We start from the raw sequence: 111,817 nt of genomic DNA, 5'->3' as shown, positions 1-111,817 counted from the left end.
GGGGGTGCTTCACGCGGTTGCCAGATGGTGCTTCCAGCCCCCTGCGGGGAGCTGTCCCACTTCGAGGCCGCGCAGTTTGGCGAGCACGGCGGGGTCCTGGACGTCGAGCCAGTCGACGAACTGCCGGAAGGAGACGAGGCGTACGTCCTTCTTGCCCGCGATGTGCTTGAGGGCCGCTTCGACGGCGTCCATGTAGATGCCGCCGTTCCATTCCTCGAAGTGGTTGCCGATGAACAGGGGTGCGCGATTCGTCTCGTACGCCCGCCGGAATCCGGCGAGATAGGCCTCGGTCGCCTGGGCTCGCCAGCCGGGATAGTTGTGCGAGGGCGCCTTCGTGGAGTTCTTCGACTGGTTGGCGAGGATGTTGTAGTCCATCGAAAGGACCTCGAAGGAGCGCCCGGGGAACGGGATCTGCTGGAGCGGCAGATCCCACAGGCCGAGCCGTCTGCCGGGCCACCGCTGCAGTCCGCCGGGCGAGGACGCGTCGTACCGCCAGCCCAGGTCGCGCGCGGTGGGGAGCAGGTTGGTGCGGCCGAGGAGGCAGGGGGTGCGGCCGCCGACGAGTTCCTTGTCGTAGTCGAAGGGCAGCGGCGGCAGATCGCTCCAGCCGGTGTTGGTGCGCCATTCCTTGACGAAGGAGACGGCCTGGTCGATCTCGCTCTGCCACTGCGCGGACGTCCAGTTGGCCACCGAGCCGGTGCCGGCGCAGAAGTGCCCGTTGAAGTGCGTGCCGATCTCATGGCCCTCCAGCCAGGCCTGACGCACGTACTTGAGGGTCTCCTTGATGTGCCCGTCGGTCAGATAACCGATGTCCGAGGCACCCACGCCGTTGTTCGGCGGCCGGTACATCCGCTTCTTCGACTCGGGCAGCAGATAAAGCCCCGAGAGGAAGAACGTCATCCGCGCATCGTGCTCCTCGGCCAGTTTTAAGAAGCGGGGGAAGAGCCCGTTGCCGACCTCGCCGGCGCCGTCCCAGGAGAACACGACGAACTGCGGCGGCGTCTGCCCCGGCTCCAGCGGCACCGGCTTCGCGGGCTGACGGGGCTGCTGCCCGGTGTACGCCGTCGAACCGTCCCCGATCGGCCGCACCACCGGGCGCTTCGGCTGCGCCCCGTGCGGGGCGCTGCCCTCGCGGCCCGTGTCACGCCCGGCGCGCGACGGGGGAGGTGCCGCCCCGGATCCCGACTCCGTGGCGCCGCACCCCGCGAGCCCCGCTCCCGCCGCCACGGCGAGTCCCAGCCCCAGTGCGTGTCTTCGGCCGACCGCGCGCATACCTCGCTCCGTTCACTCGCCCCATCGGTCGCACTATCTGTAGACCGCACCAAAGCGAATGAATCAGAATGAACCAGCCTTTTGCCGGATTTGACCCGACAGAGTGACGGGTCGTCAACTCCTGCGCACCGGACCGCGTTCGATCTCTGCGATCAGCTTCCTGATCGTGGCCGCCCCGCGCGGACCGGCCACCGACGTGACACCGGCGAGGGCTTTGTGCGCCCGGCGCCAGGCACGGCTGCGGCGCCCGCGCAGATGCTCGACGAGGGCATGGGCGTACTGCGTCATGGAACGCGTCCACACGTCGTGCCGGAGCTGGGTGCCCGCCGAAGCGCGGCGGACGCTGCGCAACGCGTCGGCCGGGCGGACCCGTGCCTGGGCCACGGCCAGCTCGGCCCAGCTCACCGCCGCCGGCGGGCCGTGCGACGTATGGGCGGGGACGGTGAGCGCGGCCTCCCGCAGGTGCTCGATGGCCCGCTCGGTCTCGCCCTCGCGCAGCGCGAGCACCCCCTGGACATGGGCGACGCGACCGATCGTGGCGTCGTCCCCGGAGAGCACCGCCACGCGCCAGGCCTGGTTGAGGAGTTCCTCCGCCTCCGGGGCGTCGGTGCACGCCGCGAGCCAGCCGGCCAGCCACAGCGCCTGCCCGCAGACCATCGTGTCGGCGCGCCCGAGGGGGAGCAGCCGCCGCAGATGGTCCCGCCCCTCGACGGCGTGCCCGCACACCACCCACCAGAACCACAGGTCCACCGCCATGGCGAGGGCGACCGCGCACTGGTCGGCGCTGTGCGGACCCCGCGCCAGCGCGATCCGCAGATTCGGCTCCTCGTCCCGGATCAGCAGCGTCGCCTGTTCGTGCCGTCCGGTGCTCCACAGGTGGTGGGCGGTGGACGCGATGCTGCTGTACCAGGTCAGATGGCGGGTGCCCGCCGCCGCGGACTCGCCCACGGACTGGAGCCGTTCGGCGCCGAAACCGCGTGCCGCCGCCGGCAGCCGGTAGCGGGGCTGCAGCACGCCGCCGGGATCACGCACCGGTTCCAGGACGGACGCCAGGACCAGTCGGGCCAGACAGGACGCGACCCGCGCCGGGGGCAGACCGCCGCCCGAGCAGACGTAGACGGCGGCGTCCTCGTCGAACTCGCCCGCGAAGACACTGAGCCGTGCCCACACGGAACGCTCGGCCTGCCCGCACAGCGCGTAGCTGGCCCCCACGGCCGCCCGCAGCGACCGATGCCGCCGCAGGGGCGCCTCCGGCATCCCCAGCCAGCCCTGCGCGGGCCGCAGCATGCGGGCGAGCTGGGCGGGCGAGTGGTGCGCGGTCTGCGCGGCGGCCAGCTCGACGGCGAGGGGCACGCCTTCCAGCTGCGTACAGATGTCGTTCACGGCTTCGAGGTCGGTCTGCTCGGGCGGCGGTCCGGGCGGGCGCGGGTCGGTGAGCGCCGCCCGGCCGCCGACCGGAGCCCGCGGCGCCGTCCCCCGGACATCCCGGGCCCGCTGCATGAAGAGCCGCACCGCGGGCCCCGGTTCCCGCTCCGTGCCGGGCACCGTCACCGGGAGCGGGCCGAGACGCAGCACCAACTCCTGCCCCAGGCCCAGCGGCTGCCGCCCGGCGGCAAGGACCCGTACGCCCGGCGCACGCAGCATCAGCGACTGCACCAGACGTACGCACTCGTCGTGCACCGGATCGAAGTCGTCCAGGACGACGAGCACCCGGCGCGACCGCAGCCGGGCGATGAGCTCACACTCGCCGTCGTCACCCGGCCCGCCCTCGGCGCCCCCGCCGGGTCCGCCCGCCGAGCCCGCCTCGTCTGTCTCGCCCGCCTCGCCGTCCATCGCGTCGACCACCGCGCGCGCCACGCTCCGTCCCCGCGCCGCGGCCCCGTCCCACCACCGCACGACCACCACACCGTCCGTGAGCTGGCCGCCCATCGCCGCCGCGGCGTGCGCGGCGAGGCTGCTCTTGCCGACGCCGGGTCCGCCCACCACCGTCACCAGCCTGCTCTGGGCCAGCAGACGGCGCAGCCTCGCCAGCTCCTCCGTCCGGCCCACAAGACCGCCCCCGTGAAGACGCACGCGCCCTTTCCTCCTCGTCACGCCCGGGCCCTTCCGCACCGCGAGCCCTGTTGCCCGTCCCATGCCAGACTCGCCGTGCAGAATCGTCACTGCATCGTTTTCGACGGATCGTCTAACTCTGCGCCCCGATCTGAGTTACGGGCCTTCGACGCACCCCCGGTCAGGCACCCCACCCGTCTCCCGCGTCCTGCCTGACGTGACGAAGAACGAGCCTGACGTGACCAAGCGCGAGCCTGATGTGACCAAGCACGAGCCGGAGCAGCCGGCACCGGAGAGACTGTCCGCCGCCGAGACCTGGCGAGCCCTGTACGGCTACTTCCGCCCGCACCGCGGCGCCGTCGCCCTGGGCGCCCTGTGCACGCTGATCGGCGCGGCGACCGCCCTGGCCCAGCCGCTGGCCGCGAAGTCGCTCGTGGACCGGCTCGGCGGCGACGATTCGATCGCGGGGATCCTCGTGCTCCTCACGGCCCTCGTCGTCCTCGGCACGGCGATCGAGTCGTTCGGCGCGTACATCCTGGAGCGCACCGCCGAATCCGTGGTGCTCGCGGCCCGGCGCACCCTGATCGGGCGGCTGCTGCGGCTGCGCCTGCCCGAGGTGGAACGCACCCAGCCGGGCGACCTGATGTCCCGCATCACCTCGGACACGACGCTCCTGCGCGCGGTCACCACACAGTCCGTGGTGTCCGCGGTCGCGGGCGGCCTCAGCTTCATCGCGACGATCGTGATGATGGGCCTGATGGACGCCGTCCTGCTCGGCGTCACCCTCGGCGTGATCGTCCTGATCGGCGGCATGACGGCCCTGGTGATGCCCAAGATCTCCCGGTCGACGGAGCGCGCGCAGGAAGCGGTCGGCACGATCTCGACCGCGCTGGAGCGGGCGTTCGGCGCGTTCCGCACCCTCAAGGCGTCCGGTGCCGAACAGCGCGAGACCGAGCTGGTCCGGTCGGCCGCGCGGGAGGCCTGGCGGCACGGCGTGCGGTCGGCGAAGTGGCAGGCGGTGGCGTGGAGTTCGGTCGGCCTCGCGATACAGGTCTCGTTCCTGGCCGTGCTCGGCATCGGCGGCGCGCGGGTCGCGTCGGGAGCGATATCGATCTCGACCCTGGTGGCTTTCCTGCTGTTCCTCTTCTATCTGATCGACCCCGTCTCCCGCCTCGTCGAGGGAGCCACGCAGTACCAGGTCGGCTCGGCCGCCATCGCCCGCATCGTGCGCGCCGAGCGCCTGGAGACGGAGGACGTCACCGAGACCGGCGACGGGCACGGGCGCGAAGGCCCCGCCGCGGTCACCTTCGAGGACGTGACCTTCCGCTACCGGGAAGGTCTTCCGTACGTCCATCACGGCGTGAGCTTCGACGTTCCGGGCCCCGGCATGACTGCCTTCGTCGGCCCGTCGGGCGCGGGAAAGACCACCGTGTTCGGCCTGATCGAGCGCTTCTACGAGGCGACCGGCGGCCGGATCCTGGTCGACGGCCGCGACGTACGCGACTGGCCGCTCGCCGAACTGCGCGCCGCCATCGGGTACGTCGAGCAGGACGCGCCCGTCCTGGCGGGCACCCTGCGCGAGAACCTCGTCTTCGGCGCGCCCGACGCGACCGACGCCGAGATCCGGCACGCCCTCGTACGCGCCCGGCTCGACGCCCTCGTGGAGCGGCTGCCCGACGGCCTGGAATCGCTGGTCGGCCACCGCGGCTCCCAGCTGTCCGGTGGCGAACGCCAGCGGGTCGCCATCGCCCGCGCGATGCTGCGCAAGCCGCGCCTGCTGCTCCTGGACGAGGCGACGTCGCAGCTCGACGCCGTCAACGAACTGGCCCTGCGGGACGTGGTCGCCGAGATCGCCCGAGAGGTCACGGTCCTCGTGGTGGCCCACCGCCTCTCGACGGTGACGCTGGCCGACCGCATCGTGGTGATGGACGCGGGGAAGGTGCGCGCGTCCGGCACCCACGCCGAGCTGGTGGCATCCGATCCGCTGTACGGGGAGCTGGCGGCGACCCAGTTCCTGGCGTCGTCGGCGTGAACGGCCGCCGGACCGCACCGGGCGGCCCACCGACCGGGGATAGCATGCTGTGATGGATCATCAGGCTCTTGTGTACGAGCGCTGCTGCGCCGAAATCGTCACGCAGACGGCCCTGTTGACGGCCGCCGTCGCCGAAGCCGACCCGCTGGCCCCGGTGCCCGACTGCCCGGGCTGGACGCTCGGCCAGCTCCTGCGGCACGTGGGCGGCACCCACCGGTGGGCCGGGACCGTCGTCCGCACGCGGGCGACGGAGCCGGTGTCGGACGAGCAGGTCAACGACGTGCCGCCGCGCGCCGACGACGACCCCGCCGCGCTCGCGGCCTGGCTCACCGAGGGCGCCGCGAGCCTCGCAGGGGCGCTGCGCGCGGTGGGCCCGCGGGAGCGGATGTGGACGCCGCCCCCGCAGTGGAACGCGCTGTTCTGGGCCCGCCGGATGACGTTCGAGACGGTCGTCCACCGGTCGGACGCCTTCGGCGCGGTCGGCGTCCCGTACACGCTGGACGACGCGGTGGCCCGCGACGGCATCGACGAATGGCTGGGGTTCAGCACGCTGCCGCAGGCCTACGAGTCGCCCGCCTTGATGGGTGAACTCCTCGCGCCCGGCCGCTCCTTGAGCCTGCGCGCCGTACCGGAGGGAGCGGGGGAGTGGGTGATCGACCTCGGCGGAGACATCCCTGCCCTGGGAAGTACGGGCGAGGAGAAGCCCACCGCGACGGTGCAGGGCACGCCTGCGGACCTGCTGCTCCTGCTCTACCTGCGGCGCTCGGCGCGGAGCGAGGGCATCGAGGTCGACGGAGACGGCCGGCTGTTCGCCGACTGGGCGGAGCGCGCCGGCCACTGGCTGCGCAAGTGACGACGGGGACGGGAAGGCAGACATGACCCTCGCACGCAGAAGAGCGGAACTGTTCGTCGAGGAGGAGCGGGACGGGCGTCTGAACGCCCGGACCACCGGGGACGAGCGGTTGATGCTCGCCGATTTCCTGGCCGCGCAGCGCACGACGCTGGAGCTGAAGTGCGCGGGCCTGCGCACCGAACTGTCCCGCCGCTCGGTGGCGCCCTCCACCCTGTCGCTCCTCGGCCTCGTCCGGCATCTGGCGGAGGTCGAGCGGCGCTGGTTCCGGAGCGTCCTGGCGGGCGAGGACGCGCCGCCGCTCTTCGTCTCGGACACCCGCCCCGACCACGACTTCGAGGGCGCGGTACCCGACCCCTCCGTGATCGACGCCGCGTGGCGGGCCTGGCGCACCGAGGTCGCGTTCGCCGACCGTTTCGTCGCCGCCGCGCCCGACCTGGACGTCGAGGGCGAGGACGGCTGGCGCGGGAAGGTGTCGCTGCGCTGGGTGCTGATCCACATGGTGGAGGAGTACGCCCGGCACAACGGCCACGCCGACCTGCTGCGCGAGCGCATCGACGGGGCGATCGGCGTGTGAGTCCGGCCGGCTGCCGGAACCGTCAGTCCCGGCCCATGTCTAGTCCCGGCCCACGTCGAGCACCGCCTTGCCCGAGATCCGCCGGTCGAGCAGCGCCTGCGCGGCCTCCGTGACCCGCTCCCAGGGGCCGCGCCAGTCGACCTCGGGGGAGAGCCGGCCCGCCGCGGTGAAGGCGAGCAGGGTGGTGAGGTCGGGGCCGACCTCGTGGACGTCCCCGAAGGTGCTCATCGTCTTGGCCGGGCCGACGTGGAACAGCGAGTACGGGGCGAAGACGGCGGGTTCGTCGGAGGCCCAGCCGATGTTCTGCACACCGCCGCCGGGCGCGAGCAGGTCCCAGGCGGCCGCCAGCTGCGGGCCGCCCACGGTGTCGAGGACGAGGTCGACGGGTGCGTCGATGCCCGCCAGGCCGACCACCACCTCGTGGGCGCCGAGTTCAGCGAGCCCCTTGCCGCGGCCGGGCGAGCCTACGGAGGCGATGACGTGGGCGCCTCCCAGCGCCGCGAGCTGCACCGCGTAACGGCCCACCCCGCCGGCCGCCCCGGTGATCAGCACTCGGCGGCCCAGGATGTCGCGGGTGCGCAGGGTCCGCAGCGCGGTGATGCCCGCCATCGGCAGCCCGGCGGCGTCGGCGAGGCCGACCTCGGCGGGCACCTCGGCCACCGCGCTGGTGTCCACGGCCATGCGCTGCGCCCAGGCCCCGGCACCGAAGGCGGCGACACGGCTGCCGACGGCGGGCCCGCTGCCGTCGGCGGCCGCGCGCAGGACGACTCCGGAGGCGTCGTAGCCGTGCACGGTCCCGGCGGGCCGCCGCCGGGCGAAGGCGATCTCGCCGCGGTTGAGGGAGATGTGCCGTACGTCGAGCAGCAACTGGCCGGTGGCGGGCCGGGGTTCGGGGGCGTCGCCCAGGCGCAGTGCACCGGGGGCGGCGGGGTCGACGACGAGCGCGCGCATGTCCATGGAGTTCTCCTTGGGACGGGGGAACGGTTCAAGAGGGGCAGAGCAAGGCAGGGCGAGGCAGGACAAGGCACGGCGAGGCAGAGCAAGGCGGGGCAGGGCAGGGTGAAGTCGCCGCAGGACGGCATTCGCCCATACGGACTGACAGTCCGCTTGATTCGGAGGTAATCTATCCGGACCAACGGCCCGCTTTCAATGAGGAGTTGTCGCCATGGCTGACGGGCGCCGAACCGCCGACGCGGTACCCGCCGGGACCGAGCGCACCGGGCGCACCGAGCGGACGGAACGCACCGAGCGTGCCGACGCGGCCCGCAACCGGCACGCGGTGCTGCGCGCCACCGAACGCCTGCTGGCCGAGGGCGACGGCGCCCCCGTCTCGCTGGACCGGGTCGCGGCCCTGGCCGGCGTGGGCAAGGGCACGGTGTTCCGCCGCTTCGGCAGCCGCGCCGGACTGCTGCAGGCGCTCCTCGAGGAACGCTCGCGCGAACTGCGCCAGGCCGTCTCCGAAGGGCCGCCGCCGCTGGGCCCCGGCGCACCACCCGCACAGCGCCTGCACGCCTTCCTCGACGGCCTCGGTGCCATCGCCGAGAGCAACGCGGTCCTGCTCTGCGCCCATGAGCAGGCATGCGCCGAGGACAAGTACGGCGACCCCAGCTTCCGCTTCTGGCACCGCCACCTCGGCTCGCTGCTCGCCGCCGAACGCCCCGACGCCGACGCCGACTTCCTCGCCCACGGACTGCTCGCCCTCTTCGACGGCGCCCTGATCCGCCACGTGACCCCGCCCGGCGACCCGCGGTACTTCACCCGCTCCGTCCAGCGGATGGCGAAGGCGCTGCTCACCGGCACGGAAGGGACCGGCCGATGAGCCTTCGCCAGTTCGAGTACGCCCTGGCCGTCGCCGAGGAGGGCTCGGTGACCGCTGCGGCCGAGGTGCTGCACGTCGCCCAGCCGTCGGTGTCCCAGCAGATCCGCAGCCTGGAGCGGGAACTGGGCGTGGAACTCTTCGCCCGTACGCCGACCGGCCTCGTGCCCACCGTGGTCGGCCGTGCCTTCCTGCGGGAGGCGGAGGTCGCCGTGAGCGCGTCGAGGCGTGCGCGGGCGACGGCGCGGGCCGCCGGCGCCGACGAGCTGGTGGGCGAGCTGGTCGTCTCGGCGCAGATGGGCTTCGGCACGCGGCAGCTGCCCGGTGCGCTTGGCGAGCTGCGCCGCCGCTTCCCGCGCCTGGAGGTCACCGTCTTCGAGGAGCCGAGCTCCGCCGAGCTGGAGCGGCTGTGCCGCCGGGGCGTGCTGAACCTCGCCCTGATGGCGGCGTGTGAGCGGAGCCCCGCCGACGCCCACCGTCTCGGCGACGAGGAGTTCGTCGTGGTCCTCGCCGAAGGGCATCGGCTGCTCGCCGCGGACCGGGTCGAACTGCGCGACCTCGCGGGGGAGTCGTGGGTCAGGTTCGACCGTGACAGCGCGCTCGACGGCGTACTCCTGAACGTCCTGCGCGAGAACGACCTGCCGCCGACCACTGCCGCCCGCGTGTCCCAGACGGCGACGGCCGTGCGCTGGGCCGCGCACGGCCTCGGGGTCACGCTCGTCCCGGCCTCCGCGGTGCCGCTCGGCCACGAGCACCTCGTCCGCCCGGTGTTCCCGGCCGTGTCCCAGCCCGTCATCGCCGTGCTCCGCCAGGGTGTCGGCCCGGCGGAGACGGCGCTGCTCGAACTCCTCCACAAGGAATTCTGGTCGGATTCCGCTTCCTTCTCGCCGGTTTCCTGACCGCCGAGAAGGAAGCGGAATTCCCCTGCCGAGTCAGGCGTTTCGTTCTGGTATTCCTCTGCCCGGTCGGGCGTTCTGGAATTTCACCGCCATCAGCCCCTGGGGAATTCACCGCCGTCCACGACGAGACTGCTCCCGGTCAGCCAGCCCGCCCGGTCGGACACGAGGAACAGCACCGCGTGGGCGATGTCGTCCGGCTCTCCGTCCCGCCCCAGCGGGGTGCTGTCGTCGGCGTTGGTCTGCGCCGGTGCCGCGTTCAGCCGCGCCCACTCCTTCCGCGTCGTCTCACCGCCGGGTGTGGCGACCCGGCCGGGCGTCACGGTGTTCACCCGGATTCCGTCCGGGGCCAGTTCGAGGGCCAGCCCCCGGCTGTAGTTCTCCAGCGCGGCCTTCGCCGCCGTGTAGTGCAGGAACGGCCCGATCGCGGTGCGGACCGCGGCCGACGAGATGTGCACGATCCCTCCCGAGCGGCGTTCCCGCATCCCCGGCACCAGCAGGGAGTCCAGCCGCACCGACGCCAGGAAGTTCAGGTCCAGCGCGTCCTGCCACTCCTCGTCCGAAATGGCCGAGGCGCCCGCGTGCGGCCGTGCCCCACCCGCGTTGTGGACCAGGATGTCCACCCCGCCGAGCATCTCCTGCGCGGCCGCGGCGAGCGCCTGGGCGCCGGCCCGGCTCCGCACGTCCGCCGCCACGAACGCGGCACCCTCCGGCGCCGCGCTCGACGCCGACCTGGCGGTGGTGAGCACCTCGGCGCCCGCGTCCAGGAGCTGACGAACCACGGCCGCGCCGATTCCGCGCGTACCGCCCGTCACCAGGGCCCGCTTTCCCTTGAGTTCCCGCGTTCCCGATCCGTTCTCGAACGTGGTCATGAAATCGGCCCTTTCCGTCGCTCATCGGTGAGTTCACGGTAGATCCGGGAAAGAACGCGAGGCAAAGACGGAAAGTGAGCAGGGGATATAGGGACTCCCTATAGGGATGTCCTATAGGGAGTCCGTGGAGGGACTTCCTGGAGGGGGCTCCTGTGGCGCCCTCAAGTACCGTGCGGCCTCACAAGCCCGGACTCATAGGCGAGGACCACGAGTTGCGCGCGATCGCGGGCGCGCAGTTTCGCCATGGCCCGGTTGACATGGGTCTTCGCCGTCAGTGGGCTGATCACCATGGCGGCGGCGATCTCGTCGTTGGAAAGACCCCGCGCGACCAGCGCGACGGCCTCGCGCTCACGGTTGGTCAGGTCCTTCAACTCCCCGTGGATTCCGGGGTGCGGCGGCTGGGTGACGTAACGGTCGATGAGCTTGCGGGTGATCGACGGTGCGAGCAGCGCGTCACCGCGCGCCGCGACGCGCACGGAGTGGAGGAAGTCCTCCGGCCGGATGTCCTTGACGATGAACCCGGCGGCGCCCGCGCGCAGCGCGTTGAAGACATACTCGTCGAAGCAGTAGTTGGTGAGGATCACGACGTGCACCCCGGCAAGCGCCGGGTCCGACGCGATGCGCCGGGTCGCCTCGATGCCGTCCATCACCGGCATCTGCACGTCCACGAGCGCCACGTCGGGCAGCAACTCCGCGGCCAGGGCCAGGCACTCCGCGCCGTCCGAGGCCTCGCCCACCACCTCGATGTCCTCCTCGGCGCCCAGGAGCGCGCGGAATCCACTGCGCAGGAGCGGCTGGTCGTCCACCAGCAGGACACGGATCACGGCGTACGGTCCACGGAGAGCGCCGCACGGTCCACCGGGGCCGACGCACGCTCCACGGGATCCGCCCCGGTGTGCACAGGAATCTCCGCTTGTACGGAGAAGCCGCCCTGGCCGCGCGGTTGTGCGCGCAGGTGGCCGCCCAGTGCCGTGACCCGCTCACGCATGCCGAGCAGTCCGACGCCCGGAGCCGGGGGCGGGCCCGGCGTGGTGCTGCCGTCGTCGTCGACCTGTATGGCGAGGACGCCCCGGCCGTAGCCGATCCGGACCGACGCCGTCGCCGCCGAGGCGTGCCGGGCGACGTTGGTGAGGGACTCCTGGACGATCCGGTACGCGGTCCGGTCCACGGCGGCAGGAACGGCGTGCCGTCGGCCCTCGACCGTCAACGTCGCGTCCAGGCCCGTCGCGCGGGCCCGTTCGACCAGCGCCGGGACGTGGTCGAGGCCATGGGCCGGGGCCTTGCCGTCGTCACGCAACGCCTCCAGGGTCGCCCGCAGCTCCCGCGCGGCCTCGCCGCCGGCCTGCCGGATCGCCAGGAGCGACTCCGGTACGTCCTCGCCGCGCTTGCGGGCCAGGTGCACGGCGACCTCGGCCTGCACCTTGATCACCGAGATCTGATGGGTGAGCGAATCGTGCAACTCCCGTGCGATGTGCAGTCGTTCCTCGTCCGCGCGGTGCCGTGCGACCTCCTCCCGCGTGCGCTCGGCCTCGTCCGCCCGCCGCTCGGCCTGCCGCAGCGCTTCCCCCGCGGCGGCGGCCGCGACCAGCCAGGCCAGCTCAAGAGCGCCGCGCGCCCGGGCGAACGCCTCGCCCGTGTCGTGCAGGCCCGAGGCCAGCGCCGCGAGCGGGAGCGCCGCGAGCAGGGTCACGCTCGCGACCGCCGTGACGACGCGATGTCCCTCGCGCACGGCGGCGTAGACCGCGAACAGATAGGCGACGGCCGGCACGTCGAAACCGGTCGCCTGGTAGCCCACGGCGCACAGCCCGGTGCCGATCAGGACGGGGACCGGTGCGCGACGCCGCGCGGCCAACGCGAGGCCGCCGCCCGCCAGGAGCGCATACCCGAGCAGGTCGGGTGCCGCGTCGGATGGCTCCCCCGACAGCCCGGTGATCAGCAGCGTCGCGGCCGCACTGGCGGCGATCGCCCAGTCCTTGACGCCCGCCGGAACACGGGACAGCCGTGCGCTCATGCGCGCAGATTAGCCGGAAGCCCGCGGGGTGCGAGTCGTACGGGCGGACGAACAGCCCACTACCGCAACGGCGGTAGTCGCGCGGCTCCTGCGGCGTTCGCGGCAGCCGACTGCGGCGGGGGCGGCAGCGTGAAGTGTCCGCGTCTGCCGGACGCGCGGCGGCGGGTGCGGCGGACACCATCGGGGCGAGCACTCACAGCCGTACGCGAGATGCCCGTCGCACGCGCATCTCCCGTGCCCAGAGCGGCAGTCCGAGCAAGTCCCGTCTCAAGAGCAGGAGCACCTCATGTCCGTCCCAGTTGTGATCGCCGCCAGTGTCACCAGCATGAGCGCCGGGCGCGTCGGCGCGAGCGTGGCCGCGCTCGTCGCGCTGTTCGGCGTCGTCGTCGGCGGGCTGACCCTGGCCCGCGCCGCCGGCCGCATCGGCATCAGGTCCGATCGGAGCGGAGCCGTGCTGGCCCTCGCGGCGGGCCTGGCCGGGATGGCCGTCGGCGCAGTGGTCGCCGCCACGTCATCCGGAGGCATCGGCACCGGCAACGGACTCGGCGGTGCCGTCGTCGCGCTGGCGGTCGGCCTGATCGGCGCGGTCATGGGCGGGTACGCGCTGGCCCGCTCCCGGCACACGAGCTGACGGCGGCCGACTCTGCGAGGGCACGGACCGCCGGATGCCAGGGGCGGTCATCCGGCCCGGTCAGCACCAGGCGCCGCGAGACCTCGGGGCGGAGCGGCGCCAGGACGAGATCGGCGGGGATCAGCGAACGGGAGACCTCGGACAGCACGGTGACGCCGATGCCGGACTGCACCATGCCGATCAGCGTCGCCAGGTCGCGGACCCGGTGGGCGGGCGCGAAGTCCAGCCCCGCCAGCTCGTGGATCGTACGGATACGGGCCTCGCAGTTGTTCGGGGAGATCAGGAACGGGTCGTCCTCCAGGTCGCGGATGTCGACGGCCGGCTCGTCCGCCAGGGGATGGTCGCGCGGCAGCAGCGCGCGATAGGCGTCCGTGGCCAGCGGGATGCCGGCGCCGGACGGCGGGTCGATCAGGACGGCGGCGTCGGCCGCGCCGCTCGCCAGCCAGGCTGCCAACTCGCCGCTGTCCCCCTCGAAGGCCCGCACCGTGAGCCGCGGATGCTCCTCGCGCCAGTGCCGCAGCAGGCCGGGAACCAGCCCCTGACGGACGGTCGGTGTGGCGGCGAGGCGCACCGTGCCGGTCAGGGCCGCGGCGGACTCGGCCGCGATCCGCTCCACGGAACGTGCCGCCGACAGCGCGCCGCGCGCGTGCGGCAGGACCCGTTCGCCGAGCGCCGTCGTCCGTACCGGCGAGGCACGGACGAGCAGCGGGGCCGCCAACTCGCGTTCCAGGGAGGCGACGGCGTGCGAGACCGCGGACTGGCTCATGCCGAGGTCGTCGGCCGCCGCGCCGAAACCGCCCGCGTCGACGACGGCGGCGAAGGCCCTCAGCTGCGGGATGTTCACGGTCATGCGCGCGCCTCATGTGCCTATGAAACCGATGGGTTGGACCCATCGTGCCAGGTCGGCGAAGGCTTGCCCCGTGCCGTCGGCTCCGGCGGCGCACCGAGCGTCCACAGAGGAGAGCCATGCCGTACTTCCGCGTCACCGTCACCGGTCCCGAGCTCGCCGACGGCGTCCACAGCGCCCTCGCCGAAGGGCTGACCCGCCTCGCGGTGACGCTCCTCGGCAAGTCGGGCGCGCGCACGGTCGTCCACGTCGACCTGGTGCCGGGCGCCCGCTACTTCGTCGACGGCCGTCCGCTGACCGACGGCAGGGACGCGCGCGTCGAGGCCGACATCACCGCGGGCACCAACAGCGGTGCGGAGAAGGCCGCGTTCATCGCCGAAGCCGCCGCGCTCCTGACGGAGCTGCTCGGCCCGCTGCGCCGGGCCGGGGTCGCGCTGCACGAACTGGCCCCGGAGAGCTACGGATACGGCGGAGTGACCCAGTTCGACTTCTACCGCCGGGAGAAGGTCACAGCCGCCGCCTGAGGGGATTCACGCCGCCAGCCGCACCAGCGTCTCCTGGAAGGAGGCGGCCTGCTCGGGGGCCCGGTTGTGGGGGAGGCGGGCGAGTACGGCGGCCATGCCGCACGTATTCGTCACGCCGGAGAAGACGAGCCCCGCGCCGATGGCCCCCGACAGCCAGTGCGCGGGCGGCCAGGCCAGGCCCGCGAGGAAGCCGAGCAGCACCAGCGCCCCGGCGGCCAGCCGGACCTGCCGGTCCATCGGCCAGGCGGCACGTCCTCCGGCCGGCCGCTCCACGGGGTGGCCCTCCGCCGCCCAGGCCCCGGTCCCGCCGGCCAGCGTCGCCGCCTCGACACCCAGCGCGGCCAGCGCCGCGCACCCCTTGGCGGAGCGGGACCCGGAGGCACAGACGATGAGCAGGGGCGTACGCGAGGCCGCCGCTCTCAGGGCTTCGGCGGCCTCGGCCAGGCGGTCGAGCGGCACGTTGAGGGCGCCCGGCAGATGGCCGCCGGCGTACTCGCCGGGGGTGCGGACGTCGACCACGGTGAACTCGCCGAAGCGTGCCGTGGCCTGGCCCGGCGTCAAGGTGATGGGGGTGTGCACGGAACAATGCCTTTCGATGGTTGGTTCCCCCTCCAGGTAGAATACCCGTGGGGGTATGCGGAGGAGGACGTGTGGAACTCGACATGAGCGCCGACGAGCTGAAGTCGGCGCTGAACCGGCTGCGGCGGGCCCAGGGCCAGCTCGCGGGAGTGATCAAGATGATCGAGGACGGCCGGGACTGCGAGGAGGTCGTCACCCAGCTGGCTGCCGTGTCCCGGGCCCTCGACCGGGCAGGGTTCTCGATCATCGCCACGGGGCTGCAGCAGTGCATGACCAGCGAGGACCCCGAGGTGCGGGACTCCGCGCAGATGCGGGCCCGTCTGGAGAAGCTCTTCCTGTCGCTGGCCTGAGGCCCGCGCCGGCCTCGGGTCCGGCGTCACAGCAGGACTCCGGCGCCCATCGCCGCGGCCACGACGAGGAGCAGGGCGCCGAAGACGCGCTGCAGTGTGGCGGGGGAGACCTTCGCGCTGAGCCGCTTGCCGTCCCAGGCGCCCAGGACCGCCGTCGCGACGAACGGCATGATCAGGGCCCAGTCGAGGCTCACCGCCGTGGTCGCGCGGGCGGCGAGGGCGACGAGCGCGTTGGCGATGATCACCAGCAGGCTGGTGCCGACGGCCGCGCTCATCGGGACGGCGAGCGCGGCCACCAGGGCGGGCACGGCGAGGAACCCGCCGCCGACCCCCAGGAACCCGGTCACGGCACCGAGCCCCGCGCCCGCCCCCGCCGCACGGATCGCCGACACCGTCCCGCCCTCCGGCGGGGTTCGGCGCCGCAGCATGCGCAGTGCGGCGAGGACGGCCAGCACGGCGAAGGCCAAGGTCAGCGCTGTCGCGGGAATCCGCGCGGAGAGCAGTCCCGCCGCGGCGGCCGGCAGCAGCCCGGCCGCCGCGAACAGCGCACCGGACCGCCAGCGCACCGCTCCCGCGCGCGCGTGGGCGAGCAGCGCGGCCAGCGAGGTGACGATCACGATGACCAGGCTCGCGGTGGTGGCCTCGGCCGGGCTGAACCCCAGCAGATAGATCAGTGCGGGGACGGTCAGAATGCTGCCGCCCGCCCCGAGCGACCCCAGGGCAAGCCCGACCAGCGCTCCGGCGAGCAGGGCGAGGAGCGGGGTGGTCATATGCGAGCAGGGTCGACGAGCGTCAGACCCGCGTCCGTCGCGGCCGCGTACCCGTCGTCGACCGCCACCACGGCCCGGCCCGCCGCGTCCAGGACGGAGGCCGCGATCGCCGCGCGCATCCCGCCCGCGCAGTGCACCCACACCGGCCCCGCGGGCACTTCACCCAGGCGGTGGTGGATCTCGTGGACCGGGATGTGCACGCTGCCGTCGATCCAGCCGCCCGACCGCTCGCTCGCCCGGCGTACGTCGAGGACCACCGGCCGCTCGCCCCGGTCGCGAGCCGCGGCCAGATCGGCGAACGTCGCCCGCGGGAACGAGGCGAGCGGCGCCTGGCCGTCGACCCAGTCGGCCGGGGAGCCGACGGCGGCCGCGGCGGGGCGGTCGATGCCGACCCGCGCCAACTCCCGCTGCGCACGGGCGACGTCGTCGGCGCTCGCGCCCAGCAGCGTCACCGGCTTGCCCCACGGGATCATCCAGGCCAGATAGGTCGCGAGCTGCCCGTCGACCTCGAAGTTGTACGCCCCGGCCACATGCCCCTCGGCGAAGGCCGTCCGGCTGCGCAGATCCACCACCCACTCGCCCGCGGCGAGCCGCCGTGCGATCTCGGTGGCGTCGGCACGCCGGGGCGGGGTCAGGTCCAGGGGGGCGGGCCCCGCGGCATTGGCCGGACCCATGTGGGCGTAATAGGCGGGCACGTCGTCAAGGCCGGAGAGCAGCTCGGCCACGAACGTCTCCACGTCCTGCACCAACGCCGGATTGGACTTCCGCTCCGTACCGATCGTGCTGTCGCGGCTGTCCCCCTGCGCGGACGAACAGAAGCTGCCGAACCCGTGCGTGGGCAGCACCGCCACCTCGTCGGCCAGCTCGGCGGCGAGCCGGTGCGCGGAGGCGTGCTGCGCGCGGGCCAGTTCACCGGTCAGCCGCGGCTCCACCAGGTCCGGCCGCCCCACGCCGCCGATCAGCAGCGATCCACCGGTGAAGGCGGCCACGGGGCGCCCGCCCTCTTCGAGTACGTACGACATGTGGTGCGGGGTGTGCCCCGGCGTGGCCACCGCCCGCAGCGCCAGGCCCTCGTCGACCTCCTCGACGTCCCCGTCGGACACCGCCACCCTCGCGTACGACACCGAGGCGCCGGCCGGGACGAGATAGCGGGCGCCGGTCAGCCGGGCCAGCTCCAGGCCGCCCGTCACGTAGTCGTTGTGCACGTGCGTCTCGGCGACGGCGACGATCCGCACGTCGCGCCGCGCGGCGGCGGCGATCACCCGGTCGATGTCGCGCGGCGGGTCGATCACGACCACCGACAGGGCGCCGCCCGCCAGATAGCTGCGGTTGCCCAGACCCTTGGTCTCCAGGACATCGGCGAAGAACACGGCACGCTCCTTCTCACGTGTTTACCCCCCGGGGTATTTCCCCCTCACCGTAACAGAGATACCCAGGGGGGTATTTCCTGCCCGCTTCCCGCCCCTGATTTCACGCCACTGTCCTGACCGTCGAGAGGCCTCACGCGTGGACGGGGACCCCGCCCGCGAGGCCAAGATCATCGGGTGCAGAATGACCCTTATGCCGATAACGAACATGCCGAAAACGGCAGCGATCGACGATGCGCCCACCATCAGCAGCATCCTGGCCCGTGCCTTCGACGACGACCCGATGATGCGCTGGTTCTTCCCCGAGGGCGCGTCGCGCGACAGCGCGCTGGCCCGCTACTTCACCACGATCTTCACGCGGCAGTACGGCCGGCACGGCTTCTGTGAGCGCACGGAGTCCGCGGCCGCGTTCTGGGTGCCCCCGGAGGCGCAGGCCAAGGCCGTTCCCGACGCGGAGACGATCGAGGAACTGACCGCCATCCTCGGCGACCGCGCCGGACTCTTCCGGGAAGCCGTCGAATCGGCCGCCGAGCACGCGCCCCAGGAACCGCACTGGTACCTGGCCGTGATCGGCGCCGACCCGGCCTCGCAGGGGCAGGGCCAGGGCGCCGCCCTGCTGCGCTCGGGCCTCGCCAAGGCCGACGAGGCGGGGCTGCCGGTCTACCTGGAGTCCTCCAAGGAGTCCAACCTCCCCGTCTACGAGCACTTCGGCTTCACCGTGCTCGGGGAGGCGCAACTGCCGGGAGGCGGCCCGGTCCTGTGGGTGATGCGCCGCGAGCCGCGCCGCGCGGCCGATGCCTAGAGGTCAGGCGTCTTCCCGGCACGGCACCTGATGCCGCCGCCTTCTGCCGGGAGTTGACTGCCGCCCGTCCTGGGTGCGGGCCACCGCCCGCACCCTTCGTCGTCCCCTGGCGGAAGGGTCACCCGTGACACAGACCGATGACGTCGTACGCCTGCTGCGCGACACGCTCGGCGTGGACCTCGCCGGCGCCTATCTGTACGGTTCCGCCGTGCTCGGCGGGCTGCGGCCGTACAGCGACATCGACGTGTTCGCCGTCGTGGAGCGGCCGTTGACGCGGGGGCAGCGGCGGCGGCTCGTGGACGGACTCCTGGATCTGTCCGCCTGGCCGCCGCGCGGCACGACGGTGCGGCCCGTCGAGCTGACCGTCGTCGTGCGGGGCGCGATCAGCCCGTGGAGCTATCCGCCGGTCTGCGAGTTCCAGTACGGGGAGTGGCTGCGGGAGAGTTGCGAGCGCGGGGACGTGCCGTCGCCGGTGGCGAGCCCCGATCTGGCGCCGCTCGTCACGATGGTGCTGCTGGCGGGCAGGGCTCTGGCCGGGCCGCCGCCGGGCGAGCTGCTCGACGCGGTTCCGCGAGCGGATCTGTCGCGCGCGATGGTCGCGGGTGTCCCGGATCTCCTGGCCGAACTCGACTCGGACACCCGCAATGTGGTCCTGACCCTGGCCCGCATCTGGATGACGCTGGCCACCGGGGTCGTCACGTCCAAGGACGGCGCGGCGGACTGGGCGCTGACCCGACTCCCGGAGGAACACCGGGCCGTGCTCGCCCGTGCGCGGGCCGTCTACCTCACCGGTGAGGACGAACGCCGGGGCGGACTCCTGCCGCTGCCGGGTCCTTGGGCGGCGTACGTCACGAAGGCGATCGGGGAGCTGGCGGGGCCGCTGCCGGGAGAGCCCGGACGTCCGGGTGATCGATAATGGTTTGCCGCGTTGACCGGCGGTCGGAAGACTTCCGCCCATGCCTGCGACCGCACGTGACCTGACGCTTGAACACTTCCGGTGGATCGGCGGTCACGCGGATGTCTGGGCGGTCTTCCGGGACGCCAAGGCGCTGGCCGCGGTGGTCGCCGGCCTCGTCGAACCGTTCCGGGACGAGCGGATCACGGCGGTCTGCGGGATCGAGTCACGGGGCTTCCTCCTGGGCGGTGCCGCGGCCGTCGAGCTCGGCGTCGGCTTCGTACCCGTCCGCAAGGGCGAGGGCCTCTTGCCGGGCGACAAGGTCGCGCGGCAGTCGTCCCCCGACTACCGGCGCCTCCGTCACACGCTGCGACTCCAGCGATCCTCGCTCGGTCCGGGAGACCGTGTCCTGCTGGTCGACGACTGGATCGAGACCGGAAGCCAGGCTGCGGCGGTCAAGAGCATGGCCGAGGAGTGCGGGGCCACCTGGGTGGGGTGCGGCGTCATCGTCGATCAGCTCGGCGATGCGCCGGAGAATGCGTCGCTCGGCACCGTTCGAGGGGTCCTGGACGCGCAGGAACTGCCGCCGTCCGCGTAAGCCTGGGCAGGACCACAACACGTGCTGAATTCAAGGGCGGATGCCGCGATGCCTCCCAACTGCGCGTATCCATCGACCTCTTGACGTGAATACGTCACTCGGTATGGTCTAGGCCAACGGCGGGAGCGGTTCCGGTTGGCCGTTGCTCGCACACCCCCCACCACGCGGCGGTCAGCCGTGCCCCCGTGCATGCGCCCTGCCCGCTCAAGGAGTGATCGCCCATGCGTCCTCGTTCTCGTGTGCTCACCGCCCTGGCCGCGACGGCATCCGCCGCCGCGGTCGCCGTCATGACCCTCGCGCCCAACGCGTCCGCCGGGAAGGCGGACACGGGGGAGAAGTCGGCAGCCGCCGAATTCATCGTCAGCGAGGCCCAGTTCAACCAGATGTTCCCGAACCGGAACTCCTTCTACACCTACAGCGGTCTGACCGACGCGCTCAGCGCCTACCCCGAGTTCACCGGCACCGGCAGCGACACCGTGCGCAGGCAGGAGGCCGCCGCGTTCCTCGCGAACGTCAGCCATGAGACCGGCGGTCTGGTCCATGTCGTCGAGCAGAACACCGACAACTACCCGCACTACTGCGACAGTTCCCAGCCCTACGGCTGCCCGGCCGGCCACGACAAGTACTACGGCCGCGGGCCGATCCAGCTCAGCTGGAACTTCAACTACAAGGCCGCGGGCGACGCCCTGTCGATCGACCTCCTGAACAACCCCGACCTCGTCCAGAACGATCCCGCCGTCGCCTGGAAGACCGGCCTCTGGTACTGGAACACGCAGAACGGACCGGGCACCATGACGCCGCACAACGCCATGGTCAACGGCGCCGGATTCGGCGAGACCATCCGCAGCATCAACGGCAGCCTGGAATGCGACGGGCAGAACCCCGGGCAGGTGCAGAGCCGGGTCGACAACTACAAGCGGTTCACCGCGCTCCTGGGCGTCGAGCCGGGGGACAAGCTCACCTGCTGAGCCGCTCGCGGGGAGTCACCGCCGTACGCCTCGCCGCCCCCGCACCGGCGAGGCGTACGGCGATTTTCGGCCAAGGTTAGTGCAGTGCTCAACAGTCGACCTGGAGGGGCTGGTTGGGCCGACACGTGATCAATAGCCTGGTGGGCACCCCCGTCATCGACCAAGGAGCCACATGTCCACCGCGCAGCACGTCCCCGACATCCTCTCGCCGGAGTTCGCCGCGAACCCCTATCCGGCCTACGAGGTGATGCGGGAGAGCGCGCCGCTCTTCTGGCACGAGGCGACGCAGAGCTGGATCATCTCGCGGTACGCGGACGTCGAGCGCGTGTTCAAGGACAAGAGCTCGCAGTTCACCACCGACAACTACGACTGGCAGATCGAGCCCGTGCACGGCAAGACGATCCTCCAGCTCAGCGGCCGGGAGCACGCCGTGCGCCGGGCCCTGGTCGCACCGGCCTTCCGCGGCAGCGACCTCCAGGAGAAATTCCTCCCCGTCATCGAGCGCAACTCCCGTGAACTGATCGACGCCTTCCGGCACACCGGCACGGTGGACCTGGTCGCCGACTACGCCACCCGCTTCCCCGTCAACGTGATCGCCGACATGCTCGGCCTCGACAAGGCCGACCACGCGCGCTTCCACGGCTGGTACACCACCGTCATCGCCTTCCTCGGCAATCTGGCGGGCGACCCCGAGGTCGCGGCGGCCGGTGAGCGGACCCGCGTGGAGTTCGCCGAGTACATGTTCCCGATCATCCGCGAGCGCCGCGATCACCTCGGCGATGACCTGCTGTCCACGCTGTGTGCCGCCGAGGTCGACGGCGTACGCATGAGCGACGAGGACATCAAGGCGTTCTGCAGCCTGCTGCTCGCGGCGGGCGGCGAGACCACCGACAAGGCCATCGCCAGCATCTTCGCCAACCTCCTGACCCACCCGGAGCAGTTGGACGCCGTCCGCAAGGACCGCTCGCTGATCGCCCGCGCCTTCGCCGAGACGCTGCGCTGCACGCCGCCCGTCCACATGATCATGCGTCAGTCGGCGACCGACGTGGAGGTCAGCGGCGGCACGATCCCCGCCGGAGCGACGGTCACCTGCCTGATCGGCTCGGCCAACCGCGACGAGCAGCGCTACGCCGACCCGGACCGCTTCGACATCTTCCGCGACGACCTGACCACCACCACGGCGTTCTCCGCCGCCGCCGACCACCTCTCGTTCGCGCTCGGCCGGCACTTCTGCGTGGGCGCCCTGCTGGCCAAGGCCGAGGTGGAGACGGGCGTCGGTCAGCTCCTGGACGCGATGCCCGATGTGCGTCTCGCCGAGGGCTTCGACCCCGTGGAGCAGGGCGTGTTCACCCGCGGCCCGCAGTCGCTGCCGGTCCGCTTCACCCCCGTCACCGCCTGACCCCACCGGGGCGCCGCCCACGGGCAGCGCCCCGGCACCGTTCAGTGCGCCACGGGCGTGAACCGCACCGGCAGCGACGTCAGACCGCGCATCCAGATCGACGGACGCCACGTCAGCTCCCGCGGCTCCACCGCGAGCACCAGGTCGGGCAGCCGCTCCAGGAGCGTCTCGACCGCCGTACGGGCGATGACGTCGGCGAGGAGCGGCGCCGGATACGGGCAGCGGTGCTCGCCGTGGCTGAACGACAGGTGCGCGGAGTTCTCCGGGCCCACATGCGACTCCGGCCAGATCTGCGGGTCCGTGTTGGCCGCGGCGAGGCCGAGCACCAGACAGTCGCCCGCCCGGATCTGCCGGCCACCGAGCTGGGTGTCGCGCACCGCCCACCGGCCGATGAAGTTCTGCGTCGGGGTGTCCAGCCACAGCACCTCGTTGAGCGCCTCGCCCACGCTCAGCCTGCCGCCCGACACGTTTAGGGCGAACCGGTCGTCGGTCAGCATCAGCCGCAGCGTGTTGCAGATCCAGTTGGCCGTCGGTTGCTGGGCCGCGGCGATGATCGAGATCAGGTCCTGGATGATCTCCTCGTCGGTCAGGCCCGCCGGGTGCAGCAGCATCCGCGAGGTGACGTCCGCGCCGGGCCGCTCCCGCTTCTCCTTGACCAGCTGCTGGATCCGCTCCCCGACGCGCGTGTACGCCGCCACGGGGTCGTCGCCCTCCGCCGCGTCCAGCGAGATCCGCAGATCGTCCACGAGCTGCTGGGTGTCCGTGCCGGTATGCGGCATGCCGCACATCTGGACCGCCGCCCGCATGGGCAGCGCGTGGGCGTACGCGCTCATCAGCTCGGCCTGGCCGCTGCCCGCGAACTCGCCGATCAGCCGGTCGGCGATCCGCGCGCTGTCCCGCGCCAGCTCGAACTGGTCGACGCCCTCCAGCGCCTCCGTGATCACACCCGCGCGCCGCCGGTGCTCCTCGCCCTCGGTGAACAGGACCGACGGCTGATAGCCGACGAACGGCATCAGCGGCCAGTCGGCGGGAATGTGCTCCCACTGGTTCCAGCGCCGCGAGTCACGGGCGAACAGCTCGTCGTGGCCCGTCACATAGCTGACCTCGGAGTAGCCGAGCACCAGCCAGGCGGGCACGTCCCCGTCGAGCAGCACAGGGGCGACCGCGCCGTGCTCCCGGCGCAGGCTGCGGTAGAGCTGCGACGGTGTCTGCTGGTACTCCAGACCGCCCAGGCGCACCGCGCCCGCGTGGGCGGGGCAGCCGGGGGGCGGGCTCTGCCGGTCGTCGGGTCCGGTCGGCTCGGTCACGGTGTCATCTCCTGGGCCATGGCCAGTTCGTAGAGGTGGTCCACGAGGGTGATCAGGACGTCCTTGCCCGACGAGCGCACCCGTGCGTCGCAGTCGATCAGCGGCACATGGGCGGGCAGCGCGAGCGCCTGGCGGATCTCGTCGAGGGAATGCGCGGAGGTGTCGTCGTCGAACCGGTTGACCGCCACCACGAACGGCGTCCTGTGGTGCTCTAGCCGGTCGATCGCGTACCAGGACTCGTCCATCCGCCGCGTGTCGACCAGGACGACCGCGCCGAGCGTCCCCGAGAAGAGCCGGTCCCACAGGAACCAGAACCGCTCCTGCCCCGGCGCGCCGAACAGATAGAGCACCACACGCTCGTTGAGGCTGATCCGGCCGAAGTCGAACGCCACCGTCGTCGTGGTCTTCCCGGCGACGTCGGCCGTCGAGTCGACACCGACACCGGCCTGCGTCATCACCTCTTCGGTGTTCAGCGGACGGATCTCGCTGACCGACCGGACGAGGGTGGTCTTGCCGACGCCGAACCCGCCCACGACGACGATCTTCAGGCCGGTCTCGGCAGTGTCGGAAAGGGGCGTACGGGAGGACAGCTCAGATGTTGCGGAGCCCATGGAGCACCTCCTTGAGAAGGGCGGAATCGGGGATGGCGGCGACCGAGCCGGCCGCGCGGGGATGCCGGGCGGTGATCTTGCCCGTGGCGAGCAGATCACCCAGCAGAATCCGCACCACCGTGATCGGCAGCTTCAGCTCCGCGGCGATCTCCACCACGGCCGTCGGATGCCGGCACAGATCGAGGATGCGTACGTGCTCCGACTGCATGCCCGCGGCGGGCTCGCATTCGCTCACCACCAGAGTGACCAGGTCGAACGCGTCGTCGTCGGCGCGGCTGCGGCCACCGGTGACCGTGTAGAGGCGGTCCGGGTCACCGGTGTCCACGGGCTTGCGCGGCGTCACGAGGAGCCGCCGCCCTGGTCGTGCGCGCGCGGCTCGGCGCGCAGATGCTCCCCGATCTGCTCGACGAGCTCGGTCATCTGATGGCCCACCACACCGGGGTCGGCGTTCTCTTCGGCCAGGACCGCCAGGTGCGCTCCCTCGCCCGCCTCGACGATGAAGAGCAGCCCGCCGTGGAACTCGGTCATCGAGTGCCGGACACCGCCGGTCCCGTCGCCGAACTCCACGGAGGCGCCCTGTGCGAGGGCCTGGATGCCGGAGCAGATGGCGGCCAGCTGGTCGGCCTGATCGAGCGTCAGGTGCTCGCTCCAGCACAGCTTCAGTCCGTCCCGCGAGAGCACCAGGGCGTGCCGGGTGCCGGGCGTGCGCTTCAGCAGGTTCTGCAGGAGCCAGGTCAGGCTGTTGTCGGTGGTCTGCATGGTGGGTGGGGCGCGGTGCGCCGGGCATGCCCGGTCACCGGCCCGTACCTCCAATCACGATGTCGAGCGGGGAAGAGCGGGGAAGAGCAGGGGAGAGAGTGGGGCGCCGGAACCCGGGCGCCGTACGGGACTTCGCGCTACTCGGCGGGCGGCGGCCCGGACTCGGCGGTCGTACCGGACGCGTCGGTCGTACCGGACGTGTCGGTGCCTGCTCGCCGCGCTCGGTGGAAGGCGCCGAATCGGGCCCCGGCGTCACGCGGCCGCTCGGTGTCCTTGGCCGGCGCCTCCGCGTCGGACGCCGCCCTGCGCTGCTGTCGTTCCCGGTCGGCCTCGGCCATGGTGCGGCCGGGAGCGCGTACGGGCAGACCGTTCGCCGTGGCGACGGGGCGCGGACGCTCCTGCTGGGCCGGGATCTCGGGGCGGGACGCGGGGAACTCGGGTGTGTCCGGGGCTGCCGCGTGCCCCTCGACGGGCTGGGGCGCCGGGGCCGTGACGGGCGGGGGCGCCGGGGCCTCGACGGGCGACGGCTGCGGAGCCTGGGCGGCCGGGGTCTGCGGAGCCTGAACGGCCGGAGGCTCCGGAACCTCGACCGGCGGGGCAACCGCCGGCTCGGCGCTCCGCCGCACCGGTTGCTGCTGCGGCGCCGGATCGCGCTGCTGGGCCAGGAGCTGCGGGGGCAGCAGCACCACGACACCCGTGCCGCCGCGCGAGGACGGCCGGAAGTTGACGCTCATGCCGTACTTGCCGGCGAGCCGCCCGACCACGGCCAGGCCGAGCCGGGTGCCCTGCAGCGAGGCCAGGTCCGTCACCTGCCCGGAGACCGACTCCTCCGCCCGGCGCATCGCCGCGTCGGCCATCTTCAGGCCGCTGTCCTCGATCGTGACGACGATCCCGGCGCTGCGCTCCTCGACGTACACATGGACCTCGTCGATGGGCGGGGAGAAGTTCGCCGCGTTGTCCATGAGCTCGGCCAGGAGGTGCATGACGCCCTCGGCGGCGAATCCGGCGATGGCCACCGTCGTCGAGCAGTGCAGCCGCACCCGCTGGTACGCGGAGATCCGGCCGACGGCACCCCGCAGGATGCTCTCCATCACGATCGGCTTGTTCCAGGCGCGGCTGGAACGGCCGCCCATCAGCAGCGCCAACCGGTCGGTCAGCAGACCGAGCTGGGAGGTGCTGTGGTCGAGGCGGAGCAGATCGCCGAAGACCTCGGCGCTGTGCCGCTCCTGCATGTCCCGCAGATCGGCGAGCATGCTCACGGACTTCGCCTGCACCCGGCTGAGCGCCTTGGCGGAGGCGGCCTGCGCGGCGGCGGCCCGCCGCTCGCTGTGCGCGAGTTCGCGTACGAAGGAAGTGGCGGGGACGCTCAACAGGGGGTTCTGCGGCCAGGCGAGCCCGGCGAGGACGGTGTCGGCGGAGGCTCCCTCACGGAGCTGCGCGATCGCGTCCGGCAGCGTGGCCGTCGTCAGACGCTCGAACTCCTCGGCGGCCTGGGCGAGTTGCCCCTGCGCGTGGTCCCGCTCCGACTCGGCGGTCGCGGTCTGCCGCACCGACTCCTCCACCACGGAGGCGAAGACCTGGAGGGCCTGGCGCAGTTGGGGATCCGACGGCGGCGCCGCCTGGGCCAGCGTCTCATTCGCCCCGGCCCCGTCCCGCAGCCGCTTGACCACGCCCGGCAGCGTGACGTTCACCAGATGCGCGGACTCCGCGCCCTGCCGTGCCAACTGGGTCTTGAGGGACGCGGCTTCGGCGCCGTCCGCCGCCGCCGACCTGTGGACCCGACGCACGGCCAGCGAACTGGCCACGACGCCGACCGCCAGGCACAGCCAGGCGGCCAGGATCGTCGTGACCGTCCAGCCGCGGGCTTCGGCCGGCGCCGAGAGGCCCGCCGCGGCACCGGCCGCACCGGTCACCAGCAGCACGGCCAGGGGGACGACCGGCGCGGGGCGCCGCGGCGTGGCTATGCGGCGCGGTCGGGGAGGAGCAGGCACTGGCATTCAGCGGTCCCTCGGTCCTTGAGTGTGGGGAGACAACGGGCCGATGGGCATGCGTCGGCCGTGGGCCCGGAGCGACACGCCAAGGGGACGGCGATCTTCCGGACCATATGACGCGCCATGCTAGTCACCCCGCGGACCGCGAAGGACCGAAGGGTGGAACACTCCGCCCACGGGGAAAGTTCGTCCCGATCTGAACCATCGAACATGACGCCGTGATAGAGGAGTTCGATCGCGAGTTCGACCCTGAGCCCGGCCACCCGCGCCGCTCTCCGGCGGATGGGCGGTGAAATCCCCGTGGCCGTCAGCCCTCGGGCGCAGGTACTGTCCAGTTCGCGAAGTGCCCGGCCAGGGCAGTCGCCGCCCCACCTCACCCGCACTCCCCACCCCGTATCTCTTTACCCCTCAACCCGAGAGAGCGATCCCGATGACCGGCCGGCAAGCGACGACGACCCTCTGGCGCCCGACGGGCCCCAAGGAGCTGGACCTGGTCCGCGACCTGAACTGGCGGGCGTGGCCGCCCCGGTTGCCCGAGCAGCCGATCTTCTACCCCGTTCTCAACGAGGATTACGCGATCAGGATCGCCAGGGACTGGAACGTGAAGCACGACGGGGCGGGCTTCGTCACCCGCTTCGAGGTCGACACCGACTTCGTCCGCCGCTACCCCGTCCAGCAGGCCGGAGGCCGCTCGATCCTCGAACTGTGGGTGCCGGCCGAGGAGCTCGACGAGTTCAACGCCCATATCGTCGGCGAGATCGAGCTGATCCACGAGTTCCGCTGAACTGCGTGACCTGTGAACTGCCAAGACCTGTGAACTGACATGACCTTGATGGACGTACTCGTCGACTTCGCCCGCACCGGCCGCGTCGGGCCGTTGGCCTGCGGCATGTCCCTGGCCGACGCCGAGGAGCTGCTCGGTCCGGGACGTCCGCATCCGGTCCACCGGCTGAGGGGCCCGGACATCGACGGCTACCCGTACTCCTGGGGCGGTCTCGGTCTGACGACCACCGGGCGGGCGGTCAGCGGCATTTCAGTCTCCCTCTGGCCGGGCTCGACGGTAGGGCTGCCGCCGCTCGTCCTGCCGGACTCCGTTTCGTACGACGCCACGGTCCTCCGAGAGGACCTGGTCGCCGCCCTCGACGCGGCGGGCTGCCGGCATGAGGTCAACGGCCTTCTCACCTTCGGCGAGCAGTCGAGCATCGTCACCCGGCCCGCGAACGTCTGCGCGGTCTTCAGCCTGCCGGGCAGGGACAACGCCGTGCCGTACGCCGACCGGCACTACCTGGACGTGATCCACCGGCACGAGGCCTGACCCCCAGGAGTGACCCCGAGGCGTGATCGGGAGCCGGATCGACCTATGCGGAACGGAGGTGTACGGAGATGGGCGTGTCCATCGAAGTACTCATCGTCGACTGGCAGCGCGTCGAGGCCGCGCCGCCCGACCGGCGCGGCGAACTGCTGGACGAGGCCGCCTTCGGTGAGGCGTACGAGGCGTACGACGACGACCTGGACGCGGCGGGCTGGCTCCGGCCGGAGACGGCCGACGCCGACTGGCACCTCAAGTACGCCTTCGCCCGCACCCTCGACTCCTACAAGCCCCACTTCTGGGCGGGCGAACGGTGGGAGGCGGTCCGCCTCTTCGCCGACGCGGGGCTGCGCACCGCCCTGGACCGCTTCGTGTCCCCGCTGTTCTGGCACGGCCTGGAGGACGTCGCGGGCCCGGACCCCGAGTCCGTACCGGAGCGGGAGTGCCCGTGGGACGTGCCCCTGCTGCTGTGGTGCCCGCCCGAGGACGTGGCCGCGCTGCGGCGACACTGGCTCCGGGCCGAGGGCGGGCTCGACTCCCTGCGCGAGCCGTTCGCCGAGCACGCGGCCGTGCCCGGCGGCTGGATCCCCGACTTCGACTCGTTCGCCCGACTCGTCGGCGGCTGGGGCGAGGTCGTCACAGAGGCAGAGCGGCGGGGCTGGGGCGTCGTCGGACTCCGCTGCTGAGCGTGCGCTGGACCCGCCCGGCGGCGAAATTGACGCGCCGTCGAACGGCCCCCGCGTATACCTTCTGCCGCATGGTTGACGCGATTTTCGGCAATCCCCGGCTCGCCGCGCTGTACGACCCGCTCGATCCCGACCGCGGCGATCTCGACGCCTACCTGCGCATCGCGGAGGAGTTCGGGGCACGTCGGGTGCTGGACATCGGCTGCGGGACGGGGGTGCTCGCGCTGCTGCTGGCCGACCGGGGGATCGAGGTCGTCGGCGTCGATCCCGCGCGGGCGTCGGTCGACGTGGCGCGGGCCAAGCCGGGCGGCGAACGGGTGCGTTGGATCTGCGGCGACGCGACGGCGCTCCCGCCGTTGCGGGTTGACTTGGCGACCATGACCGGGAACGTCGCCCAGGCGATCCACGACCCGCAGGTGTGGCGGCAGACCCTGCGGGGCGCCTTCGACGCGCTGCGGCCGGGCGGTCGTCTCGTGTTCGAGACGAGGGACCCGGCCAAGCGGGCCTGGGAGGCCTGGAACCGGGAGGCCACGCACAGGGTCAGGGAGGTACCGGGTGCCGGCGCGATCGAGAGCTGGACTGAACTCGTCGACATGGACGGCCCGTTGGTGACCTTCAGGGGGACCTTTGTGTTCGCCGGTGACGGCGAGGTCATCACCTCGGACTCGACCCTGCGGTTCCGTGAACGCGAGGAGGTGGCGGCGGACCTGAGCGCGCAGGGGTTCGCCGTGGACGACGTACGGGACGCGCCCGATCGCCCCGGCAAGGAGTTCGTCTTCGTGGCGCGCCGCCCGGAGAACGACGGCGACGGCACAAGCACCTGACCACCACTACCGTGCAGTCGTGATCAGTTCCCCGCTGCCGCTCCTCTTCCTCGACGTCGACGGCCCGCTCATCCCCTTCGGGGCGACCAGCCGTGAACTTCCCGACGGATACCCGACGTACGAAGGCGAATCCGTCCCGGCGGGGGCCGTGGCGAATCCGCTGATCGGCAGGATTGACCCGGCCCACGGCCGCCGACTGCGGGCGCTGCCCTGCGCGTTGGTGTGGGCGACGACGTGGCTGTCCGACGCCAACGACTGCGTCGCACCCTGGCTCGGCCTGCCACAGCTCCCCGTGGTGCCCTGGCCGGACCCCTCCGACGAGGAGCCATTCGGCGGCGACGGCCCCCGTGGACTCCACTGGAAGACCCGCACGATCGTCGACTGGGCCGAGGGCCGCACGTTCGCCTGGGTCGACGACGAGATCACGGACACCGACCGGGTCTGGGTGGCGGCGCACCACCCGCACCCGGCCCTGCTCCATCGCGTCGACGCCCGAATCGGCCTCACCGCCGGGGATTTCGCGGTCCTCGACGCGTGGCTGCGCGCGCACGGGAGCTAGGGCAGCCCGCGGGCGGGCGGCCGCCCCGCACGGCACACGCCGCTCACAGCGGCAGCGGGCGCTCCTGTACCACGTGCTTCATGACGAGCGTTGAGCTGAGCCGCATCACGCCCGGCAGTGTGGCCAGCTTGTCGTCGTACAGGCGCTGGAAGGCCGGCAGGTCGACGCTGACGATGCGCAGCAGATAGTCGGGGTCGCCGAAGAGGCGCTGGGCCTGGACGACATGCGGGATGGCGGCGACGGCCGCCTCGAAGTCGGCGACGGTGTCCCGGTCCTCCTGGCGCATGGTGACGAAGACGAGCGCCTCGAAGGTCAGCCCCACCTGCTGGGTGTTCAGGATCGCGCGGTAGCCGCGGATCGCGCCGGTGCGCTCCAACTCGCGCAGCCGACGGTGGCAGGGCGACAGGCTGAGCCGCACGCGAGCGGCGAGTTCGGTGACGGTGAGCCGCCCGTCGTCCTGGAGCTCAGCAAGAATCTTCCGGTCCACGTCGTCCATGGGGAAGATTCTTCCACAGGAATGACTTCGGGCGACCATACTTGGAAACATCTTTGGGCAATTCGGAACTAATCTTCTCCATACATCACAAACGCGAGGGAGAAGTGTTTCCGTGGCCGTCAGCACCATCACCGCCTTCTGGGCGGTGTCCTTTCTGCTCATCCTGGTTCCGGGCGCGGACTGGGCCTACGCCATCACGGCCGGGCTGCGGGGCGGCTCGGTCGTGCCCGCCGTGAGTGGACTGGTGCTCGGCTATGTGGCGCTGACCGCCGTCGTCGCGGGCGGGGTCGCCGCCGCCGTGGCGAGCAGCCCCGGCGTCATGACGGCGCTGACCGTGACCGGCTCCCTGTACCTGATGTGGCTGGGTGGCTCGGCCCTCGCCCGGCCGGGTACGCCCGCCGAGGCCTCGTCCGGCGGTTCGACGGCTTCCGGCGGCGCCTCCCGCGTCGCCGGGGTGCTCAAGGGCGCGGGCATCAGCGGCCTGAACCCGAAGGCCCTGCTGCTCTTCCTCGCGATACTCCCGCAGTTCGCGACCCCCGCGGCCGACTGGCCGCTGGCCGCCCAGCTCGGCGCGCTCGGCATGGTGCACACGCTGAGCTGCGCGGTGGTCTACCTGGGGGTGGGCGTCCTGGCCCGCACGGTGCTGCGGGCGCGGCCGACCGCCGCACGGGCCGTCACCCGCGTCTCGGGCGCCGCGATGATCCTGATCGGTGCGTTCCTGCTGGTCGAACGCCTGGCGTAACGTGATGAATGGAGTGAAAACGCCCATGCCGCTCTGAGGAGGGGCCATGACGCAGGATCCCGCACGGCAGCAGGAGACACCGGATCCCGTCCGGCAGGAAGAATTCGCCGCCCTCATGGTCGACGTACTCAACAAGGGTGTGCTGTGCCTCCTCATCAGCGCGGGACACCAGACCGGCCTCTACGACACGATGAGTACGCTGCCGCCGTCCACCAGCGACGACATCGCGAAGGCGGCGCGGCTCGACGAGCGGTACGTCCGCGAATGGCTGGGCGGCATGGTCGTCGGCGGCCTCGTCGAGTACGAGCCGGACGGCGCGACCTATCTGCTGCCGCCCGAGCACGCCGCCTCCCTCACCACGATCGCGGGCCCCGACAACCTGGCCGGGATGACCCCGTACATCGCGCTGATGGGCGAGGTCGAACAGCAGGTCGTCGCGGCCTTCAGGGACGGCGGGGGAGTGCCGTACTCGTCGTACCCGCGCTTCCAGGAGCTTCAGGCGCAGGAGACGGCGCGGGTGTACGACGCCGCCCTCGTCGACCGGATCGTCCCGCTGGTCCCCGGCCTTGCCGAGCGGCTGCGCGACGGCATCGACGCGCTGGACGTGGGGACCGGGCAGGGACATGCCCCGCTGGTCCTCGCCCAGGCGTTCCCGCGCAGCCTCTTCCACGGGCTCGACCAGTCGGAGGAGGGCATCGGGGCCGCCCGCGAGGAGGCCGAGCGGCGCTCCCTGGACAACGTGCACTACACGATCGGCGACTCCACCCAGATCAGCGGCCGCTACGACCTGGTGACCGCGTTCGACGTCATCCACGACCTCGCCCGGCCCCAGGAGACCCTGAACGCAGTCGCCGCCGCCCTCCGCGACGGCGGCACGTTCCTGATGGGTGACATCGCCGCCTCCAGCAAGCTGGAGGAGAACATCGACCACCCCTTCGGGCCCGCCCTCTTCGGCTTCTCGCTCTTCTACTGCATGACCACGTCGCTGAGCACCGGCGGTGCGGGCCTCGGCACGATGTGGGGCGAGCAGACGGCGCGCCGGATGCTGGCGGAGGCCGGCTTCACGGACGTGGAGACGAAGTCCATCGAGGGCGACCCGCTGAACGTCTACTACGTGGCGCGGACGGCCGCCGCCTGAGCGACGGCTACCGGCTCACGTCCGTGATGCCGTCGGCGAGCTGACCCGTCACGCGGAGAATGCCCTGCCCGAGTTCGGTGGGGGCGATGAGGATGCCCAGCACGAGGACGATGACGACGGTGAGCCGCTCGTCGGAGCGGCTTCTGGCCTGGACGCGACGTCGCAGCCGGATGACGACGATGACCGCCAGAAGCACGGCCACGTTGATGGACAGCACCATGTCGTCCCCCTCGCTCGGCGTCCTTCCTGTGTAGATCAGAACGGGGTGGGGCACGGGCGGTTCGTAAGGAGGTGACGCTAAAACGCCCCTGACTGACCCGAATCCCCGGGCGCGCGTCCCGCCCCACCGAAGGGAAGGCGTGGCCCGGCCGTTCGGGGTGGCGTACCTTCTGGTTCATGGGGGACAGCCGTGACTTCGACGATGAGACGCACCGCGTCAGCAACGACATCTCAGGTGAAGTGAACGGACCCGTGGGGCAGTTCGGGACCGTCCACGGAGACGTGAACATGAGCTGGAACCAACCCGCGAGCACCGCGGACACGGAGTTTCAGGCGCAGTACCAGGCGCGCATGCGGGCGCAGTGGGAGCGTGAGCGCAAGGAGAGGCTCAGGGAGTCGCGCTCCAAACGCTACGGCAGCGGATGCTTCGGCGTGGTGCTGATCGTCATGGCCTGCGCCCTCTTCTTCGGGGAATCGAACCTGGGCGGCTCCGACTGGGCGGGAGCGGTGCTCCTGGTTCTGGGACTCATCGGGGTCAGCGCACTGTTCCGGCGGGACCGTGGCTGACCAGGCCGCAGGAAGGGGCGACGCGGAAATCGGCAGCGGTGCCGAGGTGCGGAACGAGTTCCACGGGGCGGCCGAGCTGGTGCTTCAACTCAGGGACGTGCGAGAGCTGCACCTGCACGACAGCTCCGGGCGCGAGAAGCGGGAGCGGCGACGTGCCGCGTGGACGCGGTACGAGCGTGCGGTGCGTGCCTGTTGGCAGGCCGTCGAGTCGGCGTACACCGTTGATGACGAGGCCCGTCTCGCCTCCGCGCAGGACGAGTTGCAGGAGGCCCTCACCGCCGTCCGCCGTGAAGGGCCGGACCGGATGGGCGAGTTCGCCGAGCAGGTGCTGCTGGCCTGTCGGCTTCGGGTGCGTTCCGTGCTTCTGTACGGGCCCGCGTGGCGCGCCGGGCGGAAGCTCGCGGCGGCCGAGGGGGTGGAGACGCGGGTCGGGTCTCCAGGAACGGCGAGCGCGGCGCGGGACGCGTACACCAAGGCCAAGGGCGCCGCATGGCCCGGCAGCGACGACCGCACCGAGCTGATGCGTGCCGCGGCCGAGGCGATCAACGCCTGCGCCGCGCTCACCGACGACGACGTGGCCGCGCTGATCGAGGACATGTCGAGGACCGAGCCGACGCACACCGCCGCCACCGATCGCGAGGCGTACGCGCGCAGCGCCGCCCGTTGGCTGGGGCGGTTCATCGAGGCACAGGGCGTCGGATCGGAGGACTGAGTACCGATGGTGGTGCCCCGGCGCCGGGGCACCACCATCGGTCGCCGATCAGACTCCCGCGCGTACCACCGGGATCCACAGCTCCGCGTCCGCCTCCGACGCGTCCTGCGAGAGGCGGGTGCGCAGGATCTCCGGGCCCGGCCTGCTCTCGTACGGGTTGGACGGGAACCACTGGGTGAACACGTCCCGCCACAGGTACTGCAGCGAGTGCGGGAACGGCCCAGAGTTCTCGAAGACGGCCCACGTCCCCGCGGGGACGGTCAGCACGTCGAAGCCCTCCGGGACCTCCGCATCCGTCACCACCGCGTGGTAGTAGTCGAGTTCGGTGCCCTCGGCCCGGCTCGGGTCGAGGTTGTCGCTCACCCCGACGATCCCCTCCGGCTCCTGATCGGACAGCTCGCCGATCCGCCGCATCGTGTCCTGGTCGATGCCCCGGATGAACTCGCCGATCGCCGGATTCATCCCCTCGTGGACCAGGGGCACCCGGACCTTCTTGCCGACCACCCGGAACTGGTCCTTCTCCACGACCCGGTATCGCATGCTGCTGCTCCCTTCGATGATGAGACGGAAGGAGATCCGAGGCTGGGCGTGCAACGCGGCACCGTCCCGCCGGGCCTCGCCAGGACCCACCCCGTGCACGGCGCGGAACGCACGCGCGAACGCCTCCCCCGAGCCGTAGCCGTACCGCACCGCGATGTCCAGCAGCGTCCGCTCGCCGGCCAGCACCTCGGCGCCGGCGATGGTCAGCCGCCTGCGCCGGATGTACTCCGACAGCGAGATCCCCGCCAGCGCGGAGAACAGCCGCCGGAAGTGGTACTCCGACGTCATCGCGATCCGCGCGAGATCGGTCACCTCGATCCGCTGGTCGAGACGCGACTCGATGTGATCCAGTGCCTCGTTCAACCGCTCGAGCACCTCGGGCTCCTTCCCTTTACGCCCCTCACGTTAGGAAGGCGGCGCCATGCCGGACCCGACATCTGGTGCCCGGTTCGATCAGGTCTGTCGAGCACCAGGAATACCTCACCCGCGCAGCAGGTCCGCGATCTTGTCGTAGCCGCGCCGCTCGGCGTGCTCAAGCGCGGTCGTCCCGGTCTTGTCCTCGATGGACGCGTCCGCCCCGCCGTCCAGGAGCAGCCGCACCGACTCCTGATGGTCGCGTCCGCCGTCGCCGAGGATCACGGCCTCCAACAGGGCGGTCCAGCCGAGGTCGTTGACGTGATTGACGTCCACGTCGATGTCCGGGTCGGTGGTGACCTCGCGGATGTACGCGACGTGCCCGTGCTCGCCCGCCGGGATGAGGGAGGTGCCGCCGTACCGGTTCACGATCGTGTAGTCAGGGTCGGCCGCCGCGAGCGTCCGCGCCATGGCGGCGCTGCCGGTGACGCCGGTCACCAGCCACGGAGTGTCGTGCTGCGCGTCCAGGGCGTCCGGATCGGCCCCGGCGTCGACGAGGACCTCGGCCGCCTTCACATGGTCGCCGGTCGCCGCGAGGAGCAGGGGCGTGTGCCGCTCGTCGTCACGGGTCTCCAGGTCGGCGCCCCGCTCGATGGCATCGCGGACCGCGTCGGCGTCGCCGGAGCGCGCGGCGGCGAGCAGGTCACGGCTCGCGGCCGGGTCCGCCTTCCGCTTCGGGGACGCGGACTTCTTGGACGCCGACTTCTCCGGGGCGGCGGACTCGGGAGCGGAGGACTCGGCGGACCGGGTCGCCGAGGGCTTGCGCTCGGTGTCGGCGGTGCCGTCGTCGGACGAGGACCCGCACGCGGTCGCCAGCACGCCCACGCCGACGAGCGAGACGAGCAGGAGGGTGGCACGTCGTTTCGGGACCATGGTTCCTCTTTCGTGTGGGGGAGCAGGGGGGAGCAGTCGGTGGCGACTTCCTGGCTCCATGCTCGTGCCGCCCGCCCGCGCGGCCGTCCCTGAACCGGATGGAGTCACGGGGCGTTGTGACGACCTCCGTATCGGCCGATCGGCTGATGTGTGGGCAGCCGGCGTGTGCCTCCGTCACGCCAGCTAAGGTGCGGCCGTATGACCGACCGCGTCCTCGAACTCCTGCGTACCCGCCCCGAGCTGGCCGAACTGGCCGCGTTCCCCTTCAACTTCGACGTGGAGCGGGTGTACCCCGACCAGGACGGCGACGTGCGCCTCGCGTCCGGCGCCCCGCTGGAGCAGGTAGCGGGTGACGACACCGGCGGCACCTACTTCCTGGTCGAGGGCGGAGCAGTGCTCCACGCCTCCTCCGAGGGAGACGCCGTACTGATCGCCGAGAGCGTCTCCGAGGCGCTCGAAATGCTCGTACGAATGCCCGAGTGGTGCGAGAACCTCACCGCTGACCTGGACGAGGACGGACTGCTCGCCGAGGTGCGCGCGGCGGACGCCGAGGCGCGGCAGGAATTCGCCCCGGACCTGGACGCCCGGCGCGCGGCGCTGATCAGCGGCCTGGGGCTACCCGAACGGCCGCTGGTCGAGCTGTTCTCCATGATGGAGTCGGCCGCCCGGCGCACCGAGCCGGACCACCTGCTGCTCAACTCCCGCGACCTCTGCGCGTACCGGCTCACCGACTGCTACCGGCGGCCCTTGCGGGACATCGTGCTCGGCCCCGGACGGGAGGCCTTGGAGCGCCTGCGCGCGGGCGACCCCGCCGCGCGCCGGGAGGCGGCCGACGATCCGGTGCTTAGGGAGGGCGTCCTGCGGGCGGCCCGGCACGACCGCCGCGACGGGGACGAGCCGCTGCTGAGCCTCCTGCTGGAGCGCGAGAACACCCAGCGCACGGTGCCGCTCCACGAGACCGCCGAGAGCGACTTCACCTGGATCGAACTGGCCCGCCGCCAGGGCCGCGTCGAACACGCCCGCGTCGAGCTCATCCGCCTCCTGGACGACACAGGACCGCACGCGGACCGGCTCAGGGAGCTGAGCGGTGCCCTGGAGCGGATTGGCGACCACGCACAGGCGGCCCGCGCGCAGTTCAACCTCCTCTCCTTGCAGGACACGTCCAGGGACCGGGCCTCGGAGGCGTACGTCCTCGCCCGCCTGGAACGGCTGAAGGGCGACCTGACGGCGGCGGGCCGGGCACTGGAGCGGGCCAGGGCGGCGGTCGGCGTCGAGGGCGGCCCCACGGACGGAACAGTCGAACAGTGGCACCGCCGGGGGATCGGCCGACTGATCACGGAGCAGCATCTGGAACTGACGCTCGCCGCCGTCGACACGGGCGACAGGGAACTGGCGCGGGCGACGATGGCACACGCCAGGCTCCTCCTCGACACGATCGGCAAGGAGTTCGCGAAGGAGCTCAGCGGCCTGTCGACGCGCGCGAAGTGGGCGGTGGCCGGGCTGCGCCCGACCCACTCCTGACCCTCGCGGCCGAGGGCGTGACATCGACAGGCGCATGTCCGGATGTGACAGTGAATCGTCATTGTGGCCATCGGTGATCGCGGTGAAGATGGGGACATGCCCCTTCCCCACCGTGTCGTCATCGCGGTCTTCCCCGACGTCGACCTCCTCGACGTCACCGGCCCGGCCGAGGTCTTCGCGCTGGCCAACCGGGAGAGCGCGGGACGCACCGGCTACGAGGTCCGGCTCGCCGGGCCCGTCGCCGGCGAGGTGCGGACGTCCGCCGGCGTACGGCTGCTGGCCGATCTGTCCTTCGACGAAGTCGGCGGCCAGGTGGACACCCTGCTGGTGCCCGGCGCGGTCGACGTGACCGACGACGGTCCCGTGGCCCGGATCGACGACGACGTCGTGGCCTGGGTGAAGGCGACCGCGCCCCATGCCCGGCGGGTGGCGTCGGTATGTGTGGGCGCGCATGTACTGGCAGCGGCCGGGCTGCTGGACGGGCGGACGGCGACCACCCATTGGTCGACCGCCGCCCAGCTGGCCGCCGACCATCCGGCGGTCACGGTCGACCCGGACCCCATCTTCGTACGGACGGACCGCGGCCGGCTGTGGACCGGGGCCGGGATCAGCGCCTGCCTGGATCTCGCGCTTGCCCTGGTGGCCGAGGACCACGGCGAGGAGACCGCGCTCTCGGTGGCCCGGCAGCTGGTGATGTACCTCAAGCGGCAGGGCGGGCAGAGCCAGTTCTCCGTCCCGCTCAGCCGTCCCGTCACCTCCCGGCGCGACATCGACGAACTGCGTCTGTGGATCGCCGAGCACCTCGACGAGGACCTGTCCGCGGAGGCCCTCGCCGCCCGGATGTGCCTCAGCGAGCGGCACTTCGCCCGTGTCTTCAAACAGGAGACGGGCACCAGTACCGCGAGCTATGTCGAGGCCGCCCGCGTGGAGGCGGCCCGCCGTCTCCTGGAGACCACCGACTGCCCGCTCGACCAGGTGGCGACCGTGGCGGGCCTGGGCTCGGCGGAGACCCTGCACCGGGCGTTCAAGCGGCAACTCGCCACGACGCCGGGGGCATACCGCCGCCGCTTCCGTACACAGAGCACCTGACCCTCTTCAACTGCCCGGCTACCGAAGGCGGACGAGCCGCGTCGACGGCCTCGCCATGCCTTCTTCCCTTCGAGATCCCACGCCAGATCCTCTCCAGGTCCTTCCCGGCTCCCGTTCCAGATCCCTTGAAGTCTGTCTCTTCCGTCCCTTCCGAAAGGTTCCCCATGAGCACGCACCAGCCCTCCAAGACCCTGCGCGACGTCAGCGGCCTGGACAGCCGGCCGGCCCGGCTGAGCGATTCCGTCCTCGTCCTGATCGACTATCAGAACACCTACCGCACCGGCGTGATGGCCCTGGACGGTGCCGAGGAGGCCCTCGCGGCGGGCGCCCGGCTGCTGGCGCGCGCCCGTGCCGCGGGCACCCCGGTCGTGCACGTGGTCAACGACGGCGGCGAGAACACCCCGTACGACATCCGCGCCCACATCGGGGCCATCAGCGACGAGGTCGCCCCGGCGGACGGCGAGGCCGTCGTCGTCAAGCAGTTCCCCAACTCCTTCCACCTCACGGAGCTGGAGAAGACCCTCACCGACCTGGGTGCCGCGCCGGGCAGCGGCAAGGACCTGATCCTCGCCGGCTTCATGACGCACATGTGCGTCAACTACACCGCCCAGGGCGCCTTCAACCTCGGCTACCGCCCCACCGTGGTCGCCGAGACGACCGCCACCCGCGCGCTCACCGCACCCGACGGCACCGTGCTGCCCGCGGCGGCGCTCCAGACGGCCGCGCTGACCGCGATCACCGACCTGTTCGGGATCGTCGTGCCCGACGTGGACGGCGTCAGCGCTTGATGGCGAGCCCGCCGTGTTCGCCGATGGGGTCGGCGGCGTGCGCGGCGGGCTCCGGGCGCCAGAACGGGACCGACACGACGCCCGGTTCAAGGAGTTCCAGGCCGTCGAAGAACGCCGTGATCTGGTCGACGGGCCGCAGGTAGTACGGGACGGCGCCGGTTTCGTTGTAGGCGTCCTGGGCCTGCTCGTAGTCGGCGTCGACACCCCGGGAGCCGTCGTTGATCGACAGGTAACTGCCGGACGGCAGCGCGTCCATCAGGTGGCCGACGATGGCGCGTGCCCGGTCGTAGTCGCCCATGTGTCCCAGGATGTTGCTGAGGATCAGCGCGGTGGGCCGGGACAGGTCCAGCGTCTCGGCGGCGGCCGCCAGGATGCGGTCGGGGTCGGACAGATCGGCGTCGACGTACGAGGTCGCCCCCTCGGGAGTCGACGTCAGCAAGGCCCGGGCGTGCGCGAGCACCATCGGGTCGTGGTCGACGTACACGATCCTGGCGTCGGGGGCGAGCCGCTGGGCGACCTCGTGGGTGTTGTCCACGGTCGGCAGTCCGGTCCCGACGTCCAGGAACTGCCGGATGCCCGCCTCGGTGACCAGGTGCGAGATGGTGCGGCGCAGGAAGGCCCGGCTGCTGCGGGCGACCGTGACGATGCCGGGGAAGACGGCGCTGTACGCGTCGCCGGCCTGCTCGTCGACGGGGTAGTTGTCCTTCCCGCCGAGCCAGTAGTTCCAGATCCGGGCCGAGTGCGGCACAGACGTGTCGATGTTCTGCTGTGCCGCAGAGCCGGGATTCGTCGCGTGGTCGGTCATGGGTACCGTTCCGTCTTTTCACCGAGGCATGAACTGTTCACCGCACAACCTACGTCCCAACGATCCGGCGCCGTACACCAGTTCCTGCTCAGGGAGTTGTGACGCCCCTTCCCGACCGGGGGAGTTGGGCCAGTGCGGCGTCGGCAGCCGCCAGGATGTTGCCGAACGTCCGCGTGATGACCGGCCGGGCGAACCGCCGCGTCAGGAAACCGCCGATCAGCGGGACGGGGATCTCGGCGCGCGTCGTCCAGCGGACCAGGGTGCCGGCGTCGGTCTCGGTAAAGGTCATCCGGCCGACTTCGTGCCGGGCCGGCGGCACACTGCGGTCGACGACGTACTCGGTGGCGTACGGCGGGTCGTAGAGCGTGATGCGCTCGCGGAACCAGCCGATCAGCCACAGATGATTGCGCACAGCGCCGACCCCGTAGGGAGCGGTCTCGCCGCGCCGGGCGAGGCGGCAGCGCACCACGAGGGGCGAGCGCGTGTAGTTGGTGGTCGTGGTGAGCCAGGCGAACACGGCGTCGATCGGGGCGTCGATGACACGTTCGACCGTCATGGTTTCCATGGTGTGACTCCTCCTCTGTCCAGAGGCCGCACCGCGTCCGCGCGATGCAGCTTGTCCGGGTTGCGGGTGGCGTAGAGGCCCGTGATCAGGCCGTCCTGGATCTCGAACGCGACCAGACAGTCGAGTTCGCCGTCGACGACGAACCGTGCGGCGGGCATGCCGTTGTAGGTGGCGTGCTCGAAGCTGGTGTCGGCGGGGGCGGTGCGCAGCACGCCGAGGACGAACTGCGCGACGTCGGCGTGGCCGGTGATCGGGCGACGGGCGGCGACGACCTTCCCGCCGCCGTCGGAGAGCGAAACGACATCGGGCGCCAACAGGTCCATCAGCGCCTGGATCTCACCCGTCGCCGCCGCGAGCAGGAACCGCTGGACGACCTCGTGGGTGGCCGCCGACGCGGGCTCGAAGCGGCGGCGCCGCGCGTGCACATGGCGGCGCGCGCGATGGGCGATCTGCCGGGCGGCGACCTCCGTCTTGCCGATCGAGGCGGCGATCTCGGCGTGGGTGTAGCCGAACACGTCGTGCAGCACGAACACCGCGCGCTCGGTGGGGTTCAGCGTCTCCAGGACGAGCAGCATCGCCATCGACACCGATTCGCCGAGGATCGCGTCGTCGCTGACGTCGGGGGCGGTGCGGATGGGCTCGGGGAGCCAGGGGCCGACGTACTCCTCGCGTCGTGCCTTGACCGCGCGCAGATGGTTGAGGGACTGCCGGGTCACCGTGCGGACCAGATAGGCGCGGGGATGCTCGACCGTGTCCGGATCGACCGCCCGCCACCGCAGATACGTCTCCTGGAGCACGTCCTCGGCGTCGGCGGCGCTGCCCAGCATCTCGTAGGCGACGGTGAACAGCAGGGCGCGGTGTTCGGTGTAGGCGTCCTCGGGCACGGCTCCGGTTCCTCTCTTCGGCGACCATCGAGACACGTCGGGGCGGAGAAGCGTGACAGCCCACCGGTGTGATCTGGTTCACTGCTCCAGGACGTCCACCTTCGGCAAGGAACGGTGCCGGTGATGGGCGTCGGCGATCGCGGCCAGCGCGGGGCGGTCGAGCGCCCGGTAGGCGAGCGCGAGGAGTTCGTTCGCAAGAACCTCGCGCGCCGGATCGCCGCCCGACGCCCAGTGCAGGTCGCGGCCGAGGAGGAGCGCCTCCGTCGGGTCGCCCGCGGAGCAGCGGCGCCGGGCCTCGGCCGCCGACTCCCGCAGCGCCGCGGGGTCCTCGAAGAGCTCGTACATGTACGTCGCGAACTTGTACTCGTCCGCCGCGTTGTGCGGCGGGCGGCCCAGCGCGGACTCGCCCGACGCGAGCGCGCCGGCCCCGTCCAGTGTGGTGATCCGGTCAGGGGCGACGGGCGGGGCGGTCCAGACGTACGCCTGGGAGTAGGCGAGCCCGGTCTCCGGCCGGTCCCTGGTCTCGAAGGCGGTCAGCGCGGTGCGGAGCAGGTCGAGACGGGAGCGCCGCGCGGACACCTCGTCCTGTACGTCGTCGTCCCGTACGTCGTCGTCGAGATCGCGGCAGACGAGCTCGATGATCGAGCGCACCGCTTCGAGCGGCGTGCCCGAACGGGTGTCGATGCCGCCGCCGTCGTTGTTGTAGTAGGAGGCGACACCGGCGCAGGTGCGGCCGTCGTCGAACCACAGGCCGTGGTGGAGTCCGTCCGAGCCGCCGTGCAGGAACGTCACGAACTCCGGAGGGTCGCGGTAGTAGCGGCCGTGCACCCGGACGTCGATGCCGTCGCGCGGCTGCCGTCCGGCGTCGGCGAAGAGGTCCATGACGCCGACCGGGCTGACGTCCAGCTCCTGGAGTGCCCGCCGCTCGACGTGGCCGAGGGAGCCGAGGAACGTCCAGAACCGGAAGACCGACTCCGGGAGTTCGAGCCCCCAGTCCCGCAGAAAGCGCTCTTCCGCTTCGGCCCGGCCAGGCGTGCTTTCCGTCTGTTCCACCATCAAAAGACCCCCAGGTCATGCCGCTTGACTGCACAGCTGTACGGCGGCCGAGGCTATCGAACGGATGACATCGGCCGCGCGGCGTGGCCGGGGCGGGGTGCCGTGGAATCATCGCGGGTCCGGGCGGAGACGGCGAGTGACGGCGGAGCGTGGGCATGGCGGCGGCGGGCTGGGAGTGGGACGAGACGCTCTTCGCGGGTACGGCCGCCTACTACGGGCGCGGGAGACTCCCTTACGCCCCCGGTCTCGCGGACAAGCTGGCCGAAGCCCTGGGGCTCGACGGGCGGGGGCGGCTCCTCGACGTCGGATGCGGCCCCGGCACCCTCGCCCTGAACCTGGCACGGCTGTTCGCCGAGGTCGTCGGCGTGGACCCGGACCGCGGGATGATCGCCGAGGCGGAACGCGCGGCCGTACGGTGCGGAGTGGCCGACAAGGCGCGCTGGGTCCGGGCGCGGGCCGAGGAACTGCCCGCGGGGCTGGGCGAGTTCACCGTCGCCACCTTCGGCCAGTCCTTCCACTGGATGGACCGCGACACGGTGGCGGCCACGGTCAGGGACATGCTCCGGCCAGGCGGAGTCCTCGCGCACGTATCGGACCAGAAAGGGGAGCCCCGGCACATGGAGGGCCTTCCGTACCCGCCGGTGCCCCACGCGGCCGTGGACGAACTGGTCCGGCGCTACCTGGGACCGGTCCGACGGGCCGGCCGGGGAACGCTTCCCCAAGGCACACCCGGCGGCGAGTCGGAGGTGTACGCACGAGCGGGATTCAGCGGACCGCAGCGACTCGTCGTACCCGGCGGCCGGCCGCTGGTGCGCACCGTCGACGACGCCGTGGCCGGGGTGTTCTCCATGTCGTTCTCGGCCCCGCACCTGTTCGGCGCACGCCGACAGGACTTCGAGGCAGAACTGCGCCAACTCCTGCGCCGGTACTCGCCGTCGGGCCGGTTCTCCGCGCGTCAGCCGGGGACGGAGGTCGACATCTGGCGGAAGGGCACGGCCGTTCGCTGAACAGCCGGAAGCGGCCGTTCGCTGATGGGTCAAGGCCGACGGCGGCCCGGTGCCGACGAGGCGGCGACCGGCACGCCCGCGCGTTTGAAGGTGCGCATCAGCAGCGCGGTCTCGGCGGCGTTCACTCCGGGCAGGCCGGCGAAGGCCCGTGAGGAGAAGTCGTGGACCTCCTCGGCCGTGCGATGGCTGGAGTAGCCGAGGACGTTGTAGCGGCCGGTCGTGACGACCAGGTGGCGGAGGGTGGATTCGCGGGCGAGCCGTTGCACGGCACGGTCGAGGCAGCCGTGGTCGACGGCCAGCCGGAAGCGCGCCTCCACCGGGAACCCGAGGACGACGGGTTCCGCGTGCAGCCGCACATGCAGCACATGGGAGCTCATCAGGCGGGCGAGGCGGCGGCGCGCGGTGGTCTCCCCGACACACAGTTCGCGGGCGAGCCTGGTCATCGGCATCCGGGCGTCCGACTCCAGGAGCGCGACCATCGCCCGGTCCAGCTCGTCGACCCCAGGGGGTTCGGGCAGCGTCCGGCCCTCGATGACGGCGCGCCGGACGGGCGTGGGCTCGTCGTCGAAGGGTGCCCAGTCGTTCGCGGTCAGGAGCAGGCGGAGCACGATCGAGGAGTGCAGGTCCGTCACGCCCGGCAACTGGCCGAGCGGCCCGTCGACGACGGACAGCAGATGTTCGTGGCCGGGGACGCTGAACTCGGCGTACACGTCGAGCGTGCCCGTGGCGGCCTCGACCGAGCGGACATCGGGGCGCCGGGCGAGCGCCCGCGCGACCTCCTGGACGTGCCCCGGCGCACAGCGCACCGCGACTTCCGCCACCAGCCCCTCGCCGAGGTATTCGGGGACCAGCGCCGCGGTGAAGCCGACCTGCCCCGTGGCGGTCATCCGCTCCAGGCGACGGGCGATGGTGCGTTCGTGGACGCCGGTCGCCGCCGCGATGTCGGCGAAGGGCGCGCGGGGATCGCGGCGCAGGGCGCGGAGGATCGCCTGGTCGAGCGGATCGGCGGTGAAGTCCACGGCGGCATCCGGCCGGGGCTGCGGGGCGGGGGAGGCGGGGGAGTGGTCCTGGTGCGTCATGCGAAGTCTCCTGAGGCGTGCGCCTGGCGCCGGAGTGCGGCGTCCGACCGACGCGTCGGCCACAGTACGCGGTCCCACCGCGTGTCCGAGTCGACGACGCGAGGCGGCATGCCTGCCTGAATCCGCCGAGGTGCGCCCCTCCGATGCTGCAATCGCTCGATATGCAGGCGATGTATTGCCCGGGACCCGCCGCGCTGGCGACATTGTGGTGCGCATTCCGCCGCTCGTCCATCACGGGTCCGACTCGTACGCCGTGAGCGACGCTCCCCCTGCCTCATGGCCGCCAGGCCCCGCCAGAAGGTGCTGCACGCATGACTCACCTCGAGAACGGCCCCCGTGCCGGCACGGCAAGACCCGCTGGGCCTCCCGCCACCCGCACCACGCCCGCGTTCGCCGTCGTCGTGTCCATCGCCCTGGTGGAGCTGACCAGCGGCGTCATGCAGGGCTTCCTGGCCCCGCTGCTCAAGCAGCTGACCGACACCCTGCACGTCAGCGTCGCCGACCTGAACTGGATCAGCATCGCGAACCTGCTCGCCAGCGTCGCGTTCACCCCCGTCCTCTCCCGGATGGGCGACCTCTACGGCCACCGCAAGGTCCTGCGCTGGAACCTGGCGATCGTGCTCGTGGGATCGATCCTGGTCGGCCTCAGCCGTTCCTTCGAAATGCTGCTGGTGGGCCAGATCTTCCAGGGCGCGTTCGCGGGCTTCTTCCCGCTCCTGGTCGGCATCCTGCGCAACCGGGGCGGAAATTCCGAGAGCCGGCGCGGGATCAGCCTGATGGTCGCGGCCCTGCTCGGCGGCCTCGCGCTGGGCCTGGTGGCCAGCGGCGCGGTCGCCGCCTACGCGACCAGCCTGACGGCCGCGCTCTGGGTGCCGACGGCGGTCGTGGCGATCGCCCTGGCCGTGACCTGGCCGCTGCTTCCGGAGAGCGACACCCGGCAGAGCGGCTCGGTCGACTGGCTCGGCGGCCTGCTGCTGTGCGTCGGCCTGGTCGCCGTGATGCTCGGCCTCGGCCTCGGCGGCACGCCCGGCTGGGAGTGGACCTCGCCCCGCACCGTGGCCTGTCTGGCCGGTGGCGTCCTCGTCACGGCGGTCTGGGTGCTGGTCGAGCTGCGTACGGACTCTCCGATGATCGACGTCCGGCTGTTCGTGCGCCGCAACGTCATCGTGGTCTCGCTGGTCACCCTCACCTTCCCGTTCTGCATGATCGGGCTGCAGGTCGCCAACCCGGTCTTCCTCGGCACCGGCAGCGCCGAGGCCGGGTACGGACTGGGGCTCGCCCCGCTGGGCGTCGCGCTCGCGATGCTGCCCAACATGCTCATGACGGGCGTCGGCGCCCTCATCGCCCCCTCGCTGGCCTCGGTGCTCTCCGACCGGCGCACGCTGGTGACCGGCTCGCTGCTGATGGCCGCCGGATATGTGTCGGCCGTCGTCGCGCACGACGAGCTGATGCTGTTCCTGGCCGGCACCGCCGTCGCGGGAGCGGGCGCGGGCCTGATGCAGTACGCGACCCGGACGCTCGCCGTCGAGGCGGTGCCGCGCGAGCAGACCTCGGTCGGCTCCGGCATCAACGAGCTGCTGATCAACGTCGGCGGTTCGCTCGGCGCGGCGGCGGTCCTGAGCATCTCGGCGGCTCGCACGCCGGCGGGTGCCTCGCTGCCGCGGCTCGACGCCTACACCACGTCCTGGTGGGTCTGCGCGGCCGTCTCCCTGGCCGGAGCCGCGATCGCCTTCTTCTACCGGCGCGAGGACAACCCCGCCCGCCACTGAGCGGCCCACCGCGCCCATCTCGTAACTCTCTCTTGGAGGACAACTCGTGAGCACCGGATCCGGCACCCTGGCCGACGCGCTGCGGGCACGTACGCGCACCGAGCTGACCCGGCGACAGGACGCGGTCATCGGGCTCAGCCACAGCCTGCACGCCGAGCCGGAACTGGCCTACGAGGAGCACCGCTCGGCGAAGAAGATCGCCGACCTCGTGGAGGGCGCAGGCTTCGACGTGACGCGCGGCGTCTGCGATCTGCCGACGGCGTTCAGCGCGACGGCGGGCAGCGGCGAGCTGGTGATCGGCATCTGCGCGGAGTACGACGCGCTGCCCGGCATCGGCCACGCCTGCGGCCACAACGTCAACGGAGCCTCGGCCGTCGCGGCGGCCCTCGCGCTGGCCGAGGTCGCGGACGAGATCGGGGTCACCGTACGGCTGTTGGGCACACCGGCCGAGGAGTACGGCGGCGGCAAGGCCGACATGCTGCGCGGCGGCGCCTTCGACGACGTGGCCGCCGCGATGATGGTGCACGCCGCCCCGGAGGACGCGGTCGGCATGAGCTCACTGGCGATCAGCAGCTGGAACATCACCTACACCGGCCGCACTTCGCACGCCGCGGCCATGCCGCACCGCGGGATCAACGCGGCCGACGCGATGATGGTCGCCCAGGTCGCGATCAGCGCCTACCGCCAGCAGATGATCCCGGGCGGCATCGTGCACGGCGTGGTCACCTCCGGAGGCGAGGCGCCCAACGTGATACCCGGTCACGTCACCGCCGCCTACGACTGCCGGGCCGAGTCGACGGACGACCTCGCCGAACTCCAGGCGCGCGTCCGGGCCTGCTTCGAGGCCGGTGCGCTGGCCACCGGGGCGGAACTCGCCCTCGAGGCCGTCGGCAACGACTACGCAGACCTGCGGCAGGACCTGGCGATGAGCCGCCTGTACGCCTCCGCCGCGACCGCCCTGGGACGCGAGGTCGCCATGGAGAACCCGAACCTGCGCGGCGGCTCGACCGACATGGGCAACGTCTCGCAGGTCATGCCCACCATCCACCCCATGATCGGGTACGACTGCGGGGACGCGATCATGCACAACCCCGACTTCACCCGCTTCGGAGTGAGCGCCGGCGCGGACCGCGCCGTGCTCGACGGTGGTCTGGCCATGGCCTGGACGGCGATCGACCTCGCCCGGGACGCGGAGCAGCGCGCCACGCTGCTGTCCCGGCTGGCGGCCCGCTCCGGGGCGTCGAGCACTCGGTGAGACGGAGCCGAGGCGCGACGGCGGGCGGTACGTCCGACGCGTCAGGCCCGCGTGCGCAGCCGGCGGGCCGTCGCCGCGTCGTTGAGGGCGGGCCATAGCTCCGCCAGCCATGCCTCGGCCGCCGGGGCGGTGGGCGGCCCCGCCGGGAGGGAGTCGTGCAGGGCGGCCGTCTCGGGCTCCAGCAGCCGGTTGCGGGTCAACGTCGTTGGTTCGTCCGGCCCTTGTGCGGCCATCGACACGCTCCGCAGGAACATGACGTTGGCCGCCACCAGCCACGGCTGCTCGCCCAGCCCCGCCACGCCCGACGATCCGTCACTGCCGCCGGCCAACGCCCAGGGGTCAGGGGCCAGATACGTCACCGAGCCCACCCCCGTGAAAGCCGCCGCTGCCGTGCACATCGCGCAGGGCTCCTGGGTGCTCCACAGGGTCAGAGTGCCCAAGTCCCAGTCGGTGCGGGCACTGCCCAGGGCGTTGAGCTCGGCGTGCGCGAGCGGCGTCCGGCGCAGCGGGCCGCTCCCCGGGCCGTCGTCGTACGCCTGGTTGCGGCCTTCGGCCAGGACTGCCGCGTCCGGTCCCGTGAGCACCGCGCCCACGGCCAGACCGCCCGCCAGCAAACCCTCGTACGCCAATGACAGGCACCGTCGGACCGCATCAGGCGCCGCCGCCCACGCCACGTCGAAGTCGCTCATGCCCCGCAAGATGTCACACCGGCCAGCCGCCCCGCCGGGCCACGTCCAGGACCAGCGCCCCGATGTTCCACGCGTCGTCGGCGCCGCTGTGGTGCCGGCCCTCCAGAGGGAGGCCGGCGAGCTTCAGGGCCTGGGCCATGCCGGGGCGCTTCTTCAGGGCGTACGCCGATGTGAAGACGGCCTTGGCGTTGAGGTGTTGACCGGAGAAGGGGTAGCGGCCCTGTCCGGCGCGGCACTGGCGGGTGAACTGGTTGCGGTCGTAGTCGCCCCAACTGGCCCAGGCCCGGGAGCCCGCCGCGTGGTCCCGGGCGAGCACCGCGCAGGCCTGCGCCAAGGGCACTCCGGAGTCGGCCTCGGACTGGGTGAGTCCCGTCAGCTCCGTGCAGAAGGCGCTCACCTTCGACCGGGCGGGGCGCACCAGGATGCGGTGCCTGGCGATGCGCTCCCCGGCCGCCAAGTCGACCACGCAGAGGCCGATTTCGATGATCTCGCCCACTTGCCCCGGCGGCGGTCGGCCCTCCCAGCAGGTGGCCTCGATGTCGACGACGTTCAGCAGGTGGCGTGTGCTTTCCGTGGGGGCTTCGATCTGGTCTTCCCTGTGGCCTTCCATGGCCGGAGAGGCTAGGCGACCCGCGCAGCGGCCTCCACGGAATTGATCTCGGGGCGGGTCACTCAGGGCGGACCGAGGACCTCCGGTGCGGTGAGTGCCGTCGCCGCATCGGCGAAGAAGGCCTCGGGTGCCGCTTCGGGTGTCGCTTCGGTCAGGCCGAGGACGAGGGCTTGGCTGAGCCCGACGAGGAGCGCCCTGAGCGCCGCGGCCAGGCGCGCGGCCTGACGCGGCGTCACGGTGGCTCCGTGGGCGCCTCCGTGGGCCCGTCCGGTGAGCAGCGCGGCCAGGTGTTCCTCGTAGGCCCGGACGGAAGCGGCCAGTCCGCTCTGCAGGGCGGGGTCGCGCAGGGCCATGCCCTGCAGGCTGATCTCGAAGGAGAGGTGGCGCAGCGCCGGGGTCCGGTTGCAGCGCCCGTAGCGACAGTCTGGCCTCGCCGTTCGATGTGTCGAACTGGAGGAACTCGCATCTGACGCGGTCGCCCACCCGCACGACGTCCGCCGCCGATTCGATGCGCTGCCAGGAGAGTTCGGGGATCGTGATGAATCCGACCCCGGGGAAGACCGGGTGAGCCGGGCCTTCGTCCAGTGCCACGAACACGCCGAACCGTTCGATCGCCGCGACCGTGCCCGAGAGGGTCTCGCCGAGACGGAGGGAGCCGAGGAAGGTCCAGAGCTCCGGGTCTTCGGCGGCGAAGTCCCGGTGTGTGCCCGTCATGGCGCCAGCGCGGCCGTCACGCGGGCCTGGCCGGCGGCCGGGAGCGCGAAGGAGTTGGCCGGGTTGCGGAAGGAGTAGCCGCCGTCGTTGACGCGGACGGCGTTTCCGGTCGTCGTCCAGTGGGCGGGGCCGGGAGCACCCTGGTACTCCAGCATGAGTTCCGCGAGCCGGTCGGGATTCTCCACCGCGGTGCATGCGCGCAGCGCGGCCGCCACGCGGGCGACGGCATCGGCAGTGGGCACGGTGTCGTCCCCGAGAGCGGGCAGCAGAAGCAGCAGACGTGCGTGGGCGTCGAGGGGGCTGCCGCCGGGCGGGCCCGGAGAAGCGGCTGCCGCCAGCTCCGACCAGGACAGGCCCGGGCCCATGAAGTGGCCGTCGTCCCGTGCGAGGAGGTCCGCCTCGGGCCAATCGGGGTGGTGCAGGAGGTAGTCGATGCCTGCTTCGCCCTCGGCGGTGCGGCAGACGACGGGGAGACGGTGACCGGCGGCGAGGGTGACGGTGAACGTCGGCCAGTCCGCGCGCTCCCAGAGCGTGTTCTGGAACTCGGAGGCCGCGTCGTGGTCCGCCCCGAACAACAGCTCCTGGCTCTCCTCGCTCCGGGCGCAGGAGGCCAGGTGGCCCAGCCAGAACAGGGGATCGTCCAGGAAATCGACGGGGTGGGTGAGGGGGCCGCCGTCGTAACCCGGTATCCGGGTCGGCATGGGGCGGTGCGGGTCCGCGCTGATGGTCACGGGGCACATCATGCCGCCCGGACACACGCCCCAACCCCACCGCCCTCGCCGTCAGCCGGCCGCTCGCCCCACCGGCCCCGTACTGGTCCGCACGATCAACTCCGGCTCCACCGACGCCGGCTCATGCTCCGCCTCCGGATTCTCGATCAGCCGCAGCAGATGACCGAAGGCCAGCGCGCCCATCTCCGCGAACGGTTGGGCGACCGTGGTCAGGGACGGCGAGCAGTACTCGGCCAGGTCGATGTTGTCGACGCCCACCACGGAGATGTCCTGCGGGACCCGCCGGTCCAGTTCGTGCAGGGCGCGGATCACGCCGAAGGCCATCTCGTCGCTCGCCGCGAAGACGGCGGTGACATCCGGGATGCGGCCGAGGATGAGGCCGTTGCGGTAGCCGGACGACGGGGACCAGTCGCCCTCCAGGACCGGCGGAGCCGTGCGGCCCTCGGCCTCCAGCGTCTCCCGCCAGCCCTGGAGCCGGCTCGCCGCGTCGAGCCACTCGCCGGGGCCCGCGACATGCCACACCGTCTCGTGACCGAGATCGAGCAGGTGCCGCGTCGCCAGGCGCGCGGCCTGCACCTGGTCCACCGCCACCACCTCGGAGGCAGCCGTGCGCGAGCCGTCCACGGTCACCGTGGGCAGGGAGTCCGTCAACTGCTCGATCCGGGGGCTGACATGGATGAGCGGGATGGCCAGGATGATGCCCTCGACGCGCTGGTCCGCGAGCCGGGACAGCGCCGCCTCGACGGCGGAGGTGTCGAGCGACGCCGTGGACGCGGTGGAGACCGAGTACCCCGCCGCGTACGCCGCGCTCTCGATGCCGAACGTGAGCGTGAGGCGGGAGTAGAACGTCGTCTGGAGCGTCACGACGCCGATCGTCCGGCTCCGCCCCGAGGACAGGATGCGGGCGGCGCTGTTCTTCCGGTACCCGAGCCGTTCCACGGCGGCGAGCACCTTGGCCCGCGTCTCCTCCCGGACATTGGGATGGTCGGAGAGGGCACGCGACACCGTCTGCGCGGAGACCCCCGCGACCCGGGCCACATCGGCCATGCCGGGCGGCCGACCGCCGCCCTCGCCACCGTTCACTGTCTCCATGCGTCCCGCGTCCTCACGTCGTTCCGTGCGCCGGATGATACCGGCCTCATCCCCTTCTCACCCTCCTGAGCGCGGGATGTGATCGACCTATTGGCATCGATAACATTCTCTGCCATAGTTCCGGCCATCGGTGCGCCGAGTGAGGTCTCCTGTGGCCCTCGGTGCATCGATCTCACAGCAGGCCCCGCCCTCGGTGTCCGGGTCTGATCCCTGCCCATGAACACAAGGAGGGGCCGTGCAGAGGACTCGTATGCGCGCGGCGGGAATCGCCGCAGCCGTCACTCTCACGCTGGTGCTCGGCGGATGTTCGTCGTCCGGTTCTGATTCCGCCGGTGGCGGCGGTGACGGGACCGGGACGCTGAAGTTCTGGGGCTGGTCGCCGGGGTACGCCGACGCGGTCAAGGCGTTCAACGAGGCGCACCCCGACATCAAGGTCGAGTACCAGGAGGTGCAGCCCGGCGCCAAGGGCGGCTACCAGAAGATGCTCAACGCGGTGCAGGCCGGCAACGCCCCGTGCCTCGCGCAGGTCGGGTACGAGACCCTGCCCAGCTTCGCCGCGCAGGGCGCCCTCACCGACGTATCGAAGGAGGCGAACGGCGACAAGGGCGACTTCCAGCAGGCGGCCTGGCGCTCGGTCTCGCTCGGTGACGCCGTCTACGGCGCGCCCGTCGACACCGGCCCGATGGCGCTGTTCTACAACAAGAAGCTCTACGACGAGCTGGACCTGAAGCCGCCGAAGACCTGGGACGAGTACAAGTCCCAGGCCAAGAAGATCCACGCCTCCGACCCCAAGCGCTACATCTCCTCGCCCTACCTGAACTACGACTACGCGGGCATGTCCTGGCAGGCGGGCGCCAGCTGGTTCGGCATCGAGGGCGACGCATGGAAGGTGGGCCTGGACTCGAAGGCCAACCAGAAGGTCGCCGACTACTGGCAGGGCCTGGCCGGCGACGGCCTGATCAGCAAGGCCCCCATGTACGACCAGTCGTGGTACAGCGGAATTGGCAACGGTAACATCGCGACCGTCGTCGGCGCTGTCTGGCAGGCCGGCGTGATCAAGGGCGGTGCCAAGGACGGCTCCGGCGACTGGGCCGTCGCACCGATGCCGCAGTGGACGGCGGGCGACAGCGCCGTCGGCAACGCGGGCGGCTCCGCCACCGCCGTACTCAAGGGCTGCGAGGACAGCAAGGCCGCGTGGACCTTCGCCCACTGGCTGAGCACCGACCGTGAGGCGTATGGCGACCTGGTCGACAAGGCCTCCCTCTACCCGGCCGCCCCGGCCCTGCTCGACCTGCCCCAACTCAAGGCCAAGGACCCGTACTTCGGCGGCCAGAAGATCTACGACGTCTTCGCCGACGCCGCCCCGAAGGTCGCCGACGACTGGACCTGGGGCCCCGTCATGACCAAGACCTCCGCCGACCTGGACGACGCGCTCGGCAAGGCCTGGGCCGGCAAGGGCACCTTCAAGGACGCCCTGCGCACCACCCAGGACAAGACGGTGGGCGAACTCAAGAACCAGGGCCTCAAGGTCACCGAGTAGGCGGACCGCGGACCCCGATCCACCAGGGGCGGTCGGGCATCCGCACCGGCCGCCCCGCCAGGCGTCGAACCGGAAGAGAGCTCGTGACCACAACAGTCAGCGCGGCCGAACCCGCCGCACCACCGCGGCAAGGCCCCCGGCGGCCCAAGCGCCCCGCGCGCCCCCGGCGGGAGACCGCGCTCACCAAGCGCACCCTGCTCCTGTTCGGCGGCCCCTTCGTGGTCCTGTTCCTCGCGATGTACGTCGCGCCCATCGTCTACGCGACGATCAGCAGCCTGTACGTCGTCAAGCGCTCGGGCCTCGGACTCACCGCGCCCACCAAGGAGTTCGACCCGCTCCACAACTTCACCCAGGCGTTCGGCGACCACGACTTCCTCGCCGCGCTGGGCCGCGTGGGCCTCTTCGCCGTCGTGCAGGTACCGCTGATGCTGGGCCTCGCGCTCGGCCTCGCCCTGCTCATCGACGCCAAGTCCGCACGCGGCAAGGGCCTTTTCCGGCTCGCGTCGTTCCTGCCCTACGCGATCCCGGGCGTCAGCGCCGCCCTCGTGTGGTCGTTCATGTACTCGTCCGAGTCCAGCCCCATCAACCATCTCCTCGAACCGCTCGGCATCCAGATCCCGTTCTTCGCCGGCGGCTCGGTCCTGTGGTCCGTGGCGAACATCGTCACGTGGAGCTGGACCGGCTACAACATGATCATTATCTACAGCGCGCTGCAGATGATCCCCGGCGAAGTCCTGGAGGCCGCCAAGATGGACGGCGCGTCCGCCCTGCGCATCGCCTGGAGCATCAAGATCCCCGCGGTGCGCAGCTCGCTCGTCCTCACCGCGGTGTTCTCCATCATCGGATCCGCGCAGCTCTACAACGAACCGACGGTCCTCCAGCCCATCTCCGGCGGCTCCGTCTCCTCGACCTTCACACCGATCATGTCCGCCCAGGCCGCGGTGGCGGCCGGCAACTACCACTACGCCGCCGCCCAGTCGGTGATCCTCGCCGTCGCCGTCGGCGCGCTGTCCTTCGTCTTCTTCAAGCTGACCAACCGGGGGGAGCGCGCATGAGCGCCACCATGACGCGATCCGCCGAACCCACCGGGACGCGCCGCACCGCCGCCAGGCGCGCTGCGCGACGGGACACGACGGCGGCGAGCCGCGGCGCCGTGCTGACCCTCCTGCTGATCTCCACCGCCTACTTCCTCTTCCCGCTGTGGTGGCTGCTCGTCTCGGTCACCAAGCCGTTCGGCCGGCAGTTCAGCGGCAGCGGACTCTGGTTCGACGGGTTCGGCCTCTTCGACAACCTCAGCAGGCTCACCGCCCAGAACGACGGGATCTTCTGGCGCTGGATGCTCAACAGCGTCCTGTACTGCGGGATCGGCGCCCTCGGCGCGACCCTGCTGTCCGCCATGGCGGGCTACCTGCTGGCCAAGTACGAATTCCGGGGCAAGGGCGCCCTGTTCGGCGCCGTCCTCGCCGCCGTACTCGTCCCGAAGATCCTCTTCACGCTGCCGCTCTACCTCATGTTCTCCGAGGTCGGCCTGATCAACAATCCGCTCGCCGTGCTGCTCCCCAGCATCGTCAGCCCCTTCGGCGTCTACCTCGCGCGGATCTTCGCCGCCCAGGCGGTGCCGGACGAGGTGATCGAGGCCGGACGGCTCGACGGGGCGGGGGAGTTCCGCATCTTCCGCACCATCGGCATGCCGATGATGGTCCCGGCGCTCGTGACGATCTTCCTCTTCCAGTTCGTCGAGATCTGGAACAACTATCTGCTGCCCGCCATGGTCCTCGGCGACGACCGCCTCCAGCCCGTGACCGTGGGTCTCGTCGGCTGGAACGCGGCCCACGGCGTCGCCGTCCCCGCGTCCCTCGTCGTCATCGGCTCACTGATCTCCGTGATCCCGCTGATCCTCGCCTTCGTCGCCCTGCAGCGCTTCTGGCGGGCGGGGATGACGGCGGGTGCCGTCAAGTGAGCGACGCGGCCCGGTAGTTCAGAGGCGTCGGATACGCACGACGGTTCACAGGCCCTCGGCATGTACGACCCCGACATGTACGCCGACGAACCCGCGCCGCCCGGACAACGTCCGGGCGGCGCGGGTTCGTCGGCGCCGACCAGAGGCTCAGTCGCGCGTGAGCACGCCGAGGAGCCTCGCCACCTCCGCCGCCACCGCGTCACGGGCGGGACCGAGGTACTTGCGGGGGTCGGCGACGTCCGGCGCCGCGGCCAGCCGCGCGCGCACCGTCTGCGTGAACAGCTTGTTGAGGTGCGTCGATATGTTGACCTTCGTCATGCCCGAGGCGATCGCCTTCGCCAGGTCCGTGTCGCCGACACCCGACGAGCCGTGCAGGACCAGCGGGACGCCGACCGCCGCGCGCAGCCGCTCGATGAGCCCGAAGTCGAGCGCCGCGTCCCGCGTCAGCATGGCGTGCGAGCTGCCCACCGCGACCGCGAGCGCGTCGACGGCGGTGGCCTCGGCGAAGGCGCGTGCCTCCTCCGGGTCGGTGCGCACCCCCGGAGCGTGCGCTCCGTCCTTGCCGCCGACCTCGCCGAGCTCGGCCTCGACCCAGACGCCCGCGCTGTGGCAGAACTCCGCGACCGACCGGGTGGCGGCCACGTTCTCGTCGTACGGAAGCTTGGAGGCGTCGAACATCACCGAGGTGAAGCCGAGTTCGACGGCCTCGTGCACCAGCTCGGCCGATTCGGCGTGATCCAGGTGGACCGCCACGGGCACCCGCGCCGCGCGGGCGATGGCGAGGGACGCGAGGGCGACGGGCGCAAGCGCCCCGTGATAGCGCGCGGTGTTCTCGCTGATCTGCAGGATCACCGGCAGCTTCGCGAGCTCCGCGCCCGCGACGATCGCTTCGGCGTGCTCGAGCTGTACGACATTGAAGGCACCGACGCCCGAGCCCTGCTCGCGGGCCTTGTCGGTGATGGAGCCGGTGGGGGAGAGGGGCATCGTTCTTCTCCAGGAGAGGGCGGATGGGGCGGGGTGACCCGCGCCCCTAGGCCGTGTTCATCCGGTACATCCGGTTCATCCGGCGTGGCTGTCGTCGAGGATCACGGACCGGGTCAGGTTGCGGGGGCGGTCCGGGTCGTAGCCGCGGTCCTGCGCGATGAGCACCGCCAGACGCTGTACGAGGATCAGGTCGGCCAGCGGGTCGAGGCCGCCCGCCCCGGAGCCGGCGACGAACGTGCCGCCGACCTTCGCGACGTCGTCGGCGAGGCCCAGCGGGGCGGGGCCGAACAGCCAGGCCACCCGGTTCGGCCCGGTGATGCTGATGGGCCCGTGCCGGTACTCCATCGCCGGATACGACTCGGTCCAGGCGCCCGCCGCCTCGCGCATCTTGAGCCCGGCCTCGAGCGCGAGCCCGTAGGACCAGCCCGTGCCGAGGAACGTGAACTGCTCGGCGGTGCGCAGCTCGTCGCCTATCGGCGCGTCGACGGCACGCTCGGCGTCCTCGATCGCCCGCGCCAGCGGCCCCACCCCGTCCGGCAGCGCGCCCTCCGCCTCCAGGTGCGCGCGGAGCAGCGCGAGCACGGTGGTGGCGAAGCGGGTCTGGACCACCGACTCCTCGTCGGCGAAGTCCAGGACGGCGACGGAGTCGGCGAGGTCCATCACGGCGGTGGCCGGGTCGGCGGTGATCGCCGAGGTGGGGACGGTGCCCTTCAGCCGGGCCAGCAGGTCGAGGACCTCCGTCGTGGTCCCGGACCGTGTGATGGCGAGCACCCGGTCGTAGGCGCGCCCGGTCGGGAACTCGGACGCGGCGAACGCGTCGGTCTCGCCGTGCCCGCCGCCCTCGCGCAGCTGCGCGTAGGCGAGGGCCATGAACCACGACGTGCCGCAGCCGACGACGGCGACACGCTCACCGCGACGCGGCAGGGCGGCACCGAGCGAGCCGAGGGAACGGGCGGCCTGCCGCCAGGTGTCCGGCTGGGAAGCGATCTCCAGAGATGTACGGCAGGTCTGCGGGGCGGCCATGGCGTGTGCTCCTCGGTGGTGGGACGGGACGTCTCCGGAGGACGTGTCCGGAGGTCTCCTGCGCGGAGCACGCTGTCGTACGAACAGGCAGAATGTCAATAGATGCTTGTTAGGGTGCTCAAAACTGCAAGATCGAGCATTGTTGATGCGCGTACCCTGCCTCGTGAAGACGGTTGACTACGATCAGTGACTGGCCGGTGGATCAGAACGAGCGGGCGGGAGTCCGAGAACAATGTCCAAACGAGACCGCTGGAGCGCGCTGCTCGAACTGCTGGCCGCCGAGGGGCGGTTGGACGTCGAGGAGGCGGCGGGCGCCCTCGACGTCTCCAGCGCCACGATCCGCAGGGACCTCGACGAACTGGCCGAGCAGCAGATGCTGGTCCGCACGCGCGGCGGTGCGGTGGCGCACGGGGTCTCGTACGAGCTGCCCCTGCGCTACAAGTCGTCCCGGCGCGCGCCCGAGAAGCAGCGCATCGCGGCTGCGGCGGCCGACCTCATCGGCGACGGCGAAGTGGTGGGCCTCAACGGCGGTACGACGACGACCGAGGTCGCGCGCGTCCTGGCCCTGCGGGTCGGCGGGGGCCGTCGCGAGGGCGACGCGGGCACTGCGGCCGTCGCCGCGCCCGCGCTCACGGTGGTGACGAACGCGCTGAACATCGCCGCCGAGCTGGCCGTCCGCCCGCAGGTCAAGATCGTCTCCACAGGCGGTGTGGCCCGCCCCCAGACGTACGAACTCGTCGGCCCCCTGACCAGCGGAGTCCTGAACGAGGTCGTGCTCGACGCGGCGGTCCTCGGCGTCGACGGCATCGATCCGCAGCTCGGCGCGATGGCCCATCACGAGGACGAGGCGGGCGTCAGCAGACTCTTCACCGAGCGGGCCAACCGCGTGATCGTGGTGACCGACTCCTCGAAGCTCGGGAAGCGGGCCTTCGCGCGGATCTGCGGTCTCGACCGTGTGGACACGCTGGTGACCGACGTGAACATCTCGCCGGAGGCGTCGGCGCGGCTCACCGAGGCGGGCGTGAAGGTGATCGCTGTCTGAGGGGGGCCGGGTGTGCCTTACCGGTCCAGAATCCCCGCAATGATCCGCGTCAGCCGAACCCCCGTCTGATCGATGCTGCCGTTCTGCGTGCTGACCTGCGCGCCTTCGAGCAGGAATGTGATCTCGGCCGCGGTCTGCTCGGGATCGGGCAGCCCGGCGGCGGCGCACATGCCGACCAGTCTGCGGGTCTGCAGGGCCTTGTGCTGTTCGATCACCTGGCGCGCGGGATGCGCGCGGTCGGGGAGTTCGGCGATGGAGTTGATGAACGGGCAGCCCCGGTGCGAGACGTCCGGCAGCCCCTCGGCGATGAAACGGGCGAGGCCGAGGATCTGCTCCCTGGGCCGGCCGGGGTGCTCGGCCTCGACCCGGTCGAAGGCGGCCTGGTAATCGGCGGCGACGATCCGCAGCCACTCCGCGACGAGCGCGTCCTTGGTCTCGAAGTGCCGGTAGATCGCCATCTTGGTGGTCTCGGCCCGCTCGGCGATGGCCTGCACCCCCACCCGCCTGATCCCGTCACTCTGGAACAGCTCTTCCGCCGCGTCGAGGATGCGCTCGCGAGGCGGCAGCTTCGCCACCCTGCTCGGCCTGCCGGCGGTCGTTGCCATGACTGCTCCGTGACGTCGGTCCGTTGTGGGGCCCTTCAGCCGCTGCTACGGTACCAGCCTGTTCCATGTGATACCGATGGGTATCACCAGGGACTCAACGGTATCGATCGCTCCCGGGGAGCGGCGGTGTGAGGAGAGGGGAGCGGAGATGAGGATCTCCGAGTACGTGCGCTTCGACGCGGTGGGGCTCGCGGAACTGGTGGCCAAGGGCGAGGTGACCCCCGCCGAAGTGGAAGCGGCGGCGCAAGAGGCCGCGCGGGCGGTCAATCCGCGGATCAACGCCATCGTGGAGACGTGGCAGTCCGACGACGAGCCGATCCCCGGCACCCCCGGCAGCGCGCCACTGGCCGGAGTCCCGTTCCTGATCAAGGACATCGGAGTGACCATGGCCGGCAGGCGCATGGAGCTGGGCAGCCGACTGGCGGCCGGGCATGTGGCCCGCACCGACTCCGCCCTGATGCGACGCTTCCGCCGCACGGGCCTGGTGACGTTCGGCCGCACCACGACCCCGGAGATGGCCTACAGCAACACGACGGAACCTGTCCTGTACGGCGCGACCCGCAACCCGTGGGACCTGGCGCGCAGCGCGGGAGGTTCGAGCGGGGGCGCGGGAGCGGCGGTGGCCGCCGGGGTGGTCCCGATCGCGCACGCCACGGACGCCGCGGGCTCGATCCGCATCCCTGCCGCGCACAACGGCCTCTTCGGACTGAAGCCGACCCGCGGCCGGGTCTCCGTGGCCCCCCAGTTCGACGAGGTCTTCAACGGCCTTGCGGTGCAGGGCAGCGTGAGCCGCACGGTGCGGGACAGCGCGGTACTCCTGGACCGGATGAGCGGCCCGGAACCGGGCGACCCCTACTTCGCCCCGGAGCCGCCCCGACCGTACGCGCAGGAGGTCACCCGCGACCCCGGCACGCTGAGGATCGGCGTACTGCCCCACGCATGGGGCGGCCACCGCACGACCACACCCGTGACGGACGCCCTCTCCCGTACGACCCGTCTGCTCGAATCCCTCGGCCACCAGGTGGCGGAGGCCACGGTCGAACTCGGCGTGGACTGGGACGAGTTCGTCCTGGCCGCCACCCGCCAATGGACGGCCAACCTCACGGCGTCGATCGACGACCTGGCCGCCGCCTTCGGCCGGCCCATCGACGCCTCGACCCTGGAGCCGCCGACCCTGGCCGGCTACCACTACGGGCGGCAGGTGAGCGGCGCCGAGTTCGTCAAGGCCCTGGAGATCCGCAACCGGGTGTCCCGAAGCCTGGCACAGCACTTCACGACGTACGACATGCTGCTCACCCCGACCTTGCCGGCACTCCCCGTGGGGCTGGGCACACATGCCGAGAACGTGGAATGCCTGGACGGCGTCGGCTGGCTGCGCCGCCTCTTCGACCTCTCACCGTTCACGGCGGTGTTCAACGTCTCGGGCACACCGGCGATGTCCGTCCCGGTGACGTCCGACGCGACGACCGGCCTCCCCATAGGCATGCAGTTCGCCGCCGCCTACGGCCACGAAGGCGCCCTCTTCCGCCTCGCGGCCCAACTGGAACAGGCGAGTCCGTGGGCGGGGCGGATTCCTGGGGTGTGGGCGGGAAATCAGGGTTGAGGAGGGGGAAGCGAGGCTCAGGCTCGCTGGGAGGGGAGGCCTGCGGCAGTCCATCGGAATCGGCCCGCTCACTCCCACCAAGCCTCCCGCACCCGCAAGCTCCCCGTGTCCTCGCAGCCGACCCCGTTGGACACCTCCTCGGTGTCCAGGTTCCAGCCGACCACTCCCGTGCCCTTGCGGCCCAGTTCGATCAGGCGCTGCGTCGATGTCTCCGTGCCGTTCTGCACCTGGCATTCGAGGACCGACGTCCATGCCTTGCCGTCCAGTGCCGTGCTGAACGCCAGCAGCGGCAGGACGACGACCGTGAGGGCGGCGGCGACCCACTGTTCCGTCCCCGCCAGGCGACGCAGCCAGTCGCCGAGGCGGTAGCCGGAGTCGTGGTGCCGCTTGCCGCGTCGGCCCGTGCGGTACTCCACGACTACGCCCTCGCGCAGCGCGAAGGCGACCGCGCCGGTGGCGAGGCCCCACCAAGGGCCGTACAAGCACGCCGAGATGACCCCCACGGCGAACGGGTTGACCACGGTCAGGGCGAGCCGCCGCGCCACGTCGGCCCAGCCGTGGCCCTTGGGGACGGCCCCGCGCGCCGCGAACAACGCGAACACGACCCGCGAGGCGACCACCCCGGACACCGCGCCGAGCGCCGGCTCGGTCAGCAGCATGCCCAGCACCACGTCGGGCCAGTTGGCGGGCTCCATGCCGACGAAGACACCCCGCGCGTTGGCCCCGCCGCCGACCGTGTACGTGACCTTCACGCACGGCAGCGCGAGCGCCAGCGCGAGGAGCAGGGTGTGCCCCGGCCCGCCCTTGCTGTCGACGGCCCGAGCCCGCGCGATCTCCTGGTCCTCGTGCTGCTCCTGCACCTGCGCCCGCGCCCGATCCTGATCCGACATGGCGGCCACCGAAGCACAGTCGTGAACCCGTCACGGTGATACGACACTCGGGTCCGCGCCAACAGGCACTGACGGCCCAGTGGCCAAGAGGCGCTCTGCCCGGCGGCGGCAGGGCGTGTCATCGTGGGGGAGCCGGGCTGGTCCGGACCAGCCGCACGCGGGGCGGACGGCATCGGGATGAGGAGCGTACCCATGCGTGGCACAACCGTCCTGCCGGGCAAGGGGAACAGCGGGGAGCCGAGCGGGGACGGCATGCCGACGCACCGTCTCGAGGTGCCCATGCCCAACACGCTGCCCTTCGCCATCGGCACCTTCGACACCATCGGCCCGATGTCGCGCGCGGCGTTCCCGCACCGGCACACGTTCCACGAGATCGTGCACGTCACGGGCGGCACCGGCACCCACGTCGTCGACCTGGACCGCTTCACCCTCCGGCCGCCGAACCTCTGCTTCATCGCCCCCGGCCAGGTGCACCACTGGGAGAACGTCACCGGCCTGGAGGGGCGTGTCGTCCTGTTCACCGACGATTTCCTGGTGGACCACCCCGCCGACCGGCAGGTCCTGCGGGGGCTCGGCAGGCGCGCCTGGCTGGAACTCCCCGACGAGGCGGCGGAGTGGAGCGCGCGGCTGATCGGGGAACTGGACGGCGAGTACCGGTCCGGAGGCGAGAGCTTCCAGAGCGTGCTGCGGGCGCTCCTGCACGTCCTGGTGGTGCGGGCGGCGCGACTGCCCGGATGCGGTCCGACGGCGGGCGCCCCGCCGAACGGGGAGCAGACACCTTCCCGGCCGCGTTCGGTGGCCGCCGACTTCGCGGCGCTGCTCGGCACTCCGGATGGGCCGCTGCAGTCCGTCCGTTCGTGCGCGGGGCTGCTCGGCGTCTCGGTCAGCTATCTCAGCGAGACGGTGAAGTCGGCCACGGGCCGTACGCCCGGCGAGCTGATCCGGCAGACACGGGTGCACGAGGCGAAACGACTGCTGCTGCGCACCGAGTTGTCGGTCCGTCAGATAGCGGGCCGGGTCGGCTTCGGGGACCCGGCCTATTTCTGCCGCTTCTTCCGCCGCGAGACCGGCGCGAGCCCCGGCGACTTCCGGCGCGGCGTCGGCGATATTCACCACGACCACCGGCTCGAGTCCATCGCCCGGCCCCGCCCCGCGCCCTAACTTCGTAGCCGATCCGGAATCCCCCCCCACTCCTCAGGAGCAGCGATGGACCAGGAGATCGGCACCCCCGCCGGCGACAAGGACGGCGACGGCGACAGCCGCGGGCCCAGCCGCAAGAGCGTCCTCAGAGCCGCCGCCGCGCTGGGCATGGCCGTACCCGTGACCCTCATGGGCGTTCCCGCACTGGCCCGCACCGCCGGGCGGCGGGGCGAGATGCCGGAGGCGACCCCGCCCTGCGACGACGGCGACGACCCGACACCCCCGCAGATGGAGGGGCCCTACTTCAAGCCCAACTCCCCGCTGCGCACCTCACTCGTCCGGCCCGGCACGCCGGGAGTGCCGCTCACCGTCACCGGATACGTCTTCGGACGGGCCTGCCGGCCCATTCCCCGGGTCCTGATGGACTTCTGGCAGGCCGACACGTACGGAACGTACGACAACACGGGTTTCCGTTTCCGCGGGCACCAATTCACCGACGCGAACGGCGCGTTCACGCTCACCACGGTCGTGCCCGGCCTCTACCCCGGCCGCACCCGCCACCTCCACGTCAAGGTGCAGGCCCCGGGCCACCCCGTCCTCACCACCCAGCTGTACTTCCCCGGCGAGCCGCGCAACGAGACGGACCCCATCTTCGACGCCCGGCTCCTCATGAACGTACGCGGCGTGGGCAACGGGAAGGAGGCGGACTTCGACTTCGTCCTGAACGTCCCCCAGTAGACCCAGAGGCGTAGCCTCCGGTCCGTGCCCCGTCATACGCCGCCACGCCCCCTGGACGTCGAGGAACTCTTCCCGGAAGTGGTCCCCTTCCGGCGGGAGACCGTACGTCTGCACCCGCGCGCGGGCGAGCCGACGCACCGCGACAGTTCGGTGGGCGGTCCGCTGCTCTGGCCGGAGCGCGAGCCGTGGCCCGTGTGTCCGACGCACGAGGCCTCGCCGATGGTGCCGGTCGTCCAGATCTACCGCTCTGACATGCCGGACGCCGTCCGGTCCCCGTTCCCGGACGGCTGCGACCTCCTCCAAGTGCTCTGGTGTCCGCTGGAACACGCGGGGGAGTGGGTCGTCCCGCACATCCGCTGCCGCGCCTCCGACGCGGTCGGGGCACCCGCAGGGCCGCCGCCGGTCCCGTCCGCCGCCAGGCGCGGGCGGGTGCCGCGGCCGTGCGTCGTCCATCCGGAACAGGTGACGGAGTACGCGAGTTGGGACCTGCCGAGCGAGGTGCGGGACGTACTGGAGAAGCGGTTCGAGGAGGTGGAAGCGGCGACGGGGTGGGACTACCAGTACCACCTGTCGACCGCCCCTGGCATCAAACTGGGCGGCTGGCCCGGTTGGTCGCAGGAACCCGCCTGGCCGCGCTGCACGCAGTGCCGGCGGCCCATGGAGCATCTGCTGACGGTGGAGAGCTGGGAGGCGGATGCCGAGTCCGGGCTCACCTGGACTCCGGTGGAGGACCGCGGACGGCGGTACGACGGACCCGACTTGATGCTGGGCGACGCGGGCGGCGTGTACCTCTTCGTATGCACCGCCTGCCCAGACCGCCCGTACACGCACCGTTTCGACTGCGCGTGACACGCGGCCGGTCAGGCACGCGTGGTGAGCAGCCAGCGGCGCACCGCGAGGGCGACGGTGCCGTCGAGCGTGCTGAGCGCGTCGATGGCCTTCGCGTCGTCGGGGTGCGGCGGGATCCCCGCCGTGGTCAACGTGGCGTGCAGGTTCAGCCGGTGCCGGTCCTGGGCGGTGAGCACGGGCCGGGACGGGGCGACGGCGACCGTGTCGAGGCGCTGCGTCGGGTCGGGCGGGGGAAGCAGGAAGTCGGCCTCGGCGTCCCAGTTCACGGCGGGCAGGTCGGTGGAGGGGGTGGTGCTGAGAGTGGTGCTCATGGTGGCTTCCTCACGACGGACGCATGGGGCGGATGGGGCGGATGGACAGATGGACGGATGGGCAGACGGACGAGCGGACCGACGGATGTCGCCGGTGTTGCTGTCTCTGTCTCTGTCTCCGTCTCTGTCTCCGTCTCTGTCGGTACCTGTGTCGGTCAGGAAGCCGAGAGGCGGCAGTCCGGTTGCATCCGGACCGCCGAGCCACCCGAACGTTGGAACGGAGCGGCAGGCTCAGCCCAGATCGGCCCCGTACACCTTGTCGACCGTCATAGTGATCAGCACCCTGTGGTCGGCCACCATGACCGAGCGGTACTCGTCCCAGTCCGGGTGCTCGCCGGCCGCGGCGCGGTAATAGTCCACCAGCGCCTGCACTTCGGGACCGTCCGGGTCGGTGCCGGGCCCGACGAGCGTGACCGTGCCCTCGGCCGTGGCCCATGCCCGGCCGTCCGCTCGGGTCACCTCGAGCGTGGCGCGGGGGTCCCGGCGCAGGTTGGCGATCTTGGCGGTGCGGTCCGTCGTCGAGACACGGATGACGCCGGCCGCGGTGTCGTACGAGGGCATGACGGGGGAGAGTTGGGGCCGCCCGTCGGCTTTGATCGTCGCGAGCACGCCGAGGTTGCTCTGGGCGAGAAGGGCGTACGGATCGAATGTGGTGTCAGCCATGTCGGGGCCAACGGGCGTTCGGGTGCCGGGTATTCCGGTCGGCGGCGGACGGGGCCGGGCGCGGAACCCGCGGCGATCGAGCCACGCGCTGTGAGGCGCACCACTGTCACCGCGCTGCGGCTCGGGCATGCGTGATCATGACCGGATGGACGCTCGTTTCCTCGGCATCTCCGAGCTGGTCGAAGTCCCGCGCGTGGCGGTCGTGGTGGACGTCATGCGCGCGTTCACGGTGGCCGCGTGGGCCTTCGCGCAGGGGGCGGAGAAGATCGTCCTCGCGGAGTCCCTGGACGAGGCGCGCACGCTCAAGGCCCGCCACCCGGACTGGGTGGCACTCAAGGACGGTCCGCCCGCGCCCGGCTTCGACACGGTCAACTCGCCCGCCCTGCTGCGGTCGATGGACCTCACCGGACGGACGGTCGTCCAGAAGACGACGGCAGGAACGGTGGGCGCCCTCGCGGTCAGGGAGGCGTCGCTGGTGCTGTGCGCCGGCTTCGTGGTGGCGGAGGCGACGGCCCGCCTCCTGCGGGAAAGCGATCCCGACAGCGTGACGTTCGTGGTCACGGGCGAGGACGGCCGGGCCGAGGAAGACCTGGCGTGCGCCGAGTACATCGCCCGCCGCACCACCGATCCCGACACGGACGCCGCCGGCTACCTCGACCGGGCCGCCGCATCACGCGCCGCCGCAGAGCTGGCGAACGGAATACGCCAGGGCTCCCACCCGGACGACGCCGCACTCTGCCTCGAGCTCGACCGCTTTCCCTTCGCCATGGTGGCGACGCCGGAGGCCTCACACATGACGCTCCGCGACGACGTCGGTGAATGGGCGTTGACGCCGCCACCGCGGGAGGGGTAGACACGCTGGTCACCAAGGGGGCGATCAGCATGGGTGGCTGGATCTGGGTGTCGAGTCCGATCGTGCGGGGGAACCCGCCCGGTGCGGGCGTCCGGGTGGCGCGGCTGGGCAGTGGTGTGGTGACGGACGGTGTCGAAACGGGACGGCCGGAGCGATCCGGGGGACCATGGAGACGGTGCGGCCCGTGTGCGGCGGGCCCCCAGGGAGGGCGGGACGCGGGCGTCTGGGCCCCGCCTGTGACCGGGCGAGGGGAAGGGAGGACCCGCCATGGACGCGGCTGACGCGACTGACGCGGCTGATCCGACCGACGCGGCGGACGCCTTCAGGGCCAGGCCCTGGCCCGGCCCCTTCACGCCGTCCACGCCCGGTGGACTCCTCGACATGCTGGGGGTCGCCGCCGTGGTGCTGGACACCGAGGGGCGGATCACGCTGTGGAGCCCGCAGGCGCAGGCCCTGTTCGGCTGGCGGGCCGATGAGGCACTGGGCCAGTACGCGGCGAAGCTGCTGATCGCCGAGGAGCACGCCGATCTCGCCCTGGGCCTGTTCGCCAAGGTCATGTCTGGCGGCGGCAGCTGGGCGGGAGTCTTCCCCGTCCGGCACCGGGACGGGTCCTCGAAGCTGGTGGAGTTCCGCAACATGCGGCTGCTCGACCAGGGCGGCGACGGGTACGCCCTCGGAATCGCCGCCGAAGAAACCGTCGTACGCGGCATCGAACGCAATCTGGCACTGTCCGCGAAGCTCGTCGAGCAGTCCCCGACCGCCGTCGCCGTCGTGGGCACCGACCTGCGGTTCGTGCTGGTCAACCGCGCCCTGGAGACCCTCATCGGCCGGCCGGCCCAGTGGTGTCTGGGCCGCAGCGCCGTCGAGGACCTGCCCTTCGGCGAGCGCGACGCCGTCGAGGCGGCGCTGCGGCAGGTCCTGGACAGCGGAAACCCCCTGCTGGACCGTTTCGCCACCGAGCGTGCGCACATCGGCGTCGCGGGGCGCAGGGCGTGGCGGGTGTCGTACTTCCGCCTGGAGGACTCCGTCGGGCAGGTCATCGGCGTCACCGTGACCGCCATCGACATTACCGAGCAGTACCGCGCCGATCTGCAGAGCACACTGGCCCGCAAACGCCTCGCCCTGATCGCACAGGCGTCGACCAGGATCGGTACGACGCTCGACCTGGACCAGACGGCGCGCGAGCTCGCCGACACCGTCGTACCCGATCTCGCGGACATCGCCGCGGTCGACGTCCTGGACTCCGCCCTCGACGCGGACAGCCCGCACCCCGTCGGGAGCGCTCCCGCGATCTTCCGGGCGCTGGCCGTGCAGGCCGCCTACCCGACGAGCGCCGCCGACGCGGCCGACCCGCCGGGCGAGATCACCCGGTACGAGGCCGACCGCCTGGTCACCCGCTGTGTCACCACCGGGCGTACCGTCCACGTCGCGCACGTACGCTCCGACCACCTGCGGCACATCGCCCGCGACGACGAGGCCGCGGCGGTGCTGGCCCGCGCGGGCGTGCACTCCTACCTGGCCGTGCCGCTCATCGCCCGGGGCGAGGTCCTCGGCGCCCTCGACCTCAAGCGCGCCCGCAACCCGCTGCCCTTCAACGCCGACGACATCGTGCTCGCCGAGGAGCTGGCCGCCCGCGCCGCGGTCTGTATCGACAACGCCCGCCTCTACCGGACCCAGCTGCGGGCAGTAACGACTCTGCAGCGTCATCTGCTGCCGGGTACGCCACCCGATCCGCCGGGCCTGAAGGTGGCCTGCCGCTACCGTCCCGCCGGGGCCGCCGGGCACGCGGGCGGCGACTGGTTCGACGTCATTCCCCTCGCCGACGACGCCACGGCCCTGGTCGTGGGAGACGTCATGGGCTCCGGGATCAACGCCGCCGCGACGATGGGCCAACTCCGCACCGCCACCCGCACATTGGCCCGACTCGGCCTCGACCCCGCCGACATACTGCACCACCTGGACCTGCTCACCCGCGAACTCGACGAGACGATCGCCACCTGCGTGTACGTCCTGTGCGAGCCCCGCGCCCAGCAGTGCCGCATCGCTTTGGCGGGCCACCTGCCCCCGGCCGTCCACCGCCCCGGCGGCCCGCCGACGCTCCTCGATCTGCCCACGGGCGCGCCCCTCGGCGCCGCGGAGGGCGTGGACTTCACCACGACCCGCCTGGAGCTGGGGCCCGGCTCGCGTCTCGTCCTCTACACCGACGGCCTGGTGGAGAGCCGCCACGAAGCGCTCGACACGCGCCTGGGCACCTTCCTCGACCTCCTCTCGGGCCCGCTCCAGCCGCTCGAGGCGACGTGCGACCAGCTGCTGGCCACGCTCCCGGACGCGGACAGCCGCGACGACGTCGCCCTGCTCATCGCCGAAGCCCTGGAGTGATCCGGGCCGAGAAGGCGGACAGTGACCGGGCCGAGGAAACGGAGAGCGAACCGGGCCGCTCACCCGCCCATGAGCGCAAGCACCCGCCGGATCGCCTCGACCACGGGCGCCCCCACCTCACCGACCACCGTCGCGACCCCGGCGACGGCGCCGAGGGCCCGGCGCATCGTCCCGGGCTCGGTGTCGCCTCCGGCCGCGATGGCCGGCAGGGAATTGTCGATGACCTGTCGGTCCTCGGCGGAGACCTGATCGCGCAGGAGCTGAATTGCCTGCAGCATGTCCCGGAAAGCGGCCTGAGGATCAACCGACCCTTGGTGCTTGTCTATTCCGATATTCCCGGTGCCGCCGATCTGGGTTACCACGTCCCCGTAGTGATTGCCCCCGGTGTTCAATTCCCCACCCTCTTCCCGGTGTTGCCCACCCCGCCGATCTGATTGATCTTGTCGCCGATGTGGCTGTTGTAATAGTTATTGATCCGCGTGTGGAATTCGACCTGCGGGTTGGATATCGCATCCATGATCTGGTGGACGAGCCACGTCACCTCGCGGGCTTCCACCCCGACGAGTACGGCACGGGGAGCCCCCGAAGTCTCGATGACCAGTGCGTAGTACGTGCGTGCGGTCAGCACCGAGAGCAGCTGGGCGCCGAAGACGAACGTCAGTACCACCGCGACGATGGCGACGCCGCGCAACGCGTCCTGTCTGTCGCCGTAGGTCCACTCGACCCTTTCGATGACGGCGACCGCGGCAACGGTCAGGACCGCCGTGACCAGAAGGGATTTGATGAATCGCCCCACGGCGCCCCTGCGATCGGGATCGATCCTGATCGTCGTGGCGCGGGCAATGTTGTGCAGTGGATAGGCTTCCGCGCCGACCCAGAGAATTCGTCGGCTCACCTGGACATCGATGACCCTGCGTCTGGTCATGATGGGTCCTTCCCCCGAAGCGGACACGGTCCGCCAGTGGTGCAAAGGATCCTCTTGAACGTCCTTTACGGCAAGGGGAATTGGCGGAGTGGCCGCGAGCGTCACCCGTGCCCGTGGGCCCCCTTGCGGCCCCGCACGGCCCATGCCCGTGCCGTGAGCGCGATGGACCCGTCCGGCCTCCTGGGGACGGCCGCGCCGAACGCGTCCCGCACCCGGTCCCGTTCGGCAGGGGCGAGCGCCGACACATACCCGGGAGCGGGCCCTTGCCCCGCCAGGAAGGGCTCCCACAGGTCCGCGAAGTCGGCGAAGACGGTGGGTACTTCGATCGATTCCGTCGACACGTCGACGAGCCCCGCGTCGGCCCACACCGCGCCCAGCCGCTCCGGACGGCACACCGGAAACCGTTCGCCCTCGTCCAGCGCCGCCGCAGCCGGATCCACTCCGGTCGCGGCGTCCCAGAAGCGGCGGAGGAAGCCCATGCCGTCCGCGTAGTCCCATACGTACGCCGCGACCAGGCCGCCCGGCCGGACGGTCCGGGTCATTTCGGCCACCGCCGCGGTGGCCGAAGGGAGGAAGTTCAGGGCCAGGCCGCTGACGGCCACGTCGCACGCCTCGTCGCGCACCGGCAGCGCCATGGCGTCCGCCACGGCGAAGCAGGCCGACGGCGGAGCCGCGTTCCGGGCCGCGCCCACGAACCCCTCCGACCGGTCGATCCCCACCGTCCACCGGGGCCGGCACCGGTCGGCCACCAGGGCCGACAGCACACCGGTGCCGCATCCGACGTCCACCCATCGCAGACCGTCCGCGCGGCCGAGCCACGCCGTGAACTCCGCCGCGACGAGCCGGCTCCAGCGCCCCATGTACCGCTCGTACGCGGTCCCGGCCGCCCAGACGTCAAACCGCTCTTTCGTCATGGCTCCACGATCCCCGCCCGGACGCCGTCGCGCGTTATGACCGCGCGAGCCACAGGTCGGGGCCGAACACCTCGTAGTGGATGTCCGCGGCCGCCACCCCCTGGTCGAGCAGCTGGCCGCGCACCGCCCGCATGAACGGCAGCGGTCCGCAGAGGTAGGCGCGGGTTCCGGGCACCACGGGTACGTCGGTGAGGTCGACGCGGCCGGTGTGGTGTCCGGAGGCAGTGTCCTCGTACCAGAAGTGGGTGGCGGCGGCGGGGAGTTTGGCGGCGAGCGCCTCGTGGTCCGCGCGCAGCGCGTGGGTGCCGGGGGAGCGGTCGGCGTGCACGACGGTCACCGGCCCCTCGTGCCCCGAGGCCGCCAACTGCTCCAGCATGGACAGCATGGGCGTGCAGCCGATGCCGGCGGAGGCGAGGAGCAGGGGCGCGTCGTCTCCGGGCTCGAGGACCAGGTCTCCGTAAGGGGCCGAGACGCGGAGCACGTCGCCCTGCCGGACGTGCGTGTGCAGGTGGTGCGAGACCTCGCCGTCGGGGTCGGTGCCGGTGCCCGCGACACGCTTGACCGCGATCGAACGGGTCGTCGCGGAGGGCGCTCCGGTGAGGCTGTACTGGCGTATCTGCCGTGCGCCGTCGGCAAGCCGGACCTGCACGGAGACGTACTGACCCGCCTGGAACGCGGGCGCGGGACCGCCGTCGGCGGGACGCAGCAGGAAGGACGCGACATCGGCCGTCTCCTCGGCGCGGTCCACCACCTCCCACTCCCGCCAGACGTCCCCGTCGACGATGCCCTGTTCCGCGTGGAGCCGGGCCTCGACGGCGATCAGCGCGTTCGCCATCAGCCAGTAGACCTCGTCCCAGGCGGCGGCGACCTCGGGCGTGACGGCGTCGCCGAGCACCTCGGCGATGGCCTCGAACAGGTGCTGGTGCACGACCGGGTACTGCTCGGCCCGCACGCCGAGCGAGGCGTGCTTGTGCGCGATGCGGTGCAGCATCACGTCGGGCCGCTCGTCCGGGTGCCCGACCAGGTACGTCGCGAACGCCGCGATGGAACCGGCGAGCGCCTGCCGCTGCGAACCGGCCGCCTGGTTGCCGCGGTTGAACAGGTCACGCAGCAGTTCGGGGTGGGCGGCGAACAGCTTCCCGTAGAAGCGCCCGGTGATGTCCTCGATGGCGGCGCCGACGGCGGGAAGGGTGGCGCGGACGACGGCGGCCGACTGCTCGGTAAGCATCGACGGGCTCCTTAATGTGCATGTGAGATTCGTATTTAACGGTGTGCGGAGAGGCGGAGGGCCGGGGCGGGTGCGGTCAGCCCGTACCGGGAGTGGGGGAGAGGGTGACGAGAAGCGGGCCGGTCGGTGCCTTGACGAGATCGTCCAGCGTCAGCGGGTCGAGCGTGGCGAAGAACGCCTCCTGCGCCTGGCGCAGCGCGCCGCGCAGGCGGCAGGCCGAGCGCAGCGGGCACGGTGTGGTGCCGTCGCAGTCGACGACGTCCCCCGGCCCTTCGAGCTCCCGCACGAGCCCGCCGACCGAGGCGTCACGTCCGGTCGCGGTGAGCGCGAGCCCGCCGCCCCGGCCGCGCCGCGCCTCGACCAGGCCCATGTGCTGCAGCTTGGCGACGACCTTGGCGGTGTGCGTGTAGGGCACCTCCATGGCGGCGGCGACCTCGCGCGTGGTGGGCAGCTCGCCCTCCTCGACGGCGAGGCGCATCAGGACGCGCAGCGCCAGATCCGTGAACCTTGTCAGCCGCATGAGGCCACGCTATTAATGTTGCATCTGAAAGGCAAATTAACGGCCGGGTGACCGCCCCGAGCCGGATGCCGCCCGCAGCGGGGAACGCGGCGTGCTGCTCCGCCGTTGCTGAACTGGTGCCCGACGCCGGGCCCTGACGCCGACTTCACTCCTGGAGACGACATGAGCAGCGCCCTTCTCGTGATGGACGTCCAACGGGCCATCGTCGACATCGCCGACACCGAGAAAGACTCCGGATACCTGCCACGCCTGCGCCGGGCGATCGACGGGGCCCGCGCCGCGAACATCCCCGTCATCTACGTGGTCATCGGTTTCCGCCCCGGCTTCCCGGAAGTAGGCAGGAGCAACAAACCCCTCGCCGCCATCGCGGAAGCCGGCCTCTACGTAGAAGGCGACCACGGCACCGAGATCCACCCCGACGTCGCGCCCCGGCCGGGCGACGTCGTGGTCAGCAAGAGACGGGCGAGCGCGTTCTCGGGCAGCGATCTCGACGTCGTACTGAGGGCGCGCGGCATCGACAGCCTCGTCCTCACCGGCATCGCCACCAGCGCCGTGGTGCTGAGCACCGCCTGCCAGGCGAACGACCTGGACTTCGGTCTCACCGTCCTCTCCGACGGCTGTCTCGACCTCGACCCGGAGGTGCACCGGGTCCTCGTCGAGCGACTGTTCCCGCAGTGGGCCGACGTCCCCACCGTCGACGACTGGCTGAAGACTCTCGTGCCTCAAGGGTCGTAGACGCGGCGGAGGTTGGAGGAGGCGCAGGACGTCACCACGGAGGTCGGCCGGGTCGTAAAGTGCCGGACATGAGCATCGAGAAGGCGAGCGGCCGACCCAAGGGCGATCCGAGTCTGCTGCGTGTCTCGCACGCGGACCGCGACCGCATGGTGGAGATCCTGCGGGACGCGGCGGCGGACGGCCGGCTGGAGTTCGACGAGCTCGAGGAGCGGGTGGAGCGCGCGCTCACCGCGCGCACCTTCGCGGACCTGGAGCCGCTCGCCGAAGACCTGCCGGTCGCCGCGCCCACCCCGCCGGCCGTCCAGCTACCCGCCCCTGCGGCCCCCGCCGACGGCGAGGCCGAGCGCTGGTCCGTCTCCGGCCAGCGGCTGCGCCGCGAGGGCGCGTGGACCGTGCCGCGCGTCATCGAGCTCAACCTGCACGGCGGCTCGGCCCGCCTGGACTACACCGTGGCCCGGCTCCCCGAAGGAGGCCGGAGCACGATCCGCGTCTCGGCGCACGGCGGAAGGCTGCGACTGACGGTGCCGCCCGGCATCGCCGTCGACCTGAGCGGCATCTCCGCACACGGCGGCCAGATCCGCGACAACGCCTCACGCCACACGCTCCCCGGAACGGCCGTCACGCACGTGATCACGGTGACGGGATCAACGCATGGCGGGAGCGTGCGGGTGGAGGCGTCCGAAGGCAAGTAGCCGTTGGTCCCATCACCGGCGTCCGCCGAACTCCCAGTCATGGACCTCGATCCCGGCATACCTGTCCCGGATCGCCTCCCCGGTCAGAATCGACCGTGCCGACTCCGCGTCCCGCGCCCGGACCAGCGCCGCCGTGCCCAGCCACCTCGCGCCGTCGTCGGACAACAGCGGTCCGTACGCCACGAGTTCGTCCCGGTCGACCGGCGGTACGTCGAAGTCGCCGGACCCGGAGTCGGCCGCCTGCTCCGAGCCCAGGCCGAGCACCAGATACCGGTTGCCGTCCGTCCGGCCACCGGGGAAGTCCCACATGGTGCGCCCCAGCAGATTGCGCCACCGGCGCACCAGCACGTCCCGGTAGGCGCCCGCCTGGTAGCAGGGCTCGTCGAAGGCGAACGCGCGGGCGGCCGCCGGATCGGGCAGGTCGACGATGTGCACGCTTCCGGAGAGCGTCTCGCCGCCGTCGGCGAACGTCGGACCGCGGGCGATCAGCCGATTCGCGTACTGATCCATGTAGGACCAGTGCTCCTCCACCATTTTCTCGCGCAACGGAAGCGAGCCCGGACGGTCGCGGTGGTAACAGAAGAACTCCATGACCATGGACCCTCCCTGACGGGTCACCAAATCTCAACCGTGGGCGGCACCTGATCGTCAGCCGACGGACGCCGTCCGCTCGTCGAGCAGACCCTCGCCGCGCAGGTCGTCCCACACCGCCTCCGGGATCCGCGCGCCGAACGCCGCGAGGTTCCGCCGTACCTCGGTCGCGGAACGCATGCCGACCACGATCCCCGCCACGGCCGGGTGGCGCAGCGGAAAGGCCATCGCCAGCTGCGGCAGCGTGACCCCGTGCGCCTCGGCGACATCGGCGAGACGGTGAGCGCGGTGCAGTGTGTCCGGCGCGGCGGGCGCGTAGTCGAAGGTCGTGCCCTGGACGGGCCGGTCCGTCGCGAGGAGTCCGGAGTTGAAGACGGACGCCGCGAGGACACAGACCCCGCGGTCCACGCACGCGGGCAGCAGGCTGTCGAGCGCGCTGTGGTCGAGGAGGGTGTACCGGCCCGACAGCATCACCACGTCGACGTCCGTCTCCTCGACGAGCCTCGTCAGCATCCCGGGGTGGTACATGCCCGCGCCTATCGCGCCCACCACCCCCTGTGCGCGCAGTTCGGCGAGGGCCCGATGGCCGTCGCGCAGCGCGTCCTCGAAGTGCCGCTCCGCGTCGTGCAGCATGAGCAGATCGATCCGGTCGACCCCCATGCGCGTCAACGAGTCCTCCACGCTGCGCAGCACACCGTCCCGAGTGAAGTCCCAGACGCGACGGTGCGTGGCGGGCACGGCGAAGCCCTCGTCCATGCGGCCCGCCGGATCCTGCGGCACCAGGAGCCGGCCGACCTTCGTCGACAGCGTGAACCGCTCGCGCGGCTTGCCGCGCAGCAGCTCGCCGGTACGGCGCTCCGAATGCCCGATGCCGTAGTGCGGCGACGTGTCGAAGTAGCGGATCCCGCCGTCCCAGGCCGCCTCCAGGGCGCCCGCGGCGGTCTCGTCGTCCAGCGGCGCGAACAGCCCGCCGAGCGGGCCGCCGCCGAAGCCGAGTTCCGTGACGTGTACGTCGGTCTTTCCGAGCCGCCTGGTCTTCATCCGCTGCCTGCTCTCCGTCTCTCCATCGCGTTCTCCCCCTTCCCAGAAGGTCAGAAGGCCGGGAACGCCCCGCCGGACACATGAAAGGGCTCCCGGGCTCCCCGGAACGCCAGTGACGTGGCGGCCAGCGCGCCGGGGCGCAGCTCCTGGAGACGACCGGCCGCCGCCAGGGCCGTCAGCGTAGGCCCGCCCAGGTACGCCGCGCCCAACTCGGCGGCGGACAACCGGAGATCGGCAGGCGCCCGGGTGCGTTCGCAGGTGACGTCCTCGCCGTCGGCGTGCAGCCGGTAGCGGCCCGCGTTCCAAGGACAGAAGGCGTCATCGACCTCCAGGACCACGTCCAGAGCGGTCGCGTACCGGCGTGCGGTCAATGCCCGGCCGACGTCCACGAGCCGGACCCACAGGTTGTCGGCCACAGAGGTGCGCGCCGCCCTCGGGTTCAGCAGCAGGTGGGGCAGCGGCTCGTCGACGGCCCCTTCGTGGGTGAGGTGGTCGTGGGCGTCCAGCTCGATGAAGTAGCGCCACAGATTCGCGTACGACTGCTGTGTGGTGGCGGCGAGTTCGACGATCCGCACGGTGCGGCCCGCCGAGCGGTAGAAGGCGTAACCGGTGGCGGCGCCGCCGGGCTCGGTGTGGACCGCGAAGCGCAGGGAGGTCGCGCCGCCGCGGACGTGTTCGGCGTCGTAGAGCCGGGCGTTCCAGTACTTCTCCGTCCGGTCGACCCAGCCGACGGTCTCGCGGCGCGCGGTGTCGTGGACCTTCTCCAGGAACGGGCGGGCCTGCTCGGCGTCGAGCAGCCGGATGGTGCCGGAGCCGAGGTCGACGTCGGGGCGCAGCGCCATGTCCCGTTTGTCGCCACGGAGTTCGGCCAGATGGGAGGCGACGGCATAGCCGAAGCGGCCGTAGATGGTGGCCTCGGCGGCATTGAGCGCGGCGATCGGTTCGCCGCCCGACTCGTGCAGATCGGTCAGCTGCTCGCGCATCATCGAGGTGAGGATGCCGCGCCGGCGGTGCGTGGGCAGGACTGCGACGAGCGTGATGCCCGCGACCGGAGCGCAGGCACCGGGCACGGTCAGGGTGCGGCCGTAGATCGACACCCCGCCGACGATGTCCGGACCGTCGTACGCGGCGAGCGTGCGCGCCGGTTCGAACACCGACCGGGCACTGCGCAGGGCGCCCTCGCGCCAGTCCTGGCCGTACGTCGTGGTGACCATCCGGGCCCAGGCGTCGAACTCGTGGGCCTCAATGGTGCGAAGAGGAAGAGGCGTTGCTGTCATGTGTCCAGGCTGGCCCCGTAAACACCTGCGTCGCATCAGGCGAGTTCGGTATTTATATGCTGGCGCCATGGTGGCGGAACGCGTGGTCAGTCCGGTGTGCGTCGGCCGGGACGACGCGCTGGCCGTCCTGGCGGAGGCGTGGCGCACGGCAGGAGAGCGGGGACCGGCGGTGGCGCTCGTCGCCGGTGAGGCCGGCATCGGGAAGTCGCGGCTGCTCGCCGAGTTCGAACGGACCCTGGAGGCGTCGGCGCACCTGGTGCGGGGCGCCTGCGCGGAGTTCGGCGGCGAAGGCCTCGCGTACACGCCGTTCGTGGCGGTGCTGCGGACACTGATCAGGGGCGGGGCGGCGCGCACCGGGCGATTCGGCGAGCTGGCGCGCTGGTTCCCTGAACTCGGCGACGCGCGCGACGCCGACGCCCCCGGCAAGCACCGGCTCTACGAAGAGATCCTCACGCTGATCGAACGGGCGGCCGCCGAACGGCCCCTCGTCGTGGCGGTCGAGGACCTGCACTGGGCGGACACCGCATCGCGGGAACTCTTCGCCTTCCTCGCCCGCAACCTCACCCAGCCCGGAGTGCTCCTGCTCGCCACCTACCGGCCCGGCGAGGCCGACGCGGGACAGCTCGGCCCGCTCCTCTCCGAACTCGCCCGCGGCCCGCGCACCACCACCCTGCGGCTGCCCCGGCTGACCGAACAGGACGTCGGCCGCCAACTCGCCGCGATCCTCGGCACCCTGCCCGACCCCACCGCCGTACAGCGCGTCCACCGGCGCAGCGACGGAAACCCGCTGTTCGTCGAGGCACTCGCCCACGGAGGCAGCCGTACGCCGGACAGCCTGCGCGAGCTGCTCCTGCGGTCCCCCCGCGCCCTGCCCGCCCCCGCCCGCCGCCTGCTCAGCCTGCTCTCGGCGGGCGGCGACCACGTCTCGCACCGCCTCCTGGAGAGCGTGGCCGACGAGACCGGCGCGGAACTGGACGCCCTGCTGCGCCCCCTCGTCGACCAGGGCCTGCTCGTGACGGCCGGCGACGGCTACACGTTCCGGCACGCACTCATCCGACAGGCGGTGTACGAGGACCTGCTCCCCGGCGAACGGACCCGGCTGCACGCCCGCTACGCCGACGCCCTGAGCACCGAAGACGCCCACGCGGCGGAGCTGGCGGCACACGCGTACGCGGCGGGGGACCACGCACAGGCCCTGACCGTCGCCCACCGGGCCGCACGCCAGGCCCGCCGCTCCTACGCCTACGAAGAACAGCGCCACCTGCTCGAACGGGTCCTCGACCTGTGGGACCGCGTACCGGAACCGTCGGCCCGGATCGGCACCGACCTGGTCGGCGTCCTGACCGAGGCCGCTGAGACCTGCATGCTCAGCGGCGACTACCGGCAGGGCATCGACCACGCCACCGAGGGCCTCGCCGCCCTCGACGAGCGGGAAGCCCCCGAACGCGCCGCCCTGCTCCTCGAACACCGCGGCAGACTGCGGCACCGCCTCGACGCCACCGGCATCACCGACTTCGAGCATGCCCTGCGGCTCCTCCCCGACGACCCCGGCCATGTGCAGCGAGGGCGGCTCCTCGGCGTGCTCGCCATGGGCCTGCTGCCGAACGCCGCCGCGGCACGGCCGGCCTTCGACGAGGCGTTGCGCATCGGCAGGCACACCGGCGACGCGACGGTCACCGTCCGAGGACTCCTCGGCACCGGCGCCCGCACCGGAGACCTCACGGCACTGGCCGAGGCCCGCAGGCTCGCCGAGCGGCTCGACAGCCACGACCTGCTCCTGACGGTTCCGATGTACGAGGCGACGGTGCTCACGCGGGCCGGCGAGCACCACCGCAGCACGGCGGCGGCCATGGACGGGCTGCGCCGCGCCCGCCGCTTCGGACTCGGCCTCAGCCGCGGCGCCGACCTCGCCTGCTACGCCGCGCACAGCCTGATCCTGACCGGGCGGTGGGACGAGGCGGCCGCCCTCCTCGACGAAGCGCTCGCGCAGGACCCGCCACCGGCGGCCCGACAGGAGCTGCGCTCACTCGTCGGCCGTCTCGCGCTGCTCCGCGGCGACACGGCGGCCGCCGCGACCGTGGCCGCCGAACCCTCCGACGCGCTGCGCAACACGGGCCTGTTCCACCACTACCAGTGGCTGTGCCTGCTCGCCGTCGACCAGGGCGATCCCGAGCGAGCCGACCACCTCCTCGGCCGCGCCCTCACCGACCCCGGACTCACCCGGATCCACAGCGGTGACGCCCGCTCCGTCCTGGTCACCGGAGCCCTGGTGCAACGCGCCCGCCTCGCGCGGTCCGACGACGACACGACGGCGCACCGGATCGCGGCCCGCCGAGCGGAACTCGCCGCCGCCGACGGCGAGTTCACCGAGGACGGACGCCTCGACCGGGCCTGGCGCGGCTACCTCCACGCCCTGCTCGACGACGACGGATGGGACCGTGCGGTGAGCACGTGGCGGGAGCTGAGCCAGCCGTACACACTGGCCCAATGCCTGCTGCACGCGGGGCAGTCGGCGATCGCCATGGGTGAGGTCATCGCGGGGAAGGCCCGGTTGAAGGAGGCGGCGGACCTGGCGGGCACGCTGGACGCGCGGCTTCTCGTACGCCAGATCGGCCTCGCGGCGAGGCCACCCGCAGATGCTTCGACGCACCCCGGTCTCACCTCGCGCGAACACGAGGTACTGGCCCTCATCGCCGAGGGCCTGAGCAACCGTCAGATCGCCGGGCGGCTGCACATCTCGCCGAGCACAGCGGGCGTACACGTCTCCCACATCCTGGCGAAACTCGGCGCGTCCACGCGTACCCAAGCCGCCGCGATGGCGTATCGGCAGGGGTTGACGGCAGCGCTGCCCGATCGCTCACCGCAGTGACCCGACACGGCCCCGAATCCGATTGCCCCGCAGCGGCCGATTGCCCATCCTGCTGAGATGCGCTTCTCCATCAACATCCCCGACTTCGGCGACTTCGCCGACCCCCGCAACGTGGCGACCGTCGCCTCTGCCGCCGAAGAAGCGGGCTGGGACGGCCTCTTCGTCTGGGACCACGTACTGCACCGCGCGCATCAGGGACGCCCCTTCGGAGACGCCTGGATGCTCCTGACCGCCGCCGCGCTCGCGACCTCACGGATCAGGCTCGGCACCCTGCTGACACCGGTCCCGCGCTACCGCCCGCAGCAACTCGCCCGCCAAGTGGCCACCCTGGACCAGCTCAGCGGCGGCCGGGTGACGTTCGCCGCCGGTCTCGGCGGACCGATCGAGGACGAGTACCGCAGCTTCGGCGACCCCGCGGAGCCGCGCGTCCTCGCCGAGCGCCTCGACGAGGGCCTCGACCTGCTGCGGCGCTTCTGGTCCGGCGAGCCGGTGGACCACCACGGCGAGCACTACGAGGTCCGTGACGTGACGCTGCTGCCGCCCACCGTGCAGCGGCCCGGCCCGCCGGTGTGGATCGGCGGCTTCTGGCCGCGCCGCGCGCCCATGCGGAGGGGAGCGCGCTGGGACGGCGTGGTGCCGCTCTTCGAGTCGGCCAAGCACGGCCACGCCCCCGAGTTGTCGGAGGTACGGGACCTCTTCGCCTACGTACGCGAGCACCGTACGACCGAAACCGCGCACCCCTTCGAGTTCGTGCTCGGCGGTGCCACGCCCCTTGACGCGGCCAAGGCGAAGGACGTGATCGGACCCCTGCACGACGCGGGCGCCACCTGGTGGGACGAGCGGCAGCTCGAGACCGGCCCCGACCTGGACCGTCTCGCCCCCGTGCTGCGCCGCATCGAGGCGGGCCCGCCTAAGCTCTGATCACTTTCCGGGGCTACTTGCTGCCCTGCCGCCGCACGATTTCGGCGATCCAGGTGGGTGCGAACGGAGACGTGCAGCCAGGGGACGTCGGGTAGTCCTTGAGCACCTCCAGGCGCTCACCGATGTCCAGGGCACGGGCACGGTGCTCTGGGTGCTCGATGCCGATCTGGGCGAGGCAGGTGTTCATCGCCCACTGGAGGCGTTCCGGGGCGTCCTTCATCCCGGCCTCGACGGTGTCGAGCAGCACCGCGAGGTCGAGACCCTCGGGCTTCTTCACCACACGGTCGGCGGTCAGCGCCCAGCCGGCACTCGCCACCACGGGGTCCGGATCGCCGAACCAGTGCAGGCGCAGCTCCTCGGCGTGCGGGCTCTTCTTCACGACGTAACTCAGCAGCCAGTCGTGCACCTTGGGCGTGCGCGCCCCGCGCAGCATGGCGTCCAGCTCGTCGCGCCCGAAGGCCTTCGGACGGCAGATCAGGAGCGCCAGCAGGCGCGCCGCGGTGTCGTCCGTCTCCCACAGCCCGCGCGCGAGTTCCTGCTGCGTCTTCAGCCGCTTGGCGAGCGCGCGCAGCTTGCCGAGATTCACGCCGTGATCGTCGCCGTGCCTCTCGTTCACCGCGCGTGCCTTCGGGTCCTCGAGGGCGGCCAGCTCGGCCAGCACCTCGGCCACGGTCGTCCTGGCCGTCGTCGTCCCGGCCGCCGTCGTTTCGGCCACCTGAGCCTCCTGTCCGTCACGTGCGAGCCTCAGCCTAGCCGTCCCGCGTCCCGCCGGGGCTCCAAGAGGGACGGCATCCCCGCAGGTCAGCGGGTGAGACGTCCCGCTGTCCCGCCACCTGGCCGGTGAACCTGGCGGGGCCGCGCTCCCGGACCGCACTCTCGTAGTGCCGCCACGACGGCGGCGCAAACCGTCACCCGGGCACTGACCGCGCCGGGTGGCGACCGAGAAACCGAGAAACCGAAAAACCGAGAAACCAGCCCAAGCAACCAAGGAATCATCGGGGGAAGAGATGCGACCGAACCTTGCGACAAGGACCGTCATCAGCCTCACCGCCGCCATCGGCATCGCCGCCGGCGGCGTGGCGGGTGCGGGCGCGGCGTTCGCCCAGCCCGCGCAGACCACACAGAGTGCCGCGGCGAGCGCCAAGAACGTGGCACCGCGCGCGGTGAACAACCTCGGCCTGAGCACCACCGAGGCCAGGTACGTCCAGTGCTGGGCCCAGGACTACTGGGACTACAACGGCGCCCTGGACGGCAAACTGGGCACCGAGAGCTGGAAGTCACTGCAGCGCTGGCTCAAGGACCGCTGGGGCTACAACGGCAGCATCGACGGGATCGTCGGCCCGAAGACCATCAAGGCCCTGCAGCGGGACCTGAAGGAGTACCACAACTACAACGGCGAGATCGACGGCGTCGCGGGCTCGAAGACCAAGAAGGCGTTCAAGCACTTCGCGGCTTCGTCCAAGCCCTACTGCTGAGCCGGACCGGCGGGGGAGCAACGGGGGAGCAATCGAGCGGCGCGCCTTTGAGGCGCGTCGCTCGACGCGTTGCGCCGAGGGGGTCCGGCCGACGGGGTCCGGCCTACGGGGCCTGCCCGGCGTCTGCCTTCGCGATGCGGGCGGCGAGCAGGGCGGAGAGGTCGTTGACGCGTGTGGCCCGCCGCTCGGTCGGATCGTCCATCTGGTGCGCGATCCCGATGAAGGCGCCCTGGCGGAAGATCAGGGAGCGGTTGACGTGCGACGGGGACTCGTCGCCGGAGTCGCCCACGTCGACCGCCCCGTCGTGGTCGATTCCCCGGCTCTCCGCGCCCCTCGCCTCCAGCTCCACAGCGGCGGACCGGGGCTCGGCCTGCTCGATGTCGTCCACGATGTCGGCGTACGCGAGACGGGCGGCGGCAGCGCTCGGGAACGCCATGACGAGGAACTCCGCCTTGTTCTCCCCTTCGTTCTCGCCCCGCCCGAAATCCACCGCCCCGACCGCGGTGGCCCCCGTCCGGCACGCGGGCGCTGCCCGGCAGATGCGCAGCTCCGCCGCCGACGTCCGGAGCTTCGGTGTCCCTGCCCAGGGATAGACCTCGGCGTCCATGCTGCCGCGATCCGGCAGGATCCGGCGGACGGTGTCGGTCGTGGGCGGCAGCGCGGCGGAGCGCCCGTCGGCGCGGGCCGCGCCGCGGTCCGACGACGCGCCGCGCGGCGGGGCGTCGTCGTCGACCAGCCGCACACCTCCGTAGACGGCGAGCGCGACCATGGCCAGGGCGAGGACGACGCCCACGGCGAGGGACAGCCGCCCGGTCCGCGTGTTGTTGATGGTCAGGGGACCGAGTGCGAACTGGCTGCGTGTCACCTTGCTGCCGGTGACGACCACGCTGCCGGTGTGCTGGTGGGAGGGCGCGTTCAGGAGCACCGCGAGCCGATCCGCGAACTCGCCGTCCGCGCTGATCTCTTCGGCGAGAGCGGCCTGCGCGCTCCGGCTCGCCTCGGGATCGTCCGGGGTATCCGTCAGCTCCTCCAGGGCGGCCCGCCCACGAGCCGAACGGCTGAGCCTGCCCCGCGCCAGTTCCGACGCCGCCGTGTTCGCGGCGCCGGACACGGCGGCGGTCAGCGCCTGCGCGGCCATCGCCGCCAGGTCGGGTGTGTCCATGCCCAGCCCCCCGATGCTGTCGCAGTCCCGCCATTATGGTCATGGCCTCGTCAGGAAAGGTGCTTTCCGGACTTCAGAGGTACGCGGTCGACGGGGCGGCGACCCCGCTCGGCGGCAGACGGGCCCGACCCGCCCGCATTCGGCATCCCATTTGCTCCCCGCCCTCCGGCGAGATTCCTTGCGAGATCCCTTGACTCCGCATCGGCACGCGGATGAAACTTCCGCGTGCCGAAAATGGTATTCCATTTTCGGCTTCCGCTCCGCTCGGAAGGATCCCCATGGAAGCTCCCCCGGCCAAGGCCGCCGTGGACACCAGCCCGCGTCATCGCCAGTTGGAGAACACGCTCGACCGGATCGGCGTCACCGGAGCGCACCGCCAGATCGGTGCGATGGTGCTGCTCGGCGTCTTCTTCGACGCGCTGGAACAGAACGCCGTGGGCCTGGTGGGCCCCGTCCTCCAGGAGTCATGGGGCACGACGGCCGCCGAACTCGGATTCCTGAACACCATCACGTTCACCGCCGCGGCGCTCGGCCGGCTCACCACAGGCATCATCGGCGACAAGATGGGCCGCCGGACGATGCTCACGGTCAATCTGCTGCTGTTCTCCCTGGGCGCCCTGATCTGCGCCTTCGCGCCCGTCTACGCGGTGGTGGCGATCGGCAGGTTCATCGTCGGCTTCGGCCTCGGCGGGGAGATCGCCATCGCGGTCACGATGATGTCCGAGTTCTTCGCGGCCCGGCACCGAGGCACCGCCGTAGGCATCATCAACGTGACGGCCGGCGGCCTCGGCAACATGCTCGCGCCCGGCTTCGGCGTCCTGGTGTTCACCGTCTTCTCCGGCCCCGACCGCTGGCGCTGGCTGTTCGGCCTGCTCGCCCTGCCCGCGCTGCTGGTCCTGTTCTACCGCCGGTTCGTCCCCGAGACCCCGCGCTACCTCCTGTCCCGCGGCAAGGTCGACGAGGCCAACCAGGTCCTCAACAGGCTCGCCTCAGGCAAGCTCAGAGGCGAGATCGAGGCGCCGCAGCAGTTCATCACGGCGGTCGAGAGCGGCGAGAAGGTCGTGGCGGAACGCAACCGCCTGCGCGACGTGTTCGCGGGAGTACTGCGCCGCCGCACCCTCTCCCTCGGCGTGGCCGTCTGCATGTCGTACGGCGCGCAGATCTCGATCCTCTCCCTGATGCCGACGATCCTCGTGGCCCAGGGCCACAGCATCACCAAGTCGCTGGTCTTCACCCTGGTCATGCAGTCGGGTTCACTGCTCGGCGCGCTGATCGCCTCGACGGCGGCACGCTACATACCGCGCAAGCTCGTCCTCACGGTGGCCGCCGGACTCGGCTGCGCCTCGGCGTTCTGCTTCGGCTTCCTGGCGTCCAACGTGGCGCTGATCCTGATTCTCGGGGCGGCCGTCAACTGCTGCATCATCACGCTGAACACGACGATCTGGATCTTCGCGCCGGAGCAGTTCCCCACGCGGGTAAGGGCGTTCGGTACGTCGATCATCCTGGCCCTCGGCTCGCTGGCGGGCGGCCTTACGCCGATGCTCGCCGGTGCCGCCTTCGACGCGTACGGCATCGCAGGGATGTTCACCCTGCTCGGCGTACTCTTCGTGGGCCTTGCCGTGTCCGTGCAGTTCCCGCCGGAGACGTTCGGCAAGTCGATGGAGGAGACGCCGGACGAGCGGGCCGACGAGTCCGCGCGAGGCGCGGGCGACGGGCCGGCGCGGAAGTCCGGCGACGAGTCAGCGGAGAGCGCCAAGTGACCGTCGTAGCCCTGATCAACCCCAACACGTCGCGGGCCACCACCGACATGATGGCCACCATCGCCAGGCGGACCCTGCGCGCCGACGACGACTACGAGGTGCACGGAGTCACCGTGGCCGAAGGGCCCTCCATGCTGGTGGACGAGGACGTACTGCGGGCGGCGGGACCGCAGGTCCTGGACGCCGCGCGACACACCCTCGCGGGACCGGCGGGCGGGCGCGTCGAGGCGCTGGTGGTGAGCGCCTTCGGTGACCCCGGCGTCGAGGAACTGCGCGCGTGGACCGACGTCCCGGTCGTGGGCATCGCCGAGGCCGCCATGGCGGAGGCCGCGGCGAACGGCCGCCGTTTCGGCATCGCCACGACCACACCGGGTCTGGCCGCGGCGATCGCCGCCCGGGTGGACCAGCTGGGCCACTCACCCCAGTACACGGGCATCCGCCTGACTGCGGGCAACCCCTTGGAACTGGCCGCCACTCCCGAGGCGATGCGGAGCCGCCTGTCCGAAGCGGTCGCCGCCTGCATAACCGAGGACGGCGCAGAGGCCGTCATCATCGGCGGAGGCCCACTGGGCGAAGCGGCCGAGGCACTGCGACACAGCTTCCCGGTCCCGGTGATCGGCCCGATTTCGGCGGCTTGCAGGGAGGTGCGGCGGGTGCTCGGGAGATAGACAGACGGTCGGGTGGGGGCTCCGTCGAGGTCAAGGACCGGGGCCCCCACGAAGGCCTCATAGGGCGACCCCAGCTGCCCCCCCCGCGCCCGCTCAGCCGACACGGCCGGCCCGCACGAGCGATTGCCCACCCGTCATCCTCTGACTAAGGTCAGAGGATGACGGAGGAGCAGGTCACACAGGTACGACGCTTCAACCGGACCGTCGCCGAGCGCGTGGGAATGCTGCACGACCACTACCTGGGCGGCGCACGCCCCTATGGCCAGGCCCGGCTGCTCTGGCAGATCGACGGCGAGGGCCCGCACGACGTCCGCGGTCTGCGCGCCCGGCTCGGCCTCGACTCCGGCTATGCGAGCCGACTGCTGCGGGCCCTGGAGCGCGACGGCCTCGTCGTCGTCGAACCGCACCCCGAGGACCGCCGCGTACGCACCGTGCGGCTGACCGAGGCGGGACGGAAGGAGCGCGCGCTCCTCGACGCCCGCAGCGACGCGCTCGCCACATCACTCCTCGACCCCCTCGACGCCCGGCAGCGGTCCAGACTGACCTCGGCCATGGCAGAGGTCGAGCGACTGCTGACCGCCTCGGTGGTCGCCGTGGAAGTACTCGACCCCGACCACCCGGACGCCGCGTACTGTCTGCGGTCCTACGCCGCCGAACTGCGCGACCTCCTCGACGGCGGCTTCGACCCCGCCAACAGCCGACTGCCCGACCCCGGTGAACTGCGCGCGCCGGGCGGCCTGTTCCTCGTCGCCCGGCTGCACGGCGAGCCCGTGGGCTGCGGCGGCCTCAAGCTGCCGACCGGAGCACCCGCCGAGATCAAGCGCCTGTGGGTCCACCCCCGCGCCCGAGGCCTCGGCCTGGCCCGACGCCTCCTGACCGAACTCGAGCAACGGGCCGCCCTGCACGGCAGCGACCGGGTACGGCTTGACACCAACAAGGCCCTGGAAGCGGCCACCAACCTCTACCGCAACAGCGGTTACAAGGAAGTCCCCGCCTTCAACGACGAGCCCTACGCCCACCACTGGTTCGAGAAGCGGCTCACCCTAGACACGCGGTAACGGAAGACGCCGGGCGGGACTCCCGCGCATCCCCCCCCGGCAGGAAAGAGAGCCGCACCCCCGGTGCGCAGGAATACCGGAGACAACTTGCACGTCAGAGGGTAATTCCCCGCCCCTGGGGGTGACTTCGGGCAACTTCCGCCCAGACCACCGCGGCCCCCGCAGCAGGATGAGGCGCGTGACGACGCAGCCACCATCCGGTACGAGGTCCGCAGCCGCCCCGCAGCAAGTGGGATACCGGAACGACCCGCACTTCGACGACATCGCGCACGCCGGATGGTGGCGGATGGCCGCCCGGCTGCCCCGCACCCTCGCCGCCGCGACCCGCCTCGGCTGGGCCGCCGACCGTTCCGCGATGCTCTGGCTCGCCGGATGCCAACTGGTCGTCGTCGCATCCTCCGCAGTGGCCCTCGCCGCGCTTCCGGACGCGCTGGCCCAGCTGTTCCAGGGCGGCCAGGTGGCGGACCGGGTGGCGGCGGCCGCGCCCGCGCTGATCGTCGTAGCCGTCGCAGCAGGGGTACGCGCAGGGGCCGACGCCCTCGCCGTCTACGCCTCCGCACGCCTCGCACCGGAGATCGCCTCCGAGGCGGACCTCCAGATCCTCGCCGCCGCACCGCGCGTGGAGCTCGAGGCCTATGACCAGCCCGGCTTCGCCGACCGGCTGCAGGCCGCAGGGCGGGGCGCCGAGGCCACCGAGAACCTCATCGGCGACGCCCAGGCACTCGTCTCCGCCCTCGGCCAACTCATCGCAGCCGCCTCGGTCCTGGCCCTGCTCCACCCCCTGCTGCTGCCACTGCTCGTCCTCGCGGTGGTCCCCAAGGGCGCCGCCGCCGTCACCACCGCGCGGATCCAGCACCGCGCCGACCACCAGAACATCGCGGACAGCCATCTGCGCTATCTGCTGCGGCACTACGCCACCCACCAGCGCACAGCGGCCGAGGTCCGCGCCACCACCATGGCCACATTCCTCGCCGACTGGTACGCGGAGATCACCGGCCGCATCAAGGCCACCCACCGCCGTGCCGCCCCGCGCGTCCTGCGCGTCACCCTGCTCGGCGCCGGAATCAGCGGACTGATGCTCGCCGCGACATGGGCCGCCCTCGGCTGGCTTGCCGCCACCGGACGCATGGACCTCGCCGTCGCGGCCACGGCCGTCGTCGCCGTACGCACCTCCACCGGCGCGCTGACGTCCCTCGTCCTCGCCGCCGCCCGGCTGTTCCGCACCAGCCTGTACCTGGAGGACTGGCAGATGTTCCTGCGGCGCGCCGCCGCCCTGCGTGCCGTCCGCGGGTCCCGCCCGATCCCGGCCGACGGGCCCGGCGAAATCCGCGCCGAGCACGTGAGTTACACCTATCCGGGCGCCCCGGCTCCCGCCGTCGACGGCGTCAGCCTCACCCTGCGGCGCGGCGAACTCGTCGCGCTCGTCGGCGAGAACGGCTCGGGCAAGACCACCCTGTCCGCCCTGCTCACCGGACTCCGCATCGCCTCCACGGGCACGGTCAGCTGGGACGGCACCGACCTCGCCGACGCCGACCCGCACACCGTATGGGCGAAGGTCGGCCTGGTGCCCCAGGACTACACGCGCTGGCCGATGGACCTGCGAGCCAACATCCACCTGGGGCAGCCCCGTTCGGAGAACGACGCACTCCTCCTGGGCGCGGCACGGGCGGCCGGCGCGGACAGCGTCATCGAGAACGTGCCGCACGGCCTGGACACCCTGGTCGCGGGCTCCCACTGGGGCGGCACCGACCTGTCCGGCGGACAGTGGCAGCGCATCGCCGTCGCCCGCGCCTTCTACCGCGACGCCGCGATGCTGATGCTGGACGAGCCCACGTCCGCGATGGACCCCCGCGCCGAGTACCTGGTGATCCGCCGCTTCAAGGAACTCGCCGCGGGCAAGACCGCCGTCTTCGTCACCCAGGGGCTGGAGAACGCCCGGATCGCCGACCGCATCGTCGTACTCGATCGAGGTCGGGTCCATGAGGAGGGCGACTTCCAGACCCTGATGGCCCGTGACGGACTCTTCGCCGAGCTGTACCGCCTGGCGCAGGACCGGTGACGCCGGGCGCCTCAGGACGGCCGACCGGACTTCAGGACCGGGACTTCAGGACCGGGACTTCGGAGCGCCCGGCACCACCATCAGCCGCCGGAACTCACCGGGCCGGTGCGGCTCGCCCACCGGGAAGCCGTCGACCTCCACCCAGGCGTGCGCGCGGAACGGCGCCGTGCGCACGCCCGTGCACCAGTCCGGCCAGACCCCCCGCATCCGGCACAACAGCGCGGTGGCCACCGACCGCTGGAGACAGCCCTCCCCGGCACAGCGCGCGCTGACCGCGACGACGGCTTCCCGCGCGGCGAGCGCCTGACCGGCGGTGGCGGGCGCCGCCCCGCGCCGGACCACACACAGGACCCGGCGGATGCGGTGCGGCTTGAAGGCGACGATCAGCCGGGCGACGGCCGTCGCGAAGAGCACGGGCGGACGACGGCGCAGGGGCAGACGGTCGCGCGTGGCGGGCACCATCGGCTGGCTCACGACGTCACCACCAGCCGGGCCTCGATCAGCGAGCGCGTGATCGAGGCGGCGTCGGCGGCGGCACGCTCGGCGCTGAGCCGCGGATGGGCGGCGCACAGCGCGCGAGCCGCGTCCGGCGGCTCCCTGCCGTCGAGGAGACTGCGCAGGACGAGCGCCGCCGTGCGGTTGAGCTGCCAGTACCGGCCGGTCGCCTCGTCGAGCAGCACCATGCCGTCGTCCGCCGTGTCCGTCGCGCAGACGTCGGGTCGCAGGGTCAGGCTCACGGTGCTCCTTCGATGAACGACGTGCTCGGCGGACGGGTGTGCTCCGCGCGGGCGCGCAACCAGATCTCGCTGCCCAGGCTGGAGCTGAGGGAACGCAGGGCCTCCGGGGTGGGATGCACCCCGAGCAGGGACGCCCGGACCGCGGCATCATCGATCAGCCCCGCGCGGGCCAGCCGCGAGCCGTCGAAGAGCTCGACCAGTCCGGCACGGTTGCGGCGCAGGCTGACGTGGAAGTCCGCGCTGTACTCGCCCTTGGTGTGCCGGGACAGGACGTCGTCGGGCACGATGTCGCGCACCGCCTCGGCGAGCACCGGCTTGTACCGCCCGGGCGTGCTGCGCTCGGCGACACGGATGGCCAGGGCCGCCTCGACCACCTGGTCGTCGAGGAAGGGCGCGGCATAGGGGAGACCGAGCCGCGAGGTCACTTGATCAAGCTGCCGCAGCCCGCGCCCGCCGGTCCGCAGACAGGAGAGAGCGGTGTGCTGTCCGCGCTCGGGGGAGAGGGGATCGGCCGCATCGGCGGAGCCTGGTCCGGCGACTTCGAGGAGCAGATCCCGTACGGCCTCGATCGCATCGGGCGTCGCCCACGGCGGCATGGGCAGCTCCACGCCCCACGCGGTGGAGGGCGCGCCACGGACCAGAGCCGCCGAGGGCGCCGCCCGCCGCGCGGCGGTCAGGCCCTTGGCCCATGCGCTGACCCACTGACCGAAGGTTCTGCGGTCGGCGAGCTGCCGCAACAGCTCACCGAACGGCCAGTGCTGGGAGGCACGTTGCGTACGAATGCGGGAGTACGCCGCCAGCGGGTGCCGTCGGACGTAGTCGTGCAGGTGCGGTGGGAACGTACTGAACAGCTCGTCCCCACCGCCGCCCATCAGATGCAGCCGCGAACCACGGTCGGTCATCAGACGGCAGAGCACCGCCATCCTGGCCCCGTCACGTACCCAGGGACCGGGCTCGTCGGTGGGGACGGCGTCACCGGTGAGGTCCGCCAAGTCGGCGTACCAGAGCGGCCATTGCCCCTGGTCAGGCGTGACATGCTCGCTGTCCGGGAGGCGGGCGGCGGCACCGGCGGCCCAGGTCGCGTCGTCGTTCGCAGGGTCGAGACTCTGCCACCGCAACGTCACGAGCCGCGCCTGGTTCCGCTCCTGACTCCGACCCTGGCTCTGCTCCTGGCTCCGGGCGGCGAGGAAGCAAAGGCTGGTGGAGTCCATGCCGCCCGAAAGGTCCGCGCTGACAGTGCCCCCGCCGGCGGTACAGGCCCCCACCGCGGCGGTCAGCGCCGCACGCACCGAGGGCACCCCTTCCTCCCACGGCAGCTGCGGCTCCGGAGGCTGCCACCAGGGCTGCGTACGGGCCCGCCCGTCGGCGTCGATCCGAAGACAGTCGAAGGACGGCACGGCGCGCACGCCCTGCCAGACACAGTGGTCGTCCAGCGGGTACGGCAGCGGCGAGGCGAGGAGGTGAGCGGCCAGGAGCCGTTCGTCGGGAGCCGCGCCGATGAGCGCGGCGAGCCGGTCCGAGCGGTCGGCGGCCACGCACACCCCGCCGGCCTCCGAGACCTCCGTATGAAACAGCCGTCGTACGCCAGAAGCGCTGCCTCTCGCCCGGACGGCACCGTCGACCGAGACGACGAGGTGGAAACTCCCGGTGAGACCGCGGGCGATCCGCTCCACGTCCCCGATGTCCCGCAGCCGTCGCGCCCGCGCGGACAGCGCCTCGGCGGTGACCGGGCAGCGCCCGATCACCGCGACTCTCCGCGCCCCTGCCGTGCCCACCGTCACGTGTCCGTCCGGCCAACTGCCCAGCAGCCAGGGCCGGCCGGAACCGTGAGCGATGGACTCGGTGGCCCAGGGGCGCAGGAGCCGAGCCACGGCAACACCCGGTTCACCGTCCGGCAGGATCGTGAACCACACGTCGCCGCTCATGGCACCCTTCCGTCATGTGCACTGATCCGTCATGTGCTCTGAATGCGCTCTGATCCGAGGGTCAGTTGGGGCCGAGGTACCACTCGTAGGGCGGGAACCCGCCCTCGTAGAACGCACCCAGGGCCTCACCGCGCGTCAGGTCGGCGAAGTCGCCGACTTCCACCATGGCCGGCGGCTCGTACACCTCGTCGTACTGCATGAACGTCCTCCTCGCTTCCACTGACGGCGTGGATTCCACGCCGCTGCGGAAATTGCCCATGGCATGACGGCGCTACTCCCGACCGGACCTCCTGACCACCCAGATCAGTGAAGGGGGTGGACTCGCTTCCTCAACGGAGGCATGACACCGACGTGGGTGCGCCGCGCACGCGGGGAGCGCTCCGCTTTCGAACCGGCTCCGCTTGACCTTGACACGGTGACAAGGCCTTCCCTGTGATCAAGGAGGCCGTCCCATGACCATGCCCGAAGAGGCAACAAGCACGACACGAACCCACCAGCGGCTGGAGAGCAACAGCTCGTCGGTCCGGCTGCAGGCGGCGCTGGCCGCCGGCACGAACCCGGACCCGGACATCATCGGCAGGCTCGTCGAGCGAAGCGCGATCGAGCCCGAGTTCTACGTGCGTGAAATGCTGACGTGGGCGCTCACCCGCCACGCGGCATCCCTGACGGTTCCGGCGCTGCTCGCCGAAGTCTGCTCGGAGCGCGCGCAGGCACGGAGCCAGGCGTTGCACACACTGTCCAAGATCGGGGATCGGCAGGCGTGGCCTGCGATCACACCGGCCCTGCTGGCCGACGCCGACGACGAGGTGGCCCGCAGTGCCTGGCGGGCGGCAGTCGTGCTCGTGCCCGAAGGTGCGGAGCACGAGTTGGCCGTAGTGTTGGCGACACAGCTCGGGCGCGGCGAACGCGAGACGCAACTGAGCCTCAGCCGGGCGCTGATCGCACTCGGAGAGGCGATGCTGCCGACATTGGGCGCCGCGACGAGGGATCCCGACCCTCGCGTGCGCGCGCACGCGATCGCCACGGAACGGCTGTGGCGCGACCCGGACACCGGATTCGAGTTCGCGGTCGAGGAGGCGAAGCGCGTCGTAGCCCTCGGCGAAGTGGGCCAAGAGGGGCGGTAGCAGTGCTGATCGGTGATGTCGCGCGACGGTCCGGGGTCAGTGCCCGCATGCTCAGGCACTACGAATCGCTGGGGCTGGTGCAGCCGACGGGCCGCACCGGCTCGGGCTACCGGGAGTATTCCGTCGAGGACATCCGGCGGATCTTCCACATCGAGAGCCTCCGGTCGTTGGGTCTGTCGCTGCGGGACGTGGGGCGCGCGCTGGACGACCCGGGCTTCGCACCCGGGGAACTGGTCGACGACCTCATCCGCCAGACGCGGGAGCGCATCGCGGCGGAGACGGAACTGCTCACGCGACTTCGCCGCATCGGCGCCGCGGAACCGGCCGACTGGGAGGACGTCCTCCAAAGCGTCGCGCTCCTCCAGGCGTTGGGTTCCAAGAGCGCGGGGGCGCGGCAGCGGGCAGCGCTGTCTGCGGCCGAGGAAGCACCGGTCCCGGTGGAAGCCCTGGTCGATGCGGTGCTGAGCGAGTCGGACCCGATTGTCGCCGGAGCCCTTCGTTGGGCTCTGGCGCAGTCGGGCGAGGAGGCGCTGGCACTGCTGGCGGAGGGCCTCGACGCCCCCACGGCCGCCGTGCGCAAACGCGCCGTCCAATCCATCGCCGAGCTCCCGAGCTGCGAGGCGACGACGGCATTCCTGCAAGACGCCCACATGAACCCCGACATCGCGGTCCGCAGGTACGCGGCTCTGGCGCTCGGCGTACGCGGGACAGCCGACGCGATCCCGACACTCGTGGACATGGTCGTCGAGGAGGCGAACGACGTGGACGCGGCCGATGCGCTGAGCACACTGGCGAGCGACCCCGCGCTGGCAGACCAGATCGCCACCGAACTCATCGACTGCCTCGCCCGAGACACCATCGGCCAGCCCGCACGCCGACGCCTGACGCAGGCGCTGGCGGAAATCCCGGGGCACATGGTGTCGCGCGCCCTCGTGGCTCTGTCAGATGACGAAGACCGCGCTGTCGCACTGACTGCGACGTATGTCCTGAAGCTACGCGAGGAACGCTAGCGAGGCTTCGCTCAATCGGTCCGCCGATCCGCCGATCCGCCGATCTGCGGGTCCGCGGGTCCGCGACTGAGTCCACGTCCGAGTCTGACGAACTCAGCATCGCTCAAGCCTGGTTCGGTCTCACAGCAGTCACGTCGGCACCGTATGCAGCTCGTGGCTCGGCCTGGCCATGCCTGCTTCTCACAAGTCGTAGTGGTTGTCGTGGTGGTTGGGGTGGGGGGTGGTGTGGTGGAGGTGGTGGTTGAGGTTGTGGGTGGTGTGGGTGGGGTGTTGGTGGGCGTGGGTGAGGGTGGTGAGGTGGGGGTGGAGGGTGTGGTGGAGGTGGTTGGTGGTGTGGGGGAGGTTGTGGATGTGGGTGGGGTGGAGGTGGTGGTGGGTGAGGAGGTCGCCGGTGTGGGGGGTGATTTGGTTGAGGAGGAAGAGGGTGCAGAGGTTTTGGAGGTGGGTTTTGGTGGGGGTGTGGGTGGTGTTGTTGATGGTGGTGAGGAAGGCGTCGGTGGCTTGGAGGGGGGCGTGGGTGGCGGTGAGGGTGAGGGCGTGGGGGGCGGTGTGGTTCCAGCGTTGGGTGGGGTTGGTGGCGGGGTGGCGTAGGGCGGTGCGGGCGCGGGTGTGGTGGAGGGTTTGGAGGTGGGCGAGGAGGTTGCGGAGGAAGGGGAGGTGGGTGAGGGGGGGTTGGTTGGGGGGTATGGGGTGGTTTGGGTTGTGGCCGGGGTGGGGTGTGTAGGTGTAGTGGGGGTGGGGGTCGTCGCTGTGGTGGTGGGGGTCGTTGTTGTGGGGGTGGTGGTTGGGGTTGGGGGTGGTGGGGGGTGTGGGTTGGGTGAGGAGGAGTTCGGCGGCGGCTTTGGTCCAGATGAGGAGGTTGTCGCCTTCGGCGGTGATGCCGCCTTCGATGTTGCGGGTGAGGTTGGTGAGGTGGTTGGTGGGGAAGAGGCCGGCGGCGCCGCAGCGTTCGCGGCATTGGGTGGCGATGTCGCGGGCTTGCCAGGTGATCCAGCCTTTGGCGATGGCGATGTCGCGTTCGGTGTCGGTTTGGTTGGTGGGGGTGTGGTGGGCCCAGCGGTCGACGAGGGTGTGGTGGAGGAAGGTCATGGCGTAGGTGGTGGCGAGGTGGTTGATGAGGGGGGCGTGGTGGGTGCGGTGGTCGGCGATGGGTTGGGTGTGGCCGGGTTTGGGGCCGGTGGTGTGGCGGGTGTGGGCGTGGTGGACGGCGATGGTGAGGGCGGCGCGGGCCATGCCGAGGGTGCCGGCGCTCATGCAGAGTTTGCCGGTGGTGACGCGGCTGATGGTGGTGAGGAAGCGTTTGCGGTGGTTGCCCAGGGTGCTGTGGTGGGTGCCGTCGGGGGTGAGGCGGGCGTGGTCGCCTTGGAGGAGGGCGTGGTGGGGGAGGTGGACGTGGTGGAAGGAGGTGAGGCAGTGGTCGATGAGGGGTCCGTCGGTGGGGGGCAGGGGGCGGACGGTGATGCCGGGGAGGTGGCCGGTGTGGTCGGAGAGGGGGGTGAGGAAGAGGTGGATGCCGTGGTCGTGGCCGTCGTGGGTGATGAGGCGGGCGGCGACGAGGGCGGTTTTGGGGCCGCCGGTCAGGCTGGTGTTGGGCATGAATTTCTGGGCGCCGGGGGTGGGGGTGTGCAGGGTGAAGCCGCCGGTTGTGGGGTCGTGGGTGGCGGTGGTCTGCAGGTGGGTGGCGTCGTTGCCGTGGTCGAGTTCGGTGCACAGGAAGGTGCCGGTGTGCTGGAGGGTGGTGTAGGGGGTGAGGTCGCGGGGCGGGGTGGTGTCGTGGTGGTCGATGAGGCTGCCGAGGAAGAGGTTGTAGTGGATGCTGGCGGCGGTGGTCGTCCCGCCGTCGGCGGGGCCGATCCATTCGTGCAGGGCGGTCAGGCGGCCGACGTCGGCGGCCAGGGCGGCGGCGTCGAGCTGGTCGTTGACCAGGCGTAGGCGGCGGTAGGACTGGGCGATGCGTTCGGTGTCGGACAGGTGGGGGGTGTGGGCGAAGTCGGGGGTGGAGACCAGGGCGCGCCAGCGGTCGTGGTCGTGGTCGTGCTGGTGGAAGAGCAGCCGGGTCAGTTCGGCGCTGGTGGCCGGGTCCGGGGCGGGGGGTGCGGGCGGCGCGGCCGGGGCGGTGTGTGTGGCCGGGGCGGTGTGTGCGGGGGGTGTGTCCGGGGCGGCGGTGGTGGGCCGGGCCGGGTTCTTCTGGAATGTCAGCAGGGTCATGAGGACCTCTCCGCGAAGGCATCGGGCAGATGGATGTCCGGGAGTGCAGGACCATAAAGATACGGACCCACCGGTTTTTTGCAAGGAATCGGGGGAAGTCCCAGGTCATCCGTGAGCGGGGGTGCGGGGGATGCCGTCCGCGGCCCGTCCGCAGCCGGTTCGCGGCCCGTCCGCAGCCGGTTCGCGGCCGGTTCGCGGCCGGTTCGGGGGCGGTTGGGGGGCGGTTGGGGGGCTGTTTCGGGGGTGTCCGTGGTCTGTCCGGGGGGTGCCGGGGGCCGGTGGGCGGCCCGGCCCGGCCTCTCTTCCGGTCTTTTTCCGGGTCGTTTTCCGGGCCTCCTTTCGGTCTTCTTCCGGTCGTTTTGCGGGGGTGTGCGGGGTGTCTGCGGGGTGTCTGCGGGGTGGGTTTTTGGCGGTGTCGGGAGTGCTGTGGGGTGGTTGGTGTGCTGGTCAGGGGGGTGGTGGGGGTGCCGGGCGGGGGTTTGGGCGGCCGGGCGGGGGGTGGGGTGGGGGGCGGGGAGGCGGTGGCCGGGTCCGGTCTGTTGGCCGGGGGCGGGCCGTGGTTGTCCGGCCCTCTGGGCCCGTGCCGGGGTGTGGAGGGGGGCGGGGTGTCGGGCTGGGCGGGCCGGGTGGGGCGGGGGCGGTCTGTTTTTGGCCGTTGTGGCGGCCGGTGGGGGCGGGTCTTGGTGCAGCTCGGGCGACGGGCGGTGTGCGGGGGCGGTCTGTTTTTGGCCGATCCGGTCCGGAGTCCGCCCGGCCGCCGCCTGCGGCGGCTGCCCTTGTGGCCGTGTCCGGTGGCCTGCCCTGTCGCCGTGTCCCTTCTGTCACGCCCTTCTCGCTGCTGCCCTGGCGCCTCGCTTGCCCTGTCTCTTCTGGTGTTGCCCTGCCGCCTCTCCTGTCCCGTCCTTTTTCCGGCGCCGTTTTGCCGCCTCTCCTGCCCCGTCTTTTTTCCGGCGCCGTTTCGCCGCGTCTTCCCTCGTGTCGTTTCCGGCGCGGCTTTGCGGTCATGTCCCTGTCTGCCGCGCCGCCCTTGCGGCCGTCGGCCCGCTCCCGGAATCCCGCCCCTGCCCGGAGTCCGCCCTGTCGCCGCTGTGAGCGCCGGCGGGGCTGGCGCTCCTTTTGCCGCGTCCCGTCGGGCCGCGGTCCCGCCGCCTCCGCCGCCGCTGTGGACGCCGCTGTGGACGCCGCCTTGCAACTTGCCCTGGCTGCCGCCGTTTTGGCTGCTGTCTCTTCCGTCGTGCCGGCCGGGGTTGTTGCTGCGGGTCTGTTTCTGGGGTGGTTGGGCGGGGTGGTGTGCGGGCGGCCGCGACGGCGCCCTGCTCCGGCCGCCGCCTCGGGGCTTGGCCCCTCCGGTCCCCGGGCCTGCTGCCCTTCGGGGGGCGTGGCCGGCTGCTCGGGGCCTGTGTCCGGCCGGTGTGGTCTGCCGGGCGCCGGTCCTTCGCCCGTGCCCGTTCCTGGGGGCGGGTCGTTCACCGTGCCGTTGTCGGGTGTGCGGTTTCGCCGGTACGGGTCCGGGGCCTGTGCCGGTTCTCCGGCCGTGCCGGCTCTCGGGGCGGCTCCCTCGCCTGCGTCGCTTGTGGGGCAGGCCGTTTACCCGCGCCGGCCCTTGGGCGTGTGGTCTCGCCGGTACGGCCCTGGCCCGTCCCGGTCCTCCAGCGGTGCGGCCCTTGGGGCCGGTCCTTCGCCCGCGTCGCTTGTGGGGCAGGCCGTTTACCCGCGCCGGCCCTTGGGCGTGTGGTCTCGCCGGTACGGCCCTGGCCGGTCCCGGTCCTCCAGCGGTGCGGCCCTTGGGGCAGCTCCTTCGCCCGCGCCGCTTGTGGGGGCAGGCCGTCTACTCGCGCCGGTTGTCGGGTGCGGTTTCGCCGGTACGGCCCTGGCCCGTGCCGGTCCTGTCCTGTGCCGGCCGGTGCCGGCCGTCCGCCCGGTGCCTGCCCTTGGGTGTGCTGGTCCTGGGGGCTCGGGGATTGTTCGGTGGCCCCTGGAGGGCGGGTACTTGGCCCCGTCCGGCCGGGGAGCGGCGGGTGATGTCCCAAGGCCCGCCTGCCGTGTGCCTTGGGCCGGCCTGGTGAGGTGGGGCCGCCGCGGGCCGTCATCGGATGTGTCCGCCGGTGGTGACCGGTGTGAAGGGGGCCGGTTGCCGGCGTCGGTGCCTGGTCCTTTGCCGGGTCCGGGGCCGGTGCCGGTTTTCCGGTCTGTTCCGGCTGCCGGGTCGGGTGGCTGCCGGGCGGGTGTGTTGGTGGGGCCGGCCGGGTTCTGGCCGGTCCCGGCCCTCCTTCGGTTCCTGCGTCCCGGTGCCCGCCCCGCACCAGCCGGACCCCGCGGCCCCGCGGCCCCGCGGCCCCGCGGCCCTGCGTCGCGCGATCGGGTCCCCTCCCGGCCCGGCTCGGGACTGCTCCCGGCCCCGGCCGTCGGGTTCCTGGCCCGGTCGGCTGGGGTCTGCCCCGCCGGGTGCCGGCTCCGCCCGCCCCCGGGGTCCTGGCGGAGCCGGCACCCGGTGGGGCAGGGTTCCTGGCCCGGCGGCGGGAGGCGTGTCCTGCCCGCGCCCGGCCGCTCACCGGCCGGTCCCCGGCTCGTGGTTGCCGTGCCGTCCCTGTGTTCCGCCGGACCGCAGACCGGCCGGTCTGGCCGGGCTTGCCCGACGGCCCCCGGTCCGCACCGGACCACGCACCTCCCGGCCCCCGGCTTTCCGGCGTCCCGGATGTGGTGCCGGGCCGCGCCTTGGCGCCGGTCTCGTCTGGGGTCTGCCGGGTGCCGGTTCTGGGCCTGGTTTCCCGCGCGCCGTAGGGGTGTGCCGGGTTTTCCGGCCGGGCCGCCCTGGTGCTGTGTTGCCGGTCGGGCGGGGGGCTGGGTGTTGCCGGTTCTGGGTACGGGTTCGGGGCCCGGGCCGGGGTCTGGTGTGTGGGCGGGTGGGGGTGTGGGGGCCGGTTTTGTGGCTGTTTTCCGGTCCGGTGCGGGCCGGGGGCGGGGGGTGCGGGCGGCCTGGGTTTGGGGGGTGGCCTGGTGGCGGGGGTGGTGTGTGATGGCTGTCACAGGGGGGTGGGGTTGGTCGGGTGGTTGTAAAACCGGACACCTGGTTCTATTTTTGCTGGTGCTTGATGTGTCCCTGGCCGGTCCGTCCGCGGTGGGGGGCATCCGTCATGTTCCGGGCGTGACGGGGGGTACGGAGGTGAACTGTGGCGCGTCAGGAGCGTGCTACGCGTACGCGGCAGGCGATTTTGGTCGCGGCGGGTGAGGTGTTCGACGAGGTCGGATACGAGGCGGCGACGATTTCGGAGATCCTGAAGCGGTCGGGTGTGACCAAGGGAGCCTTGTACTTCCATTTCTCCTCCAAGGCGGAGCTGGCGCAGAGCGTGCTCGATGAGCAGGTGCATGCGCTGCCGGTGGTGCCGCGCCGTGAGCTGAGTCTGCAGAAGTCGCTGGATGAGGCGCTGTTGCTGGCGTACATGCTCGACCGGGACGCGGGGGATGCGATCGTGCGGGGCAGTGTGCGTCTGACGGTGGATCAGGGTGCGCCGAAGGACGAGCTGGACCGGCGGCTGCCGATGCAGGCGTGGGAGCGGCACACGCTGGGTGTGCTGGAGGAGGCGAAGGCGGCGGGGGAGATCCTGGCGCATGTGGACCTGCCGCGGATCACGAAGGTGATGGTGGGGGGCATGACCGGGGTGCAGGTGCTGTCGAACATCATGACCGGCCGCAAGGACATGCCGGAGCGGGTGATCGACCTGTACCGGCATGTGCTGCCGGCCATCGCGGCACCGGCGGTGATCTCCCAGATGGACTTCGCGCCGGACCGGGCCGAGCGGGTCTACCGGGAAGCGGTCCGCCTGCGCCAGGACCAGGACCAGGATCAGGTCCAGGTCCAGGTGCAGGAATCGGGTCAGGGGCTGGAGCAGGGGGCGGCCGCGGCCGCTGCCGGCTGACCGCCCCGCAGCCCAGCTGCCCGTTGCCGCTTCCCGGTTTGCCGGGAAGCGGTCTGGCGGCCGGACTTGGCGGGCCGGAGTTCCTTTTCCTGCCGGGGATATCCCCCCGGCCGGCAGGGGGCGGGACTCACGGTCTGCCGGGGTGCGGCCGGGCGGCCGGTGTCGTTGGCCGGCCCGGCGGACCCGCCGGGCGCGGTGTGGTGGCTGCGGGCGGCGGTTGTTTGGCGGGTGCCGTCGGGGGCTGTGGTGCGGGGCGTGTCCCGGCCGGTGTGTGGGGCCGCGCCCCTGTGCGGGACGGTCCGCTCCGGGCCCTTCCGCGCCGGGGCCGGCGGCCGGGTGGTGCCTGTCCCGCACCGGTGCGAGGTCCGCGCCGGTGCGGGGGTGTTGGCCGGTGCCGGTGCCGGTGCGGGGCGGGGTGCCGGTCTCGGCCCGGCCCGGGCCTGCGGCCTGCGGGCTTGTGGGCTTGTGGGCTTGTGGGGCCGGGGGGTGTCTGCCCCCGGGGTGTGGGGTGTGTCTGGTGCGGGGCCGGTTTTGCCGGGGCCGGTGGCCGGGCGGGGGTGTGTCGGTGTGCCTGTGTGTCGGAACGCGTTGTGTTGTCACCTACCGACGGGAGTACACGATGGGAACGGCTGCGTGCCCCTATGCGCTGGATGTGTCGGGGCGGGATCTTGCGGGTGAGGCCGCGTTGCTGCGGGGGCGCGGGCCGGTGGCCCGGGTGGAGCTGCCCGGCGGGGTGGTGGCCTGGGCGGTGGTGCGGGCGGCGTCGGTGCGCCGGCTGCTGACGGATCCGCGGGTGTCGAAGGACGCCCGCCGGCACTGGCCGGCGTTCGCCGGCGGGCAGATCACCGAGGACTGGCCGCTGTATCCGTGGGTGGCCAACGAGAACATGCTCTTCACCTATGGCCGGCGTCATGCCCGGCTGCGGCGTCTGGTGGCCGGGGCGTTCACCGCCCGGCGCAGCCAGGCGCTGCGGCCGCGGGTCCAGGAGACGGTGGCCGAGCTGCTGGACGCCCTGGCCGCGGTGCCGGCGGGGCGGGAGGTGGATCTGCGGGCGGTGTTCGCCGAGCAGCTGCCGATGCGGGTGATCTGCGAGCTGTTCGGGGTCGCCGAGGAGCGGCGCGAGGCGCTGTGCACGGCGATGCAGACGGTGTTCAGCACCTCGGTGGACGCCCGGGAGATGGCCGCGGCGCAGGCGGAGGTCTTCACGATGCTGGCCGCGCTGGTGGCCGGCAAGCGGGAGCGGCCCGGGGACGATCTGACCTCGGCGCTGCTGGCCGCGCGCGAGCAGGGCCAGCAGCTGAGCGAGCAGGAACTGCTGGGCACCCTCAACCTGATGATCGCGGCCGGCCAGGAGACCACCTCCACCCTGCTGACCAGCGCGATCGCCGCGCTCCTGGACGATCCCGTGCAGCTGGGACACGTGCGGGCCGGGCGGGCCGGCTGGGACGAGGTGATCGCCGAGACGCTGCGCACCCGCGGCCCGGCCAACTACTCGCCGATGCGGTTCGCGGTGGAGGACATCACCCTGGACGGCGTACTGATCAAGAAGGGTGACCCGATCCTGGTCTCCTTCGCCGCCGCGGGCCTGGACCCCGAGCGGCACGGCACGGACGCCGCGGTGTTCGACCTGCTGCGCGCCGACCGCGGCGAGAGCCTGAGCTTCGGGCACGGCGCGCACTTCTGCCTGGGCGCCCCGCTGGCCCGGCTGGAGGCCGTAACCGCCCTGGACGCGCTCTTTGCCCGCTTCCCCCGCCTGCGGCTGGCCCGCCCGCTCAAGGAGATAGCCCCCGTGCCGTCCTTCATCATCAACGGCCACGGCTCCCTGCCCGTGGTGCTCCGCCCCGCCACCCCCTGACCCGGCACCCCGGGCGCCGGAAAGGTCTTGGCCCCGCGCCCGCCCGGCGCCAAGACGGCCGCGCCGCGCGGGCGCCCCGGCCCGGCACCGGCCCCCGGCCTGCGGCGGACGGCGACGGACGGGACGGACGGGACGGACGGCGACGGCGGTGGCGGCAAGTCCCGCCGTCCCGCCGTCCGGGTGTCCGGTGTCCGCCGGGAACGGGGCGGTCAGTCCCGTCCCGGCCGCCCCCGGCCGTCCCCGGCCGCCCCCGGCCGTCCTCGGCCGCCCCCGGCCGTCCCCGGTCCTCGCCTGCCGGGCCCCGGGACGGCCCGTGGACCGCCCGCACCTTTCGGCCTGTGTCCGCGCGTCCGCCGCCCGCGGCCCGGCAGGCAAAGGCCGGGGAGGGGGCGGGGGAGTGCCGGGGAAGGGGCGGGGTGTGTGCGGGCGGGAACCAATTGACAAACCGGGCGTCCTGTTTTTTAATCGCCCGGGGTGGGGAGCCGCCCCCGCGAGCCCCGGCGCGCGGCATCACCTTTCCAGTGGGGAGACGGCGTGGACATCGATGTACTGGGTGCGCTGCAGGTGCGGGAGAACGGGGTCAGCATCACGCCGACCGCGCCCAAGCCGCGGCAGGTCCTGGCGCTGCTGGCGCTGCACGCCGATGGGGTGGTGCCGGTCTCGGCGCTGATGGAGGAGCTGTGGGGCACCGCGCCGCCGCGCAGTGCGCGGACCACGCTGCAGACCTATGTGCTGCAGCTGCGTGAGCTGCTGGCGGTGGCGCTTGAGGGGGATGGCGGGCGGCGGTGTGCCAAGGATGTGCTGGTGACGGCGTCGGGGGGCTACTTACTGTGCGGCGGGGGCGGCCGCAGTGACGTACGCGAGTTCGAGCGGCTGGCCGGCAGCGGCTACCGGGCGATGGACGCGGGGGACTTTCCCGGCGCGGCCCGGCTGCTGGGCGGGGCACTGGCCCTGTGGTCGGGGGCGCCGTTCGCGGGGGTCCAGGCGGGCACCCAGCTGGAGATGGAGATCAAGCGCCTGGAGGAGAGCCGGCTGTGCGCGCTGGAGCAGCGCATCGAGGCCGATCTGCGGCTGGGCCGCCACCGTGAGCTGCTGGCCGAGCTGACCGTGCTGGTCAGCCGCTACCGCACGCACGAGAGCCTGCACGGCCAGTTCATGCTCGCGCTGCACCGTTCGGGGCGGCGCGGCGAGGCGCTGAGCGTGTATCAGCAGCTGCGCACCACCCTGGTGCGCGAGCTGGGCCTGGAGCCGTCGGCGGGCCTGCACCGGCTGCAGCGCTCCATCCTCAACGCCGGCCCCGGCACCGGCGCCGTCCTGCCCGCCCAGCGCCCCGGCGGCGGCCCGCCGCTGGTCGCCACGGGCTGACCCCCTGATGCCGCCACCGCCGGTGCGCGGGGTGCCGGGCCCGGTCAGGACCCGCCCCGCGGCCCCGCCCGCCCCGCCTGTCCGGCGGGGCCGCCGGGGACATGCGGTCCGGGCCCACCGCCCTGCGGTCTGTGCCGCCGGGAAACCGGCCGGCCTCGCCGCGCGGCCCGCAGCCGCCGCCCGAACCCGGGCCGGACGCCCGATGCCCCTCGCACGCCGCTGCCGGGCGCGGGCCGCACGTCCCCCCGGCCGGGCCGGGACAGAGGTGCGGCGGGGGGGGCGCGCGGCCCCCCCCCCCCCCCCCCCCCCGCCCGCCCCCCCCCCCCCCCCCCCCCCCCCCCCCCCCCCCCCCCCCCCGCGCGGGGCCCCCCCCCCCCCCGCGGCCCCCCCCCCCCCCCCGCCGGGCGCGGGGGGGGGGGGGGGGGGGGGGGGGGGGGGGGGGGCCCCCCCCCCCCCCCCACCCCTCCAACATGGCGTCCGAATCCCGCTAGCACAGGCGCAGCCGCCCCCGCACACTGGATGACGTGATCGATGAAGAGACCAGGTACGAGGCGGTGCGCAGCCGCGATGCCCGCTTCGACGGGGAGTTCTTCTTCGCCGTCGAGACCACCGGCATCTACTGCCGGCCCAGCTGCCCCGCCGTCACGCCCAAGCGGCAGAACGTCCGCTATTACGCCACGGCCGCCGCCGCCCAGGGCTCCGGTTTCCGGGCCTGCCGCCGCTGTCGGCCGGACGCCGTTCCGGGGTCCGCCGAATGGAACGTACGGGCGGACGTCGTCGGCCGTGCCATGCGCATGATCGGCGACGGCGTCGTGGACCGCGAGGGCGTCTCGGGGCTCGCCGTGCGGCTCGGCTACAGCGCGCGGCAGGTCCAGCGGCAGCTCACCGCCGAGCTGGGCGCCGGGCCCGTGGCGCTCGCCAGGGCCCAACGGGCGCACACCGCGCGGGTGTTGCTGCAGACGACGGGGCTGCCGATCACGGAGATCGCGTTCGCCGCGGGGTTCGCCAGCGTGCGGCAGTTCAACGACACCATCAGGGCCGTGTACGCCATGACGCCGACCGCGCTGCGGGGAGCGGCGCCGCGCGGTGGCGCCGCGGGGCGGGCGACACCGGCCGCGGGGGTTCCGCTGCGGCTCGCCTACCGCGGGGCCTACCAGGCGGGAGCCGTCTTCGACCTCCTCGCCGCCGAGGCGGTGGCCGGGGTCGAGCAGGTCGTGGGGCAGCCGGGCGCACGGACGTACCGGCGGACCCTGCGACTGCCGTACGGCACGGGCATCGTCGCCGTGGAGGAGCGCGACCACGGGCCCGGCGGTTGGCTCGACACCCGGCTCCACCTCACCGACCTGCGGGACCTGACCACGGCGGTGCAGCGCCTGCGGCGGCTCTTCGACCTGGACGCCGATCCGTACGCCGTGGACGAGCGGCTCGCGGCGGACCCGCGCCTCGCCCCGCTGGTCGCGGCGCGCCCCGGCCTCCGCTCGCCCGGAGCAGCGGACCCCGAGGAGTTCGCGGTACGCGCGCTGGTGGGCCGCGAGGCGGCGGAACTGCTGGTCCAGCGCCACGGCAAGGCACTGGACGCACCCTGCGGCACGCTCACCCACGTCTTCCCCGAACCCGGCGCGCTCGCCGGGGAAGCGGGGCCGCTGGGCGCGCTGGCCACGGCCCTCGCCGACGGACGGGTACGGCTGGACGCCGGGGCGGACCGGGACGACGCGGAGACGGGCCTCCGCGCCCTGCCGGGAATGGACGCGGCAATGGTGGCGACCATCAGGATGCGGGCCCTCGGGGACCCGGACGTAGGGATTCTGGGGGAGATCCCCGGGGACATCTCGGGGGAGACTCCGGGGGAGAGCCTGGGGGAGAGCCTGGGGGAGACTCCGGGAGGCATTCCGGGAGGCATTCCGGGGGGCACTCCGGGGGGCACTCCGGGGGAGCCGGTGCCGGAGGCCTGGCGGCCGTGGCGGTCCTATGGGGTCGGCCACTTGCGGGCGGCTGCCTGACTTCCGGCGTCGGGGCAATCTGTGGGCGGGTGTCTGGCTGCCGGCGTCGGGGTGATCTGTGGGTGGGTGCCTGGCTCTCGGCGTCGGTCACTCTGCGGGCTGTCCCCTGGCGTCTGGGGCGAGTCACTCCGCGGGCGGGTGTCCGGCTTCCGGCGGCGGTCACCTCGCGGGCGGATGTCTGGCCTCCGGGGCCGAGTCACTTTGCGCGCAGGGCATCTGTCCCTCGGGGGCGAATCACCTTGCGCGTGGGCGTCTGGCCTCCGGCGTCAGTCACCCCGCCCGCTGCCCCGAAACTCAGCCCAGGATCTCGACGTACCCCTCCGTCCCATGCACCCGGATCCGCTGCCCGTCCCGGATCAACCGTGTCGCTTCCCCCACGCCCACGACCGCCGGCAGCCCGTACTCGCGGGCGATCACCGCGCCATGGGTCATCAGGCCGCCCACCTCCGTCACCAGGCCCGTGAGCCCGACGAACAGGGGTGACCAGCTGGGGTCCGTGTACGCCGTGACCAAGATGTCGCCCGGCTCCAGATCGGCCTCCGCGATGTCGAGGACGACGCGGGCCCGGCCCTCGACCGTGCCCGCGGACACCGGCAGGCCGACCAGCGCGCCGGTCGGCACGTCGTCGCGGCGGTAGGACCCGGAGACGGCCTCGCCGTCCGAGGTGAGCACGCGGGGCGGGGTGAGCGTCTCGTACGAGCGGAACGCCTCCTCGCGTCGCCGGATGAGACCGGCGTCCGCCCGCTGCGTCCGCACCACGTCCTGGAGTTCCTGGAACGTGAGGTAGAAGGCGTCCTCCGGCCGAGCCAGCACACCCGCCTCCACCAGGCGCCCCGCCTCCGCGAGGATCGCCCGCTTGTAGACGAAGTAGCGGCAGATGATGCCGTACTTGGGGTACTCCCGATACCCGGCGAATCCCCTGACCTGGTCGATCATCCGCTTCGCCGCGTCGGCCCTCCGCTCCCCGTCGGGCAGGGCCCGCAGCCGTGCCAGGACGTCCTGCTCCTTCTCCCGCGCCCTGCGCAGCCCGTCCTCGAACCGCCGCTCGGCGGCACCGGGACCGAAGTTCCTGACGTTGTCGAGGATCACGGGTACGAGCGTCGTGGGGCGCTCGCTCCAACGCGGCCGCGTGATGTCGATCTCGCCGACGCAGCGCATTCCGTACCGGTCGAGATAGGCCTCGACGGCCTCCCGCGCCTTGCCCCCTCCCGCGACCTTCGCCAGCTCGTCCAGGAAGCTCTCGTCCTCGACGTCCCGCCGCTGGAGGAACGCCACGACCTCCGGGAGCGGGCGGATCACGTCCGCCACGTCGAGCAGCGCGAGGCCCATCTCCGACGTGATGTTGTCGGGCGCGGACAGCGTCAGCGTGTCAGCCGCGTTCTTCTCGCCCAGCCAGTCGAGCAGTCTGTCGTTGAGCCACCACGTGGCCTCCATCCCCGCCATGATCGCCCGCATGCTCAGCGGGTCGCCCAGCACCCTCTTGTGCTCGGCGAACGCCTCGACGAGGAAGTCGAACAGGGCCGGCCCCGACTTCGTGCGGATGTCGCGCTCCAGCGCGGCGACGGACGCCCGACTGCGCTCGATCAGCTCGGCGACGATCGCCGGATCGGCCTCGGGCGGGGTGGACGCGTCATCGTCCGGGGCGGATGCCTCACCGGGAGGCGGCCCGGCAGGCGCCCCGCCCGGCTTCCCGCCCGGCTTCCCGCCCGGCTTCCCGCCCGGCTTCCCGCCCGGCTCCGCCTCCGGAAGCGACGGGACGAAGCCGTCCCGCTCGATGACGGTCTCCAGCGCGTCCCGTACCAGCGGATCGCCCTTCCCCATCAGGTCCAGGAGCCCGGCCCGGCTCGCGGGCGACGCGATCCGCTGTGTGACGTCGACGAACAGCCGCCCGCCCGCCGTCAGCATCGGCACCATCGCCATCAGCTGCCACATGGAGAGGCCCAGCGGCTTCATCGCGTCGGTCATCATCTGCTGGTGGCCGACGGAGACGTACACGTGGTTCTCGCCGTCGTCGCTCTCCGGCACGGGGAACAGCGTCGTGATCGGCCGGCTCTGCACGATCCGGAAACCGTCGTCGACCAGGCACCACTCGATGTCCTGCGGGCGGCCGAAGTTCGCCTCGATCCGCCGCCCCAGCTCCACCAGTCGTACGGCCTGTGCGTCCGTCAGGGCAGGCTGCTCCTGGCGCCCCGCCCCGACCGCCACTTCCTCCGTGCCGCCGGCCGGTACGGCGTGCAGGGCGATCCGCTTGGCGGCGATCGTCCTGGCGACGACCTCGCCGTCCCGCACCGTGAAGACGTCCGGGTTCACCAGGCCGGAGACCAGGGCCTCGCCGAGGCCGAACCCGGCGTCCACGGTGGAGACCTTCCGGTTGCCCGTCACGGGGTCGGCGGTGAACAGGATGCCGGACGACTGCGGGAACACCATCCGCTGTACGACCACCGCCATCTGCACCGTGCGGTGGTCGATGCCGCCCCGGCGGCGGTAGGTCACGGCCCGCTCGGTGAACAGCGAGGCCCAGCACCGGCTGATGTGCCGCAGGACCTCCGCGGGGCCCACGACGTTCAGGTACGTGTCCTGCTGGCCCGCGAAGGAGGCCGTCGGCAGGTCCTCCGCCGTCGCGCTGGAGCGGACGGCGTAGGGGGTCCGCTTGTCGCCGTGCCGGGCGAGCGCGCCGGTGATCTCCGCCGCGATGTCGGCCGGGATCTCGATCCCCTCGATGGTGCGGCGGATCTCCGCGCTGAGGGTGCGGATCGCCTCCCGGTCGTCGGCGGCCACGTCCGCAAGACGGTCGAGCAGGCCGTCGAGCGACAGCCCCTCCGCCGACGCCGACGCCGACGCCGACGGCGCCAGCGCCATGATCCGCCGGAAGGCGTCCGTGGTCACGCAGAAGCCGCCGGGCACGCTGACGCCGTCGATCCGCGAAAGGGCGCCCAGATGCGCGCCCTTGCCGCCGACGACCGCGACCTGCGTCCCGTCGATCTCCCGGAGATCCAACACGTGCTGCATTCCTGGTTGCCTTTCCGCAGGGTGTGGCATAGGCCGACGATTGTGCGCCGAGACCAGGGCCTTGCGGCAAGCCCCCCAGTGGGTTATAAGTTGAGAGTGGCAAGGAGAGCGCTCTCCTTGCCTTTCTCTTTGTGTCACGCCGCGGAACCGGGCAACCCCCAAGGCGGTGCCGTCTCGTTCGGCGTCACCGGCGCGATCCGCAGATCGGGCCTGTCGCCCCGCGCGGTGAACAGCGCCGACTCGCCCTTCCCCAGGGCCACCCGCACCGCGCCGCCGCCCACATCCTCGTACGACAGCGGACGTCCCCGACCGTCCCGCACCTCGATCGCCCCGGCGATCCCGTGCCGCACCACGCACGGCGCCCCCGCCTCGCTCACTAGCCGGACCCACCGCGTCGCCCCGCCCTCCCGCACCGCGCTCAGCAGAAACGCGCCCTGCGTACGGAAGTTGTGCACCACCAGGTCCGCCCACGCGTCCGGCAGCGCGGGGAAGACGCGGATGACGTCGCCCCAGGACTGGCAGACCATGTCGTGCAGGGACTGTGCCGCCGACAGCGGGGTCTCGATGACCGGGCCCGACTCCTTGTACATGGTGTTGGGCTGGATGAAGCGGGACATCAGCTGGCCCAGGTACTTCAGCGCGTCCTCGCCCTTGCCGAGCAGCGCCGACATCGACGCGGCGCCCGTGAACGTATAGCCCTGCAAGGCGCCTTCGAAGCCGACCCAGTGCGCCAAGGACCGTTCGATCAGGGCGCGTTCGTCCGCCGTGCGGCCCGTCACCTCGTACAGGGGATAGACGGCGAGCATGTGGGAGTAATGGCGGTGCGACTTCGCGAAGGGGATGTCCGCGCCGATCATGTAGCCGTTCGCGTCGGTCGGGTACGCGGTCAGCCTGCTGCCGACCTCGCGCCAGCGCGGCGCCGACTCGTCCTCCACGCCAAGTAGTTCGGCAGTTTCGAGCAGAGTCCGGCAGCCCCATTTCAGCAGCATCAGGTCGTAATTGCAGTCCCTCGAATTGCCGCCGTACTCGGGGGAGTACGTCGCCGGAAGGTGCAGCTTTCCGTCCGTGCCCGGCTCCAGGAAGTGCAGGTAGTAATTGACCGCCTTGCGGAGCAGCGGGAAGAGGACCTCCCTGAGGATCGACTCGTCCATCGTGTGGCGGTAGCTCAGCCAGACGTTGTGCAGCGCCCATGTCAGGTTGCCCACCTCGGGAGTCGGCGGATCCTGGCCGGGGATGCCGACCCCGTAGCCGCCGTCCGTCACCGACGCGCCGTTCACCAGGGACGGGTCCGTGGTGCGCGGGATGCCAAGGGAGTCGGCGCGGTAGGGGGCCGCCATCTCCTTGCTGAGGTTGTCCCGGAACTCGCCCAACGCCCTGGTGACGGCGTCGAGTTCGAGATGGTTCGAGCCGTGGATCAGCCAGTACTCCAGCTGCGCGTTCAGGTTCCACCAGGTATTGGGCCACGGAGTCGGCTCCAGCCAGGGGCCGCAGGTCGCCATCACCGGGGCGTCGCGGCGGGCGGCCGCCGCCGTCTTGTAGAGCTGGATCCAGTAGAAGCGCTGCATCCGGGCGTCCGGCAGGGAGAGGAAGCTCTTGCGGTAGTACGCGTGCCACCAGGCCCGGTGCGATGCGGCGAGGCCGTCGTACGTGAGGTCCGCCGCGCCCCGCACCGCTCGCACCGCCCGGTCGCGGGCCGCCGCCCCCGGGTGGGAGTGCGCCACGTTCACGTACAGCGTGCGCACGGCGTCCCGCGTCCGCTCCCGCCACGCGGTGACATGCTGCCCTCCCGCGAGCAGCGGCTGTACGGCGGCCGATACTCCGTCGTGCTCCGCCAGCTCGGCGGGTGGGTTTCCGGCGTACCCGTCCGGAACCGGCTTGAACGCCGCGCGCGGGCTGATCGCCTCGGCCGGGTGGAAGACCCAGCGGAAGTCGCGCTCGCCCGCGCTCGGGGTGACCTCGACGGCGAGCACGGAGCGTGTGGTGTGCACATGTGCGCGGATCCGCAGCGTGCCCTTGTCCGTGGTGAGCGTGCCGGTCAGCTCCGCGTCGCGCAGCCGCAGGCGCCAGTCGACGCCGGTGACGGTGCCGACGGGTTCGAGGGTGAAATGGCCGATGGGGAGGCGTGCGAGGCCGAAGAGGGAGCCGAACTCGGGGCGGTGGTCCTGCACCTCGGAGTGCTGGACGTTGAAGCGGATCGCGGAGGTCTCGGCTCCCGGCTCGGCGTAGATGCCGGAGCCGAGGCAGCCGTCGCCGAGGTAGGGGCCCTCGTACCAGGTCCTCGGCATCTTCCGCCAGACGAGGTCGGCGTCGTCGAGCACCTCGCGCCAGGGGTCGCCTGACGTGGTCACGTCCGCCGTTCTCCCGGTCGCGGCCGTGGCCTGCGCGGGGAGCCCTCCGGCGAGGAGTGCGCCGCCGACCGCGGATCCGGTGGCGAGCACGGTTCTTCTGGACGGTCTGGGCATCGCATCTCCCGAGTCATCGGAGCTTTACCTCGCTGAAAGCTAGAGATGGTGCGGCATCCCGTCAATGAGTCGGGAGAGATCCGATGGTGGTTCGTGTACATGAACCTGTTTCGCCTATGCGGAGGGAGGCGCCTTCACCCCCACAGCACCGCCCCCAGCCACGCCCCCGCGATCAACAGGCACGCGAAAAGCTCCGTCAGTACGCTCCAGCCGCCCGCCCGCATGGCCGTCCGCGTCGCCGCCACCGCCTCCCCGTGCCCGCCCAGGCGCAGCCGCTCGGCGAGGTAGATCCCCCCGATGAACCCCGGTATCGCCCCGATCACCGGTAGCACGCAGAAGCCGACCAGCGCCCCGGCGCCCGCGTAGGCGGCCGTGCGGCGGGTGGCGCCGCTCTGCCGGAAGCGGCGTGGCGGCAGCTGCCAGCGGACGGCCTGCGCGAGCAGCAGCACGACCGTCGCCCCCACCAGGACGCCCCACGCGACCGGGGAGGTGTCCTTCAGCGCCCACCACATGACCGCCGCCCACACCAGCCACGGCCCCGGCACTCCCGGCACCAGCACTCCGCACAGGCCGAGCAGCAGCACCACCGCGACCAGCAGGAGTTCCCACACACCCATCTGCCAAGCGTGCAGGAAACGGGACAAACCCGCAGGTCGCACGAGCCCCGCAGGCAGCACCGGCCCGGAAGCCGCCGGGCCAGGGCCTAGCGCGCGACCCAGCCCCGCTCATACGCATGCCACCCCAGCTGCAGCCGTGTCGTCACGCCCGTCAGCTCCATCAGGCGCTTGACCCGGCGCTGCACCGTCCGCAGCCCCAGATCGAGCTGCTTGGCCACGCTCGCGTCGGTCAGGCCCGCGAGCAGCAGGGAGAGGATCTCCAGGTCCGCGCCGTCGGGCCCGTCCGGGGCGTCCTCGGTGACCGCGCGCCCGCCCTCGCCGAGCCGCAGCGGCAGCGCGTCCCGCCAGACCGCCTCGAAGAGCCCGGTCAGGGATTCGAGCAGACCGCTCGCGTGCACCACGAGCGCGGCCGGCTCCGCCGTGCGCGAGGTCAGCGGCACCATCGCGAGCGAACCGTCGACGATCACCAGCTTGGTCGGGACCCGGTCCACCACCCGCACCTGTTCGTCGCGGCCGATCGCCGTCGACAGTTCGAGCAGCCCGGTGGGGAGCGAGAGGACCGAGCGCTCGACCACCACGCGGTAGCCGACGCCACGGCCCGCCGCCTGCTCCTCCGCGTCGTTCTCCATGCCGCTGACCACCACCGGATTGCCGGTCACCAGGGCGCACACCTCGTCGCTCGCGCCGAGCTGCAGCTGGAGGAAGCGCTGCGAGACCGCGCCCGCGCCGGTCACCACCTCGACCAGGTCGTGTACGGCGGGCTCGGCGGCCTGCGCGCGGTACTCCTCGGCGAGCAGCGTCGCCGCCAGCTCCGCCTTCTCCAGTTCGTGCCGCTGCTGCGCGAGGAGCGCGCCGAGCGCAACGGCGGGCGGGGCGGCCACCCACCGGCCGGCCTTCCCGGAGGCCTGGGCCGCGAGCCCGTGCCGCTCCAGCCGGCGCAGCGCGCTCACCGTCTCCGGCTCGCCGAGCGTCAGCCGCCGCGCGAGATCGGGCACGTCGGCGGCGCCCACCGCCACCAGTGCCCGGTACGCCGACTCATGCGTCTCGTCCAGACCTATCGCAGCCAGCATGCGGTGACGCCCCTCCCCAGGATCCGTTCCGACGGCTCCGTGGCGGAAAACAGCCACGGCGTAAACCCGCCCCGGGACATCATCCCCGCACCACCCGCCTCTCTGCCAAGGTCATGCCACCGCAGCACCAACCGCAGCCGCGAACACGGCCTTTGGGTCGGTTCGTCCTGCGGTCATGCAGTCATGCAGCAGCCCGTCAACCCTGGGGAGAGCGATGCGTCCGATATCGCGTACGGCGTTGGGGGCGGCGTCCGCCGCCGTCCTCGCCGTCACCGCGGCGGCGCCGTCCGTGGCCGAGCCACGTGCGACGGCTGACACGAGTCCATTGGTGGGCAGTGCCCCACGCGGCGAGGGCAGCTCCGTCGTCACCCTCGTCACCGGCGACCGCATCCTAGTGTCGTCCGAAGGCAAGGGCGGCGACGGCAAGGGCGGCGACGCCAAGGCCCGCGCGGGCGCGAGCGCGCTGCCCGGAGCCGACGGCAGTGTGCCGCTCATCCAGACCCGGCAGTCCGGCAAGGATCTGTACGTCTATCC

107 protein-coding genes and 2 pseudogenes (1 of these 109 only partly in view) are annotated in these 111,817 nt (G+C 72.1%); 54 read left to right on the top strand and 55 right to left on the bottom strand.

Annotation, left to right across the window (positions count from 1 at the left end; translation table 11 throughout):
• Positions 1–9: 9 nt before the first annotated feature.
• Positions 10–1,272, bottom strand: a complete 1,263-nt coding sequence (locus ACIBKX_RS15100) for a hypothetical protein (RefSeq protein ID WP_399375775.1) — start codon at positions 1,270–1,272, stop codon at positions 10–12.
• A gap of 114 nt (positions 1,273–1,386) precedes the next feature.
• On the bottom strand, positions 1,387–3,345 hold the full coding sequence (locus ACIBKX_RS15095; RefSeq protein ID WP_363277760.1) for an AAA family ATPase: 1,959 nt from the start codon (positions 3,343–3,345) through the stop codon (positions 1,387–1,389).
• Positions 3,346–3,583: 238 nt separating this feature from the next.
• Here ACIBKX_RS15095 and ACIBKX_RS15090 point away from each other — a divergent pair, with 238 nt between their 5' ends.
• From ACIBKX_RS15090 to ACIBKX_RS15080, 3 genes are read left to right on the top strand one after another with little or no spacing between them, the layout of a single operon-like run.
• A complete protein-coding gene (locus ACIBKX_RS15090; protein WP_363277795.1) occupies positions 3,584–5,356 on the top strand; it encodes an ABC transporter ATP-binding protein in 1,773 nt (590 codons plus the stop codon).
• Between the two features lie 52 nt (positions 5,357–5,408).
• Positions 5,409–6,209 carry a maleylpyruvate isomerase family mycothiol-dependent enzyme gene (locus ACIBKX_RS15085; protein WP_363277761.1) on the top strand — a complete coding sequence of 267 codons (801 nt, stop codon included), beginning with the start codon at positions 5,409–5,411 and terminating at the stop codon, positions 6,207–6,209.
• Positions 6,210–6,231: 22 nt separating this feature from the next.
• Positions 6,232–6,783, top strand: a complete 552-nt coding sequence (locus ACIBKX_RS15080) for a DinB family protein (protein ID WP_363277762.1) — start codon at positions 6,232–6,234, stop codon at positions 6,781–6,783.
• A 39-nt stretch (positions 6,784–6,822) separates the two neighbouring features.
• Here ACIBKX_RS15080 and ACIBKX_RS15075 read toward each other — a convergent pair whose 3' ends face one another.
• A complete protein-coding gene (locus ACIBKX_RS15075) occupies positions 6,823–7,734 on the bottom strand; it encodes a zinc-binding dehydrogenase (RefSeq protein WP_363277796.1) in 912 nt (303 codons plus the stop codon).
• A 214-nt stretch (positions 7,735–7,948) separates the two neighbouring features.
• Between ACIBKX_RS15075 and ACIBKX_RS15070 the strand changes: the two genes are divergently transcribed.
• Both ACIBKX_RS15070 and ACIBKX_RS15065 read left to right on the top strand, forming a co-directional pair.
• A complete protein-coding gene (locus tag ACIBKX_RS15070) occupies positions 7,949–8,602 on the top strand; it encodes a TetR/AcrR family transcriptional regulator (protein WP_363277763.1) in 654 nt (217 codons plus the stop codon).
• Positions 8,599–9,498 carry a LysR family transcriptional regulator gene (locus tag ACIBKX_RS15065; protein WP_363277764.1) on the top strand — a complete coding sequence of 300 codons (900 nt, stop codon included), beginning with the start codon at positions 8,599–8,601 and terminating at the stop codon, positions 9,496–9,498. Before ACIBKX_RS15070 ends, ACIBKX_RS15065 begins: the two co-directional genes overlap by 4 nt.
• Before the next feature lie 92 nt (positions 9,499–9,590).
• On the opposite strand, the gene ACIBKX_RS15060 is transcribed toward ACIBKX_RS15065, so the two are convergent.
• The 3 genes from ACIBKX_RS15060 to ACIBKX_RS15050 form a co-directional block, all read right to left on the bottom strand.
• Positions 9,591–10,367 carry an SDR family oxidoreductase gene (locus ACIBKX_RS15060; RefSeq protein ID WP_363277765.1) on the bottom strand — a complete coding sequence of 259 codons (777 nt, stop codon included), beginning with the start codon at positions 10,365–10,367 and terminating at the stop codon, positions 9,591–9,593.
• A 161-nt stretch (positions 10,368–10,528) separates the two neighbouring features.
• Positions 10,529–11,191, bottom strand: a complete 663-nt coding sequence (locus tag ACIBKX_RS15055) for a response regulator transcription factor (protein WP_363277766.1) — start codon at positions 11,189–11,191, stop codon at positions 10,529–10,531.
• A complete protein-coding gene (locus ACIBKX_RS15050; protein ID WP_363277767.1) occupies positions 11,188–12,378 on the bottom strand; it encodes a histidine kinase in 1,191 nt (396 codons plus the stop codon). Before ACIBKX_RS15050 ends, ACIBKX_RS15055 begins: the two co-directional genes overlap by 4 nt.
• Positions 12,379–12,664: 286 nt before the next feature.
• Between ACIBKX_RS15050 and ACIBKX_RS15045 the strand changes: the two genes are divergently transcribed.
• On the top strand, positions 12,665–13,009 hold the full coding sequence (locus ACIBKX_RS15045) for a DUF6223 family protein (RefSeq protein ID WP_363277768.1): 345 nt from the start codon (positions 12,665–12,667) through the stop codon (positions 13,007–13,009).
• Here ACIBKX_RS15045 and ACIBKX_RS15040 read toward each other — a convergent pair.
• Positions 12,966–13,859: a LysR substrate-binding domain-containing protein gene (locus ACIBKX_RS15040; protein ID WP_363277769.1), complete on the bottom strand. Its 894-nt coding sequence runs from the start codon at positions 13,857–13,859 to the stop codon at positions 12,966–12,968. The genes ACIBKX_RS15045 and ACIBKX_RS15040 overlap by 44 nt on opposite strands.
• A gap of 116 nt (positions 13,860–13,975) precedes the next feature.
• Here ACIBKX_RS15040 and ACIBKX_RS15035 point away from each other — a divergent pair, with 116 nt between their 5' ends.
• Positions 13,976–14,380: a hypothetical protein gene (locus ACIBKX_RS15035; RefSeq protein WP_363277770.1), complete on the top strand. Its 405-nt coding sequence runs from the start codon at positions 13,976–13,978 to the stop codon at positions 14,378–14,380.
• Positions 14,381–14,386: 6 nt separating this feature from the next.
• Here ACIBKX_RS15035 and ACIBKX_RS15030 read toward each other — a convergent pair whose 3' ends face one another.
• A complete protein-coding gene (locus ACIBKX_RS15030; protein WP_363277771.1) occupies positions 14,387–14,959 on the bottom strand; it encodes a rhodanese-like domain-containing protein in 573 nt (190 codons plus the stop codon).
• A 71-nt stretch (positions 14,960–15,030) separates the two neighbouring features.
• Between ACIBKX_RS15030 and ACIBKX_RS15025 the strand changes: the two genes are divergently transcribed.
• Positions 15,031–15,309 (top strand): metal-sensitive transcriptional regulator, encoded by a 279-nt coding sequence (locus ACIBKX_RS15025; RefSeq protein ID WP_363277772.1) that lies wholly within the window; start codon positions 15,031–15,033, stop codon positions 15,307–15,309.
• A gap of 26 nt (positions 15,310–15,335) precedes the next feature.
• On the opposite strand, the gene ACIBKX_RS15020 is transcribed toward ACIBKX_RS15025, so the two are convergent.
• Both ACIBKX_RS15020 and ACIBKX_RS15015 read right to left on the bottom strand, forming a co-directional pair.
• The gene (locus tag ACIBKX_RS15020) at positions 15,336–16,079 is read right to left on the bottom strand and encodes a sulfite exporter TauE/SafE family protein (protein WP_363277773.1); all 744 of its coding nucleotides are present in this window, start codon (positions 16,077–16,079) and stop codon (positions 15,336–15,338) included.
• Complete coding sequence (locus ACIBKX_RS15015) at positions 16,076–17,449, bottom strand: MBL fold metallo-hydrolase (protein WP_363277774.1); 1,374 nt, start codon at positions 17,447–17,449, stop codon at positions 16,076–16,078. Before ACIBKX_RS15015 ends, ACIBKX_RS15020 begins: the two co-directional genes overlap by 4 nt.
• A 181-nt stretch (positions 17,450–17,630) precedes the next feature.
• Here ACIBKX_RS15015 and ACIBKX_RS15010 point away from each other — a divergent pair, with 181 nt between their 5' ends.
• The 5 genes from ACIBKX_RS15010 (at position 17,631) to ACIBKX_RS14990 (ending at position 22,108) form a co-directional block, all read left to right on the top strand.
• Positions 17,631–18,248: a GNAT family N-acetyltransferase gene (locus ACIBKX_RS15010; protein WP_363277775.1), complete on the top strand. Its 618-nt coding sequence runs from the start codon at positions 17,631–17,633 to the stop codon at positions 18,246–18,248.
• Between the two features lie 124 nt (positions 18,249–18,372).
• Positions 18,373–19,164, top strand: coding sequence for an aminoglycoside adenylyltransferase family protein (locus ACIBKX_RS15005; RefSeq protein WP_363277776.1), 792 nt, complete (start codon positions 18,373–18,375; stop codon positions 19,162–19,164).
• Positions 19,165–19,204: 40 nt separating this feature from the next.
• Positions 19,205–19,741 carry a phosphoribosyltransferase family protein gene (locus tag ACIBKX_RS15000; protein WP_363277777.1) on the top strand — a complete coding sequence of 179 codons (537 nt, stop codon included), beginning with the start codon at positions 19,205–19,207 and terminating at the stop codon, positions 19,739–19,741.
• Positions 19,742–19,962: 221 nt separating this feature from the next.
• A complete protein-coding gene (locus ACIBKX_RS14995; RefSeq protein ID WP_363277778.1) occupies positions 19,963–20,709 on the top strand; it encodes a chitinase in 747 nt (248 codons plus the stop codon).
• A 172-nt stretch (positions 20,710–20,881) separates the two neighbouring features.
• Entirely contained in the window at positions 20,882–22,108 is a 1,227-nt protein-coding gene (locus ACIBKX_RS14990; protein WP_363277779.1) for a cytochrome P450, read from the top strand.
• A gap of 41 nt (positions 22,109–22,149) precedes the next feature.
• Here ACIBKX_RS14990 and ACIBKX_RS14985 read toward each other — a convergent pair whose 3' ends face one another.
• The 5 genes from ACIBKX_RS14985 to ACIBKX_RS14965 form a co-directional block, all read right to left on the bottom strand.
• Positions 22,150–23,415, bottom strand: a complete 1,266-nt coding sequence (locus tag ACIBKX_RS14985; RefSeq protein WP_363277780.1) for a cytochrome P450 — start codon at positions 23,413–23,415, stop codon at positions 22,150–22,152.
• Positions 23,412–24,026 carry an ATP/GTP-binding protein gene (locus ACIBKX_RS14980; protein WP_363277781.1) on the bottom strand — a complete coding sequence of 205 codons (615 nt, stop codon included), beginning with the start codon at positions 24,024–24,026 and terminating at the stop codon, positions 23,412–23,414. Before ACIBKX_RS14980 ends, ACIBKX_RS14985 begins: the two co-directional genes overlap by 4 nt.
• Complete coding sequence (locus tag ACIBKX_RS14975; RefSeq protein ID WP_363277782.1) at positions 24,007–24,369, bottom strand: DUF742 domain-containing protein; 363 nt, start codon at positions 24,367–24,369, stop codon at positions 24,007–24,009. The genes ACIBKX_RS14980 and ACIBKX_RS14975 overlap by 20 nt, the downstream gene beginning before the upstream one ends.
• Positions 24,366–24,785 carry a roadblock/LC7 domain-containing protein gene (locus ACIBKX_RS14970; protein ID WP_363277783.1) on the bottom strand — a complete coding sequence of 140 codons (420 nt, stop codon included), beginning with the start codon at positions 24,783–24,785 and terminating at the stop codon, positions 24,366–24,368. Before ACIBKX_RS14970 ends, ACIBKX_RS14975 begins: the two co-directional genes overlap by 4 nt.
• 137 nt (positions 24,786–24,922) lie before the next feature.
• Entirely contained in the window at positions 24,923–26,782 is a 1,860-nt protein-coding gene (locus ACIBKX_RS14965; protein WP_363277784.1) for an ATP-binding protein, read from the bottom strand.
• 424 nt (positions 26,783–27,206) lie between these two features.
• On the opposite strand from ACIBKX_RS14965, the gene ACIBKX_RS14960 reads away from it, so the two are divergent.
• The 5 genes from ACIBKX_RS14960 (at position 27,207) to ACIBKX_RS14940 (ending at position 30,154) form a co-directional block, all read left to right on the top strand.
• Positions 27,207–27,560, top strand: coding sequence for a hypothetical protein (locus ACIBKX_RS14960; protein WP_363277785.1), 354 nt, complete (start codon positions 27,207–27,209; stop codon positions 27,558–27,560).
• A gap of 39 nt (positions 27,561–27,599) precedes the next feature.
• Positions 27,600–28,091 (top strand): hypothetical protein, encoded by a 492-nt coding sequence (locus tag ACIBKX_RS14955; RefSeq protein WP_363277786.1) that lies wholly within the window; start codon positions 27,600–27,602, stop codon positions 28,089–28,091.
• 74 nt (positions 28,092–28,165) lie between these two features.
• Positions 28,166–28,771, top strand: a complete 606-nt coding sequence (locus ACIBKX_RS14950; RefSeq protein ID WP_363277787.1) for a hypothetical protein — start codon at positions 28,166–28,168, stop codon at positions 28,769–28,771.
• A gap of 71 nt (positions 28,772–28,842) precedes the next feature.
• Positions 28,843–29,595 (top strand): class I SAM-dependent methyltransferase, encoded by a 753-nt coding sequence (locus tag ACIBKX_RS14945; protein ID WP_363277788.1) that lies wholly within the window; start codon positions 28,843–28,845, stop codon positions 29,593–29,595.
• A gap of 19 nt (positions 29,596–29,614) precedes the next feature.
• Positions 29,615–30,154 carry an HAD domain-containing protein gene (locus tag ACIBKX_RS14940; RefSeq protein ID WP_363277789.1) on the top strand — a complete coding sequence of 180 codons (540 nt, stop codon included), beginning with the start codon at positions 29,615–29,617 and terminating at the stop codon, positions 30,152–30,154.
• Positions 30,155–30,197: 43 nt separating this feature from the next.
• Here ACIBKX_RS14940 and ACIBKX_RS14935 read toward each other — a convergent pair whose 3' ends face one another.
• Complete coding sequence (locus tag ACIBKX_RS14935) at positions 30,198–30,650, bottom strand: Lrp/AsnC family transcriptional regulator (protein ID WP_363277790.1); 453 nt, start codon at positions 30,648–30,650, stop codon at positions 30,198–30,200.
• 112 nt (positions 30,651–30,762) lie between these two features.
• On the opposite strand from ACIBKX_RS14935, the gene ACIBKX_RS14930 reads away from it, so the two are divergent.
• Together ACIBKX_RS14930 and ACIBKX_RS14925 are read left to right on the top strand one after the other, a co-directional pair.
• A complete protein-coding gene (locus ACIBKX_RS14930) occupies positions 30,763–31,392 on the top strand; it encodes a LysE family transporter (protein WP_363277791.1) in 630 nt (209 codons plus the stop codon).
• Positions 31,393–31,438: 46 nt separating this feature from the next.
• Positions 31,439–32,530, top strand: a complete 1,092-nt coding sequence (locus ACIBKX_RS14925) for a class I SAM-dependent methyltransferase (protein WP_363277792.1) — start codon at positions 31,439–31,441, stop codon at positions 32,528–32,530.
• A gap of 7 nt (positions 32,531–32,537) precedes the next feature.
• On the opposite strand, the gene ACIBKX_RS14920 is transcribed toward ACIBKX_RS14925, so the two are convergent.
• Positions 32,538–32,750 (bottom strand): hypothetical protein, encoded by a 213-nt coding sequence (locus ACIBKX_RS14920; protein WP_363277797.1) that lies wholly within the window; start codon positions 32,748–32,750, stop codon positions 32,538–32,540.
• Between the two features lie 176 nt (positions 32,751–32,926).
• Here ACIBKX_RS14920 and ACIBKX_RS14915 point away from each other — a divergent pair, with 176 nt between their 5' ends.
• Positions 32,927–33,316: a hypothetical protein gene (locus ACIBKX_RS14915; protein ID WP_363277793.1), complete on the top strand. Its 390-nt coding sequence runs from the start codon at positions 32,927–32,929 to the stop codon at positions 33,314–33,316.
• Entirely contained in the window at positions 33,309–34,028 is a 720-nt protein-coding gene (locus tag ACIBKX_RS14910; protein WP_363277794.1) for a hypothetical protein, read from the top strand. The genes ACIBKX_RS14915 and ACIBKX_RS14910 overlap by 8 nt, the downstream gene beginning before the upstream one ends.
• A 48-nt stretch (positions 34,029–34,076) precedes the next feature.
• Here the strand turns inward: ACIBKX_RS14910 and ACIBKX_RS14905 are convergent, their stop codons facing one another.
• Both ACIBKX_RS14905 and ACIBKX_RS14900 read right to left on the bottom strand, forming a co-directional pair.
• Positions 34,077–34,943, bottom strand: a complete 867-nt coding sequence (locus ACIBKX_RS14905; protein WP_363277887.1) for an AraC family transcriptional regulator — start codon at positions 34,941–34,943, stop codon at positions 34,077–34,079.
• 105 nt (positions 34,944–35,048) lie between these two features.
• Positions 35,049–35,624 carry an ankyrin repeat domain-containing protein gene (locus ACIBKX_RS14900; RefSeq protein WP_363277905.1) on the bottom strand — a complete coding sequence of 192 codons (576 nt, stop codon included), beginning with the start codon at positions 35,622–35,624 and terminating at the stop codon, positions 35,049–35,051.
• 429 nt (positions 35,625–36,053) lie between these two features.
• Between ACIBKX_RS14900 and ACIBKX_RS14895 the strand changes: the two genes are divergently transcribed.
• The 3 genes from ACIBKX_RS14895 (at position 36,054) to ACIBKX_RS14885 (ending at position 39,253) form a co-directional block, all read left to right on the top strand.
• Positions 36,054–37,376, top strand: a complete 1,323-nt coding sequence (locus tag ACIBKX_RS14895) for a hypothetical protein (RefSeq protein ID WP_363277888.1) — start codon at positions 36,054–36,056, stop codon at positions 37,374–37,376.
• Positions 37,377–37,472: 96 nt separating this feature from the next.
• Positions 37,473–38,465, top strand: a complete 993-nt coding sequence (locus ACIBKX_RS14890) for a GlxA family transcriptional regulator (protein ID WP_363277889.1) — start codon at positions 37,473–37,475, stop codon at positions 38,463–38,465.
• 164 nt (positions 38,466–38,629) lie between these two features.
• A complete protein-coding gene (locus tag ACIBKX_RS14885; protein WP_363277890.1) occupies positions 38,630–39,253 on the top strand; it encodes an isochorismatase family protein in 624 nt (207 codons plus the stop codon).
• Here ACIBKX_RS14885 and ACIBKX_RS14880 read toward each other — a convergent pair.
• The 4 genes from ACIBKX_RS14880 to ACIBKX_RS14865 all read right to left on the bottom strand — a co-directional run bounded on the left by ACIBKX_RS14880 (position 39,243) and on the right by ACIBKX_RS14865 (position 42,563).
• Entirely contained in the window at positions 39,243–40,058 is an 816-nt protein-coding gene (locus ACIBKX_RS14880; RefSeq protein WP_363277891.1) for an SAM-dependent methyltransferase, read from the bottom strand. The genes ACIBKX_RS14885 and ACIBKX_RS14880 overlap by 11 nt on opposite strands.
• Before the next feature lie 88 nt (positions 40,059–40,146).
• Positions 40,147–40,623, bottom strand: a complete 477-nt coding sequence (locus ACIBKX_RS14875) for an SRPBCC family protein (protein WP_363277892.1) — start codon at positions 40,621–40,623, stop codon at positions 40,147–40,149.
• Positions 40,611–41,507, bottom strand: coding sequence for an RNA polymerase sigma-70 factor (locus ACIBKX_RS14870; RefSeq protein WP_363277893.1), 897 nt, complete (start codon positions 41,505–41,507; stop codon positions 40,611–40,613). Before ACIBKX_RS14870 ends, ACIBKX_RS14875 begins: the two co-directional genes overlap by 13 nt.
• A gap of 78 nt (positions 41,508–41,585) precedes the next feature.
• Positions 41,586–42,563 (bottom strand): ADP-ribosylation family protein, encoded by a 978-nt coding sequence (locus ACIBKX_RS14865; RefSeq protein WP_363277894.1) that lies wholly within the window; start codon positions 42,561–42,563, stop codon positions 41,586–41,588.
• 155 nt (positions 42,564–42,718) lie between these two features.
• Here ACIBKX_RS14865 and ACIBKX_RS14860 point away from each other — a divergent pair, with 155 nt between their 5' ends.
• Positions 42,719–43,570, top strand: coding sequence for a class I SAM-dependent methyltransferase (locus ACIBKX_RS14860; protein WP_363277895.1), 852 nt, complete (start codon positions 42,719–42,721; stop codon positions 43,568–43,570).
• Positions 43,571–43,599: 29 nt separating this feature from the next.
• On the opposite strand, the gene ACIBKX_RS14855 is transcribed toward ACIBKX_RS14860, so the two are convergent.
• Positions 43,600–44,649 (bottom strand): Lrp/AsnC family transcriptional regulator, encoded by a 1,050-nt coding sequence (locus tag ACIBKX_RS14855; protein ID WP_363277896.1) that lies wholly within the window; start codon positions 44,647–44,649, stop codon positions 43,600–43,602.
• A 311-nt stretch (positions 44,650–44,960) separates the two neighbouring features.
• On the opposite strand from ACIBKX_RS14855, the gene ACIBKX_RS14850 reads away from it, so the two are divergent.
• Together ACIBKX_RS14850 and ACIBKX_RS14845 are read left to right on the top strand one after the other, a co-directional pair.
• A complete protein-coding gene (locus tag ACIBKX_RS14850; RefSeq protein ID WP_363277897.1) occupies positions 44,961–46,418 on the top strand; it encodes an MFS transporter in 1,458 nt (485 codons plus the stop codon).
• 46 nt (positions 46,419–46,464) lie between these two features.
• A complete protein-coding gene (locus tag ACIBKX_RS14845) occupies positions 46,465–47,673 on the top strand; it encodes a M20 family metallopeptidase (protein ID WP_363277898.1) in 1,209 nt (402 codons plus the stop codon).
• Positions 47,674–47,714: 41 nt separating this feature from the next.
• Here the strand turns inward: ACIBKX_RS14845 and ACIBKX_RS14840 are convergent, their stop codons facing one another.
• The 6 genes and pseudogenes from ACIBKX_RS14840 to ACIBKX_RS14815 form a co-directional block, all read right to left on the bottom strand.
• On the bottom strand, positions 47,715–48,362 hold the full coding sequence (locus tag ACIBKX_RS14840) for a nucleoside deaminase (protein ID WP_363277899.1): 648 nt from the start codon (positions 48,360–48,362) through the stop codon (positions 47,715–47,717).
• A 13-nt stretch (positions 48,363–48,375) separates the two neighbouring features.
• A complete protein-coding gene (locus ACIBKX_RS14835; protein ID WP_363277906.1) occupies positions 48,376–48,972 on the bottom strand; it encodes a 3'-5' exonuclease in 597 nt (198 codons plus the stop codon).
• Positions 48,973–49,034: 62 nt separating this feature from the next.
• Complete coding sequence (locus ACIBKX_RS14830; protein ID WP_363277907.1) at positions 49,035–49,325, bottom strand: hypothetical protein; 291 nt, start codon at positions 49,323–49,325, stop codon at positions 49,035–49,037.
• 118 nt (positions 49,326–49,443) lie between these two features.
• Positions 49,444–49,686, bottom strand: a pseudogene (locus ACIBKX_RS14825) (S1 RNA-binding domain-containing protein); the annotation flags it as partial.
• On the bottom strand, positions 49,683–50,417 hold the full coding sequence (locus ACIBKX_RS14820) for a hypothetical protein (protein ID WP_363277900.1): 735 nt from the start codon (positions 50,415–50,417) through the stop codon (positions 49,683–49,685). The gene ACIBKX_RS14820 and the pseudogene ACIBKX_RS14825, both read right to left, overlap by 4 nt.
• Before the next feature lie 51 nt (positions 50,418–50,468).
• Positions 50,469–51,509 carry a LacI family DNA-binding transcriptional regulator gene (locus ACIBKX_RS14815; RefSeq protein WP_363277901.1) on the bottom strand — a complete coding sequence of 347 codons (1,041 nt, stop codon included), beginning with the start codon at positions 51,507–51,509 and terminating at the stop codon, positions 50,469–50,471.
• A gap of 235 nt (positions 51,510–51,744) precedes the next feature.
• Between ACIBKX_RS14815 and ACIBKX_RS14810 the strand changes: the two genes are divergently transcribed.
• The 3 genes from ACIBKX_RS14810 to ACIBKX_RS14800 all read left to right on the top strand — a co-directional run bounded on the left by ACIBKX_RS14810 (position 51,745) and on the right by ACIBKX_RS14800 (position 55,009).
• Positions 51,745–53,049, top strand: coding sequence for a sugar ABC transporter substrate-binding protein (locus ACIBKX_RS14810; RefSeq protein ID WP_363277902.1), 1,305 nt, complete (start codon positions 51,745–51,747; stop codon positions 53,047–53,049).
• Between the two features lie 83 nt (positions 53,050–53,132).
• Positions 53,133–54,104: a sugar ABC transporter permease gene (locus tag ACIBKX_RS14805; protein ID WP_363277903.1), complete on the top strand. Its 972-nt coding sequence runs from the start codon at positions 53,133–53,135 to the stop codon at positions 54,102–54,104.
• A complete protein-coding gene (locus ACIBKX_RS14800) occupies positions 54,101–55,009 on the top strand; it encodes a carbohydrate ABC transporter permease (RefSeq protein ID WP_363277904.1) in 909 nt (302 codons plus the stop codon). Before ACIBKX_RS14805 ends, ACIBKX_RS14800 begins: the two co-directional genes overlap by 4 nt.
• A 147-nt stretch (positions 55,010–55,156) precedes the next feature.
• Here the strand turns inward: ACIBKX_RS14800 and ACIBKX_RS14795 are convergent, their stop codons facing one another.
• Together ACIBKX_RS14795 and ACIBKX_RS14790 are read right to left on the bottom strand one after the other, a co-directional pair.
• Positions 55,157–55,993, bottom strand: a complete 837-nt coding sequence (locus ACIBKX_RS14795) for a class II fructose-bisphosphate aldolase (protein WP_363277641.1) — start codon at positions 55,991–55,993, stop codon at positions 55,157–55,159.
• Between the two features lie 75 nt (positions 55,994–56,068).
• Positions 56,069–57,016 carry a sugar isomerase gene (locus ACIBKX_RS14790; protein ID WP_363277640.1) on the bottom strand — a complete coding sequence of 316 codons (948 nt, stop codon included), beginning with the start codon at positions 57,014–57,016 and terminating at the stop codon, positions 56,069–56,071.
• Positions 57,017–57,248: 232 nt separating this feature from the next.
• On the opposite strand from ACIBKX_RS14790, the gene ACIBKX_RS14785 reads away from it, so the two are divergent.
• Positions 57,249–58,058 (top strand): DeoR/GlpR family DNA-binding transcription regulator, encoded by an 810-nt coding sequence (locus tag ACIBKX_RS14785; RefSeq protein ID WP_363277639.1) that lies wholly within the window; start codon positions 57,249–57,251, stop codon positions 58,056–58,058.
• Between the two features lie 17 nt (positions 58,059–58,075).
• On the opposite strand, the gene ACIBKX_RS14780 is transcribed toward ACIBKX_RS14785, so the two are convergent.
• Positions 58,076–58,663 carry a helix-turn-helix domain-containing protein gene (locus ACIBKX_RS14780; RefSeq protein WP_363277638.1) on the bottom strand — a complete coding sequence of 196 codons (588 nt, stop codon included), beginning with the start codon at positions 58,661–58,663 and terminating at the stop codon, positions 58,076–58,078.
• 148 nt (positions 58,664–58,811) lie between these two features.
• Here ACIBKX_RS14780 and ACIBKX_RS14775 point away from each other — a divergent pair, with 148 nt between their 5' ends.
• A complete protein-coding gene (locus ACIBKX_RS14775; RefSeq protein WP_363277637.1) occupies positions 58,812–60,266 on the top strand; it encodes an amidase in 1,455 nt (484 codons plus the stop codon).
• Positions 60,267–60,334: 68 nt separating this feature from the next.
• Here ACIBKX_RS14775 and ACIBKX_RS14770 read toward each other — a convergent pair whose 3' ends face one another.
• Complete coding sequence (locus ACIBKX_RS14770) at positions 60,335–61,156, bottom strand: hypothetical protein (RefSeq protein WP_363277636.1); 822 nt, start codon at positions 61,154–61,156, stop codon at positions 60,335–60,337.
• A 192-nt stretch (positions 61,157–61,348) separates the two neighbouring features.
• Here ACIBKX_RS14770 and ACIBKX_RS14765 point away from each other — a divergent pair, with 192 nt between their 5' ends.
• The 3 genes and pseudogenes from ACIBKX_RS14765 to ACIBKX_RS14755 all read left to right on the top strand — a co-directional run bounded on the left by ACIBKX_RS14765 (position 61,349) and on the right by ACIBKX_RS14755 (position 63,883).
• Complete coding sequence (locus ACIBKX_RS14765) at positions 61,349–62,317, top strand: AraC family transcriptional regulator (protein WP_363277635.1); 969 nt, start codon at positions 61,349–61,351, stop codon at positions 62,315–62,317.
• 45 nt (positions 62,318–62,362) lie between these two features.
• A pseudogene (locus ACIBKX_RS14760) lies at positions 62,363–63,031 on the top strand (dioxygenase); the annotation flags it as partial.
• Positions 63,032–63,058: 27 nt separating this feature from the next.
• Positions 63,059–63,883, top strand: coding sequence for a DUF1963 domain-containing protein (locus ACIBKX_RS14755; protein ID WP_363277634.1), 825 nt, complete (start codon positions 63,059–63,061; stop codon positions 63,881–63,883).
• 11 nt (positions 63,884–63,894) lie between these two features.
• Here ACIBKX_RS14755 and ACIBKX_RS14750 read toward each other — a convergent pair whose 3' ends face one another.
• Positions 63,895–64,194 (bottom strand): hypothetical protein, encoded by a 300-nt coding sequence (locus tag ACIBKX_RS14750; RefSeq protein ID WP_363277633.1) that lies wholly within the window; start codon positions 64,192–64,194, stop codon positions 63,895–63,897.
• 231 nt (positions 64,195–64,425) lie between these two features.
• A complete protein-coding gene (locus ACIBKX_RS14745) occupies positions 64,426–64,857 on the bottom strand; it encodes a PPOX class F420-dependent oxidoreductase (protein WP_363277632.1) in 432 nt (143 codons plus the stop codon).
• A gap of 145 nt (positions 64,858–65,002) precedes the next feature.
• On the opposite strand from ACIBKX_RS14745, the gene ACIBKX_RS14740 reads away from it, so the two are divergent.
• Both ACIBKX_RS14740 and ACIBKX_RS14735 read left to right on the top strand, forming a co-directional pair.
• The gene (locus tag ACIBKX_RS14740) at positions 65,003–65,710 is read left to right on the top strand and encodes a 2-phosphosulfolactate phosphatase (protein ID WP_363277631.1); all 708 of its coding nucleotides are present in this window, start codon (positions 65,003–65,005) and stop codon (positions 65,708–65,710) included.
• Between the two features lie 267 nt (positions 65,711–65,977).
• Positions 65,978–68,089 carry a SpoIIE family protein phosphatase gene (locus ACIBKX_RS14735; protein WP_363277630.1) on the top strand — a complete coding sequence of 704 codons (2,112 nt, stop codon included), beginning with the start codon at positions 65,978–65,980 and terminating at the stop codon, positions 68,087–68,089.
• 59 nt (positions 68,090–68,148) lie between these two features.
• Here the strand turns inward: ACIBKX_RS14735 and ACIBKX_RS14730 are convergent, their stop codons facing one another.
• The 5 genes from ACIBKX_RS14730 to ACIBKX_RS14710 form a co-directional block, all read right to left on the bottom strand.
• On the bottom strand, positions 68,149–68,481 hold the full coding sequence (locus ACIBKX_RS14730) for a hypothetical protein (protein WP_363277629.1): 333 nt from the start codon (positions 68,479–68,481) through the stop codon (positions 68,149–68,151).
• Complete coding sequence (locus ACIBKX_RS14725) at positions 68,478–69,014, bottom strand: DUF6232 family protein (RefSeq protein ID WP_363277628.1); 537 nt, start codon at positions 69,012–69,014, stop codon at positions 68,478–68,480. Before ACIBKX_RS14725 ends, ACIBKX_RS14730 begins: the two co-directional genes overlap by 4 nt.
• Positions 69,015–69,115: 101 nt before the next feature.
• The gene (locus ACIBKX_RS14720; RefSeq protein ID WP_363277627.1) at positions 69,116–69,928 is read right to left on the bottom strand and encodes a class I SAM-dependent methyltransferase; all 813 of its coding nucleotides are present in this window, start codon (positions 69,926–69,928) and stop codon (positions 69,116–69,118) included.
• Between the two features lie 34 nt (positions 69,929–69,962).
• A complete protein-coding gene (locus tag ACIBKX_RS14715) occupies positions 69,963–71,156 on the bottom strand; it encodes a globin domain-containing protein (RefSeq protein WP_363277626.1) in 1,194 nt (397 codons plus the stop codon).
• A gap of 76 nt (positions 71,157–71,232) precedes the next feature.
• Entirely contained in the window at positions 71,233–71,676 is a 444-nt protein-coding gene (locus ACIBKX_RS14710; protein ID WP_363277625.1) for an Rrf2 family transcriptional regulator, read from the bottom strand.
• A 162-nt stretch (positions 71,677–71,838) separates the two neighbouring features.
• Here ACIBKX_RS14710 and ACIBKX_RS14705 point away from each other — a divergent pair, with 162 nt between their 5' ends.
• Together ACIBKX_RS14705 and ACIBKX_RS14700 are read left to right on the top strand one after the other, a co-directional pair.
• Complete coding sequence (locus tag ACIBKX_RS14705; protein WP_363277624.1) at positions 71,839–72,411, top strand: isochorismatase family cysteine hydrolase; 573 nt, start codon at positions 71,839–71,841, stop codon at positions 72,409–72,411.
• 68 nt (positions 72,412–72,479) lie between these two features.
• Positions 72,480–73,103 carry a DUF1707 domain-containing protein gene (locus tag ACIBKX_RS14700; RefSeq protein ID WP_363277623.1) on the top strand — a complete coding sequence of 208 codons (624 nt, stop codon included), beginning with the start codon at positions 72,480–72,482 and terminating at the stop codon, positions 73,101–73,103.
• A gap of 12 nt (positions 73,104–73,115) precedes the next feature.
• Here ACIBKX_RS14700 and ACIBKX_RS14695 read toward each other — a convergent pair whose 3' ends face one another.
• Genes ACIBKX_RS14695 through ACIBKX_RS14685 form a run of 3 tightly spaced genes read right to left on the bottom strand, consistent with a single transcriptional unit; the run spans position 73,116 to position 76,012 of the window.
• The gene (locus ACIBKX_RS14695) at positions 73,116–73,694 is read right to left on the bottom strand and encodes a YciI family protein (protein ID WP_363277622.1); all 579 of its coding nucleotides are present in this window, start codon (positions 73,692–73,694) and stop codon (positions 73,116–73,118) included.
• Positions 73,695–73,751: 57 nt separating this feature from the next.
• Complete coding sequence (locus tag ACIBKX_RS14690; RefSeq protein ID WP_363277621.1) at positions 73,752–74,735, bottom strand: aldo/keto reductase; 984 nt, start codon at positions 74,733–74,735, stop codon at positions 73,752–73,754.
• A 50-nt stretch (positions 74,736–74,785) separates the two neighbouring features.
• Positions 74,786–76,012 carry a GNAT family N-acetyltransferase gene (locus ACIBKX_RS14685; RefSeq protein WP_363277620.1) on the bottom strand — a complete coding sequence of 409 codons (1,227 nt, stop codon included), beginning with the start codon at positions 76,010–76,012 and terminating at the stop codon, positions 74,786–74,788.
• A gap of 67 nt (positions 76,013–76,079) precedes the next feature.
• Here ACIBKX_RS14685 and ACIBKX_RS14680 point away from each other — a divergent pair, with 67 nt between their 5' ends.
• On the top strand, positions 76,080–78,881 hold the full coding sequence (locus ACIBKX_RS14680) for an AAA family ATPase (protein ID WP_363277619.1): 2,802 nt from the start codon (positions 76,080–76,082) through the stop codon (positions 78,879–78,881).
• Positions 78,882–78,938: 57 nt separating this feature from the next.
• Entirely contained in the window at positions 78,939–79,802 is an 864-nt protein-coding gene (locus tag ACIBKX_RS14675; RefSeq protein ID WP_363277618.1) for an LLM class flavin-dependent oxidoreductase, read from the top strand.
• Between the two features lie 13 nt (positions 79,803–79,815).
• Here ACIBKX_RS14675 and ACIBKX_RS14670 read toward each other — a convergent pair whose 3' ends face one another.
• Positions 79,816–80,517, bottom strand: coding sequence for a DNA alkylation repair protein (locus ACIBKX_RS14670; protein WP_363277617.1), 702 nt, complete (start codon positions 80,515–80,517; stop codon positions 79,816–79,818).
• 292 nt (positions 80,518–80,809) lie between these two features.
• Here ACIBKX_RS14670 and ACIBKX_RS14665 point away from each other — a divergent pair, with 292 nt between their 5' ends.
• Positions 80,810–81,277 carry a peptidoglycan-binding domain-containing protein gene (locus ACIBKX_RS14665; RefSeq protein WP_363277616.1) on the top strand — a complete coding sequence of 156 codons (468 nt, stop codon included), beginning with the start codon at positions 80,810–80,812 and terminating at the stop codon, positions 81,275–81,277.
• Between the two features lie 103 nt (positions 81,278–81,380).
• On the opposite strand, the gene ACIBKX_RS14660 is transcribed toward ACIBKX_RS14665, so the two are convergent.
• Positions 81,381–82,439: a hypothetical protein gene (locus tag ACIBKX_RS14660; RefSeq protein WP_363277615.1), complete on the bottom strand. Its 1,059-nt coding sequence runs from the start codon at positions 82,437–82,439 to the stop codon at positions 81,381–81,383.
• Positions 82,440–82,717: 278 nt separating this feature from the next.
• On the opposite strand from ACIBKX_RS14660, the gene ACIBKX_RS14655 reads away from it, so the two are divergent.
• The 4 genes from ACIBKX_RS14655 (at position 82,718) to ACIBKX_RS14640 (ending at position 87,984) form a co-directional block, all read left to right on the top strand.
• Positions 82,718–84,199 (top strand): MFS transporter, encoded by a 1,482-nt coding sequence (locus ACIBKX_RS14655; protein ID WP_363277614.1) that lies wholly within the window; start codon positions 82,718–82,720, stop codon positions 84,197–84,199.
• Positions 84,196–84,867, top strand: coding sequence for an aspartate/glutamate racemase family protein (locus ACIBKX_RS14650; protein ID WP_363277613.1), 672 nt, complete (start codon positions 84,196–84,198; stop codon positions 84,865–84,867). Before ACIBKX_RS14655 ends, ACIBKX_RS14650 begins: the two co-directional genes overlap by 4 nt.
• 158 nt (positions 84,868–85,025) lie before the next feature.
• Positions 85,026–85,925: a helix-turn-helix domain-containing GNAT family N-acetyltransferase gene (locus ACIBKX_RS14645; RefSeq protein ID WP_363277612.1), complete on the top strand. Its 900-nt coding sequence runs from the start codon at positions 85,026–85,028 to the stop codon at positions 85,923–85,925.
• Between the two features lie 178 nt (positions 85,926–86,103).
• The gene (locus tag ACIBKX_RS14640) at positions 86,104–87,984 is read left to right on the top strand and encodes an ATP-binding cassette domain-containing protein (protein WP_363277611.1); all 1,881 of its coding nucleotides are present in this window, start codon (positions 86,104–86,106) and stop codon (positions 87,982–87,984) included.
• A 45-nt stretch (positions 87,985–88,029) separates the two neighbouring features.
• On the opposite strand, the gene ACIBKX_RS14635 is transcribed toward ACIBKX_RS14640, so the two are convergent.
• The 4 genes from ACIBKX_RS14635 to ACIBKX_RS14620 form a co-directional block, all read right to left on the bottom strand.
• Positions 88,030–88,458, bottom strand: coding sequence for a lasso peptide biosynthesis B2 protein (locus tag ACIBKX_RS14635; protein ID WP_363277610.1), 429 nt, complete (start codon positions 88,456–88,458; stop codon positions 88,030–88,032).
• Entirely contained in the window at positions 88,455–88,721 is a 267-nt protein-coding gene (locus ACIBKX_RS14630; protein WP_363277609.1) for a lasso peptide biosynthesis PqqD family chaperone, read from the bottom strand. The genes ACIBKX_RS14635 and ACIBKX_RS14630 overlap by 4 nt, the downstream gene beginning before the upstream one ends.
• Positions 88,718–90,646, bottom strand: a complete 1,929-nt coding sequence (locus ACIBKX_RS14625; RefSeq protein ID WP_363277608.1) for an asparagine synthase-related protein — start codon at positions 90,644–90,646, stop codon at positions 88,718–88,720. The genes ACIBKX_RS14630 and ACIBKX_RS14625 overlap by 4 nt, the downstream gene beginning before the upstream one ends.
• Positions 90,647–90,707: 61 nt before the next feature.
• Positions 90,708–90,845 carry a lasso RiPP family leader peptide-containing protein gene (locus tag ACIBKX_RS14620; RefSeq protein ID WP_363277607.1) on the bottom strand — a complete coding sequence of 46 codons (138 nt, stop codon included), beginning with the start codon at positions 90,843–90,845 and terminating at the stop codon, positions 90,708–90,710.
• A 253-nt stretch (positions 90,846–91,098) separates the two neighbouring features.
• Here ACIBKX_RS14620 and ACIBKX_RS14615 point away from each other — a divergent pair, with 253 nt between their 5' ends.
• Both ACIBKX_RS14615 and ACIBKX_RS14610 read left to right on the top strand, forming a co-directional pair.
• Positions 91,099–91,770, top strand: a complete 672-nt coding sequence (locus tag ACIBKX_RS14615) for a HEAT repeat domain-containing protein (protein WP_363277606.1) — start codon at positions 91,099–91,101, stop codon at positions 91,768–91,770.
• A 2-nt stretch (positions 91,771–91,772) separates the two neighbouring features.
• Positions 91,773–92,780, top strand: coding sequence for a MerR family transcriptional regulator (locus tag ACIBKX_RS14610; protein ID WP_363277605.1), 1,008 nt, complete (start codon positions 91,773–91,775; stop codon positions 92,778–92,780).
• 180 nt (positions 92,781–92,960) lie between these two features.
• Here ACIBKX_RS14610 and ACIBKX_RS14605 read toward each other — a convergent pair whose 3' ends face one another.
• The gene (locus ACIBKX_RS14605) at positions 92,961–94,988 is read right to left on the bottom strand and encodes an acyl-CoA dehydrogenase (RefSeq protein ID WP_399375768.1); all 2,028 of its coding nucleotides are present in this window, start codon (positions 94,986–94,988) and stop codon (positions 92,961–92,963) included.
• A gap of 3,170 nt (positions 94,989–98,158) precedes the next feature.
• Here ACIBKX_RS14605 and ACIBKX_RS14600 point away from each other — a divergent pair.
• The 4 genes from ACIBKX_RS14600 (at position 98,159) to ACIBKX_RS14585 (ending at position 104,125) form a co-directional block, all read left to right on the top strand.
• Positions 98,159–98,905 (top strand): ScbR family autoregulator-binding transcription factor, encoded by a 747-nt coding sequence (locus ACIBKX_RS14600; protein ID WP_363276900.1) that lies wholly within the window; start codon positions 98,159–98,161, stop codon positions 98,903–98,905.
• Between the two features lie 619 nt (positions 98,906–99,524).
• Complete coding sequence (locus ACIBKX_RS14595) at positions 99,525–100,760, top strand: cytochrome P450 (protein ID WP_363276899.1); 1,236 nt, start codon at positions 99,525–99,527, stop codon at positions 100,758–100,760.
• A 534-nt stretch (positions 100,761–101,294) separates the two neighbouring features.
• Positions 101,295–102,125 carry an AfsR/SARP family transcriptional regulator gene (locus ACIBKX_RS14590; RefSeq protein ID WP_363276898.1) on the top strand — a complete coding sequence of 277 codons (831 nt, stop codon included), beginning with the start codon at positions 101,295–101,297 and terminating at the stop codon, positions 102,123–102,125.
• Between the two features lie 527 nt (positions 102,126–102,652).
• Positions 102,653–104,125, top strand: a complete 1,473-nt coding sequence (locus ACIBKX_RS14585; protein ID WP_363272298.1) for an AlkA N-terminal domain-containing protein — start codon at positions 102,653–102,655, stop codon at positions 104,123–104,125.
• Between the two features lie 294 nt (positions 104,126–104,419).
• Here ACIBKX_RS14585 and rph read toward each other — a convergent pair whose 3' ends face one another.
• From rph to ACIBKX_RS14565, 4 genes are all read right to left on the bottom strand, one after another.
• Positions 104,420–107,134, bottom strand: coding sequence for a rifamycin-inactivating phosphotransferase (gene rph / locus ACIBKX_RS14580; protein ID WP_363272135.1), 2,715 nt, complete (start codon positions 107,132–107,134; stop codon positions 104,420–104,422).
• Between the two features lie 134 nt (positions 107,135–107,268).
• Positions 107,269–109,596, bottom strand: a complete 2,328-nt coding sequence (locus tag ACIBKX_RS14575; RefSeq protein WP_363272134.1) for a glycosyl hydrolase family 95 catalytic domain-containing protein — start codon at positions 109,594–109,596, stop codon at positions 107,269–107,271.
• 134 nt (positions 109,597–109,730) lie between these two features.
• On the bottom strand, positions 109,731–110,213 hold the full coding sequence (locus ACIBKX_RS14570) for a DUF456 domain-containing protein (RefSeq protein WP_363272133.1): 483 nt from the start codon (positions 110,211–110,213) through the stop codon (positions 109,731–109,733).
• A gap of 86 nt (positions 110,214–110,299) precedes the next feature.
• Complete coding sequence (locus tag ACIBKX_RS14565) at positions 110,300–111,283, bottom strand: helix-turn-helix transcriptional regulator (RefSeq protein ID WP_363272132.1); 984 nt, start codon at positions 111,281–111,283, stop codon at positions 110,300–110,302.
• 214 nt (positions 111,284–111,497) lie between these two features.
• Here ACIBKX_RS14565 and ACIBKX_RS14560 point away from each other — a divergent pair, with 214 nt between their 5' ends.
• Positions 111,498–111,817, top strand: the 5' end (the start) of a protein-coding gene (locus tag ACIBKX_RS14560) for a S8 family serine peptidase (RefSeq protein ID WP_363272131.1). Its footprint extends 3,472 nt past the window's final position; the window shows 320 of its 3,792 coding nt (coding positions 1–320); the start codon lies at positions 111,498–111,500; its stop codon lies beyond the right edge, outside the window.

The sequence above is a fragment of the Streptomyces sp. NPDC050658 genome (assembly GCF_044457025.1).
GTDB lineage: Bacteria > Actinomycetota > Actinomycetes > Streptomycetales > Streptomycetaceae > Streptomyces.
This window is presented reverse-complemented; position numbering and strand designations above follow the sequence as displayed.

Coding starts and splice junctions, on each gene's coding strand:
- ACIBKX_RS15100 (WP_399375775.1), bottom strand. CDS start 1,272: ATGCGCGCGGTCGGCCGAAGACACGCACTGGGGCTGGGACTCGCCGTG.
- ACIBKX_RS15085 (WP_363277761.1), top strand. CDS start 5,409: ATGGATCATCAGGCTCTTGTGTACGAGCGCTGCTGCGCCGAAATCGTC.
- ACIBKX_RS15080 (WP_363277762.1), top strand. CDS start 6,232: ATGACCCTCGCACGCAGAAGAGCGGAACTGTTCGTCGAGGAGGAGCGG.
- ACIBKX_RS15075 (WP_363277796.1), bottom strand. CDS start 7,734: ATGCGCGCGCTCGTCGTCGACCCCGCCGCCCCCGGTGCACTGCGCCTG.
- ACIBKX_RS15070 (WP_363277763.1), top strand. CDS start 7,949: ATGGCTGACGGGCGCCGAACCGCCGACGCGGTACCCGCCGGGACCGAG.
- ACIBKX_RS15065 (WP_363277764.1), top strand. CDS start 8,599: ATGAGCCTTCGCCAGTTCGAGTACGCCCTGGCCGTCGCCGAGGAGGGC.
- ACIBKX_RS15060 (WP_363277765.1), bottom strand. CDS start 10,367: ATGACCACGTTCGAGAACGGATCGGGAACGCGGGAACTCAAGGGAAAG.
- ACIBKX_RS15050 (WP_363277767.1), bottom strand. CDS start 12,378: ATGAGCGCACGGCTGTCCCGTGTTCCGGCGGGCGTCAAGGACTGGGCG.
- ACIBKX_RS15045 (WP_363277768.1), top strand. CDS start 12,665: ATGTCCGTCCCAGTTGTGATCGCCGCCAGTGTCACCAGCATGAGCGCC.
- ACIBKX_RS15040 (WP_363277769.1), bottom strand. CDS start 13,859: ATGACCGTGAACATCCCGCAGCTGAGGGCCTTCGCCGCCGTCGTCGAC.
- ACIBKX_RS15035 (WP_363277770.1), top strand. CDS start 13,976: ATGCCGTACTTCCGCGTCACCGTCACCGGTCCCGAGCTCGCCGACGGC.
- ACIBKX_RS15020 (WP_363277773.1), bottom strand. CDS start 16,079: ATGACCACCCCGCTCCTCGCCCTGCTCGCCGGAGCGCTGGTCGGGCTT.
- ACIBKX_RS15010 (WP_363277775.1), top strand. CDS start 17,631: ATGACCCTTATGCCGATAACGAACATGCCGAAAACGGCAGCGATCGAC.
- ACIBKX_RS15000 (WP_363277777.1), top strand. CDS start 19,205: ATGCCTGCGACCGCACGTGACCTGACGCTTGAACACTTCCGGTGGATC.
- ACIBKX_RS14995 (WP_363277778.1), top strand. CDS start 19,963: ATGCGTCCTCGTTCTCGTGTGCTCACCGCCCTGGCCGCGACGGCATCC.
- ACIBKX_RS14990 (WP_363277779.1), top strand. CDS start 20,882: ATGTCCACCGCGCAGCACGTCCCCGACATCCTCTCGCCGGAGTTCGCC.
- ACIBKX_RS14980 (WP_363277781.1), bottom strand. CDS start 24,026: ATGGGCTCCGCAACATCTGAGCTGTCCTCCCGTACGCCCCTTTCCGAC.
- ACIBKX_RS14970 (WP_363277783.1), bottom strand. CDS start 24,785: ATGCAGACCACCGACAACAGCCTGACCTGGCTCCTGCAGAACCTGCTG.
- ACIBKX_RS14965 (WP_363277784.1), bottom strand. CDS start 26,782: ATGCCAGTGCCTGCTCCTCCCCGACCGCGCCGCATAGCCACGCCGCGG.
- ACIBKX_RS14960 (WP_363277785.1), top strand. CDS start 27,207: ATGACCGGCCGGCAAGCGACGACGACCCTCTGGCGCCCGACGGGCCCC.
- ACIBKX_RS14955 (WP_363277786.1), top strand. CDS start 27,600: ATGACCTTGATGGACGTACTCGTCGACTTCGCCCGCACCGGCCGCGTC.
- ACIBKX_RS14945 (WP_363277788.1), top strand. CDS start 28,843: ATGGTTGACGCGATTTTCGGCAATCCCCGGCTCGCCGCGCTGTACGAC.
- ACIBKX_RS14935 (WP_363277790.1), bottom strand. CDS start 30,650: ATGGACGACGTGGACCGGAAGATTCTTGCTGAGCTCCAGGACGACGGG.
- ACIBKX_RS14925 (WP_363277792.1), top strand. CDS start 31,439: ATGACGCAGGATCCCGCACGGCAGCAGGAGACACCGGATCCCGTCCGG.
- ACIBKX_RS14920 (WP_363277797.1), bottom strand. CDS start 32,750: ATGGTGCTGTCCATCAACGTGGCCGTGCTTCTGGCGGTCATCGTCGTC.
- ACIBKX_RS14915 (WP_363277793.1), top strand. CDS start 32,927: ATGGGGGACAGCCGTGACTTCGACGATGAGACGCACCGCGTCAGCAAC.
- ACIBKX_RS14895 (WP_363277888.1), top strand. CDS start 36,054: ATGACCGACCGCGTCCTCGAACTCCTGCGTACCCGCCCCGAGCTGGCC.
- ACIBKX_RS14890 (WP_363277889.1), top strand. CDS start 37,473: ATGCCCCTTCCCCACCGTGTCGTCATCGCGGTCTTCCCCGACGTCGAC.
- ACIBKX_RS14885 (WP_363277890.1), top strand. CDS start 38,630: ATGAGCACGCACCAGCCCTCCAAGACCCTGCGCGACGTCAGCGGCCTG.
- ACIBKX_RS14880 (WP_363277891.1), bottom strand. CDS start 40,058: ATGACCGACCACGCGACGAATCCCGGCTCTGCGGCACAGCAGAACATC.
- ACIBKX_RS14875 (WP_363277892.1), bottom strand. CDS start 40,623: ATGGAAACCATGACGGTCGAACGTGTCATCGACGCCCCGATCGACGCC.
- ACIBKX_RS14865 (WP_363277894.1), bottom strand. CDS start 42,563: ATGGTGGAACAGACGGAAAGCACGCCTGGCCGGGCCGAAGCGGAAGAG.
- ACIBKX_RS14860 (WP_363277895.1), top strand. CDS start 42,719: ATGGCGGCGGCGGGCTGGGAGTGGGACGAGACGCTCTTCGCGGGTACG.
- ACIBKX_RS14855 (WP_363277896.1), bottom strand. CDS start 44,649: ATGACGCACCAGGACCACTCCCCCGCCTCCCCCGCCCCGCAGCCCCGG.
- ACIBKX_RS14850 (WP_363277897.1), top strand. CDS start 44,961: ATGACTCACCTCGAGAACGGCCCCCGTGCCGGCACGGCAAGACCCGCT.
- ACIBKX_RS14840 (WP_363277899.1), bottom strand. CDS start 48,362: ATGAGCGACTTCGACGTGGCGTGGGCGGCGGCGCCTGATGCGGTCCGA.
- ACIBKX_RS14835 (WP_363277906.1), bottom strand. CDS start 48,972: ATGGAAGGCCACAGGGAAGACCAGATCGAAGCCCCCACGGAAAGCACA.
- ACIBKX_RS14830 (WP_363277907.1), bottom strand. CDS start 49,325: ATGGCCCTGCGCGACCCCGCCCTGCAGAGCGGACTGGCCGCTTCCGTC.
- ACIBKX_RS14815 (WP_363277901.1), bottom strand. CDS start 51,509: ATGGAGACAGTGAACGGTGGCGAGGGCGGCGGTCGGCCGCCCGGCATG.
- ACIBKX_RS14800 (WP_363277904.1), top strand. CDS start 54,101: ATGAGCGCCACCATGACGCGATCCGCCGAACCCACCGGGACGCGCCGC.
- ACIBKX_RS14795 (WP_363277641.1), bottom strand. CDS start 55,993: ATGCCCCTCTCCCCCACCGGCTCCATCACCGACAAGGCCCGCGAGCAG.
- ACIBKX_RS14790 (WP_363277640.1), bottom strand. CDS start 57,016: ATGGCCGCCCCGCAGACCTGCCGTACATCTCTGGAGATCGCTTCCCAG.
- ACIBKX_RS14785 (WP_363277639.1), top strand. CDS start 57,249: ATGTCCAAACGAGACCGCTGGAGCGCGCTGCTCGAACTGCTGGCCGCC.
- ACIBKX_RS14780 (WP_363277638.1), bottom strand. CDS start 58,663: ATGGCAACGACCGCCGGCAGGCCGAGCAGGGTGGCGAAGCTGCCGCCT.
- ACIBKX_RS14775 (WP_363277637.1), top strand. CDS start 58,812: ATGAGGATCTCCGAGTACGTGCGCTTCGACGCGGTGGGGCTCGCGGAA.
- ACIBKX_RS14770 (WP_363277636.1), bottom strand. CDS start 61,156: ATGTCGGATCAGGATCGGGCGCGGGCGCAGGTGCAGGAGCAGCACGAG.
- ACIBKX_RS14765 (WP_363277635.1), top strand. CDS start 61,349: ATGCGTGGCACAACCGTCCTGCCGGGCAAGGGGAACAGCGGGGAGCCG.
- ACIBKX_RS14750 (WP_363277633.1), bottom strand. CDS start 64,194: ATGAGCACCACTCTCAGCACCACCCCCTCCACCGACCTGCCCGCCGTG.
- ACIBKX_RS14745 (WP_363277632.1), bottom strand. CDS start 64,857: ATGGCTGACACCACATTCGATCCGTACGCCCTTCTCGCCCAGAGCAAC.
- ACIBKX_RS14740 (WP_363277631.1), top strand. CDS start 65,003: ATGGACGCTCGTTTCCTCGGCATCTCCGAGCTGGTCGAAGTCCCGCGC.
- ACIBKX_RS14735 (WP_363277630.1), top strand. CDS start 65,978: ATGGACGCGGCTGACGCGACTGACGCGGCTGATCCGACCGACGCGGCG.
- ACIBKX_RS14725 (WP_363277628.1), bottom strand. CDS start 69,014: ATGACCAGACGCAGGGTCATCGATGTCCAGGTGAGCCGACGAATTCTC.
- ACIBKX_RS14720 (WP_363277627.1), bottom strand. CDS start 69,928: ATGACGAAAGAGCGGTTTGACGTCTGGGCGGCCGGGACCGCGTACGAG.
- ACIBKX_RS14715 (WP_363277626.1), bottom strand. CDS start 71,156: ATGCTTACCGAGCAGTCGGCCGCCGTCGTCCGCGCCACCCTTCCCGCC.
- ACIBKX_RS14710 (WP_363277625.1), bottom strand. CDS start 71,676: ATGCGGCTGACAAGGTTCACGGATCTGGCGCTGCGCGTCCTGATGCGC.
- ACIBKX_RS14705 (WP_363277624.1), top strand. CDS start 71,839: ATGAGCAGCGCCCTTCTCGTGATGGACGTCCAACGGGCCATCGTCGAC.
- ACIBKX_RS14700 (WP_363277623.1), top strand. CDS start 72,480: ATGAGCATCGAGAAGGCGAGCGGCCGACCCAAGGGCGATCCGAGTCTG.
- ACIBKX_RS14695 (WP_363277622.1), bottom strand. CDS start 73,694: ATGGAGTTCTTCTGTTACCACCGCGACCGTCCGGGCTCGCTTCCGTTG.
- ACIBKX_RS14690 (WP_363277621.1), bottom strand. CDS start 74,735: ATGAAGACCAGGCGGCTCGGAAAGACCGACGTACACGTCACGGAACTC.
- ACIBKX_RS14685 (WP_363277620.1), bottom strand. CDS start 76,012: ATGACAGCAACGCCTCTTCCTCTTCGCACCATTGAGGCCCACGAGTTC.
- ACIBKX_RS14680 (WP_363277619.1), top strand. CDS start 76,080: ATGGTGGCGGAACGCGTGGTCAGTCCGGTGTGCGTCGGCCGGGACGAC.
- ACIBKX_RS14675 (WP_363277618.1), top strand. CDS start 78,939: ATGCGCTTCTCCATCAACATCCCCGACTTCGGCGACTTCGCCGACCCC.
- ACIBKX_RS14665 (WP_363277616.1), top strand. CDS start 80,810: ATGCGACCGAACCTTGCGACAAGGACCGTCATCAGCCTCACCGCCGCC.
- ACIBKX_RS14660 (WP_363277615.1), bottom strand. CDS start 82,439: ATGGACACACCCGACCTGGCGGCGATGGCCGCGCAGGCGCTGACCGCC.
- ACIBKX_RS14655 (WP_363277614.1), top strand. CDS start 82,718: ATGGAAGCTCCCCCGGCCAAGGCCGCCGTGGACACCAGCCCGCGTCAT.
- ACIBKX_RS14645 (WP_363277612.1), top strand. CDS start 85,026: ATGACGGAGGAGCAGGTCACACAGGTACGACGCTTCAACCGGACCGTC.
- ACIBKX_RS14625 (WP_363277608.1), bottom strand. CDS start 90,646: ATGAGCGGCGACGTGTGGTTCACGATCCTGCCGGACGGTGAACCGGGT.
- ACIBKX_RS14620 (WP_363277607.1), bottom strand. CDS start 90,845: ATGCAGTACGACGAGGTGTACGAGCCGCCGGCCATGGTGGAAGTCGGC.
- ACIBKX_RS14615 (WP_363277606.1), top strand. CDS start 91,099: ATGACCATGCCCGAAGAGGCAACAAGCACGACACGAACCCACCAGCGG.
- ACIBKX_RS14605 (WP_399375768.1), bottom strand. CDS start 94,988: ATGACCCTGCTGACATTCCAGAAGAACCCGGCCCGGCCCACCACCGCC.
- ACIBKX_RS14595 (WP_363276899.1), top strand. CDS start 99,525: ATGGGAACGGCTGCGTGCCCCTATGCGCTGGATGTGTCGGGGCGGGAT.
- rph (WP_363272135.1), bottom strand. CDS start 107,134: ATGCAGCACGTGTTGGATCTCCGGGAGATCGACGGGACGCAGGTCGCG.
- ACIBKX_RS14575 (WP_363272134.1), bottom strand. CDS start 109,596: ATGCCCAGACCGTCCAGAAGAACCGTGCTCGCCACCGGATCCGCGGTC.
- ACIBKX_RS14570 (WP_363272133.1), bottom strand. CDS start 110,213: ATGGGTGTGTGGGAACTCCTGCTGGTCGCGGTGGTGCTGCTGCTCGGC.
- ACIBKX_RS14565 (WP_363272132.1), bottom strand. CDS start 111,283: ATGCTGGCTGCGATAGGTCTGGACGAGACGCATGAGTCGGCGTACCGG.